Raw genomic sequence first — 112,512 nt, 5'->3', positions numbered from 1 at the left:
GTGGTCTCGGTCGGCACGACCCTCGGTGTCCCGGGAATCCGTGCCGCGCTGCGGAAGACGCGCGCCAAGGTCGTCGGTGTCTCGCCGATCATCGGCGGGAAGGCGTTGCGCGGCATGGCCGACGCCTGCCTGAGCGCGATCGGCGTGGAGACCTCGGCCGAGGCCGTCGGACGGCATTACGGTTCCCGCAAGGAATCCCCGGACGGCGTGCTCGACGGCTGGCTGGTCTCGGAGGGCGAGACCGTCGACGTTCCGGGTGTCGCCGTCCGCGACGTCCCCCTGCTGATGTCCGATGTGGACGCGACCGCGGCGATGGTGCGCGCGGCCTTCGATCTGGCCGGAGTATCCGTTGACTGACCACGCTTCCTCGAAGATCGAGATCCTGCCCGTCGAGGGTCTGCCGGAGTTCCGGCCCGGTGACGACCTGACCGGGGCGATCGTCACGGCGGCCCCGTGGCTGCGCTCCGGCGACGTGCTGGTCGTGACCAGCAAGATCGTCTCCAAGGCCGAGGGCATGCTCATCCGGGTCCCGGCCGATCCCGAAGAGCGTGACGCCGCCCGGCGCAAGCTCGTCGAGGAGGAGTCCGTCCGCGTGATCGCGCGGATCAACCGGACGGTGATCACCGAGAACAGGCTCGGCATCGTGCAGGCCGCGTCCGGGGTGGACGCGTCGAACGTGGCCTCCGGCGAGGTCGCGCTGCTGCCGTCCGATCCCGACGCGTCCGCGCTCGCGCTGCGGAACGGGCTGCGGGAACGGCTGGGTGTCGAGGTCGCGGTCCTGGTCACCGACACCATGGGCCGCGCGTGGCGGGTCGGGCAGACCGACGCCGCGATCGGCGCGTCCGGGCTTCGGGTGCTGCATTCGTACGCGGGCGAGATCGACAGCCAGGGCAACGAACTCGCGGTCACCGAGGTGGCGGTCGCCGACGAACTCGCCGCCGCGGCGGACCTGGTCAAGGGCAAGCTCGGCGGGACGCCGGTCGCCGTCGTCCGGGGTCTCCAGCTGACCGACGACGGTTCGACTGCCCGCAAGCTGATCCGGCCGACCGAGGAGGACCTGTTCCGCCTCGGCACCAACGAAGCCCTCGCGCAGGGCCGCCGGGAGGCCGTGCTCGCGCGGCGTTCGATCCGGTCGTTCACCGACGAGCCGGTCGATCCCGAGGTGCTGCGCCGCGCGGTCGGGACGGCGCTGACCGCGCCCGCGCCGCATCACACGAAGCCGGTCCGGTTCGTGTGGCTGCGCGAGGAAGGCTTGCGCCGCAAGCTTCTCGACGCGATGAAGGCGTCGTGGCAGGCCGATCTCGAAGGCGACGACTTCACCGCCGAGCAGGTCGCGAAGCGCCTCAGCCGCGGCGACATCCTGTACGACGCGCCCGAGGTCGTCGTGCCGTTCCTCGTCGCCGAGGGCGCGCACACCTATCGCGACGACCGGCGAAACGCTTGCGAGCACACGATGTTCACCGTCGCCGGCGGTGCGGCGGTGCAGGGTCTGCTGGTCGCGCTCGCCGCCGAGGATCTCGGCTCGTGCTGGATCGGGTCGACCATCTTCGCCGCGGACGTCGTGCGCGAGGTCCTCGGCCTGGACGACCGCTGGGAGCCGCTCGGCGCGGTCGCGATCGGACATCCCGCCGCCCTGCCGCCCGCGCGCGGTCCCGCCGAACCCGGTGAAGGACTTCTCGAGCTGTGACCCTGCATGAAAGCGCCGTGTCCACTTTATCCGGTTGGCGGCCGGTGGGCGCCGCCCAGGAATCCTTGCGCCAGGCCTATCTCGGCTTCCTCGCCGCCCGCGACGACGTCTGCCGCCGTGAATGCGCGGCCGGGCACCTCACCGCGTCGGCCGTCCTCCTCGACGCCGACGCGGAAAACGTGTTGCTCACCCTGCATCCGCGAGTCGGCCGCTGGCTACAGCTCGGCGGGCATTGCGAACCGGGTGACGCGACGCTCGTGGACGCCGCCCTTCGCGAGGCGCGGGAGGAATCCGGCATCGAGGACCTGGTGATCGACCCGGTTCCGGTGCATCTCGACGTCCACCCGATCACCTGCTCGCTCGGCGTGCCGACCCGGCATTTCGACGTGCGTTTCGCGGTGCGCGCACCCCGCGGCGCACAACCGGTCCAAAGCGACGAATCGGACGATCTTCAGTGGTGGCCGGTGAATTCTCTGCCGAAAGGGTCGGAAGATCTCGCCGAACTGGTGGAAGCCGCACTGCCCGCGTCGTCGGCCCGTTAGGGTGTCGGCTGACGTTTAAGGGGGAATGATGCTGACGACGCTGACGCCATACCTGGACCGGGTCCGGGTCCACAGCAGCGGGGACGGTGAAGGCTTCGGCTGGTTCCTGCTGGTCTTGGCGATCATCATTATCATCATCGTGATCGTGGTGATCATCGTGAAGGTCAACCAGGCGAAGAAGCCGCCGATGACCTTCCCGCAGAATCCGAACTTCGGCGGTGGCGGCCCGGCCCCGGGTTTCCCGCCGCCTCCCCCGCCCACCGGTGGCCCCGCCCCGCAGGGCGCCTGGCAGCAGCAGCCCGGCTTCCCGCCGCCGCCTCCACAGGCCGGTTTCGGCCAGGCGCCCGGATTCCCGCCGCCCCCGGCTCCGGCCCCGGGTTTCGCGCCGCCGCCCGGTGCCCCGGCTCCCAACCCATTCGCGTCGCAGCCGCCGATGCCCGCACCCGGTTTCCCGCCGCCTCCTCCGCAGGCCGGGCCGCCGATCGACGCGGGCGCCGACCGCACGCAGGTCGTCTCCCCGCAGCAGCAGGCGGACGCCGGCGCCGACCGCACCCAGGTCGTCTCGCCCGCGGGTGCCGACCGGACGCAGGTGGTGTCCGGCGGCGCGGGTGACGCCACCCAGGTCGTCTCCGGCGCCGACCGCACCCAGGTCATGCCGCCCCGCCAGTAGGAGCCGATCGCATGGTCCGCGTCGACCCGAACTCCTCGGTCCCGCCCTTCGAGCAGGTCCGCACCGCCTACGCGGCGCGGATCAACGACGGCACGCTGCCCGTCGGGGCGAAGCTCCCGACCGTGCGGAAACTCGCCGAGGACCTCGGCATCGCGCCGAACACCGTCGCCAAGGCCTACCGCGAGCTCGAAGAAGGCGGCCTGATCGAGACTCGCGGCCGGGCTGGCACGTTCGTCAGCGCCGTCGGCGACGAAACCCGCGAACGGGCGAGGCAGGCCGCGGCCGATTACGCCGCGCTGACCAGGAAACTCGGTCTCGACCGCGACGAGGCCAAGGCGATCATCGACGCGGCGCTGGGCTGATCTACCCTCCGCTGAGACGAACGAAGGGGGTATGCCGCTATCGGAATCGGAATCATTCAGCTGGTGGTCATCCTGGCGGTGCTCGTGGGCTTGGGTTTCGGGATCTTCTTCCTGATCAAGACCCTCAACAAGCCGAAGCCGCCGCCCTACCCGCCGCAGCAGCCGTATCCGCCGCAGTATCCGCAGGGCGGTCCTCCGGGGCAGTACCCGCCGCAGCAGTACCCCGGCCAGCCTCCGCAGCAGCCGCCGCCGGGCTGGTGACGGGGCTGCCGGTTAGTCTCACGGCATGGTCTTCCTTTTGGTACTGCTGGTCGGCTTCCTGATCCTGGCCGGGATCGGGGTCGGGATCTTCTTCCTGGTGAAGGCGAACACCAAGAAGCCGCCTGCCCTCCCGCACCACCAGTACGGGCAGCAGCCGCCGCAGTACCCGAGCCAGCAGCAGCCCTACCCGCCGCAAGGCTGGGGCAACTGAGTCTTCAGTACATGAAGGCCCCCTTGCTTGCGCCTGGCTCCCTGAAGGACCCCTTCATGTACTTGAGGGAGCCGCCGCGAGAAGGCCCGCAGAGTCACATCGCGCGGTAGTCGCGCAGCTCGATCTTCGGCCCGAACCGCGGGCGGCGGAACCCGGCCTTCGACAGATACCGCACCACGCGCTGCCGCTGCGGCGAATACGGCGCCAGCACCTCGGACATCCCGGCGTCGTCGAGTTTCGTGCCGACCAGCGCGTGCCCCACCATCGACGGGATGTTGTAGTCGCCGAAGCTCACCGCGTCCGGGTCTCCCCAGGCGCGCTGCGCGATCTCCGCCGCTGTCCACACCCCGATACCGGGGACCTTCCGCAGCCAGGCCCGGCCTTCGACGCCCTTCAGCTCGACGGCCTTCTCCAGCCGTGGCGCGACGCGGGCCGCGGCGATCAGCGTCGTCCGCCGCTTCAGGTCCACCCCGGCGCGATGCCATTTCCAGTCCACAATGGAGCGGATGGCGACCGGCGTCGGCGGCACGCGCAGCCGTGACGGCCCCGGTCCCGGCGCCTGTTCCCCGAACCAGCGGCACAATTCGCTCCACGAGCGCAGCGCCTCCGCGCTGGTCACCTTCTGCTCCAGCACGGCGAGCACCAGCGCGTCCCACACCCGGCCGGTCGAGCCGAGCCGCAGTCCCGGGTTCAGGCGCCGCGCCGACGCGATGACGTCGTGGTGCGCCACGAATCCGGAGTCGTCGTCGTGCGCGCCCAGCATCGCCGGGACACCGTCGAGCAGCCTGTCCGCGCCGGGTCCCCAGGCCTCCGCCTCGACCTCGCCGTCCGCGCGCCGCAGCAGCGCGAGCGTGCCAGGACCGTCCGCGGTGTTGGTGGCCAGCCAGGTAACGCCTGCGTCGGTACGGACGACATTGGGCGAGTGCGAACCACGGCTCAGCGGACCCAGGACCGTGTCCAGGTCGAGCTCGAAGCCGGGGCGGAACAGCACACGGTGAAACTACCTGGCACTCGGCTAGGGTTAGCCGGGCCATCCGCAACCGTAAGCCTATGGAGGACTGGACGATGACCGAGCGACCGGCGAAGGCCTCGATCGTCAGTGGGTACTTCAACCCGCTCCACCAGGGCCATCTCGACCTGTTCGAGGCCGCGCAGGCCCGGTCCGGCTACCTGATCGTCATCGTCAACAACGATCCCCAGCAGGTCCTCAAGAAGGGCCGGGTGATCCAGACCGAGGACGTCCGCGCCCGGATCGTCCGCGCGCTGCGCATCGTCGACGACGTGTACGTCGCCGTCGAGCAGGGGCCGGGCATCAACGAGTCGTTCGACCTGATCCGCGCGGCGTACCCGGACACGGAACTCGAGTTCTGCAACGGCGGGGACCGGCGCAACGTCGACGAGCTGCCTGCCGACGAGGTCGAGGCCGGGGCCCGCAACGACATCTCGATGATCTACGGCATCGGCGGCACGGACAAAGCCGACTCCAGCACCCGGATCCTCTCGGACATGGAAGCCTGAGTCCCTCGGAGCCGGCCGTGCGCTCGGCAACTTTTGTCTGAAGACGTTTGCGGGTCTGCTGACGGCAGCCGCTCCTAGGGCCTACCCTAGACAACACACAGTCGGCCCTGAACCCAGAGGGCCCCAGGTCAGTCGGGAGGCCTAGGGGAATGGACCCCCGTGCTCGGGCGGACGCCTTGCTCGCACGCGCAAGCGCGCGTGGAGCCTTCGTCGTGACACCGGACAACGCGACGTCTCCGATGGACTCCGCGAACACACAGCAGATCCCCCGATCGGTGGTCGCCGAGATCGACCGGTCGTCGGACCCGGACACGACCACCCAGCTACCGGCTTCACTGATCGCGGAGAACGACCACCCGCTGGCGGGACCCGAGCCGACGACGCGGCTGGACCTGCCGCCGGTGCGGGGCGAGGGCTCGACACAGCCGCAGCCGTATCCCCGCCGTCCCGGTACCCAGCCGACCAGGCCCCTGCCGCAGGCGGCGACCCCGCTCACCAGGCGGCCGCCTGCCGCGCCGGTGCAGAGTCCCCTGATCGAGCAGCAGGAACAGGAGACCGTCGAGAACGAGATCGGCGGCGGCTTGGTGCCGACGGTGAAGCAGACCCCTTCGGGGCGTTCGAACCTTTCGCGCAGGCTGGACGGCATCTAGCCCGCGCGGGAAGCCTTGATCACCCGATCGATTTCCTTGATCGCCGCTCCACCGCCGTATGTGGCGTTGGACAGCATCGCGACGTCCAGACCTTCCGACGGATAGTGCCGCATGAGCGAGCAGACGCCGACGTTTCCGCCGTCCTTGTAGTAATTCCGCACGGAACCGTCCTGCTCCAGAACGAATTCGAGGCCGAACCCGTACCAGACGCCACTGCTGTGAAGTACCTGCGGCGTCAGGAACTCCTTCGTGCGCGCGGGGCTCAGAAGTCGTTCTTCGCGGATCGCCCGCAGCAGCCGGACGAGGTCGCCGACGGTGCAGTACGCACCCCCATCGGGTGAACCGATCGGCGGGTAGCTGAAGATGTTCTGCTTCCACCCGGTGACCCGCTCACCGTCGAGGACCGGGTCCCAGCCTTCGGCGACCCTCGGCTGCGGATCGCGCCGGTCGAAGAACCCCGAATCGGTCATCCCCGCGCGGTCGAGCACGGCTTCCCGGACGTGGTCGCGATACGGCATCCCGGTGATCCGCTCGATCACCAGCCCGGCGAGGACGTACCCCGAATTGCAGTACCGGCAGCCCTCGCCCGGTGCGAAATTCGGTGCCCGGTAAGCGAAATTGGGCAGATGGTCACGAGTGTCGACGACCGAGTACACCGGCTTGTCGACCCACAGCGCCTCGTAGCTCTCGCCCGCTTCCTCGTCGGCGTCGTCGGCGATCCCGGACGTGTGCGTGAGCAGCTGTCGCGTCGTCGCCTCGGCCGCGATCGTCGTGCCGCCGAGGTCGAGGAGCTCACCGATCGGGCGGTCGAGGTCCAGCCGTCCCTCGTCGGCCAGGCGCAACGCGGCGAGCGCGGTGAGGACCTTGGTGATCGACGCGGTGTCGTACCGGACGTCCGGCGCGTTCGGCACCGACCAGCGGCGGCTGGCCAGGCCGTATCCGCGTTCGAAGAGCGTCTCGTCGCCGCGCCGGATCAGCACGACCCCGGAGAAGCGGTCCTCCCCGGCGCGTTCGGTCAGCCAGGTGTCCAACTCGGCGAAGTCCATGCACCGACGGTAACGACGACGGGGAGCCGAGTCGCGCGAGTTCCGCTGGCCGGAACGGCTACTTCTGGCGCGTCTCCAGCTTGAGCCGCAGCGCGAGCCCCGCCTTCACCGCGAGCATGACCGGCTTCCACAGGAGACCGCGGTGACGGTCCGCGAGGTAGCGGTACGCGCTGTCGTGGTGCGCGCGCAGCATCTTCGCCGAAGCCTGCGACGTCGAGTGCCCGCCGATGTGCATGACACTGGACGAAGGCGCGTACACGTTCAGCCAGCCCGCGCGGGTCAGCCGATCGCCGAGGTCGACGTCCTCGAAGTACATGAAGTAGCGCGTGTCGAAACCGTCGACCGAGTCGAAGGCCTCGCGGCGGATCAGCTGGCAGGACCCGGAAAGCCAGCCCGCCGTGCGCTCGACCGGGGTGCCGGTCTCCTGCCGGTACTGCCGCGTCCACGGGTTGCCCGGCCAGATCTTGCCGAACGCCGCGTGCCCGATCCCGCGGCCGAACGACGGCAGCAGCCGGGCCGACGGGTAGACCGTGCCGTCGAGATCGTGGATGAGCGGCCCGAACGCGCCACCGCGCGGCCAGCGCTCGGCGACCTCCAGCAGCGCGTCGAGCGAACCGGGCTCCCATTCGAGGTCCGGGTTCACCACGACGACCCAGCCGTAACTGTCGTCGAGTTCCGCGACACCCCGGTTGGCGGCCGTGCCGTAACCGACGTTCTCGCCGATGCTGAGCAGCTTGACGTTTTCCCGGCGGGCGGCCTTCTCCGGCGCGCCGTCCGTCGAGTCGTTGTCGGCGACGACGACCTGGACGTCCCGATCCGTCGCCTTCTCGAGGGTGTCGAGGAACTTCTCGAGGGTTTCGCCGGGGAAGTACGTCACGGTCACGACGGCGATCCCGTCGCCGTAGCTGGGGTGCTCAGTCACGCGGCCATTGTCCACCCGTCACCGAACGCGCTTGCGGCCCCCACCCCGGGCAGCGGCGATAGCAAAGGTCCCTTGCTCCCCCGCCGCTTGCCGGAGAACGAAAAGCCCGCGAGACGACCGTCCGGACGCGTCGCGGGCTCTCATACTCGGCCCCACCGGGACCTCGCGCTCGAAGAGTACCGGTGGTTTCGCGTGGCTGGTCGGACGACACGTGTGATCAGACGGACGACACCTGTGCCTGGAGGGACGACACGTCCGCGCAGCCGGGTCCCGTCCCTCTGATCACGCGTGTCGTCCCTCTGATCACGAGGCCGAGGGTCAGCCCGCCCGCCGCTGAGCGTGCCGGTACCAAGCCTTCGCGTAAGCCTCCCGATGGCGCTCCGCCGTCGTCGCCCACGAGAACTCCTTCGCCCGCAGCTGTGCCGCTTCGGCCAGCTCGGCCCGCCGCGCGGGAGCGTCGAGCAGCTCCGAAATTGCCGCCGCGACATCTCCGGCGCCGACGCCGCAGTAAGCGACCGCGTCCCCGCCGACCTCGGGCAGCGAAAGCCGCCGTGTCGTGAGCACGGCCGCGCCGCACGCCATCGCCTCCAGCACCGGCAGCCCGAAACCCTCGCCGAGGCTCGGGTAGGCGACCAGTTCGGAGCCGCCGAGGAACCCAGCGAGCGTGTCGAAGGGCAGGTACCCGGCCCGGATCACCCGCAGCCGGTGCGGCACGGCGTCCAGCGCGCGTTCGACCTGCGAGTCCCAGCCCGGCTGCCCGGCCAGCACCAGCGCGGGCGGGTTCGGCCTGCCAGTCACGGCGCGCGCGAAGCCGCGGATCAGCGCGGGCACGTTCTTGCGCGGTTCCAGCGCGCCGAGGAAGGCGACGTACGGCGTCTTCCCGAGTCCGACGGCGTCGCGCGCGGCCTCGATCTCGGCGGCCGAGGGCGGATGGAACCGGTCCGGTTCGACGCCGTGGTGGATGATCTCCAGCTCCGCCGTCCGCACCTGGCCGACGCGCTCCAGCTCGGCCGCAGTCGCGATGCTCGGCACGACACAGAGCGTCGCGCGGCGAAGCGCCGTCGCGGTCCAGGCGCGGAAGAAGCGCGCCTTCACCGAAGAGTGCAGCACCGCGTCGGTGAAGAAGGTCGCGTCGTGCAGCGTCACCACCGAAGCGGCCGGGCTGGCCAGGGGCATCGTGTAGTGCGGCGAATGGACGACGTCGGCGGCGAGCCGGCGGACCAGCCGGGGCAGGGTCGCCTGCTCCCAGGTCAGCCTGGCCGTCCTGGTCGACGTCGACGGTGAGGTGGGCACGATCCGCGCGCCGGGCGCCAGCCGGTCGTACAGCACCGCGTCCCGCGGCTGGCAGACGACGGTGATCCGCGCGCCGTCCGCGTCCAGCGCCGCGACCAGCGAATCCACGTAACGACCGACGCCACCCCTGTCCGCGGGGACGGCTGTCGCGTCGATCAGCACGCGAGGGTCATCGGTCACCCTAGGAGAGTACGACTGCGCGTCACCTTCGCGGTGAGGAACCGACAAACTGATCGCGCAGGTGGAGGCCCCAAACAGCGGAAGCGGCACGCTGCCAGGTGAACTCACTCGAACGGCTGAGACCGCTGTCACGCAGCGCCGCCGCCTGCTCCGAATGGTCCAGTACGCCGCGAAGGGCGTCGGCAAGCGTTTGCGCGTCCCCCACCGGGACGGTGACACCCGCTCCCCCGGCCACCTCGACCAGAGCCGGGACGTCCGAATGCACCACCGGCACCCCGGCCGCCATCGCCTCGATCAGCGGCAGCCCGAACCCCTCCGCCCGGCTCGGCATCGCCAGCACCGACGCGCCCCGCAGCACGAACGCCAGTTCCGCGTCGCTCACCTTCCCCAGCATCCGCAGGTCAGCGCCGTGCTCGCGCGCCAGCGCCACCGGGTCGATCCCGCCCCAGCCCGGCTGCCCGGCCAGCACCAGCGGCACCCCGATCCGGCCGGCGGCCTCGATCAGCACGTCGATGCCCTTGCGCGGCTCGATCGTCCCGATCGCGAGCACGTACCGCTCCGGCACGGTGACCTCGGCGAACTCGGTTTGCGGCCGGACGCCGTGCGGGATCACCCGCACCGGCACGGACACCGGCACCAGCGCCGCGAGCTGGTCCGCAATCGCTTGCGTGGGCACCGTCAGCGCGGTCGCGCGGGACGCCGCCCGCGCGATCACCGCCTTGTGCCACGCCACGCCGCGCGGGGTCAGCGTCTCAGGGTGTGTCCACGGCACGGTGTCGTGCACCGCGACCGACAGCGTCCGCCCCTTCGGCACCCGGGCCGGCGCGAGCGGCGTCGGCGCGTGGACCGCGTCGCCGCCCGGCCACCACGGCAGCCCCAGCTGCCAGGCCGCGATCAGCGCGCGTGGCGGGATCGGCAGCACTCGCGGCCCCTCGACGCCTTCGACGACCGCGGCCTCGATGTCGGCGTGCCGCGCGACCACGCTCGACACCGTCCAGCCGGATGGCGCGGTTTCGGCGAGCGCCCGCAGCAGCTCGCCGGTGTAGCGGCCGGTCCCACCGGGGACCGGCGCCAGCAGCTGCTCGGCGAGCACGACCAGTTCGGGCATGGTCTCTATTCTCTCTGGCATGACCGACGCCGAACACAGCACCACCGTCGTCGTGGTCACCTGGCGCGGCGCCGCGCACATCACCGCCTGCCTCGACGCGCTCGCCGCGCAGTCCCGCCCGCATCGCACCCTGGTCGTCGACAACGCCTCCGACGACGGAACGGCCGCGCTCCTCGCCGCCCATCCGTCGAAACCCGAGGTCCTGCGGCTGCGACGCAACACCGGCTACGCGGGCGCCATGGCCGCCGCACTGGACAAAGTGGACACCCCGCTGATGGCGTGGCTGAACGACGACGCCGCGCCCACCCCGGAGTGGCTCGCGACCTGCGAGGACACCCTCGACAAGGCCCCGCTCGCCGCCGCCGTGAGCGCCCGGCTGACGCTGGCCGACGGGACCGTCCAGTCCACCGGCGTCCGCCTGACGGCCGACGGCCATGGCGCCGACCTGCCCGAACCCTCCGGCGAGGTTTTCGGCTTCTGCGGGGGCGCGGCCGTGCTGAACGTCGAGGCGCTCCGCTCCATCGGCGGCGTCCCGGCCTCCTACTTCTGCTACTACGAGGACACCGACACCGCGTGGCGGCTGCGGCTGGCGGGCTGGGACGTCGTCGGCGCCGACGCCGACGTCACCCACCAGCATGGCGCGAGCACCCAGCCGGGCTCGGTCCGGTTCCACCTGTGGAACGAACGCAATCGCCTGCTGACCCTCCTCCGGTGCGCTCCGCGCCAGGTGGCGATCCGGCAGCTGGTGAAGTTCGCCGCCCTCACGGCAGTACTCCCCCTGAGAGGGAAACCGCAGGCGCCGAACTTCCGTCCGATCCTCAGATGCCGGGTCCTGGGCGCCGTCGCCGCCCGCCTGCCGCGCACGCTGGTCCAGCGGCGGGCCATCGGGCGGCGGGCGACGCTCGACCGAGGCGCGGTCTGGGACGCATGGGCGGGCATTTAAGCTTGCTCCAATCGAGTGCAGGGAGTACGGCTTTGGCACAGGGGGAAACGCAACCGGTCGTCTCGGTGATCGTGGTGAACTACCGGGGAGCGGCCGACACCGTCACCTGCCTGCGCGCCCTCGCTGAACACGATTACCCGAACCTCGAGGTCATCTGCGTCGACAACGCGTCCGGCGGCGAAGACGTCGCCGAGATCAAGGCCGCCGTCCCTGGCGTCAAGCTCGTCGAGTCCCCGGTGAACTCCGGTTTCGCGGGCGGCTGCAACCTCGGCGCGAAGCACGCCACCGGCACCGTGCTCGCCTTCCTCAACAACGACGCCCGCCCGGCGCCCGGCTGGGTGGGCACGGCCGTCGCCGAGCTGCGCGCGCAGCCGACGGTCGCCGCCGTGGCCAGCAAGGTCCTCGACTGGGACGGCACCGGAACCGATTTCGTCGACGCGGGCCTGACCTGGTTCGGCATGGGCTACAAACGCCACGCGGGCAGCCCACTGGCCGACGTCCCCGCCGCCGAACACGAGATCGCCAAGGACGTCCTGTTCGCGACCGGTTCGGCGATGTTCGTCCGCGCCGGGGTGTTCGCCGAACTCGGCGGGTTCGACGAGCGGTTCTTCATGTTCTACGAGGACGTCGACCTCGGCTGGCGGCTGAACCTGCGCGGCTGGCGCGTGCGGTACGTGCCGGAGTCGCTGACCTACCACAAGCATCACGCCACCATGTCCACAGTGGATGCTCCGGATTCCGGGCGCGAGACGTTCCTGTTGGAACGCAACGCTTTGGCCTCGCTGTACAAGAACCTCTCCGACGAGACCCTCGCGCGCGCACTGCCCGCCGCGCTGGCGCTGGCCGTCCGCAGGGCGACGGCGCGCGGCGACCTCGACGCCACCCAGCTCGACCTCGCCCAGGGCGTCGGCCCGGCCGAGACCGGCCCGGTCGAGGTCCCGAGGACCACCCTGGCCGGAGTACTCGCGATCGACCAGTTCGTCGAGCTGCTGCCGTCGCTCGCCGAATCGCGCGCCGCCGAACAGGCCGCCCGCGTCCGCACCGACGCCGATCTGCTTCCCTTGCTGCGCAAGGCTTTGGAGCCCGCGTACCCGCTGCCGCGCTATCTCGCCGCGCACGACATCCTGGTCGAGACGTTCGGCATCGACGCGCTCTTCGGGCAGCGCCGCAAGGTCCTGGTGATCACCGGCGACGCGATCACCGAACGAATGGCCGGCCCGGCGATCCGCGCGTGGAACATGTCCGCCACCCTCTCCGCCGAGCACGACGTCCACCTGGTGACGGTCAATCCGCTCGCCGACCCGCCGCCCGCGCCGTTCCGGGTCAGCGCGGCGACCCGGCGCGATCTGGAGACCCCGATCGCCTGGGCCGACATCATCGTCCTGCAGGGTCACGTGCTGGAACTCGCGCCGTCGCTCAAGAAGCAGTACGCGCACAAGATCGTGGTCGCGGACCTGTACGACCCGATGCACCTGGAACTGCTCGAACAGGGCAAGGGCGTCCCCGACGACAAACGCGCGCTGGACCTCATCGGCGTCACCAAGGTCCTCGACGCGCAGCTGGAACGCGGTGACTTCTTCCTGTGCGCGTCGGAGCGGCAGCGGCACTTCTGGCTGGGTCACCTCGCCGCGATGGGCAGGCTCTCGCCGCGGCTGTACGACGCCGACCCGACCACCCAGTCGCTGCTCTCGATCGTCCCCTTCGGACTGTCCCCCAACGCACCGGTCCGCACCGGCCCCGGCCTGCGGTCCACTTTGGACGGAATCGGCGAGACCGATCACGTCGTGCTGTGGGCGGGCGGGGTCTACAGCTGGTTCGACCCGCTCACCCTGGTCCGGGCGATCGAACGGCTGCGGCAGCGCCGCGGCGACGTCCGCCTGGTGTTCCTCGGGATGAAGCATCCCAACCCCGAGGTCACCGAGATGGACATCGGGGCGCGCACGATGCTGCTCTCGGACACGCTCGGCCTCACCGGCAAGCACGTGTTCTTCAACCAGCACTGGGTGCCCTACGAGGAGCGCCAGAACTGGCTGCTGGACGCGAACTGCGGCGTCACCACGCATTACGAGCACGTCGAGACGACGTTCGCGTTCCGCACCCGGGTGCTGGACTACCTGTGGGCCGGGCTGCCGATCGTCACCACCGACGGCGACTCGTTCGCCGACCTCGTCCGCGAGGAACGCCTCGGCGTCGTCGTCCCGGCCGAGGACGTGGACGCGCTGGCCGACGCGCTGGAAAAGGCGTTGTACGACGAGGAGTTCGCCGCGGGCTGCGTCGAAAGAATGGCCGCTGTCGCCCAGCGCTACACCTGGCCGGAGGCGCTGAAACCGCTGGTGGAGTTCTGCCGGAACCCGCGGCCCGCCGCGGACAGGCTGCCCGGTTCGGACGACCTCGTGGTCACCGCACCGGCGCGGGGCAAGGAAATGCTGCGCCGCGACGTCGACCTGATCCGCGAGTACCTCGCCGACGGCGGCCCGAAGGAACTCGTGCGGCGCGTCGGCGGCCGCGTGGTCAAGGTCGCGAAGCAGAGGCTCGGCCGTGGCTGACCGCCCCTTGCGCGTCCTGCTCGACGGGACCCCGTTGCTCGGTGCCAGGACGGGTATCGGCCGGTACACCGTCGCACTGTCCGAAGAGCTCGCTTCGATGTCCGAAGTGGACACTCGCGCGGTGGCGTTCACGTTGCGCGGCTGGCGAAGGCTGCGGCACGTGCTCCCGCACGGCGTCCGGGCCCGCGGCATGCCGGTGGCGGCTCGATTGCTGCGCAAGGCTTGGCTGCGTTCGCAGCTGCCGCCGGTGGAACTGTTCGCCGGGCCGACGGACGTCGTGCACGGCACCAACTTCGTGCTGCCGGGCCGGTTCCGCGCGGCGGGTGTGGTGACGATCCACGACCTGGCCTTTTTGGACGCTCCCGAGGAGCTCGCGCCGAGCGATCACGAACTGCCGCGGCTGGTCCGGCGCGGGGCCCGGCTCGCCGACGCGATCTGCACCCCCACCAACGCCGTCGCCGACCAGGTCGCCGAACGGCTCGACGTGGACCGCGGCAAGATCATCGTCACCCCGCTCGGGGTGAACCCGGCCTGGTTCACCGCGCGCCCGCCGGACCCGGATCGCCGCAAGGAACTCGGGCTCCCGGACAAGTACCTGCTCTTCGCCGGCGCTCCCGGGCCCCGCAAGGGTTTGCACTGGCTCCAGCAGGCGCACGAGGCCGCGCCGGATCTGCCGGACCTGGTGTTCGTCGGCCCCGGTTCGTTCTCCGTGGGCCCGCGTTCGCGGCATGTGGGTTACCTGTCCGACGTGAACCTCCGGCGCGTCGTCGCCGGGGCCAGCGCGCTGGTGCTGCCGTCGCGCGACGAGGGCTTCGGGCTCCCTGTGCTGGAAGCGCTGGCCTCGGACGTACCCGTGGTGTGCACGGACATCCCGGCGCTGCGCGAAGTCGCGGGGAACTGCGCGAGCCTGGTGCCGTACGAGGACGTCGACGGGCTCGTGGAAGCGCTACGGATGGCCGTCAGCGATCCGCACGCCGTCGCCACTTCGGCCGCGCGCCGCGCCCACGTCGCGAACTTCACCTGGCGCGCGTGCGCCGAACTCACCGTCGCCGCGTACCGCCAGGCCAGCACCAAGCACTGACCCCGCAATTAGTCACCTACTTGTCCCGCCCGCGTTCGCGCGTCCGAAGACACACAGGCAAGTAGGTGACTAATTGCGCCGGGTTCAGGAAGTGAAGTAGGCCTTCAGCGCGTCGGACCAGTCCCGAAGCGGCGTGAGACCGGCCTCGCGCCACGAAGCGTTCGACAGCACGCCGTACGCCGGGCGCTTCGCCGGACGCGGGAACTCCGCCGTCGTACAGGGCTTCACCCGTGCCGGGTCCGCGCCGAGTTCGGCGAAGATCGCCTGCGCGAACCCGCACCACGTCGTCGACCCGCCACCCGTGCAGTGCAGCACCCGCTGCGACGGCCCGTCTCCGGCCGCGACGCGACCGGCCAGTTCCAGGAGCCCGGCGGCGAGATCACGGGACCAGGTCGGCGAACCGGTCTGATCGTCCACTACGGACAGTTCTTCCCGTTCCTTCTCCAGCCGCGCCATGGTCTTCACGAAGTTCGACCCGGTCTTGCCGTACACCCAGGACGTCCGCACGATCCAGGACCGCGCCCCCGACCCGAGGACCGCGTCCTCGCCGGCCGCCTTCGTCCGGCCGTACGCGTTGAGCGGCCCCAGCAGATCCGTGACCTCGTACGGCGAAGTCGCGTCTCCGGAGAAGACGTAGTCCGTGGACACGTGGATGAGAGGCACCCCGCGCGACGAGCACGCCGCGGCGAGCACCCGGGGACCGTCGGCGTTCACCGCGAACGCCCGCTCCTCGTCGGCTTCCGCGGCGTCGACCGCGGTGTAGGCCGCCGCGTTGATCACCACCGGCGACGTCCCCGCCGCCCGGGCGCGGTCCGCCAGTTCGGTCACCGCGGCGACGACCTTGCCGGTGTCGCGCAGGTCCAGCTCCGACGAAGACGGCGTCGCGGAATCCGGCGCCAGCACCGCGATGTCCTGCCCCAGCTGGCCGGATCCGCCCGGCACGAGAACACTCAGCACTTTCAGGCCCCCGCGCGGTTCTTCAGCGGCTCCCACCACGAACGGTTTTCGCGATACCAGGCGACCGTGTCGGCGAGACCGTCCTCAAAGGACATCCGCGGCGCGTAACCGAGTTCGGCCGAGATCTTGCCGATGTCCACCGAATACCGGCGGTCGTGACCCTTGCGGTCCTCGACCGGCTCGACGCTCTCCCAGTCGGCGTCGACGGCGTCCAGCAGCCGCCCGGTCAGCTCGCGGTTGGTCAGTTCCGTGCCACCGCCGATGTTGTAGACCTCGCCCGGCCTGCCCCCGTCGGCGACGAGCTGGATACCGTGGCAGTGGTCGTCCACGTGCAGCCAGTCACGCACGTTGAGCCCGTCGCCGTACAGCGGGACCTTCTCGCCGTCGAGCAGGTTGGTCACGAAGAGCGGGATGACCTTCTCCGGGAATTGGTACGGACCGTAGTTGTTCGAGCACCTCGTGACACAGACGGGGAGTCCGTGGGTGCGGAAGAAGGAACGGGCCAGCAGATCCGAGGAGGCCTTCGACGCCGAATACGGCGAATTCGGCTCCAAAGCGTGGTCTTCGGCCCAGGATCCTTCGTCGATCGAGCCGTAGACCTCGTCGGTCGACACGTGGACGAACTTCCCGACCTCGGCCTCGAGCGCGGCCTGCAACAGGGTCTGCGTGCCGAGCACGTTGGTCAGCACGAAGTCGGCGGATCCGGCGATCGAACGGTCCACATGGGACTCGGCGGCGAAGTGGACGACGAGGTCGATCCCCCGCATCAGCTCGCTGACCAGGGCCGCGTCGCAGATATCGCCCTTTTCGAACCGGTAGCGCGGGTTCTTGCGCACCGGCTCCAGATTCGCTTCGTTGCCCGCGTAGGTCAGCTTGTCGAGCACGATCAGCTCGGCGTCGGCCAGGCTCGGGTACGCCCCCGTCAGCACCTGCCGGACGTAATGCGAACCGATGAACCCGGCACCCCCGGTGACCAGCACCCGCATCCCGCGACCCTCCCTTTACGACTTCCCGGACCAGCCGAGTGTGTCACGACCGGGGCAACCTTTCACCAGCCTACGGACGTCTAACACAGGGATCAGTACAGTTGTCCGAGTGGCACGTGTGTGCCCTGGGGAGATTCGTGGAGGACCGCACGTGACCGAGTGGCCCGGGCCACCCATTCCGACGCGCCGTGGCGGCGTCGCCGTGTTCGCCCGCCGCGGGGTGAAGGTCGTGTTCAGCCTGGTCTCGGTCACGATCCTGACGCTGACCTGGTGGGGCTGGCAGTTCATCGGCGACCCGTCGCAGGGCTTCGCGACCACGAACATCTTCGAGGACAACGGCCATCCGCCGGCGAAACCGCTGGACGGCGCGATCGACATCCTGCTCGTCGGCCAGGACAGCCGCACCGACGCGCAGGGCAACCCGCTGCCGCGCGAGGTCCTCGACATGCTGCACGCCGGCGTCTCGGACGGCGAACGCCAGACCGACACGATGATCCTGGTGCACATCCCCCAGAACGGTAAGAAGGCGACCGCGATCTCCTTCCCCCGCGATTCCTGGGTCGAGATCACCGGCGGTTTCGGCAAGCACAAGCTCAACAGCGCGTACGTGTACGCCTACAACGACACGTCGAAGACGCTCCAGCAGCAGGGCAACTCCGACCTCAAGGACGTCGACGCCAAGGCCAAGGACGCCGGCCGCAAGAACCTGATCGCGACGCTGGAGAAGTTCATCGGCAAGCCGAAGATGATCGACCGGTACGCCGAGGTGAACCTGTCGAGCTTCTACGAGATCACCAAGGCGATCGGCGGCGTCGAGGTCTGCCTCAACAACGCGGTCAAGGAGAAGAAGTCCGGCGTCGACCTGCCCGCCGGGAAGTCGACCGTCGAGGGGGTCCAGGCGCTCGCGTTCGTCCGCCAGCGGTACGACCTGCAGAACGGCGACCTCGACCGGATCGCGCGGCAGCAGGCCTTCCTCTCCGGGCTGGCGAACAAGGTCCTCTCCTCGGACGTGCTGATCAACCCGGCGAAGATCTCGGACCTGATCGGCGCGGTGAAGAAGTCGGTCGTCCTGTCGGCCGGCTGGGACCTGCCGGAGTTCGCCGCCCAGATGCGCGGGCTGACCAGCGGGAACGTCGAGTTCCACACGATTCCGACCCAGGGTGACGCGACCATCGGCGGCGCCGCCGTGCTCCGGGTGGACCCGGCGCAGGTGCAGGCCGAGGTCACCCGCCTGACCTCCGACGGGCAGACGGCGCCGACCTCGACCCCGGCCACGCTGCCGGGCGCGGAAGCGGTGACCGTCGAACTCTTCGACGGATCCGGCTCCCCCACGATGGCCACCGAGCTCCGGAACCTCTTGCAGGACAAGGGTTTCAAACTCGCACCGGACACCAAGCTCAGCACCCGGAACTCGACGGTCGTCCGGCACGCGCCGGGCGACGAGGCCGCGCTGGCCCTGATCAAGCAGGTCTTCGGCACCGCGGTGCAGGCCGAGGCGGATCGCGATGTCGCTCCCGGCAAGGTGCGGGTCCTGCTCGGCAAGGACTTCAAGGGCGCCCCCGCGGCACCTGGCGACGTGGCCACCACGACCTCGGCGAAACCGCCCGCCTCGAAGCCGGCCCAGCCGCCCTCCAGCGCCCCGGCGGCTCCCAGCACCACGCCGATCGTCGCGGGCAATGTGCCCTGCGTCAATTAATTCCGGGTACTCAGCGTGGCCGACCTCACCGTGGCCTAGCCTTCTCCTACGATCGGACCGACGGGCAGCGCGAGGGAGGTGAGCAGGGATGGATGGCGAGGACAAAGCCGCCAACGAACAATCCGAACAGTTGGACGCCGCGGATCCGCAGCCGGAAGAGGCCACCACTTCGGACACCGAGAGTGACGAAGAGCCGCGGTTCGTCCCGACGCCGTACCCGCGGAACCCGCTCCCCCAGCCGTCGACGCCGCCCGAGGACGAAGACGAACCGGTTTCGGGTGTGCTCGACGTACCCGAGCGCCCGCTGCGCCGCGCCGGCCGGTACACCCGCCGGATCGCGCTAGGCCTCGTGTCGCTGCTCGCCCTCGGCACGACGGGCTACGCGTACGTAACCAAGGACCGGTTGCAGACCAACGTCCCCACGACGAACGCGCTGAGCAGGGCCGACGATCCCGCCGCGCCGCCCGCCGACGACGGCGCGAACGACATCCTCCTGGTCGGCAGCGACGCGCGGACCGACGCGCAGGGCAATCCGCTGCCGCTCAAGGTGCTCAAGGAGCTGCGCACCGAGGAGAAGGCGGGCGTCAACACCGACACCATCATCATCCTGCGCATCCCGAAGAACGGCGGGAAACCGTCGGGCGTCTCGATCCCGCGCGACACCTGGACCGACATCCCCGGCCGCGGCCCGAACAAGATCAATTCGGCGTACGGCGTCGCGAAGGCCAACTACGCGAACGCGCACCGAGGCGAGCGCGACCAGGCGAAGCTCGAGCGCGATTCGGATCAGGAAGGCCGCAAGGCACTGGTCCAGACCGTTCAGGACCTGACGAAGATCCGGATCGACCACTACGCCGAGGTCAACCTGCTCGGGTTCTACCTGCTGACCGAGGCGCTGGGCGGCGTGCGGGTCTGCCTGAACCACTCCACCGAGGACAAGGATTCCGGCGCGAACTTCCGGCGCGGCGAACAGACCGTCTCCGGCGGCGAGGCGCTTTCCTACGTACGGCAGCGGAAGAACCTGCCACGCGGCGACCTCGACCGCATCGTGCGCCAGCAGACGTTCCTGTCCTCGGCGCTGAACCAGGTGCTCTCGGCGGGGACGCTGACCAGCCCGTCGACGATGACGGGCCTGATGGACGTCGTGCGCCGGTCGATAGTCCTCGACGAAGGTCTGGACCTGCTGGAGTTCGCGCAGCAGGCGCGGGGGATCGCGTCGGGTGACCTGACGTTCACGACCATCCCGGTGGTGAACATCAACGGCCGCAGCGCCGACGGCCAGAGCATCGTCGAGATCGATCCCGCCGCCGTGCGGACCTTCGTCGCCGGGCTGGTCGGCCGGGGCGGTGGCGGCGGGACTTCCGGCGCGGCTCCCCTGCTCGCCGCGTCGAGCGTTCCCTGCGTGAACTAGCGTGGGAGGCGTGAGCCTCACCGAACTGCTGCTGCGGCCCGTGCTCGGGTCGCCCGCGAAACCGCTGATCACGCATTACGACGACAAGCAGGGCAGCCGGGTCGAACTGTCCGTGGCGACCACGGTGAACTGGGCCGCCAAGACGGCGAACTGGCTGGTCGACGAGTTCGACGTCGAACCGGGCGACGAGGTCGCCGTGGTGCTGCCGTCGCATTGGCAGACCGCCGGTGTCCTGCTGGGCGCGTGGTGGTGCGGCGCCAGGGTGGTGACGGAGACCGCGGGCGCGCGGGTGGCGTTCGTCGCGCCCGGTGGCGTTTCCGAGGCGGCCGCGACGGCCGTCGTCTCGCTGCACCCGATGGGTCTCGGGCTGCCCGCCGGTTCCGTGCCCGACGGGGCTCTGGACTACCTGACCGAGGCCAGGCTTTCGGGTGACCAGTTCAGCCCACTGTTCCCGATTCCCGGGGACACTCCGGCGCTCGGTGCGTCCACTGTGGACGAAGTGCTCGCCGAAGCCCGCACCCGCGCTTCCGGTTTGGGACTTTCCGCCGAAGACCGCGTGCTGTCCACAGTGGAATGGTCCGGCGAGGAAGGGATCCTGTCGGGCTTCCTGACGCCACTGGCGGCAGGTGCGCATCTGGTCCAGGTCACCGACGCGGATCCGGCCAAACTCGCTTCCCGGCGCGAAGCCGAGCGGACGACCGCGGACCTTCCCTCCTGATCATGAGAGGGCCGTTCCTGACGAAAATCGTCAGGAACGGCCCTTCGTACTGTCCGGGGTCAGGCGTCTTGAAGCTGCTTCGCCTCACGCTTGCGTCCGAAGAGCACGTGGTCGAGCGACAGTTTGCCGGCGTTGAAGCCGATGGCGAGCCCAGCCACCGCCAGGACGAGGACAAGTTCGTAACCGCCCTGACCGGTCAGTCCGTTTTCGAGGTGCACCGAGAGCAGAGCGCCGACGGAAACCACGACGAAGCCGAGGCCCACGAGCGGCGTCAGGAAACCGATGATGAACAAGATCGCTCCGACGATCTCCACCGCGATCGCGAAGATCGCCGCGAGCGTCGGCAGCGGGATTCCGGTCTGCTCGAAGAACTTCGCGGTGCCGTCGATCCCGTTTTCCCACTTCTGCAGGCCGTGTGCGAGGAAGACCACACCGACACCGATCCGGCCCAGCAGGAGGGCGACATCCTTGAAACGAGCGAACATCGGGTATCAGCTTTCTGGTCGGTGAATATTCAACTTACCGGGATCACGGTAAGGCACCGGGCGCCCCGAACGGCACCTCCGGAGCGTGATCGACAGGTACCCGACAGGAACCGTCCCGGACGGTGGACATGTCCTCTGTGGAAGGTCGCGGACGTCATTCCCCCGTACGGCGCCGTTTGCCCCGAGCGTTCGGCGGGCAGAATCTCCTGAGTGATGGATGAACGTCTGATCGGCCTCTGGTCGGACCGCATGCTGTACCCGAGCGATGTGGAATCAGCCGAACTGGCGTTCCGCGGTGACGGCTCGGGATGGCTCTACTGGTCGAGCTGGAGCACCGAATTCACGGTGTCGCGCTACACATGGGCGGCGTTCGCCCCGGGCGCGCTGGCCCTGAAATTCCATCGCACCGTCAACGGCACGTGGTCGGTCGAAGACGGCGTCACACGACACGACGTCGAATCGGACGAGCCGGAAGAGTCCGTGATCGAGGTCGGCTACGAGATCGCTCCCGGCGAAGATCCGTTCGGCGCTCCGGTGACCCTGCTCTCCTTGGACCGTCCGCTGGACGATCATCTGGCGGGCTCGCGGTTCGCGTGGGTCGACAAACCGGATTCGCTCAACGATCCGTCCGTCGACGCTCCCCGGCGAGGCCCGTCCAGCCCCCACTGACGGCGAGCAGTTCGAGCACCCGCTCGGCCTGCTCGGCGAACCCGGCCAGATCCGCGTGCAGCAACGCGATCCGCTCGGCGTCGAGCGGCACCTCGTCGTCGGCCCACAGCTCGATCACCGTGCTGACCGTCCACACGAGGAACTGGATGATCCGGATGAACTCGTCCGATGGTTCGTCGACGGCGTCGCGGTAGCCCGTCTCGATCTCGTCGCAAGCCGCGACCAGCTCACGCAGCGGCTTGACGACGTCGGCCGCCGTCCCGTCCCACGCGGCGGACGGCCACGTGCGATCCCCGAGCTCGAGCCACAACCGCCAGCCGGCGATCAGCTCGGCCTCGTCGTGCGGTGTCCACGACACCGGAGCGAACCAGAACATCCTTCGAGAGTGACACCGGCGGCCCATGATCGCCGTACTTCCGTGAAGCATCTCACCGACGCCCGACCTCACACGCGCGATTCATCACCTGGTTGCGCGACGGTCTGGCGCCAAGCGGCGAACTCGCGACAGCAGCCCGCAATTCGTCACCTACTTGCGCAGGCTCTATGTACATGAAGGCCCCCTTCCTTGCGCTAGACGCAAGGAAGGGGGCCTTCATGTACTTGGAGCGGACTCAGCCCTTGAGTAGGGCGCGGGCCATGACCATGCGCTGGATCTGGTTGGTGCCTTCGTAGATCTGCGTGATCTTCGCGTCGCGCATCATGCGCTCCACTGGGAAGTCGCGCGTGTAGCCCGCGCCGCCGAACAGCTGGACGGCGTCGGTGGTCACCGACATCGCGATGTCCGACGCGTACGCCTTCGCGGCCGCGGCCATGTAGCCGCCGCGCTTGTCGCCACGCTCGGTCGCCGCGGCGGAGGCGTAGACGAGGTTCCGGGCGGCTTCGATCTTGATACCCATGTCGGCCAGCATGAACTGGACGCCCTGGAACTCCGAGATCGACTTGCCGAACTGCTTGCGCTCCTTGACGTACGCGATGGACGCGTCGAGCGCGCCCTGCGCGATGCCCAGCGCCTGCGCGCCGATGGTCGGGCGGGTGTGGTCGAGGGTGCGCAGCGCGGTCTTCAGGCCGGTGCCGGGCTCACCGATGATGCGGTCGGCCGGGATGGTGCAGTTCTCGAAGTGGATCTCGCGGGTCGGCGAGCCCTTGATGCCGAGCTTCCGCTCCTTCGAGCCGACGGTGAAGCCGGGGTCGTCCTTGTGCACGACGAACGCGGAGATGCCGTTGGCCTTCTTCTCGGCCTCGGGGTCGGTCACCGCCATCACGGTGTACCAGGACGATTCACCCGCGTTGGTGATCCAGCACTTGGTGCCGTTCAGCACCCAGTGGTCGCCGTCGAGCTTCGCGCGGGTGCGCATCGAGGCGGTGTCCGAGCCGGCTTCGCGCTCCGAAAGCGCGTAGGACGCCGAGGTCTCACCGGAGGCGATCGAAGGCAGCACGAGCTTCTTGAGGTCTTCCGACGCCGAAAGGATGATCGGCACCGTACCCAGCTTGTTCACCGCCGGGATCAAGGACGCCGACGCGTCGACACGCGCGACCTCTTCGATGACGATGCAGGCGGCGATGGCGTCCGCGCCCTGGCCGTCGTAGGCCTCGTCGATGTGGACGGCGTTGAAACCCGACTTGACCAGCGCGTTGTACGCCTCGATCGGGTAGCGCTCGTCCTCGTCGACCTCGGCCGCGTAGGGCTCGATCTCCTTCTCCGCGAGGGCACGCACCGCGGCCCGCAGCTCCTCGTGCTCCTCGGCAAGCTGGTACAGACCCGGGCCGTCAGACACCTTCGTCACCTCTTCTAACCGCGTTTGGGAGTTTGTCCGATGTTAGCGCTCGTTCACATTCTGCGACATCGCGAGCGCTTGTGTCTTTGACCGCAAAGTCCGTACGTTCGGGTGATGCAGCTCACCCCGTTCCCCCGGTCGCTCGACTACCCCGAAGTCCCCGTCGGCTCGGTACTGGCCGGAGCCGCTGCACGCTGGGGCTCACGTACGGCCTTCGCCCACGGAGACCGGAGCCTTACCTTCTCCGAGACGTACAGCGCGGCCTGCCGGTTCGCGAACGCCCTGCGTGCCGAGGGCATCGGCCGGGGCGACGTCGTGGCGCTCCACCTGCCGAACTGCCTGGCGTACCCGATCGCGTACTACGGCACGCTGCTCGCCGGGGCCACCTTCAGCCCGGCGAATCCCCTGCTCCCGCCGGACGACCTCGCCTTCCAGCTGGCCGACGCCGGGGCGGTCGCCGCCGTCACCGTCGGGCCGGTCGCGCGCGTGCTGGCTTCAGTCCGTGATCGGACGTCGGTGCGGCTGAGCATCGTCGTTCACCCGCCGGACGGCCTCGCCGAGGGAGAGGTCGAGTTCACGGAGTTCTACTCCGGTCACTCCGATGAGCGGCCGGACGTGGAGATCGACATCTATCGCGACCTCGCCCATCTGGCGTACACCGGCGGCACCACCGGACGATCGAAGGGCGTCTGCCTGCCGCACCGGAACGTCGTGGTCAACAGCCTGCAAAGTTCCTGCTACCGGCTGGGCGCCGTCCCCGCCGTCGACGCCTCGGGCGAGGTGATCGTCGAGCAATTCGGCGGCCCGGAGGAATGGCCGTCCCGGATCGGCACCGGGATCGCCCTCAACCTGACGCCGTGGTTCCACGCGATGGGGACCATCGCCGCGCTCAACGTGCCGCTGCTCGACGGCGGCACCATCGTCCTGCACGACCGCTTCGACCCGGCCGCGTACGTCGCCGACGCCGAACTGCTGCGGGTCACCACCATCGGCGGCGCGCCCGCGCTGTTCGCGGCGCTGCTCGCCTGCCCCGAGTTTCACACAGCCGACCTGTCTTCGGTACTGACCATCGGTTCCGGGGCGGCGCCGATGAACCACGAGATGATCCGCGCCCTGCAGAACCGCTTCCCCGGCGTGCTCATCATCGAGGGTTACGGCCTCACCGAGGTCACCATGGGCGCCGTCATCGCGCCGTCCTATCGCTCCGCCGTCCGGAAGGTCGGTTCGGTCGGCCTGCCGCTGCCCGACACCGAGATCAAGATCGTCTCGGCCGAAGGCGGCGAAGATCCTTTACCCGCTGGAGAAAGCGGCGAGGTGTGCCTGCGCGGCCCGCAGGTGATGACCGGTTATCGCAACCGCCCTGAGGAAACCGCGTCCGCGCTCGTCGACGGCTGGCTGCACACCGGCGACATCGGCCTCCTTGACGAGGACGGCTATCTGTCTATTGTGGACCGCAAGAAGGATATGTTGCTGTACAAGGGATACAACGTCTTCCCGCGCGAACTCGAAGAGCTGCTGATCACCCTGCCCGGCGTCACCGCGGCGGCCGTCGTCGGCAAACCGGACACCGAGGTCGGCGAGCTGCCGGTCGCGTTCGTGGTCCGCAGCGACGAGAACGTCACCGCCGAACAGCTCCTGGAGGCCGTCGGCGCCCGTGTCCTGCCGTACAAACGGCTGCGGGCGATCCACTTCGTCGACCAGATCCCGGTGTCGGCCGCCGGGAAGGTGCTGAAACGGGAACTGCGGAAGCAACTCGCCGAGTGATCTCCCGCGTTTCGTCCTCTGGATGCGGTGGTTCGCTGGCGAACTACCGCATTCAGAGGACGAAACGCGTCAGCATTCGACGCGTTTGCGCAGGGCGGCGTCCTTGTCGAGCACGAGTTGCTCCAGATCCGCCTGGAACTGGGCCATCTTCGTCTGGAGGCCTTCGTCGGACGCGGCGAGGATGCGGACCGCGAGCAGTCCGGCGTTCCGTGCCCCGCCGACGGAAACCGTCGCGACCGGGACACCGGCGGGCATCTGCACGATCGAGAGCAGCGAGTCCATGCCGTCGAGGTACTTGAGCGGCACCGGCACCCCGATCACCGGCAGCACCGTCGCCGACGCGACCATGCCCGGCAGGTGCGCGGCGCCGCCGGCACCCGCGATGATCGCGCGCACGCCACGCGAAGCGGCCGAAGTCGCGTAGTCGAGCATCCGCTGCGGAGTGCGGTGTGCCGAGTAGACGCCGACCTCGTATTCGACGCCGAACTCGGCCAGGGCCTGCCCGGCCGCTTCCATCGTCGGCCAGTCCGAATCGCTGCCCATGATCAGGCCAACCTGCGGCGACATTCTCACACTCCTATATCTGCTGGTGAACCCGCGACCGCGATCGACGTCGGCAGGACGCTACTGGTCGTCCAAGTCGCGATCGGCGACAGGGCGCCCTGCCACCGCGATAGCGGGGCCTTCGGCCGGGCGGGTTCACACTTGCGGTCACTTCTCCTGGAAAACTCAGCTCCGCCCACAGGCGGCTAGTGGATCTCGTAGCCGTCGAGCCAGACGGCGTGGGAAAGCCAGTGCGCGGCGAGCAGCGCGCGGTCGCGCAGCTCCTCCATGCGTTCGCCCACGAGGTTGACGTGGCCGAGTTTGCGACCGGGACGTTCTCCCTTGCCGTACAGGTGGACGCGGATGTCCGGGTACCGCGCGAAAAGGTGGTGCAGCCGCTCGTCCGGACCCATCTCCGGGGTCTCGGGGGCGCCGAGGACGTTCGCCATCACGCAGGCGGGGGCGATCAGATCGGTCAGCCCGAGCGGGTAGTCGAGCACCGCGCGCAGGTGCTGCTCGAACTGCGACGTCCGCGAGCCGTCCTGCGTCCAGTGTCCCGAGTTGTGCGGGCGCATCGCGAGTTCGTTGACCAGCAGGCCTTCGTCGGTCTCGAACAGCTCGACGGCGAGCAGCCCGGTCACGTTCAACGTCGCGGCGATCCGCAGCGCGAGGTCCTGCGCCTCCTGCGTGCGCTGGACGCTCAGCCCCGGCGCCGGAGCGAGCACCTCGGTGTTGATCCCGCCGGACTGCACGGTCTCCACGACCGGCCACGCCGCGCCCTGCCCGAACGGGGACCGGGCCACCAGCGCGGACAGTTCGCGCCGCATGACGACCTTTTCCTCGACCAGCAAGGGGGTTCCGGCGTCGAGGAGTTCGGGGACGGTCTCGCGCGCGTGCCGCGCGGTGTCGAGCATCCAGACGCCGCGGCCGTCGTAGCCGCCCTGCGCCGCCTTGAGCACCACCGGCCAGGAGTGCTTGTCACCGAAGGCGATCACATCGTCCACAGAGGACACTTCGGCGAAGTCGGGGCCGGGGATCTCGAGTCCGGCCATCATCTCGCGCATGACGAGCTTGTTCTGCGCCATCGACAACGCGGCCGGATCGGGCCGGATGGTGACGCCTTCCATCGCGAGCGTCAGCAGGTGCTCGCCCGGGACGTGCTCGTGGTCGAAGGTCAGCACGTCGACCCCGGCGGCGAACGAGCGCAGCGCTTCGAGGTCGGTGTGGTGCCCGTGCACGACCTCGCCCGCGACGAGGCCGGCGGATTCGTTCTCCCCGGCGGCGAGCACGCGCAGGGACTGGCCGAGGGAGATCGCCGCCTGGTGGGTCATCCTGGCCAGCTGTCCGCCGCCCACCATGCCCACGATCGGAAGACCGGTTCGTTTGTCCACTGGCCGAAGTTCTCTTTTCCGCTGAGGCCACATTCAACACTGCGAGGAGCAGATTACTTGGCCGCCACCGCCGCGACCTGGGCGGACCCGCGTCGCAGCTCCCGCACGGCCAGGCCTGTGATGGCGATCGCAGCGGTGAGGACGTAGACGTTGCCGAGCAGCGACCAGCCCGGCCCCCAGCCGAACTCGGTCACCCCGCCGTTGGGCACGAACATGATCACGCAGCTCACGAACAGCACCGCGACGCCCGCGGCAGGAACCCACGACCGGCGGACGACGAGCAGGACGAGCAGCGGCACCGTCCACACCCAGTGGTGCGACCACGACACCGGCGAGACCAGCAGCCCGTAGAACGCGGTCACCAGCAGCGCGCCGACAGCGTCGCCGCGGCGGTGCAGGCGCACGACCAGCCACACCGCGGGTACGGCGAGGACGGCGGCGATCGCGATGGCGACCGCCAGAGACCACGACGCGAGTTCCGAAGCGCGGTTCACCAGGCCGTTGAGCGACTGGTTGAAGATCCAGTGCACGGAGCCGACCCGGCTGGGGTCGGTCGCCGATTCGGTCCAGAACCGGACGGCGTCACCGGGGATCACCGCGAACATCACGGCTTCGAGTCCGGCGAACGTGCCGAGCGCCCGCAGCGCGTCCTTCCAGCGACCGGTGAACAGCAGATGCGGCACGAAGATCAACGGCGTCAGCTTGATCGCGGCCGAGATCCCGATCAGCACCCCGGCCCAGCGCGAACCGCGGGCCGAAAGCACCAGGACGTCGAGGACGATCAACGCCATCAGGATGAGGTTGATCTGCCCGAGGAAGATCGTCTTCCAGACCGGCTCCAGCGCCAGCGCGCCCGCCGTGGCCAGCGGCAGCACCCACCATCGGGTGATCGGAGCGCCGCAGGCGCGGGCGACCACGGAGATCACGACGCTCAGGCAGACCAGGGAGAGCGCGCCGACAACGCCCCAGGTCAGCCCCACCGGGACGATGGCGAGCGGCAGGAACAGCGGCGCCGCGGCCGGGGTGTAGGTGAACGGCAGCAGCACCCACGGCGGCAGCGTCGTGAGCGCTTCGCGCGTGTAGAGCGGTTCACCCTTCAGCAGGGTGAGGGCACCGGCGCGGTAGACGGCGCTGTCCGCGCCCAGATGCCATTCCCCGAGCCAGGCGACGACGCCCAGCGCGAGCATCGCCAGCGCGAGCGCGCCCGCCAGCGTGGCCCCGACGACCCGGGGCTCAGCCGCCGGACGCGACTTCAGCATGTTTTTCGTCGTCCCCGACAGCGGCGTCCCCCGTGCCCGCGCCCTGCTTCCGGCGCAGGTACCACCAGCGTCCGGCCAGCGCGACCGCCAGTACCAGCGGCATGAAGATGTACGCGCTGCCGAGGATGTTCTGCCACACCTTCCAGTGCAGTTCGACGTTGCGGCCATTCGGCAAGATCAGCAGTACGCAACTGATGAAGACGAAGAACACCGCGAAGGTGCCGAGCCAGCGTTTCCACGCGGTGGCGGGTGTGGTCTTCGGCAGGCGCGAGACCAGCAGTACGACCAGCGGCGCCACCCACACCCAGTGATGCGTCCAGGAGATCGGCGAGATCAGCAGGATCCAGAACGCCGTCACCAGCATCGCCGCGAGCGCCTGGCCCTTGCGGTGGAAGCGCAGCACCAGCCAGATCGCCGGGATCGCGAGCAGCGCGCCGATCCCCATCGCCGCCTTCGACGCCCAGGGCGCGAGCTCGGTGAAGCGGTTCATCAGCGCGTTCAGCGACTGGTTGCCCGCCCAGTGCACCGGGCCGATCCGGCCGGTGTCGGGCAGCGTGTAGGTCCAGTACCGGGCCGCGTCGTGCGGGATGATCAGGAACATCAGGCCCTGCAGCACGATGAACGTGATGAGCCCGCGGATGGCGTCCATCCGGCGGCCGGTGATGAACAGATGCCCCAGGAAGACGATGGGAGTGAGCTTGACCGCGGCCGCGACGCCGACGAGCACGCCGCCCCAGCGGCTGCCCCTGGCCCCGATGACCAGGATGTCGAGCATCACCAGCGCCATCAGGATGATGTTGATCTGACCGAGGAAGGTCGTGCGCCACACCGGCTCGAGGCCGAGGAAGACCAGGAAGAACGCGATCGTGGACCGGGCGGGCGAGGCCCACCAGCGGGGACCGTCGGTCGAGGGCTTCGGCAGCGCGCCGATGGCGATCCGGACGCACAGCGCCAGCGCGAGCAGCGAGACCGCGGTCAGGAGCCCCCAGGCGACCTGCGTCGGGACCAGCGCGAGCGGGATGAAGAACAGCGCCGCCGTCGGCGGATAGGTGAACGGCAGCAGCGCCCACCACGGTTCCACCGGGAGGGTGTTCGCGTCGTACAGCGGATCACCGTTGAGCAGGGTCTCGGCACCGGCGCGGTACACCGCGCTGTCCACGCCGAGCACCCAGTCGTGCTGCCAGCCCCAGATACCGAAACCGATCGCGACCAGCGGAATCACCGAAAGGATCAGGATGGACCTCGGCCGGACGGACAAGCGGGCGAGCGACCTCCGCAGCGACAGGCGATGCTGCGGGCGGCTCGCCGAAACGTCGCCGTTGGTGTCGGCGGGAACAGTCCGGGTCACGGAAACAGGAAATCATGAACCGGGTCGTCCCTGGTCCGCAGGGTCGGCCGTGACCTGGAGAACGTCTTGCGCTACCCCGGCTCAGGACCGCGCGAGCGAGCTGAGGAGATCGCACGCCTGGTCGTAGGTCGCCGGGAGCCGGACGGCCGAAATCTGCGGGCGGCCGGTGTCCCTCAGCTGGGCGTCCACCGAAAGCCGCTCGTTGAGCGCCCTTCGCAGCGCGACGCCGGACGAAGCGAGCCTCGCGTCCTTCGACACCAGCGCGCCCGCGACGGACGGCCCGAGCGAGGCGACGCTCTCCCCGCCGTCGAACACCTGCTTCAGCGCGTCGGCCACCAGGATCATCCCCGTCAGCCGGGGCCAGCCCGCGACCGAGCTGAAGTCCATCGAGACCACGAGCAGGGTGTGCACGTCCGAGACCGGCCGTTCTTCACGGCGGGCCTGGCGGTACAGCTCACTCAACCGGGTCCTCAGGTACGCGGCCGTGGGCAGTCCGGTGAGCGGTTCGGTGACTTCGGTGTTCACGAGCTGATCGGTCGCGACGTCCGCCCACGCCAGCGCCGTCACCCGGAGTAATCGGGACGGCGTGGTGTCGACATCCGGTGCGACGAATCCGTCGACCGCGTCCGGGTCGGCGAGCACGGCGTGCAACGCCGCGAGGTCCGCGAGCGTTTCCGCCAGCCCGGCCCCCGCCGCGGCACGCGCCCGGCCCAGTCCCGCGAGCGCGGTTTCCGCCACCTCGGCGGAGGCGGTCCGGCCGTTCTTGATCACCGCGGCGCAGACGGCGTCGACCTCGGGGAGGCCCCAGTCACTGGGGAAACGCCAGCCGGCGGCCAGGCTGGCCGTCCGCCAGCGGGCCCGCAGGGCGCGAAGAGAGCGATCTCTTTCGAACCGGTTCCAGGCGGCTTGCCCGTCGGGCGCACCAGTCGCCGGTACGTCCACCACCCACCGCCCCTTCCGTTTCGGATCTTGTCGATCTTGCGATCGCTTCACGGTGGGGACGCCGGTCCACGTCGTGCGTGACGGCGTTTTCCAAGGATCTTTCCGAACTCTTCGGTAACCCGGCCCGGGTGAAGGTGTTGGGCTCTCCGGGTCATCGGCAGGGCCGCGAGGTGACGTGCGTCGCCCGTTCCGTCACACTGAGCGTGTTCGGGCGTTAGGAAGAGTAGAGCCGCCTAACCCGCATGATGAAGGAGTCCCGTGTCCACCGTTCCCGCCGATCTCTCCGGTAAGAGTGACGCCGAGCTGATCGCCGAGGTGCGTGACGGGAAGATCGCGTCCTACGGAACGCTCTACGAACGTCACGCCGGCGCGGCGCACAATCTCGCCCGTCAGCTCGCCCGTTCCAGTTCCGAAGCCGACGACCTCGTTTCGGAAGCCTTCGCGAAGGTGCTGGACACGCTGCGTGGCGGCAAGGGCCCCGACGCCGCGTTCCGCGCGTATCTGCTGACAGCGCTCCGGCACACCGCCTACGACAAGACGCGCAAGGACAAGCGCGTCGACCTGAACGAGGACATGTCCGACGTCGGCGGTGCCGTCGGCGAAGCGCTGACGGTCCAGTTCTCCGACACCGCCGTCGCCGGGCTGGAGCGCTCGCTCGCCGCGAAGGCGTTCGCCCGGCTGCCCGAGCGGTGGCAGGTGGTGCTGTGGCACACCGAGGTCGAGGGGCAGACCCCCGCCGAGGTCGCGCCGCTGCTGGGACTGAACGCGAACAGCGTCTCCGCGCTCGCCTACCGCGCCCGTGAGGGCCTGCGGCAGGCGTATTTGCAGGTCCACCTGGCCGAGAACTCCGCCGAACGCTGCCGCGCGAGCGCGGACAAGCTCGGGGCGTGGACCCGCGACGGGTTGTCCAAACGCGAGCGTGCCCAGGTGGAGAGCCATCTGGACGAATGCGAGAAATGCCGCGCGCTGGCCGCGGAGCTGGCCGAAGTCAACACCGGGCTGCGCGGGATCATCGCGCCGATCGTGCTCGGTGGCGCGGCTCTCGGTTACCTCGCGACGGCAGGCGCGGGCAAAGCGGCGGCGGCCACCGCCGCCGGGACGGCCGTCACCGCGGGCACGACTTCGGCGGCCGCGGCCGGTGCGGCGGGGTCCAACTCGGGCGGCGCCGCCGGTGCCGCCGCGGCCGGACCACGTCAGCTCATCACGGTGGGTGGAACGAGCGCGGCCATCGTCGCCGCCGTCGCCGTGGCGCTCGCCGCCGGTGGCGGCACTCAGGAGATCCCCGCCGCCGCTGCCGTCCCGCCACCCGCCGTGGCACCGGCTCCGACCTCGGTGAAGCCGCCGGCCGTTCCTCCGGTGGTCCCACCCGCGCAGCCGGTGCCGCCGCCAGCTCCTCCCGCTGAGCAGCCGCCGCCCGCCCAGCAGACCCCTCCGCCGCAGCAGACCCCGCCGCCGCAGCAGCCGCCGCCCGTCGAGCCGCCGCCCGCTTCTTCGCCGTCGATCCCGTCGCCGCCGGTGATGACGGCGTCGACCCCGACAGGCGGTGTCCAGCTCAAGCCCGGCGAGGCCGCCGATCTGCCGATCACCGTGCGCAACGACGGCGGCTCGAAGTCCGAGCCCGTCGCGGTGTCGCTGAACCTGCCGAAGGGGGTGACGGCCGTTCCCGCCGCCGGTGGCGGTGGCGCGATGGGCGTCAACGGTTTCCGGCAGCAGGCCCCCGCCCCGATCGCGGTGAGCTGCCCCGGTGGCAGCGGCACCGTGACCTGCAAGACCGGTACCGGCCTCGAACCGGGACAATCCGCGGTACTGACCTTCCGGCTGCTCGCCGACGACAAGGCCGTGGACGGCAGCACGGTGACCGGTTCGGTGACGGCCGGCGCGCAGATCAAGGTGTCCGTCGCGGTGAAGGTCAAGGTGCCGGCACCGCCGGACGACCTCAGCCTGACGGCCTGGACCGATGATCTGTCGGCGTTCCCCTGGAACCGCCATCCGCTGGTGCGGGTCAAGGTGACGAACACGGGCAAGTCGACGAAGCCGGTGACGATCACCCTGGATCAACGCCTGCTCTATTCGTCCAGCTTTTCCGGCATCGTGTGCCACCCGACCGGGGAAGGCGCGTCGTGCACCTCGCGCGGATCGCTGGCTCCTGGGCGCCAGGCGAGCCTGATCGCCCGGTTGAAGAACCGCCCGGCGGAGAACGTCCCGTTGACGGTGAACGCCACCCTCGGCAGTGCGAAGGCAGGTCCTGAGCGGATCTATTTCGACTGCTGGCGTCACTGGTGTGACGACAACGCACTGCTTCCGCCCACCACCGTGCCTTCGCTACCTTCGGTCACTTCGAAGCCTCCGTCCACTTCGCAGACCCCGAAGCCGGGACGGCCCGGGTGGCCTTCGCCGTCGAAGAAGCCTTCGCCGTCCGCCACCACTTCGGAGCCCGCGAAGCAGGAGACCACGCCTCCCGCCGCGACCACGAGCGCACCGCCGCGGCCGGGGAAGTCCAAGCCGACCACGCAGCCCAACGGGATTGTGGACCGCATCTTCGAGTAGCGTCCCCCGCATGCTGGGGAGGCACCGGGAGCTACTGCGTTTCGCCGTGGTCGGGGGCGCGAGCTTCGTCATCACGATGACGATCAACTACGGGCTCAAATTCACCGTGCTGATCGACAAACCGGTCACCGCGCTGATGATCGGTGTGCTGGTCGCGACCGTTTTCTCGTACGTCGCGAATCGTGAATGGTCGTTTCGCTCCCGTGGCGGCCGTGAGCGCGCCCACGAAGCCTCGCTTTTCTTCCTGCTCAGCGCGATCGCGCTCGGCCTCAACGCGCTTCCGCAGCTGGTTTCGCGGTACGTGCTCAAGCTGGAACAGCCGCACGTCGGACTGCTCACTCAGGAGATCGCCGACTTCGTCAGCGGCGTGATCGTCGGGACCCTGCTCGGCACGGTGTTCCGCTGGTGGTCGTTCAAGAAGTGGGTCTTCCCGGTGGCCGACGCGCGGCCGCGGCTGGTGCGGGGCGAAGGGCGATCCGAGCGGCGCGACGCCGCCTGATTCGAAACACCCAAAGCGTCATATAACGCGCTGTCCATCCCCTCCCGGCCCATTCCACGGTCCACGCGAATTAGACTGGTCGGGTGACCGTGGTCGAATCCGTCCTTTCCCGGACGCCCGAGCCGCTCCGATCGGTGCTGATCAAGCACCGGGAGCTGCTGAAGTTCGCGATCGTGGGCGGCACCACGTTCCTCGTCGACAACGGCGTCTGGTACCTGCTGAAACTCAGCGTGCTGGAATCGAAGCCGACCACGGCGAAGGCGATCGCGATCATCGTCGCGACGATCGTGTCCTACATCCTCAACCGCGAATGGTCGTTCCGGACCCGCGGCGGCCGCGAGCGGCATCACGAGGCGGCGCTCTTCTTCGTGATCAGCGGGATCGCCGTGGTGGTGAACCTGATCCCGCTCTACACGTCGCGGTACGTCTTCGATCTCGAAGTGCCGCACGTGACCAGATTCGTCCAGGAGTTCGCGGACTTCACGAGCGGCTCGATCATCGGCATGTTCCTGGCGATGTTCTTCCGGTTCTGGGGCTTCAAGAAGTGGGTCTTCCCCGACGAGTTGGGCGAACGCCGCCGGGACAGCGACGAGCCGGACGACGACGTCGTCCCTCTCCGGTAAGTACTTGCTAAAAGACATGTGATTGTCTAGGGTCATCCATGTCAACGTTCCTTCACTGATGACGCCGGCCGGGTTCGTACGGTCGAGCGGGACGAATTCGAGGTGATCGCCAAGCGCGAAGAGGACCGCATCCGGTTCGGATGACGGTTGAGCCTTTTCCCGTCTTGGCGGGGATCCAGAGCAGTGCTCTGCGTCCCTCGCGTTCCCTCGTTTCTTCCAGTGAACGGATCCTTTCTTGAGTACCGCTCTCGGCGCGCCTCCGCGCGCCCGAAACACCCTTGCCCTCGTCGGGCTCTTCGCCGCCGTGTTCCTGGCGATGCTCGACGCCCAGGTCGTCGCGACCGCCCTGCCGCGAATGGTCGGCGAACTCGGCGGCGCCACGTCGTTCGCCTGGGTCACCACCGCGTATCTGCTGGCCGGCAGCGTCAGCGCGCCCGTGTACGGAAAACTCGGTGACCTCTTCGGCCGCAAACGCGTCGTTCTCGTCGCGATCACGCTGTTCGTCCTCGGCTCCCTCGCCTGCGCGCTCGCGCCGACGATGCCGCTGCTGATCGCCGCCCGCGTCCTCCAGGGCGTCGGGTCCGGTGGCCTGTTCGTCGCGGTCGCCGCGATCATCGGCGAACTGTTCCCCGGTCGCGAAGGCGCCCGCTATTTCGCCTGGTTCTCGATCTGCTTCGCCGGGTCCTCGCTCGCGGGCCCTGTCGTCGGCGGCGTGCTGACCGATTTGGCGGGCTGGCGCTCGATCTTCGGGCTCAACGTGCCGATCGGGCTGGCCGCGCTCGTCGTCGTCGCACGATTCCTGCGGCTCGAACGACGCCGGACGACCGCGCCGTTCGATTTCGCCGGCATCGTCGTCCTGTCCGGCGCGATCGTCGGCCTCACCCTGGCGACGCCCCTGTCGGCATCGATCGGCGGTGTCCTGCTCGTCGCGTTCCTGCTCATCGAACGCCGGGCGGCCGAACCGGTCATCCCGCTTCGGCTGTTCAGCGCCAGGATGTTCAGCCTGAGCGTGCTGGCCAGTGCCGCGGCCGGGTTCGTGTTCCTGGGCTCGGTCAACTACCTGGCGCTCTTCTTGCAGACCGCGGGTGGCGCCGGACCTTCGGAAGCCGGACTCCTCCTACTGCCCATGACGCTCGCGGTCGCCGCGTCGTCGATGGTCGCGGGCCGGATCATCGCCAAGACCGGCGCCTACCGCTGGGCACCGATCCTCAGCATGACCCTCGGCCTCGCCGCCGCGCTCGCGATGTCCACAATGGACGAAGCGACGCCCCTGCCGCTCGTCGTCGCCTATCTCGTCGTGTTCGGCGCGGCGGCCGGGCTCAACATGCAGGTGCTTTCCATGGCGGCACAACAGAACGTCGCCCGCACCGACCTCGGCGCCGTATCGGCGACCGTCGGTTTCCTGCGGTCCCTCGGCACCACGGCCGGGCTGACCGTTTTCGGCGCGGTGTTCACGAATTCGTTCGGCACCGACAGTCCAGCCGGGTACGCCTCCGCGCTCAACGGCGTGTTCTGGGTGATGGTCCCCGCCCTGGCTGTCGGCCTCGTCGCCTCCCTCTTCCTGCCGCGCGTCTCCTTGCGGCGCAACCACTAAGGAGTTTTCGATGATCCTCGTTCTCGGTTCCACCGGCAAAATCGGCCGCGAACTCGTCCCGGCGTTGCTGGACAAAGGCGCCCGCGTACGCGCCCTGACGCGCGACCCCGCCCGCGCCCGGATCGATCCGCGCGCCGAAGTCGCCGCCGGCGATCTCGACGCTTTCGACCCCGCGCTGCTCGACGGCGTCGAGCGCGTCTTCGTCCTGACCTCCGGCCACGGCTCGGACCCGCTCTCCCAGGAACGAACCGTGCTCAAGGCCGCCTCCGGTGTCGCGCACGTCGTCAAGCTTTCGACGACCGGAGTCCACTTCGGACAGACCGATCCGATCTCGCTGGTGCACACCGCCGCCGAGCAGGCCGTGCGGGAGGCCGGGCCGGACTGGACGATCCTGCGTCCCGGTACGTTCATGGACAACCGGTTCGCCTGGCTGCACGCCGTGCGCGGTGACGGCGTCATCCGTGTCCCCGAAGGCGATCCGGCGTCCGCGCTGGTGCACGTCCGCGACATCGCCGCGGTCGCCGCGACCGTGCTGACCACCGACGGGCACGCGGGCAAGACGTATCCGATCACCGGCGGCGAAGCGCTCACGACGCGGCGGCAGGTCGAGATCCTCGGCGACGCCCTCGGCCGACAGCTGACCTACGTCGAAGAGCCCGAAGCCGACGCCCGCGCGCGGATGCTCGGCTTCGGGTGGCCCGCTTCGGCGGTCGACGGGATCTTCGAGCTCAAACGGCAGTCCGCCGGGAACGAGAAGATCGTGTTCGACACCGTTCGCGACCTTCTCGGCCGGGCGCCGCTGACGTTCGACGACTGGGCTCGGGAGCACGCCGCCGCCTTCGCCTGACCTGCGAAAAGAGAGCAAGGGACCTTTGCTGTCGCCTGTGCTTTGGGGCTCGGCTGCGCCTTGGGGCGCTGCTTCGGTACATGAAGGCCCCCTTGCTTGCGCCTAGCTCCGTGAAGGACCCCTTCATGTACTTGGGTGGCCGCTGCGAAGGGCGAGTTTCCTCGGCTGAGCCGCGTGAAGGGGGCCTTCACGCGCACCCGCTGCGACTTGGGGGGTCACTGGGGTTTTTGAGGTTCCTGAAGCTCTTGGGGTGGTGCCGTGGTCCGTGAAGGACTCCTTGAGGGACCCAGGGTCCCTCAAGGAGTCCTTCACGGACCTACAGGGTAGGCAAGGGGGCCTTCACGGACCTACACCTCTCTCAACATTGAGAGAAGCGATAGCAAGGGACCCTTGCTATCGTTCGTTAGTGCACTAACTAACGTGAGCAAAGGTCCCTTGCTCCCCCGCCCTGGGCCGAAGGGGTTAATGACTTGGGCGGATCCCCGCGATACGCGACACTCATCAGGCGTTTAATTCTTGCCGGTCCGCTGTCCGGACCACGCGTTGTCCGCGACCGGCCCTCTCACTAACGTGCCGCGTCGGGGAGACAGGGGGAGATCGTATGAACGAACGCCTGCGCGTGCTCGTGGTCGACGACCATCCGTTGTTCCGGTTCGGGGTCTGCACGCTGCTGGCCAACGAACCCCAGGTCGACGTCGTCGGCGAGGCCGCGAGCGGGGCGCACGCGATCAGTGCGGCGAGCGCCCTCTCGCCCGACGTCGTGGTCATGGACCTGCACCTGCCCGACATCAGCGGCGCCGAAGCGACCCGGCACATCGTCGCCGAACAGCCCGGCGTCGGCGTGCTGATGCTGACGATGGCGGACGAGAGCGAGTCGGTCTTCTCCGCGATGCGCGCCGGAGCGCGCGGATATCTGCTCAAGGACGCCGAACCCGACGAAATCATCCGCGCCGTTCACGCCGTCGCGAGGCGCGAAGCGATCTTCGGGCCCGACATCGCGACGCGAGTCCTCGGCTTCTTCAATCAGACGCAGCCGAACACGGACACGGTGTTCCCGGAACTGACCGTCCGCGAACGAGAGGTCCTCTCGCTCATCGCCGGCGGGCACAGCAACACCGTCATCGCCAGCACACTCTGTCTCAGCCCGAAGACCGTGCGGAACCACATTTCCAACGTGTTCAGCAAACTCCACGTCGCCGACCGCGCCGAGGCGATCGTGCGCGCCCGCGAAGCCGGGCTGGGTCGTTGAAGCCACCACGAAAGCCGCCGTTGAAAAAGCGACCCCGATAAGGGCGGCTTTTCGGGCAATTCCGGGACCGGAGTCCCATGCGCCCGGGACACCTCACCCGGCAGGGTGAGTAGCAGTGCGAGGGGTGGGGCCCTCGCGCAGTTCGAGGGGAATGGGAATCACATGTTCGAACCGAACAGGACACCGGTGGTCGTCCGCGCCACCGATCCGATTCTGCACAACGGCGTCTGCATGACGCTCCGCTCCCGTGACGACGTCTGGCTGGTGGACGGGGAGACCGCCGACCCGGGCATGGTGGCCCTCCTGGTCACCGATCGCCTCGACGAGGCCATGACACAACTCCTGTCCGCGCTGCACCACCAGGGGTACACCCGCATCGTGCTCGTCGCGGGTGAGGTCGACGACAACGAGATCCTCAGCGCCATCGAGCACGGCGTCTGCGCGGTCGCCCGCCGCTCGGAGGCGGGCGCCGACGTCCTGGTCCGGCTGATCAAGGCGGCCGCCGCCGGGGAGGGCGCGCTCCCGCCCGACCTGCTCGGCAGGCTCCTGCACCGGGTCTCGCGGCTGCAACGTCAGGTGTTGCAGCCGCGTGGCCTGCACATGGGCGGCATGAGCAACCGGGAGACCGAGGTGCTCAAGCTGGTCGCGTCGGGGTTCTCGACACAGGAGATCGCCGACCAGCTCTGCTATTCGCAGCGCACGGTGAAGAGCATCCTGCACGACGTGACCAACCGGTTCCAGCTCCGGAACCGGTCGCACGCGGTGGCTTACGCACTGCGTGAGGGATTGATCTGACGTCGTGATCACCCAGGTCGACGAGGCGTTGTGCCGGCTCATCGCGCCTCATCTGCCGGAGGGGACGGTGGTCCGCCTGGATCCGCCGAAACCCACCTGGCAGACCGAGACCCCGGTTTCGGTCGTCGACCTGTTCCTTTTCGCCCTGCACGGCGCCGGCCCGGGAACCGGCGCCGTGCGGGCGAAGCGGTGCGAACTGTCCTATTTGATCACCGCGCGGGCGGACAAGGTCAGGGACGAGCACACCTTGCTCGACCGATCGCTGCGCGCCTTGATCCGGACCGAAATCCTGATGGTCGACGACCAACCGCTGCGGCTGGCCATCGGGAAGACCGATCCGACCGGGCTGTGGGTCAGCCTCGGCCTGCCGGCCAGGGCGGCGTTCGTCGTCACGGTCACGGCGGAGTACCGAGACTGAGCACCGAGGCCCGCCGCAGGACCACCCCGCCGATGGACGCCAGCTGCGCGCCGAACAGCTCGCACCATTCGGCGGCGGTCTCGGGCGGACCGCAGTCACCGGCCCGCCGCGCCCACTTCGCGCGGACTTCGAGTCGATAGCCCAGCAGCCCGGTCAAGGTCAGCCCGTTCCGGCCGGCGCCGATCCAGCAGGTGCCCTGGTAGACCCAGCTGCCCGGAGGCTGGAACACGGCGCTCTCCTGGACGAACCGGTGTCCCGCCGCTCCGGTGACGGTCGCGACCGGGGTGTCGATCCCGCTGACGAACAGACCCTTCGAAAGCAGGTCCAGGGCTTCGGCCTCCATCCGCTCCACCACGCCAGGTGGACGACGGCACGCGTAGAGGTCGCCGTCGAAGGACAACCGCACGGAAATCGCCACCTTGCCGATCTCCACGGTCGCCGCCGCCACCGGGCTCACGGGTGGGCGGTACCGGAACGCCGTCGCTCGCACTCCCCGACGTTAGGTCGGCGCCCTTCCCACGCGTTGCCCGATGGGGTGGTCCTTCGGGAGGTCTTACCGCGGGACCCGCTCGGCGGGCCAGCGCACTTCGGCCACATCGCCCGGCCTCGGGACCTTCAGGAAGAGGCTGAACACCGCGGGCTGTTTGCTCGACAGTTCGAGCCGTCCGCCGTCGGCCTCGATGAGCGCACGGGCCAGGGCGAGCCCGACGCCGGTCGAGCCGCCGCCGGAGAATCCGCGTTCGAAGATGTGCGGCGCCAGCTCGTCGGGCACTCCCGATCCGGTGTCGGCGACCTCGATGACGACGGTGGCCTCGGTGTCGCCGCGCCGGGCGGCGATCGTGACCGTTCCCGCGCCGTGGCGCAACGCGTTGTCGAGGAGGACACCGACGACCTCGCGCAACCGGCCCGGCGTCGCCCTCGCCCTGAGCCCGTCCGTGACACGGATCCGGAGATGCCTGCCTTCGGCGCGAAGCAGCTGTCGCCATTCCTCCGAAATCTCGGGAAGCATCTCCGGCAGATTCACCGGTTCCGCGCCGACCTCGCGCGCCGCCCGTGCGGCGGCGAGCAGTTCGTCGAGCGCCTCGGCCAGCCGGTCCGCCTGTTCCTGCGCGGCCTTCGCCTCGTCGACGACGTCCTGATCGGGGTGGACGGTCAGCGGTTCGAGCCGTAGTTGCAACGCGGTCAACCGGCTTCGCAGCTGATGCGAGACGTCGCCGACCAGCTGACGTTCTCGCTGGACGAGCTGCGCGAGCGCCGTCCCGGACGCGTCGAGCGCTTCGGCGACCATGTCGAGTTCGCCGACGCCGTAGCGTTTCGGATCCGGCCGGAAATCGCCGCCGCCGAGTTTGACCGCGCGATCGGCGACGTGTCTCAACGGTTTCGCGAGCCGCCGCGCGGTCACGGTCGCGACCACCGTGCCGGTGCCCACCGACAGCACGACCAGCAGCACCACGAGCAGCGTCATCTGGGTCTGGCGGGTGCGCATCGGCCCGGCGGGCACCGCCAGCTCGACTTCGCCGTGCAACGCGATCGGCGCCTTCTCCGACACCACGTCGGAGCCGGGGTCGGAGCCGTACCGCTTCTCGATCTGCCCCTGCGCGCGGACGGTCAGCAACCCGCCCTGCGGGACCGCCACCCGGACCAGATCGAGGTTGATCGGCTGGCCGACGGCGATCTCGTTGTCCAGCGTCGCCGCGATCCCCCGGGCCGAGGACGCCAGGTTCTCGCGGTTGAGGTTCTCGACCAGCTGCCAGGCGGTGATGCCCAGCGGGATGCCCAGCACCGCCGCGGTCACCGCGACGGCGAGCAGGATCGCCAGGAGGATGCGACGGCGCATGCTATTCCGCGTTGAAGCGGAAGCCGACGCCGCGCACGGTGGCGATCCGCCGTTCGCCGTCGCCGTTCCCGCCGCCGGGTTTGCCCGTCCGCCCCGCCGCCTCGTCGGCCGCGATGGCGAGCTTCCGGCGCAGCCACGACATGTGCATGTCGAGTGTCTTCGAAGTCTTCGATTCGAGGTCGTTCCACACCTCGGCGAGGATCTCGTCGCGACTGACCACCTGGCCCGCACGGCTCATCAGCACCCGCAGGAGTTCGAACTCCTTGTTCGCCAGCTGCACCTCGTGCAGGTCCACGGTGACCATCCGGGCGCCGAGGTCCATCCGCACTCCCCCGGCTTCGAGCACTTCGGGCGCCCGCCGTCGGAGCAGCGCCCGGATCCGGGCCAGCAGCTCGGCGAGCCGGAACGGTTTCGCGACGTAGTCGTCGGCGCCGGCGTCGAGCCCGACCACGAAGTCGACCTCGTCCGTGCGCGCGGTCAGCATCAGCACCGGGACCTCGGTGCCGCTGGCGCGCAGGCGGCGGCAGACCTCGAGGCCGTCCATCCCGGGCAGGCCGAGATCGAGGACCAGGAGATCCACGCGGTCGCTCTCGGTCGCGTCGAGGGCGGCGGGCCCGTCGCCGACGACACGCACGTCGTAGCCCTCCCGCTGGAGCGCTCGGGAAAGCGGATCGGCGATGGCCGGGTCGTCCTCGGCGAGTAGCACCATGCTCACCTGGCCAACTCTACGACTGCCGGGCGTGAAAGCATCGTGACCGTGCCTGGCTACGAGAATGATCTGGAACTCGCCACCCGGCTGGCCGACGCCGCCGACGCCATCACCACCGCCCGGTTCCGCGCGCTCGACCTCGCCGTGGAACGCAAACCCGACCGCACCCCGGTCACCGACGCCGACACCGCCGTCGAAGACGCCATCCGTGCGATCCTCGCCACAGACCGGCCGGACGACGCCGTGCTCGGCGAGGAACGCGGCGGATCGGCCGCGACCGGCCGCGCCTGGGTGCTCGACCCGATCGACGGGACCAAGAACTTCCTGCGCGGCGTCCCGGTCTGGGCGACGTTGATCGCGCTCGTCGAAGACGGCGACCCCGTGGTGGGCATGATCAGCGCGCCGATGCTCGGCCGCCGCTGGTGGGCCGCCGCCGGGGACGGCGCCTGGATGAGCGACTCCGCCGGGGAGCGCCGCATCTCGGTGTCGAAGGTCGCGTCGCTGGAAGACGCGTATCTGTCCACAACGGACCTGAACTCGTGGGTGGAGTACCACTCGCGGGAGAAGTACCTCGACCTCGTCGACGCGTGCTGGGAGAGCCGCGCTTTCGGCGACTTCTGGCACCACTGCCTGGTCGCCGAGGGCGCGCTCGACGTCACCGCGGAATGCATCGTGAACCCGTGGGACGTCGCGGCGGCGCAGGTGCTGATCACCGAGGCCGGTGGCCGGTTCAGCGACCTCGACGGCGAGGCCCGCTACGACAACGGCTCGGCGCTGTCGACCAACGGCCTGCTGCACGACGAGGCGCTGGCGATCCTGAAGCGCTGAGTCACGCGCTCGGGGTCACTGAGCGCCGGGAAGCAGGCCGACCGCGCCACGCGCGACCTGCGACCAGGCGAGACGTCCGAAGAGGTAGTGGCAGGCGACCTGTTCGCTGGTGAACCGTGCCCAGTCGTACCGGTTGCCCTGCTCACGCCAGAAGACCTCCCAAGCGGGCTCGGCTCCCTCTTCCTCCGTGCGCATGAGGCACCAGGCGTTGTCGGCTTCGGCGCCGACCGAGACCACCTCGGCCGGCACGCCCAGCGCCGCCAGCCACCGCAGGATCGTCCCCGTGTTCACCGAACCTCCCCCGTGACGTCCGCCAGGAAGCCCAGCGTGACAAGTTCATCCGCGCCCAGCACCGCGCGGAAACGCACCCCGCCGCCCGGCTGGCCGAACCACTCGGCGGCCACCGAACGCCAGACCGGCAACGGCCGGACGACGCGGTAGCGCCGGTACGCGGCGATCCGGTCCGGGGGCAGCGAGCGCATCGAAAACAAGGTCCCGTCCTCGGCGAACACCCGGCCGTGCTGGTCCCCGAAGCGGTCCAGATGGACGCCGACGTCGAGCATCACCGGCGTCGCCGGGTCGATACCGCCCTCACCGGGAGGCCACAGATATCCCGCCGCACCGGCGAAACGGTCTCGCCAGTCCTCTTGCGACTGTCCGCCCGACGGGTCGTGTCCCCGAATCAGCTCGGCCGGCGCGAAGGCGGCCGGAGTCGTCGGCGATCGCCGGAAACCGCTGCTGACGTGCGACAACGCGTCCAGGTCGTCCAGGACGCCCGCCTCGGGGTGATCCTGCGGGCCGGAACCGCCGTCCGGCAGCGGCAACTGGCGCGCGGGTTTCCCCATCGCGACCGGAAGATGCCCGATCGGGAACATGTGCACGAGGAACAGCGCGATCACGCTCTCCCGTTCGGTCCGCAAGGCCCCCATCGGCGGCGGAGCGACGGGCTGCGGAACGGGAGGAGGCGGTTGTGGGAAGGGCACTCGCAACGGTGCCATCGCGGGCGGCCACGGCGAAGGCGCGTACGGGGCGCGCACCCCGTGAGGCGGGGTCGGGGCGTCGTAATCGGCAGGCAGCCGGATCGGCCCCGTCCCGGCCTCGCTCGGATCGGTCACCGCACCTCCCCCAAGGAATCGGTTCCCACCGGTGACCGGGGGAGGCAGCGGACAGGACGCGTTACGACCTTAGCGCCGACCGTCGCTCTCGTCGGCGGATACCCGAAAGCACGTCCAGTCCGTGAGTGCGGTTCATCCGGCGAGCGCGTTGACCACTCTGGACGGGCTGGGCCTGCCGAGTTTCCCGGCCATCCACTTGCTCGTCGCCACCAGCGCGTCGAGGTCGACACCGGTTTCGACGCCGAGACCGTCGAGCATCCACACGAGATCTTCGGTGGCGAGGTTGCCGGTGGCCGATTCGGCGTACGGGCAGCCGCCGAGGCCACCGGCCGAGGAGTCCACAGTGGACACGCCGCAGCGGAGGGCGGCCAGTGTGTTCGCGAGTGCCTGGCCGTAGGTGTCGTGGAAATGGACGGCCAGCGCGTCGACGTCGGGGAACTGTCCGATCAGCGCCTCGACCTGACCCGCGGTGGCGACGCCGATGGTGTCCCCGAGCGAAAGCTGCGAGCAGCCGAGGTCCAGGAGCCGTTTGCCCACTCCGGCGACCTGCGTGGCCGGGACGGCGCCCTCCCACGGGTCGCCGAAGCACATCGACACGTACCCGCGGACGTCGAGACCTTCGGCCCGCGCCCGGGTGACGACCGGCTCGAACATCGCGAACTGGTCGTCCACCGTCGAGTTGAGGTTCTTCTCGGCGAAGGTCTCGGTGGCGCTGGCGAAGATCGCGATATGCGAGACCCCGGCCTCCAGCGCCCTGTCCAGCCCGCGCTCGTTCGGGACGAGCACCGGGTACCGGACGCCTTCACGCTTGTCGAGCCCGGCGAGCAGCTGCTCTGCGTCGGCCAGCTGCGGCACCCATTTCGGGCTCACGAAACTGGTCGCTTCGAGCGTGGTCAGCCCGGAATCGGCGAGCTTGTCCAGGAATTCGAGTTTGACCTCGACCGGGACGATGGCCTTCTCGTTCTGGAGGCCGTCACGCGGGCCGACCTCCCAGATCGTCACGCGTTCCGGCAGGGCCGCGGCGGACGGGACGCGGTCGGGCAGCCCGAGCTCTCGCGTGCCCATCAACGACGCCGGTTTCCGCGCGGCGGGTGGCCCTGCGGAGGCAGCGGTTCGGTCTGCTGCGGCGCCCCGGCGGGCGGCGCGTAGTCGTCGTACGGGTTGTCGTTGACTTCGCGGTAGATGACCGTGTGCACGCGCTCGACCTTGGGGATGTCGTCGAACTTCAGCGGTTCGTCCGAGGCGGACTCGATCACCAGCGTGCCGCAGCCGAAGACGCGGTCCAGCAGCCCGTGCTCGAACTGGACGCTGTTGATCCGCGACATCGGGATGTCGATCCCGGTCCGCTTCAGCACCCCCTCACGGGCGATCAGCCGGTCCGTGGTCACGATGAAATGCGTCGTGCGCCAGCGGACGAACGGGGCCAGGAAGAGCCACACGACGAGGCCGAGCCCGACGACGGCGATCGCGATCTCGGAGATGAGGTCCCACGGGGCCGTCGCGTCCTTCGCGACGACGGCCAGCCAGATCCCCAAGCCGAGCGTGACGATCAGCGCGAGGAAGGGGAAGATCAGCATCTTGAAATGCGGGTGACTGTGCACCACGACGTGCTCGTTTTCGCTGAGCAAATCGTCCGGATAGGCCACGACGGACGCTCCCAAAGTGTGTTCGACGCTGGTGAGCTCACCGTACCGGCGAACGGTCCCGGTGGAAGACCGGACGCCGCAAAACACACCGCACGGATCAGGACCCGGCGGGCCGCACGTGGACGACGTCCCCGGCGAACACCGTGTACCGCTCACCACCGGGAACGTCGACCTGGAGCTGACCGGCGGGATCGATGTCGGCGGCGCGGCCGGTCAGCGCCGAACCGTCGGGCAGCTGGACCTCGACGTCCTGGCCCAGCGTGGCGCAGTGCCGCCGGTAGTCCCCGAGCAGGCCCGCTTCGGCCAGCGATCCGCCGGCGACCCGCCATCGGCGTTCGAGTTCGTCGAAACCGGTGAGCAGCCGGGTGGCGATCTCGGCGCGGTCGGTCTCCGTCGCCCCCTGCTCGGCCAGCGAGGTCGCGGGCAGGCCGCCGGGCCCGGCCGGGACGTTCTCGCCGAGCGGCAGCACGTTCAGGCCGATGCCGAGGATCACGGTGGTGTCGTCACCGGCGACGGCCTCCGCCAGGATGCCCGCGCATTTGGCGCGCCCGGGCCCGGCCAGGAGGTCGTTCGGCCACTTGAGGACGGCGTCGACGCCCAGGCCCGCGGCGACCTCCCGGACCGCGAGTCCCGCGACCACGGAAAGTGAACCCAAATTGGCGAACGGGACCCCGCCCGGACGCAGCAGGACACTGACGTAGAGGCCCGTTCCCTTCGGCGAGGACCACTGCCGCGCGCGGCGGCCGACCCCGGCCGTCTGCTCTTCGGCGATCAGCACGGTGCGGTCTTCGGCCCCCTTCGCGGCGGATTCCCGCAGGTCGGCGTTGGTGGACCCGGTGCTCGCCACGACCTGGATCGCGGCGTACCGGCCGGACAGCGCGGCACTCAGACGCTCGGCGTCGAGCGCTCCCGTCTCACTCATCTGCCCAGAATATGAGAGTCCCCCTAACGTGCAAGGCGTTCGCTCGTTACGCAGAGGTGGTCTCCAATAACCTGGACGGCGTGACCGAGCCCGACCCCGCCCCGAGCGCGCCCGAAACCAGCCCGAAGAAGTCGTGGGCGCACGGCGTGGCGATGCGCGGCCTGGTCGCCCTCCCGCTGGTCGCCGGGCTCGCGACGGCGGGCTGGCTGCTCGCGGGCGGCAACGATCCGGCGCCCGCCGACGGGAACCAGCCGGTGCCTGTCCCCGCCGCCAAACAGGATCCGGCCACCGTCGGTGGCGGTGCGGGTCCGTCGGTCCTCGAAGTCAGCGCGCCGGTCAAGGCGCAGGAGACCCCGAAGGGCGTCCGGCCGCTCGAAGAGTGGGCCACGAAACTCGCCGGACCGCTCGACATCCCGGCGAAGTCGCTCATCGGCTACGCGAACGGCGAACTGGCGCTGCGCGGCGAGCAGCCGAACTGCCACCTCTCCTGGGTCACGCTGGCCGGGGTCGGCGCGGCGAGCTCGAACCACGGACGCGGCGGCGACAACCCGCTCGGCCTTTCGGCGCAGCAGTGGAAGAAGCACGGCGCGTCGATCCCCGGGATCGCGAAGCCCGCGCTCGCCGACCCCGACTCCGCTTCGGTCGCCGCCGGTCGCGCGCTGTGCGCTTCCGGGGCCGACCTCGGTGGCGGCAACGGCTGGTGGAAGGCGATCGCCGGCTACCAGGGCGGCAAGGGCAACGAGGCCGAACTGTTCCGCCAGCGCGTCCTGGGCAACGCTCAGCTGTACGCGACCCTCTCCCTCGACCCCGCGCGAGGCGCGACCCCCGCGGTGAAGGCGACCCGGTTCGCCCTCGGCCAGCTGGGCCTCCCGTACGTGTGGGGCGGCAACGGCCCCGAAGCGGGCGCGGCGGGCTTCGACTGCTCCGGGCTCACGAAGGCGTCCTACGACGAGGCCGGAGTCGCGCTCCCGCGGACCGCGGACAGCCAGTTCCGCGCGCTGCCGCAAGTGGGCGGCGAGCCGAAGCTCGGCGATCTCGTGTTCTACGGGAACCCGGCGACGCGGATCCACCACGTCGGGCTGTACCTGGGGAACGGCCTGATGATCAACGCGCCCACCGAGGGCCAGGCGATCCAGATCCACACCTATCACTCGAAGGGCGACGACTACACCGGCGCCGGCCGCCCCAGCTGAGTCGCGAGCGCCACGCTTGAGACGTTGAGCGTCCCGTGCGTGGCGCTCGGGGCGTCGGCGCGGATCAGGACTGGGTAGCCAGCCAGTCGAGCGCGGCTTCCCCCTGGCGGAGCACCGAGATGTGCCCGTCCTCCGGAAACACGCGCACCTCCGCCGTGGGGCACTGCCGCGCGAGCCACTCCCCGTGCCCGACGGGCGCGATCCGGTCCGCGCCGCCGTGCAGGAGCAACACCGGCGCCTTGACGTCGGACGGCTGGAAGCCCCAAGGAGCGACGTACGCGAGATCGTCGTCGATCAGTGCGCCGGGACCGCCTTCGAGAGCGGGACCGACGACGTCGAGGAGCCATTTCCAGTCATCCGCCAAGGCGGCGTGATCCGACGGGGTGAACATTTCGGCGTCGTATTCGGCTGTCGCCTCGTGGCGTTCCTTCTCTTCCCGTCCCGCCAGGGCCGCCGTCAGCGAGCCGACGCCCGCCGCGCTCATGCCCGCGAACCAGTCCCAGCTGTCGGAGTACGGAGCGATGCTCGCGACGCCGACCATCGCCGAGACCCGCTCCGGCAGCAGGGCCGCGCATGCCAACGCGTGTGGCCCGCCGCCGGAATGCCCGTAGACCGCGAACCGCTCGATGCCCAGGGCGTCGGCGACCTTCTCGACGTCCGACGCCGCCGACGCGACATCCCGGCCGGGGCGCGGCGACGAGCCGCCGTAGCCGGGCCGGTCGTAGGAGACCCACCTCAGCCCGAGCCGTTCGGCGGCCGGGAACAGCGGCGACGGCGGGGCGCCGATGTTCGGGGTTCCGTGATGCCAGACGACCACGGGACCGGTACCGCCGGTGTCGTAGACGTGCAGTGTGGTCCCGTCCCCCAGGTCCACGTCGGACTCGTTCACCATGGGGCCGAAGATACTGACACCCTGGACCCATGTCGCGCTATCACGAGATCAAGCACCGGGTGGCCACGACCTTCCAGCGGCACGTGGGCAACCCGCTCCTCGGCCGGTTGCCGAACCAGCCGCTCCTCGAGACCACCGGCCGCAAGTCCGGGGAACCCCGGCGGACGCCGATCGGCGGTCGCAAGGTGGGCCGCGAGTTCTGGATCGTCTCGGAATTCGGCGAGAAGTCGCAGTACGTCCGCAACATCCAGGCCGATCCGCGCGTCCGGGTCCGGCTCAAGGGCCAGTGGCACAGCGGCACGGCGCACCTGCTCCCGGACGACGACCCCCGCGCCCGGCTGAAGGCCCTGCCCAGGCTCAACAGCGCCGCCGTGCAGGCGATCGGCACGGATCTGCTCACCATCCGGGTCGACCTCGACGGCTGAGTTTTGCCTTGACGTCAAGGGCAAGGTTTACGCTCGGACCATGCGGATCGGCGAACTCGCCGCGCGGACCGGGACCACCACGCGCGCGCTGCGTTTCTATGAGTCACAAGGGCTTCTCGACGCACGGCGCGCGTCGAACGGGTACCGGGAGTACGACGAGGACGACTACCGCCTGGTGAACGAGATCCTGACCCTGCAAGCGGTCGGGCTCAGTCTGGAGGACACCAGGCCGTTCGTCGAATGCCTGCGCGCCGGTCACGAGACCGGCGACTCGTGCGCCGATTCGATCGAGGTCTACCAACGCAAACTCGCCGAGGTGGACGCCTGTCTTTCCAGGCTCAACGACGTGCGGGACGGCCTGCTGACCAAGTTGGCGGGCGCGTTGAAGACACCGCCGGGGCCGTGCGTCGTCGTGCCGCGAACCGAGGAGGCCTGAATGTCCCTTTCCGTCGTCAACGACGAAACCTTCCGAGAGCTGGTCCTGGAGCAGGAGAAGCCCGTCCTGGTGGACTTCTGGGCGCAGTGGTGCCCGCCCTGCCACATGATCGTCCCGGTGCTCACCGAGATCGCCGAAGAACGCGCCGGCTCGCTGATCATCCGCAAGCTCAACTCCGACGAGAATCCACTCACGGCAAGGGACTACCAGGTCATGTCCCTGCCGACGCTGATCCTCTTCCGTAACGGCAGTCCTGTTTGGACGACCGTCGGAGCCCGGCCGAAGGCACGGCTGCTGGCCGACCTGGACGCCGCCCTGGCGACGGCCACCGTCTGAGCGACTCATGTCGTTTCCTGAGGGGCAAGGAAACGTGGCCTGGTCTGGCGCGAAGTCCGTGAAGGCCTCCTTGAGGGACTCTGGGTCCCTCAAGGAGGCCTTCACGGACCGGTGTTCGTGGCGATCGGCGAGGCGCAGTCCTCGCGGGCAGTGGGGGTCGAGGGTGTTGCGAAAGCCACTTTCGCAACGCTGAAGGTTGCGAAAGTGGCTTTCGCAACACTAGCCCGCGCACACGCACCTGTGAGCCACCTCGCCGCCACGCGATAATCGTGTTGCGCCCGGGGCCGTTCGTTCGCATCCTTCAGCACATGACATCGACCCTCGCCTTCCTGCCGTCGCCCACCGTCGTCCGACGGGTGCGGAAGCAGCAGCAGACGGGGTCCTGGCGGAGGCCGACACCAGTCCGACCGTGAGCGCCGCGCTCGTCGCGGGCCTGCTCGCCGGCTATGGCATCGCCATTCCGGTGGGCGCGGTCGGCACCTATCTCGTGGTGCTGACGGCTCGCGAAGGACTCAAGATCGGCGCGTACGCGGCGTTGGGCGTCGCCACGGCCGACGGCCTCTACGCCCTCGTCGCGGTCCTCGGCGGCAGCGGCCTCGTCCGGATCATCCAGCCGATCGCCGAACCGCTGCGCTGGGTTTCGGTGGTGGTGCTGCTCGTGCTGGCGGTCCACATCGGAATCACCGGTGTCCGCGATTTCCGCGACTCCGCGAAAGCCGAGCTGACCGAACCGGCCGTGATCGGACCGCTGAAGGCCTACGTGAGCCTGCTCGGGATCACGCTGCTGAACCCGACGACGGTGATCTACTTCGCCGCGCTCGTGCTCGGCAGTGAGGACATGGCCGCCGCGACCACACCGGAGCACGTGGTCTTCGTGCTCGCGGCGTTCGCGGCTTCGGCCAGCTGGCAACTGCTCCTCGCGGGCGGCGGCGCGGTGCTGGGCAAGGCGTTGACCGGACGTCGTGGACGGCTGGCGACGGCGCTCGCGTCCAGCGCGCTCATCGCCGCGCTCGGCGTCCGCCTGATCTGGTGACACCGGAAAGGAATCGAGGACCGTGGCTGTCCGCATCGGTTGCCAGGCTGTGCCCATGACCGAAACCCAGGAACGCCCCGCTTCACTCCACTCCTACCTCGCCTACCGCGACGCCCCGAAGGCGCTCCGCTGGCTCGAAAGCGCCTTCGGCTTCGAAACCGTCATGGAATTCCCTGACGACAAGGGCCTGATCCTGCATTCGGAACTGCGGCTCGGCGGAGCCTCCATCATCGTGTTCAGCGCGGAGGAGGACTACGACCACGCGACCCGCAAGGGGGAAACGGTCGGCCACGGCCTCTACGTCGGTCTTCCGACGCAAGAGGCCGTGGACGCCGTATTCGCCTCCGCCGTCGAAGCCGGCGCGACGACGGTCTGGAAGCCCGAGAACACCGAATGGGGCAACTACCGCTTCCGCGTCGACGATCTCGAAGGCTACGAATGGACGTTCGGCACGCACATCCCCGGAGAACCGCAGACCGACTGGAGCTAAAGCAGGCGCGCGAACCACTCGTGCATGCGGCGAAGCAGATCCAGCTGGTTTTCCCGCTTGCGTAACGAATGCCCTTCGCCGGGATAGACGACGAAGTCGTGTTCGACGCCGAAGTGCCGTAGCGCGCGATGGAAGTATTCCGCCTGGGACAACGGGACGTTCGTGTCGTCCGCGCCGTGCGCGATCAGCACTGGGGTCTCGATCTTCGACGCGTAGGAGATCGGGCTCAGCCGGTCGTGCCGGTGCGGGCCTTCCCCTTCCCAGCCGGTACTTCCGCCGAGCACGGCATCGTAAGGACCGAATTCGCCGGTCCCGGCGAGCATTCCCCAGTCGCAGATCCCGGCCAGCATCAGGGCCGCTTTGAACCGGCTGGTCTGCCCGACCGCCCAGGCCGTCATGAAACCGCCGTGACTCCCGCCCACGATCCCCAGCCGGTCCGGATCGGCGACCCCTTCGACGACGAGGAGGTCGATCCCGGTTTCGAGGTCCTTCCATTCTTCGAGGCCGACCCGTCCGGCGACCGAAGCGGCGAACTCGTGGCCATGGCCTTGTCCCCCACGGGGATTCGGCAGGAAAACGGCGTGTCCCGCCGATGCCAGCCATTGCGCGGACGGGAACCAGGCGAGCTGGAACCCGTCCGCGTACCGGTCGTACGGTCCGCCGTGCGGGATCGTGATCAGGGAGAAGGGTCCATCCTCCCGCGTCCTACCGGGCGGAAGGACGAGCAAGCCGTCCAGGGCGAGGCCATCGAAACCCTTGTAGGACAAGCGTTCCTGCGATCCCCAGGTGATCCCGGCGAACTCCGGCACCAGGTCACCGACGCGCGTCAAAGCTCCACCCACAGGTCCGCTGTGGATATTCTTCGGCTGATGGGCGGTGCTCAGCACGATGGCCACGATCTCGCCGTTCGAAGCGATCGCGTCCGATTGACCGCGCCAGAACGACACTTCGCCGGAACCGAGCCGATGAAGGGCGGTGTCGAGCCCGTCGGCGACGAGCATCAGCGGAGCGCCGGAATCGACCTGCGCGAGCTTGATCGGGCAGGCCGATTCCGGTGTCAGGTTTTGATGCTCCCCGGTTTCCACGGGAACGTCGAAGACCGCCCGGCCACCCACCCGCTCCAGCGTCGCGAGATACGCGACGTGCCAGCTGTCGCCATCACGCCACCAGACCGGGCTCTCGGCCTCGAACGAGGTCTTCCCGAGCTCCCGCCGTTCCCCGGTTTCCAGGTCCAGCACGGAAAGCCGGGGTTCGAGCCCGCCGGGATCGATCTCGGGCGTCGACCAGGTGATGACGGCGACCGCCTTGTCGTCCTGACGACCGGCGACCCCGACCACGTGGTCCTCGATCAGTGTGGTGATCTCACCGGTCTTCGGGTCGAAGCTCCGCAGCCGCGCCGGGCGGAGGCCTTCGCTCCAGACCCAGATGTCCGCGGCCGGCGTCTCGTCCTCGGCGATGAACACGATCCGGTCGCGCATCGGGACGAACCCGGTGATCTCGCTCCCCCAGGCGAACAGCGGCCCGTCCACCGTGTGGACCTGGCCGTCCCGCAGGAAGTAGAGGGAGTCCGACGACCACTTCGGCGAGGTGCCGTCGGCCACCTTCCGGGGCTCTCCGCCGCTGTCCGCGAGCCAGATCTCGGGGGCGCCTTTGACGACGGTCTCGACCCGGTACGCGATCCGGAGTCCGTCCGGGGACAGCGCGGGTTCCGACGGGACATGGTGGTCGACGATCAGCTCAGCGGTCAGCATGTGTTCATAGTGCCGAAAAAACCTTCCCCAGGTTGTCGAGCCAGGTCCCGGTGCCCTGCTCGCGCCAGCTCGGTTCTTCTTGCCCGTCAAGGAAAGTGCCCTGTTCGATCAGGGTCAGCCGGGTGCCGTCACCTTCGGCTTCGAGCAGCACCGTCGTGACCGACACGGTGGCGAGGACGTCTTTCGCGGAGAGCGTCCCCGAGTAGACGATCCGTTCGTTTTCGGCGATGTCCTCGTAGCGCGCGTCGAAGACCATGTCCTTCCCGTCGTCGGGAGGACCCGTGGTGACCTCGCGGCCGCCGACGCGGAAATCCAGGGAGTGCCGGCCACCGGGAACGGTGAACCAGCCGGCTTTCGCGGCGGGGTCGGACCAGGCCGCGAAAACGCGTTCCGGCGACACGGGGTAGACGCGCTCGAGGGTGAAAGTGGCGTGTTTGACGGTCATGACCGTTTCCCTTCGTCGGTATTCAGAAAGCCGCCAAGGCGGTCGAGCCGGTGTTCCCAGCCGGTGCGCTGCCCGCCGAGCCAGTCCTCGGCCATCCGCAGGCCGTCCGGTTCGAGGTGACAGGTCCGCACGCGGCCCGCCTTCTCCGACCGGACGAGCCCGCTGGCCTCGAGCACCTGGAGGTGCTGCATCACCGCGGGCAGCGACATCGACAACGGCTGCGCGAGCTCCCCCACCGAAGCGGGTCCCCGGGTGAGGCGCTCGATCATTTCGCGGCGCGTCCCGTCGGAAAGCGCCTTGAACACCTGGTCCATCCGTTGGTTAGGCACATGCTTAACTATCCGCCCACGCCGAGCGATAGTCAAGTAGATGCTTAACTTTCTAGTCCTCCGCGGTCATGCCTTCGACGAGCAACCACTGCGAAGCGAGGTACGAAGTCAGCACGAAGGTCTCCAGGTTCGCCCGCACCCGCTCGCTGGTGACGAAGTTGCGGCGGATCAGGATCGCCAGGTCCGACGCGGAGAACAGCAGCGCGCCGGCGGCGATCCAGGTCCGGCGGTCACCCGACGGGATCACCATGCCGCCCGAGACCTTGGCCTTCGGCGCCAGGACCGGGTCAGCGGCGAGGGTCGACGTCGTGCTCAGCAGGCCGCCGTAGACCGAAAGCACCGAAGACACCGGAGACGGCTTCGGCAGCGTCATCGCGACGGCGGCCGCCGCCCAGGCCCCGAGGCGGGGCGGCGCGGTCGCGGCGCGCGGACGAGCGCCGCGACGCCACAGCAGCACGGAGTACAGCACCTGCATGACGCCGAACGACGTCGCGCCCTTGATCAGCTCGCCGTCCTCGTCGGACCTGCCCATGAAGTGGTCGCCCGCCCCGGCCGCGACCAGCGCGGCGACGAGCAGGCCCTTCTCCCCCGGCGCGAGCTTCCGCGCCCGCGCGACCCGGGCGGCGAGCACCGGGACCGCGGCCGGCTTGGTCGCCAGCTGCAGCTTTCGCTTGCCCGTCCTGGCGGAATACACCGTGCCGATCGCGGCGGCGCCGAACAGCAGCCGCTCGGCGAATTTGAGGGCCTTCACCTACCACCTCCGGAACTTATTTCTGGGTAAGTTACCAGGAGGTCAGCTCACTGGGCGTCTCTCAGACAGCCTCGCGGAAGGTGTTCCGGTACGCGCTCGGTGAGACCCCCAGCGCCGCCTGGAGGTGCTGGCGCAGCGACGCGGCGGTGCCGAAGCCCGCCTCCGCGGCGACCCGGTCCACCGGCAGATCGGTCTCTTCGAGCAGCTGCCGGGCCCGTTCGATCCGCTGCCGGGTCAGCCACTGCAACGCCGAGATCCCGACCTCGTCGCGGAAGCGCCGGGTGAACGTCCTCGTGCTCATCGCCTCTTTCGCCGCGAGTTCGCGCAAGGTCAGCGGCCGGTCGAGGTTCTCCAGCGCCCAGGCCCGTGCCGCGACCGTCGACGAGGACTGCGGTTCGGGCACCGGGCGCCGGATGAACTGCGCCTGCCCGCCCTCGCGATGCGGCGAGACAACGGTTCCGCGCGCGACCTCGTTCGCGACGGCGGCGCCGTGATCGCGCCGGATCATGTGCAGGCAGAGATCGATCCCGGACGCGACGCCGGCCGAGGTCAGCACGTTCCCGTCGTCGGTGTAGAGCACGTTGGGATCGAGGGCGACCTTCGGGAACTTCGCCTGGAAATCCAGCGCCGAGCGCCAGTGCGTGGTCGCCTTCCGGCCGTCGAGCAGGCCCGCGGCGGCGAGCACGAACGCGCCCGAGCAGATCGACGCGATCCGGGCGTCCGGCCGGATCAGCTCCAGCGCCCGCGCGAGCGGTTCGGTGAGGTCCTGCCCCGAGGGTTCGTACTCGATGGACGACGCCGGGATGACGACAGTGTCCGCCTCGGCCAGGACTTCCGGGCCGAGGCCGACCGAGACGGTGACGTCGGCGTCGGTCCGGATCTGTCCCGGCTCCGGCGTGCAGGTGACGACCTCGTAGAGCGGCTCGCCATCGGCCGATTTGGCCGTGCCGAACAGGCGGGTGACGATGCCCAGCTCCATCACCAGCATCCCGTGCCGGACCAGCACGGCGACCCGATGACGACCAGGACGCGTGAAAAAGCCCATGGCCTGATTCTTGCACATGTTGGCCATCGAGCCACTCGTGCCGGGTCACCCGGCCGCGCGACGGTGGGGACATGAACGTGCTGTGGATCTTCGCCCACCCTGAATCCCGTTCCTTCGGCGGCTCGCTGCGCGACGAGGGCGTACGCGCCCTTCGCGAACAGGGCGCCGAAGTCCGGGAATCCGACCTGTACGCGATGAAGTGGAATCCCGTCGTCGATGCCGACGACTTCGGCTCGGCCGCGGGAAGCGACCGGCTGTTCGTCGGCCCGACGTCGAAGACCGCCTTGCTGACCGGCGAGCTCAGCGCCGACATCCGTGCCGAACACGAAAAACTGGCGTGGGCGGATACCGTGATCGTCCAGTTCCCCCTGTGGTGGTACGGAATGCCCGCCATCCTCAAAGGCTGGTTCGACCGCGTCTTCGTCAAGGGATTCGCGTACGGCGTCCAGCGTCCGGACGGCCGGACAGCCCGCTACGGTGAAGGTGCGCTGGCTGGGAAGCGCGCCATGGTCGTCCTGACCACGGGCACGTCGCAGGCCGCGATCGGACCGCGCGGCATCAACGGCGAAGTCAGCGAGATCCTCTTCCCACTGCAGCACGGAGCCCTTTGGTACACAGGAATGTCCGTCCTTCCCCCACTGACGATCTGCGGCGCCGACCGCGCCTCGGCCGAGCAGTACGACGTCGCCGCGGAAGCGCTGCGGGAGCGCCTGCGAACACTGTCCACTCAGGACCCGATCCCGTTCCGCCACCAGAACGGCGGCGACTACGACGACAACCTCGTCCTGCGCGACGACCTCGCGCCCGGCCGGAGGGGCATGGGGGTCCACCTCGACGTTTGACCTAATATCACGTCACGGTTATATTCCTCTGGAGGCACATTAGGAGGTAACCGTGACCCCTCGCGCCCGGTTGGAAACCGTCGGAGAGCGTCCCGCGCTGCGGATCGAACGCCGTCTCGCGCACCGCCCGGAGCGCGTCTGGCGGGCCGTCACCGAACCGTCGGAGCTCGCGAAGTGGTTCCCCGCGGCGGTCGTCGTCGACCTGCGACCGGGCGGAACCATCGAGTTCACCTTCGAAGGCGAAGAGACCCCGACGACGGGCAAGGTCCTCGAAGCCGACGAGCCTCGCGTGTTCGCGTTCAGCTGGAACGAAGACGTGCTGCGCTGGGAGATCATCCCGGACGGCGACGGCAGCCGTCTGCTGTTCACGCACACGTTCGGCCGGGGCGAACCCGCCATCGCCAGGATCGCGGCGGGGCGCACCGCCGCCGGCTGGGACAGCTGCCTCGTCGCGCTCACCGCGTCGCTCGACGGCGAAGAGTACGAGCAGCCGAAGGACTGGGTCGGCCCGATCGAGGCCTACGTCGAGGAGTTCGGGCTCGCGGACGGCGAGGTCCTGGAAACCGGCGACGGCAAGGTGATCCGCTTCCGCCGCGACCTGGTTTGGAAACCCCTCGACGAGGTCTGGCCCCTTCTCACCGCCGAAAAGGCCGAAGGCACGATCATCCGCGAAGAACCCCCGCGCCTGCTGGAGATCTCGCTGCCGCAGGGCGGCGTCGTCCGCTGGGAGTTCACCCACTCCGATCTCGACGGCACCATGGTCGAGGTGACCCGGACCGTCCCGGCCGGACACGACGACGTCGTGCCCGAGGCGCTGCGAGGCTGGCGCGAAAAGCTCAAGGAGTTCTTCGCGGCGGCGCACGGAAGCTGATCTCCCCCCAGGGGATGACCTCCACCGGACGGACGCGGAAGCGGCGCCCGTCCGGTTAGGTTTTCGCGTATGAAACAACCGTCGGCGCTCCCCCGCCGGATCGCGTACACGATCGACGCGGCGCTCGCGCTGGTAGTCGTCGTGGCCGTCGGCGGGAACCTCGCCGCGGGGGTCTGGACGTTCGTCGTCGCCATCCCGTTGTGGCTCGCGTGGGCGACGATCGCCGCCAGCGGCCTCGCGATCGCGCTGCGCCGCCACCTGCCCCTGGTCGCCTACGGCCTCGGCCTGGTCAGCTTGCTCCCTGGCTTCCTCTCCGGCAATGCGCTCGGTCCGACCGCTCTCCTGGCCATCGGATGCGCCCTGTACACCGTGGCGCTGGAATACCCGCGGTCCCGCTCGCTGATCACGATGGGCCTCGGTCTGGCCGTCGTCGTGGGCTTCGAACTTTTCCGGCTCGGGCCGAACACACTCGCTTCGACAGCCTTGGCGGGCGGCGGGGTGGCGGGCTCGTGGGCGCTGGGCTGGATGACGCGGCAACGGCGCGCGAACCTGGTCCAGCTCGCCGAAACCCAGGCCGATCAGGCCGTTTCCGACGAACGCCTGCGGATCGCGCGCGAGATGCACGACGTCGTCGCGCACAGCATGAGCCTGATCGCGGTCAAGGCGGCCGTCGGCAACCACGTCGCCCGGGAACAACCCGAGGAAGCGCAGGAAGCGCTGCGGGTCATCGAACTCACGAGCCGCGAAACCCTCGTCGAACTCCGGCGGATGCTCGGCGTCCTGCGCTCCGGCGACGGCACCCCCGAGGCCGCGCTCGGCCCCGCGCCGAAGCTCTCCGACCTGCGCACGCTGGCCGAACGCGCCGGACAGGCCGGGGTGCGCGTCGAGCTGACCGGCGAGCTGATCGACGACCTTCCCGAAGGCGTCGCGCTCTCCGTCTACCGCATCACGCAGGAGGCGGTGACCAACGTCGTGAAGCACGCGGGGCCGTCGGCCTGCCGGATCACGATCACCGAAGAACCGGGCGAGGTCAGCGTCGAGATCGTCGACGACGGCCGCGGCGAAGGCTCGCCCGCGACCGTCGGCGGCCACGGTTTGATCGGCATGCGCGAACGCGTCGCGGTCTACGGTGGTGACTTCGAGGCGGGCCCGCTGCCCGCCGGGGGATTCCGGGTGTACGCGCGGCTGCCGTACGCCGCCAAGGAAATGGGGGCACGATGATCCGCGTACTGATCGCCGACGACCAGGCGCTGCTGCGCGGCAGCTTCCGCGTGCTCGTCGACAGCGCGCCGGACCTCGAAGTCGTCGGGGAGGCGGGCGACGGCGCGGAAGCGGCGGAACTGGCCGAGCAGGAACGCCCCGACGTCGTGCTGATGGACGTCCGCATGCCGGAGATGGACGGCATCGAGGCGACCCGGCGGATCTGCTCGTCGTCCGCCACCGAAGGCGTCCACGTGCTGATGCTGACGACGTTCGACCTCGACGCCTACGTCTATTCTGCGCTGCGCGCGGGCGCGAGCGGATTCCTGCTGAAGGACACTCCGCCCGCCGAGCTGCTGACCGCGATCCGGGTCGTCGCGGCGGGCGAAGGACTGCTCGCCCCGTCGATCATGCGCAGGCTCATCGCCGAGTTCGCCCGGCTGCCCGAACCCGGCCAGCGCGTCGCGGCCTCGCTCGACAACATCACCGCGCGCGAGCGGGAGGTCCTGAGCCTGATCGCGCGGGGCCTGTCGAACGACGAGATCGCCGGGTCGCTGCACCTCGGGCTGGCGACGGTGAAGACGCACATCAGCCACCTCCTGCACAAACTCGCGGCCCGGGACCGGGCGCAGCTGGTGATCGCCGCCTACGAATCCGGGCTGGTCCGGGCCTCGGTCTAGAAGGGTGGGGCATGGCGGATGGGCGTCGGTCGGGGTGGTCGTGAGTGGTAAGTGTCGTTAGAACGACACTTACCACTCACGACCACCTGTACCGAGCTGGGTCCGCGCCGCTCACCTCCCCCTACCCGCCTCCCTCCGGCGAAGGACGTTGCCTACGCCACACGCGAAGTGACCGTCGAGTAGCTAGGCTGCGGTTTCATGAGCAGTGCGACGGAGCCGCTCGGGACGCCGCCCGAGAACGAACCGGACATCCACACCACGGCCGGCAAGCTGGCCGACCTGTACCGCCGGTACGACGAGGCGGTGCACGCGGGTTCCGCGAGGGCGGTGGAGAAACAGCACGCCAAGGGCAAGAAGACCGCCCGCGAACGGATCGACCTGCTGCTGGACGAAGGCTCGTTCGTCGAACTGGACGAGCTGGCGAAGCACCGCTCGGTCAACTTCGGTCAGGAGAAGAACCGGCCCTACGGCGACGGCGTCGTCACCGGCTACGGCACCGTCGACGGCCGCCCGGTGTGCGTGTTCAGCCAGGACGTCACCGTCTTCGGCGGCTCGCTCGGCGAGGTGTACGGCGAAAAGATCGTCAAGGTGATGGACTTGGCGATCAAGACCGGCCGCCCGATCATCGGCATCAACGAGGGCGGCGGCGCGCGCATCCAGGAAGGCGTCGTCTCGCTCGGGCTGTACGGCGAGATCTTCAACCGCAACGTCAAGGCGTCCGGCGTCATCCCGCAGATCTCGCTGATCATGGGCGCGAACGCGGGCGGGCACGTCTACTCCCCCGCGCTGACCGACTTCGTGGTGATGGTCGACAAGACCTCGCACATGTTCATCACCGGCCCCGACGTCGTGAAGACCGTGACCGGCGAGGAGGTCTCCTTCGAGGAACTCGGCGGCGGGCGCACGCACAACACCCGTTCGGGTGTCGCGCACTACCTCGGTTCGGACGACGACGACGCGATCGCCTACGTCAAGGAACTGCTTTCGTTCCTCCCGGCCAATAACCTGTCCGAGGCTCCGCTGTTCGAGACCGACGCACCCAAGCCCGGATTCTTCGACGACGTCACCGAATCCGACCGCGAGCTCGACACGCTGATCCCGGACTCGCCGAACCAGCCGTACGACATGCACGAGGTCATCAACCGCATCGTCGACGACGGCGACTTCCTCGAGGTGCACGAGCTGTTCGCGCCCAACATCCTGGTCGGCTTCGGCCGGGTGGACGGACGCAGCGTCGGCATCGTGGCGAACCAGCCCACCCAGTTCGCCGGCTGCCTCGACATCGACGCTTCCGAGAAGGCCGCGCGGTTCGTGCGCACCTGCGACGCGTTCAACATCCCGGTGCTGACCTTCGTCGACGTCCCGGGCTTCCTGCCCGGCACCGACCAGGAGTGGAACGGCATCATCCGGCGCGGCGCGAAGCTGATCTACGCCTACGCCGAAGCGACCGTCCCGCTCGTCACCGTAATCACCCGCAAGGCCTACGGCGGCGCGTACGACGTCATGGGGTCGAAGCACCTCGGAGCGGACGTCAACCTGGCCTGGCCGACGGCGCAGGTCGCGGTCATGGGCGCGCAGGGCGCGGCGAACATCGTGCACCGCAAGACGCTCGCCGCGGCCGCCGCCGACGGCAAGGACGTCGACGCGTTGCGCGCCGAGCTGATCCAGGAGTACGAAGACACGCTCTTGAACCCGTACGCGGCGGCCGAGCGCGGTTACGTCGACTCGGTGATCGTGCCCGCGCACACCCGCGGCCACATCGCGAAGGCGCTCTCGCTGCTCCAGGGCAAACGGGAGACGCTGCCGCCCAAGAAGCACGGGAACATCCCGCTGTGAGCGCGCCGGAAACCCCGCTGCTGCGGGTCGTGAAGGGCGATCCGAGCGACGTCGAACTCGCCGCGCTCACCGCCGTCGTCGCGGCGGCGGCGAGTGCTCGGGCACCGGAACCGGCGCCGAAGCGGAACTCCTGGTGGGCGGACAAGGCCTCGCTGGTGCGGGCCCCGCTCGCCCCCGGCGAAGGAGCTTGGCGGGCTTCGGCCCTTCCTCGCTGAAACTGGCCGAAAGGGCGCTCTCTCGGACCGCGCGGAACGGGCTTTCGCGGGCTATCGTTGCTGATCTGGCGAGTCCGGCTCGTCCGGTTCGCCAGGTCTTCGGTAACCGCGATCGCCCCAGAAAGCCGTGCGTGACGAACCAAGACCAGCTTTCCGCCGAATTGCGCCGTCTGCGCAAGGCCGCCGGGTTGTCCGGAACCGAGGCGGCCAGGCTCACGAGCCTCAGCCAGTCCAAGGTCTCCCGCGTCGAGACCGGCGCGTTCATGCCGACCGAGGAGCAGGTCGTCGCGCTGTGCCGCGCCTACCGCGCGCCCGCGAAGATCCGGCGGGAACTGGTCGCGATCACCCGGGACCTCCGCGAGGAGGCGTCGTCCGCCCGCGTCGTCTTCCAGCGCGGCGCCTGGCGGATGCAGCAACGCATCGGCAAGATCGAGACGGCGTCCGCCCGCATCCGGAGTTTCCAGCCGACCATCGTGTTCGGCCTGCTCCAGACCCGCGCCTACATCACCGCGCTGTTCGGCGACTCCCTGCCGGACGCCGAACGCGACCAGACGATCGACGCCCGGCTGGAGCGCCAGCGGATCCTCGACTCCGACCGCGAGTTCCACTTCGTGGTGACCGAAGGCGCGCTGCGCTGGAACATGGGCGGGGCGGAGACCATGCTGGCTCAGCTCGGTCACCTCATCGAGCTGTCGTGCCGGGGCCGGGTGCGGCTGGGCGTGATCCCGTGGACCACGGCGGTGTCGGTCCCCGTCCTCCACGGTTTCGACATCTACGACTCGCGCGCGGTGCTCCTCGGGACCCAGACGGCCACGGCGCTCGTCACGGACGAACGCGAAGTCGCCGACTACGAAAAGAACTTCGCCGAAGTCGAGCGCTACGCCACTTACGACGACATCGCCTGCTCGCATCTGACGCGGATCGCGGCCGACTACCGAAAGCTCGCGGTCGAACCACTTCAGTGACCAAAGACCCTTTGCGCTATGCACCCTGACGGTGCATCGTGAGTAAAGCGGCTGTCGGTGAAGGTCCCTTTTCGTGCGCCGAACGCGATCGGCCGAGCCGTTCACCGACCATTCGGGACAGATCACCCGATCTCGCCAACCTTGCTGCGCCGCAACCCGTCTACTTGCCGAAACAGTCACTGGGGAAAGGCCCTCCTATGACCACCACATGGCACGAGAACATGACCGGTTGGCACAAGTCGACCTACACGCACTGGGAAGAGAACGCCTGTGTCGAGGTGGGCGGCGCGCCCGGCCTCGTCGGCATCCGGGACACCAAGCAGTGGGCGCTGCCGGACGAGACCCGGCCGATCCTGGTGCTCCCGGCCGCGTCGTTCGCCGCACTCCTCGATCACCTCGGACGATGAACGACGTCGCCGAGCCGTACATGGTCCACCATCCGCGGGAGATGGCGGGCCAGCTGATCAACGGCAACTGGATCGTCGCCCGGTGGGAGCACCTCGGCGAGCACGAGGACCTGGACCATTGGACCGCCGTCCTGCGCGAGTACTGCGAAGAACTCGGCGTCGATCCGTACGTCATCAACATCCCTAGGAAGAGCCTGACGATCGTCTTCAACGGCGCGCTCCCCGCGCCGACGTTCGAACAGCTCGAGAATTCCGTGGCGGCCATCGAGTACCACCGCTTCCTCGAACGCGAAATCGGTCCGAGACCGCTGAACTAGGCGTCCTTCGGCGCGGCACGCATCCCGATGTAGACACACTCGGTGCCGGTCGAAAGCGTCGAGAACACCACAGGCATCCAGTCTTCGCTGAACGACGGCCCGGCCCCTGCCGCCGCGAAGACAGTGCCCGTGACGGGCACCAGGTCCATGTCCAGCGGCGGCGAGTAATCCGCCATCCCGCCGACGAATTCGTACCTCAGCTTCAGGTCTTCGGTCACTGTGATGACCACGCCTTCCCTGCGGTAGACACCCGCGAACCGCGTCATGTCCACAGCCGGCGGTTCGGCGGGCGGTGCGAAGGCCTCGGGGATCCGGACGTCGGCGATCTCGCCGAGCAGTTCCCGGAACAGGGCCGCGTAGAGCTGCCGTGCGCCGCCGCCGTTGGTCACCAGCGCGACGGCCACGCCCGCCGACGGAATCACCCGCAGGTACGCGTACTGCCCGATGGCCGCGCCGTCGTGGCCGAAGCCGGGTGTGCCGTCCCAGTCGTAGAGCGTCCAGCCGAGCCCCCAGCCGTCGGCGCTGACCGTCCACTTGTCGGGGACGTCGGTTTCCCTGCGCTGCATGGCCTCGACCGTTTCCGGTGCCAGGACTCGGGTCCCGTCCGGCGCGAGACCCCCGTCGAGATGCATCCGCGCGAGCCGGACGACGTCGCCGGCGGAGGCGATGACCCGCGCGCCCGGTCCCGCCGAACGCGGCATCAGATCCCAGGCGGACGCGGGCTCCGGATCCTGCCCCGGTTCGCCGAGATGACTCATCGCCGCGCGGAAACTCAGCGCCTCCTCGGGCAGGGTCATCGACTGCTTCAGCCCGAGCGGCGCGAAGACCAGGTCCTTCAGCGCCTGATCCCAGGTCAGACCGGTCAGCACCTCGGCGATCCGGCCGAGCACCTGGTAGCCGACGCTGCTGTAGGAGACCGCGGTCCCCGGCGGGCAGTCCATCGCGATGCCCTTGCTCGCCTCGACGAAGCGGGCGATGCAGTCGTCACCCCGCCCGGTGTCGAGGGTGAAATCGCAGGTGAGACCGCTCAGGTGGCTCAGCAGCCGCCGGGTGGTGATCGTCCCGGTCGCGTCGGGATCGATCGTCTCGAACTCCGGCAGCACCTCGACGACCGGCGCGTCGAGGTCCAGCTTGCCCGTTTCCGCCAGCCGCATGATCAGGGTGGCGGTGTAGACCTTGGCGATCGAACCGAGCTGGAACACGGAATCGGTCGTCGTCTCGACCCCGGTCCCGCGGTGCAGGACGCCGCTCGCGAGCTCGTGGATCTCGTCACCCACCAGCACGGCGAGCACCGCGCCCGGCACGTGGTGGGCGGCGCGAAGCTCGTCCAGCCTGGCCTGCCAGCGAGCAGCGTCCCAGGTCACGGTGTTCGTCATGCGTCTTCCCTCGTTTCGGTGAGTACGTCGTTCTCGTCTTGCGAACACTGTACGCATCTGCGACCAGCGTGCGCAAGACCGGGAATCACTTGAAGACGGCTCGAGCCGTGCCATATAGTCCACGCGGAATAATCGATACGGAATCTCCCGAGAGGACCATGCATGGCCGCGAAGCTCACCCCGCTCGCCATGGCGGTGCTGGAACTCCTTCACGAGCGGGCCATGCATCCCTATGAGATGGCGCAGCTGATGAAGGAGCGCTACGTCAGCACCCGCGTCAAAGTGAAGGCCGGGTCGCTCTACCACACGGTGGATCGCTTGGTACAGAACGGTTTCGTCGAAGCCGTCGAGACACAACGGGACGGGAAACGCCCCGAGCGCACCGTGTACGCGATGACCGAGGCCGGTCGCGACGAGTTCGTCGACCGCGCGCAGGACATGCTGGGCACCCCCGCCGAGGAGTACCCCGAGTACCTCAGCGCGCTCGCCGTCATCGACGAACTGGGCCCGGAGATGTCGATCACCCAGCTCAAGCACCGCGTGCTGCGGCTCCAGGCCGCCGTCGCCTCCGACCAGGTCGTTCTCGAAAACCTGGTCAACGAGCACAAGCTCCCCGAGGTCTATTGGCTCGACTGGTCCTACGCCACCGCGCGACGGGCCTTCGAGCTCGAGTGGACCCGAAAACTGGTCGAAGACCTGGAATCCGGCCGTATCGGGTTCCAGGGCCACTGCAAGCCACACCTGAACCTGGTCACCGAGGAAGACAGCGATGAACGCAAGACAAGCTAACCCCTGGGCCGCGCTTTCCGCGCTGTGCCTGGGTTTCTTCATGATCCTGCTGGACACCACGATCGTCTCGACCGCGATTCCCGCGATGCTGCGCGAGCTCGGCGCCGGGCTGAACGCCATCGTCTGGGTGATCAGCGTCTACCTGCTCACCTACGCGGTGCCGATGCTGTTCGCCAGCCGTCTCGGTGACCGCTTCGGGCCGAAGCGCGTCTATCTGGCCGGGCTCGTGGTGTTCACGCTGGCCTCGTTGTGGTGCGGCCTGTCCGGCTCGGTCGAGATGCTCATCGCGGCCCGCGCGGTGCAGGGTCTCGGCGCCGCGCTGATGACGCCGCAGACGCTGGCGTTCATCAGTCACCTGTTCCCGCCGTCGAAGCGCGGCCCCGCGATGGGCCTCTGGAGCGGGGTCGCCGGGATCGCGGCCATCGTCGGGCCGCTGCTCGGCGGGGTGCTCGTCGACCACCTCGGCTGGGAGTGGATCTTCTTCGTCAACCTGCCGGTCGGCGTGGTCGCGCTGGCGCTGGCGCTGCTCAAGGTGCCGGACTGGCAGCCGAAGCACTCGCATTCCTTCGACGTACCGGGAATCCTGCTGTCCGGCGCGGGGCTGTTCTTCATCGTCTACGGCGTCCAAAATGGACAGCATTACGACTGGGGCCGGGTGTTCGGGCCGATCACCGTGTTCGAGATCATCGGCTTCGGGGTCGCCCTGCTGGTCGCCTTCGTGGTGTGGCAACGGTACAACCGCAAGGAACCGCTTCTCCCGCTGAGTGTTTTCGGGAACCGCAACTTCTCGGCCGGGACGCTGACCTCGGTCACCGTCGGTTTCGCGATGACCGGCATGTTCCTGCCGCTGGTGATCTACATCCAGGCCGTACTGGGCGAGACGCCGACGATGTCCGGTCTGCTGTTCGCGCCGATGTCGTTGCTGGCGGGCATGATCGGGCCGTTCGTCGGCCGCGCGTCGGACAAGCTCAACGGCAAGATCCTGCTGATCATCGGGCTCACCGCGCTGGCCGCGGGGATGGCACTGGTGGCGCTGATCGCCCGTGCGGACGCGAACGCGTGGGCGCTGACGCCGGCCCTGCTGGTGGCGGGTGTCGGGATCGGGTTCATTTTCGCGCCGATGAGCAACCTGACGATCAGTTCGGTCGAACCGCGGTTCATCGGGACCGCGTCGGGGATCTTCAACACCGCCCGCCAGGTCGGCGGCGTGCTCGGCAGCGCGGCGGTCGGTGTGCTGCTGCAAGCGCGGATCGGCGTTTCGATCGCCGACGAGGCGGCGACCGCCGCGAACGCGTTGCCGGAGCAGTACCGGGCGCCGTTCGCCGAAGGTATCGCGAAAGCCGCGGGATCGACCGGGGAGTTCGGGTCTTCCGGCCCCGCGACGATGCCCGGCCTGCCTTCCGGTGTCGCCGAGCAGGCACAGCGGCTCGCGCTCGAAGCCGTCCACAATGGACTCACCAACGCGGCCAGGGTGACCTTGCTGCTTCCGGCGGCGGTACTGCTGCTGGGCGTGCTGGCCGCGCTCACGATGCGTCGTCCGGTTCCGCGGGCCCCTCAGGCTCCGGCTCCCGAGCCCGCTGTCAGCGCCGCCTGATCTCAGGGCCTCGTGAGTGGTAAGGACGGTTAGAACCGTCCTTACCACTCACGAGCTCCTAGCGGCGGTACCGCAGGCCGTAGCCGTACGGGTACAGCGCCTTCTTGCCGTCACCGACGTTCACCGGCTCCTGCGCCGCACTGGCCGGCCAGCTGAACGTCAGCTTCCCGGTCGGGTTGTAGTCGCCGTAAAGGACATCGGCGACACCGGCGCCTTCGCTACCGGGGAGCCACGCGGCGACGAGCCCGTCGAAGCCCGGCAGTTGCGCGGCGATGTCGAGCGGGCGGCCGGAAACGGTCACCACGACGACCGGGACCCCGGAAGCCTTCAGCTTGGCGATCGTGGCGAGGTCCTCGGCGTCGAGCCCGAAGCCGTTCGGACGGTCTCCCTGCCCCTCGGCGTATGGCGTTTCGCCCACCACGGCGACCGCGACCTGATAGCTCTTGTCGATTCCGTTACCCGCACGGTCATAGGTCACCGTGGTTCCCTTCCCGGCGCCCGATTTCAGGCCGTCGAGGATGGTGGTGCCCGGGATGACCGGGCCGCTCTGGCCCTGCCAGGTGAGCGTCCAGCCGCCCGCCTGGTTGCCGATGTCGTTCGCGTTCTTGCCCGCGACGAAGATCTTGTTGTCCTTCTTCGCCAGTGGCAGCACACCGTCGTTCTTCAGCAGTACCTGGGATTCACGGACGGCCTGCCGGGCCAGTTCGCGATGTTGCTTGCCGCCGAACGTCTTCTGGAGCGAGCGGTCGGTGTACGGATGCTCGAACAGGCCGAGCTCGAACTTCTCCGCCAGGATGCGGCGGTTCGCGTCGTCGATCCGGTCGCGCGAGACACGGCCCGCCTCGACCTCGGCCTTGAGGTAGGAGAGGAACTGCGGCGCGTCCCACGGGACCATGAACATGTCGATGCCCGCGTTGACCGAAAGCCGCACCTCCTCGGGGGTGAAGCCTTCCTTGCCGTCGATCTGGTTGATCGCGTTGTAGTCGGAGATCACCAGTCCCCGGAACCGCAGTTCCTTCTTGAGGACGTCGGTGATCAGGTACTTCTGGGCGTGCATGCGCACTCCCTGGAAGCTGGAGAACGAGATCATCACCGAGCCGACGCCGCGGTCGATCGCCTCGCGGAACGGCGGCAGATGGATCTGGCGCAGTTCGCGTTCGCTGATCTCGGTGTCGCCCTGGTCGACGCCGTTCGTCGTGCCGCCGTCGCCGATGTAGTGCTTCGCCGTCGCGAGCACCGAACCCGGCTTCTCGCCCAGCCTGCGCCCTTGGAGGCCGGTGATGGCCGACGCGTTGACGATGGCGTCACGCGGTGATTCGCCGAAGGATTCGTAAGTCCGGCCCCAGCGATCGTCGCGGGCGACGCATACGCACGGCGAGAAGTCCCACTGCGGACCGGTTCCGGCGACTTCCAGCGCCGTCGCGCGACCGATCTTCTCGACCAGGCGCGGATTGTTGGCGGCACCGAGACCGATGTTGTGCGGGAAGATCGTCGCGCCGTAGACGTTGTTGTGGCCGTGCACGGCGTCGACGCCGTAGAGCGTGGGAATGCCGAGCGGTGTGGAAACCGCGGCCTTCTGGTACGAGTCGACCATGTCGGCCCAACCGTTCGGCGTGTTGCTGGCGGGCACCGATCCACCGCCGGACAACAGGGACCCCAGTTTGAGCGCGGCGGCCTGGTCGGGGGTGACCGCGCCGCGTTCGGCCTGCGTCATCTGGCCGATCTTGTCGTCGAGGCTCATCCGCTTGAGCAGGTCGTTCACCCGCGCGGACGTCGAAGCGTGCGGGTTCTTGTACAGCGGCGCCGGACTGGCCGACGCCATCGGCGCGAGGGCCGAACCGGCCACGAGCAGGCCTGCGAGCACTGTGGTTTGCGTCGTGCGAAGTGATCTTCTGACGCGGAGGCGGGGCGACATTGGTTCCTCCGTAGCTCGAACAATCCATATGTTGCGCGCCACAACAAACTAACCGCACGTTCGGGTGTTCCAGGTCACAATCGGGCAACGGAGGACCGTCGAGTACCTTCCGATGGTGCGTTTCGTCCTCGCTTCCCAGTCCCCCGCCCGCCTCGGCGTCCTGCGTTCCGCCGGCTTCGATCCGAGCGTCGTCGTCTCCGGCGTCGACGAGGACGCGGTGGCCGCGTCCCTGACCGATCCGGCCCCGGTCGAGCTGGTCCGCGCGCTCGCCGTCGCGAAGGCCGAAGCCGTGTACGAGACGCTCGCCGGAACGCACGCCGACATGGTCATCGCGGGCTGCGATTCGATGCTGTCGATCGACGGCGAGATGGTCGGCAAGCCGCTCACGCCGGAAGCCGCGCGCGAACGCTGGGCGTCGATGGCGGGCAAGACCGGTGAACTTCTCACCGGCCACTCGATCATCCGCGTCGAGAACGGCGAGAGGACGAAGGAAGCCTCCGGAACCGAAGGCACCACTGTTCGTTTCGGCACACCTTCACAGGAAGAGATCGAGGCGTACATCGCGTCCGGCGAGCCGCTTCAGGTGGCCGGCGGCTTCACGCTGGACGGCCGCGGCGGCTGGTTCATCGAGGGAATCGACGGCGATTTCTCCAGCGTCATCGGGATCAGCCTGCCGCTGACCCGGCGTTTGCTGACCGAGGTCGGCGTGAGCGTCATCGATCTTTGGACACGTCCCGCATCCTGAGACAGCTCCCACACGATCGGGTGATCCGGAAGAGTCCTGGTTCGCCGAACGTTCTTCACGTTCGGCCAATCAGGAAACTTTCACGCACCGGAGTCGCCCCGTGTCTTTCATTCGGACCTACACCAGGCCAAGGGTCTTCGCGGCGGCTGTCCTCGGCTCGCTCGTCGTGGGCGCCCTGCTCGGCGTCCTCGCCAGGACGACCGAGGCGAGCTGGCTGACCGACCTCCTCGACCAGATCGGCACGATCTTCACGACGTTGCTGCAGATCGCGGTGATCCCGCTGGTCTTCACGGCGATCGTGGTCGGCATCAACAGCCTCCGCAACCTCGGCGGCGGCAAGAAGGCCGCCCGACTGGGCGGCAAGACCGTCCTGTGGTTCGCGATCACCTCGTTCATCGCGTCGCTGATCGGCATCGCCGTCGCGAAGCTGTTCAACCCGGGCAGCGGCGGTCTCGGCGAAGGTGTCGCGGCGACCGCGAAGAACGCCGACAAGGCCACCAAGAGTGTCGACAACTGGGGCTCCTGGAGCGCCTTCATCGAGGGCTTCCTGCCGAAGAACTTCTTCACCGCCTTCACCGAGGGCTCGACGCTGCAGGTGCTGTTCCTCGCCGTGCTCATCGGTGCGGCGGCCTACAGCCTCGGCGACAAGGCCAAGCCGTTCGTCGACTTCACCACCAGCGTCTTCGAGATCATCCAGCGCTACCTCGGCTGGATCGTCCGGCTCGCCCCGATCGGCATCATCGGCCTGATCGGCGCCGCGGTCGCGAACTACGGTGACGCCCTGTTCAAGCCGCTGCTCACCACCACTCTCGCGGTGTACGTCGGCTGCTTCGTGGTGCTTCTGGTGGTCTACCCGATCCTGCTCCAGTTCGTGGCGAAGGTCAGCCCGCTGAAGTTCTTCTCGAAGGCGGGCACGGCGATCCAGTTCGCGTTCGCTTCGCAGTCCTCGGCCGCGACGCTGCCTCTGACCCGGCAGTCCGCTGTGAACCTGGGCGTCCAGCCCGCGTACGCCGCCTTCGCGACCCCTCTGGGCAGCGCCACGAAGATGGACGGCTGCGCCGCGGTGTTCCCCGCGATCGGCGCCATCTTCATCGCGAACCTGTCCGGTGTCTCGCTGAACTTCTGGCAGTACCTCGGGATCGTCGTGGTCGCCGTGCTCGGCGCGCTGGCCACCGCGGGCACCACCGGCTGGCTGACCGCGCTGACCCTGACCACCGCGTTCATCGGGCTCGACGCGCAGCAGGTGGCGCTCGGGATCGCGCTGATCTACTCGGTGAACCCGATCATGGACATGATCCGGACCGCGACCAACGTCGCAGGCCAGATCGTCGTGCCGGTCGTCGTCGCCCGCGGCGAAGGCCTGCTGGACGACGACGTGCTCAACTCGCCTACGGACCCTTCGCCCACCGACAACGGCGAAGCGGCCGTCTCCTCCGAGAAGGAACCGGCCACTGCTGGGGCCTGAGTCCTTGTTGGTACATGAAGGCCCCCTTCCTTGCGCCTATCGCAAGGAAGGGGGCCTTCATGTACTTGGGCCGCTGTGACGCGTGGGCACTGAGGTTCCTGGTGCGCCTGAGGTCCTTGGGGCGATCCGGCTGTCCGTGAAGGACTCCTTGAGGGACCCAGGGTCCGTGAAGGCCTCCTTCACTACCTTGAGGGTAGGCAAGGAGGCCTTCACGGACTTGCACCCGAGCCGGAGCGCCCCAGGCGATAGCAAGGGTCCTTTGCTATCGCTTCTCTCAACATTAAGAGAGGCGATAGCAAGGGTCCCTTGCTATCGTTGTTTAGCACGCTAACTAACGTGAGCAAGGGTCCTTTGCTATCGCTCCGAGCGCCTCAGGAGGGGCAGGGCCGCAGGTCGGCCTTCGTCAGCCGCACGTCCGGCCACCCCCTCAGCTCCGAGGGCGAGGTGTACCGCCGCGTGCAGCCCACCGAGCCGCGGCCGACGTCGTAGACCTCCGCGAGTACCGGCGCCGCCGCGCACCGCGCCGATCCGGACTGCGCGCCGGGGCATTCGTGCCGTACGACGATGACGTCCGCGACCCCGTCGGCGGTCACGTCGCTCAGCGCGACCGTTCCGGCGTCGGAGAAGTACGGCTTCCCGGTGTCCCGCCAGATCTCGCCGCGCGCGACGAACAGTTCGCCCGCCGCACCGCCGCCCACTTCACCGCGCACCAGGCAGACCGGCGTCGCGCCGTCGACGCAGCGCAAAGAATCGCCCTTGAGGGTGACCCCCATGTCGTTGATGATCAACGGGATCACCGTGTCGGCGCCGATCTTGACCACGCCCTGCTTCCCCGCTTCGTCGGCCAGCAGCACGACGGGCACCCCGCCGACGGTCATCGCGCCGATCTCCCGGCAGGCCGAGTGACCGCAGTTGACTCCGGGGGTGGCGGGGCCGGGTTCGGGCACTGGGTAGGCACCAGGCGCTCCACCGGGCGTCGAGGCCTGCGGGCGGAGCAGGATGACGGCCACGATCACGCCCGCTGTCACCACCACCGCCAGCAGCGCGGTGAACAGCACGGATCGCGACGCCCGCGCTTCCTGAGTCCGCATATCCGAGAGCGTAAGTGATCTAGCGGAGAGTGCACGTCTATGTTGTCCCTGTGACGAACCCCGGACTGCCCAACGCCCTGTTCCTCCCCACGGCGAAAAAGCCGAAGGACTTCACGAGTGCCGAGATCGAACTCCGCGCGACCAAGGACGGCCGTATGGCGTTGGTCGCCTTCAGTTCGGTGCAGCGCCTGGTCGAATGCTGCGGTCCGCACCAGCCGTGGGCCCTGGTCAAGGCGGAGCACCTCGGCCGGATCTACCAGACCCAGCCGTACGACCTGATCGTGCTGGATTCCGACCTTCCGGAAGAACTGCGGCACCGCGACGCACTCGTGTAAAGCCTGATAGAAGAACTGCGGCACCTCGCGACGCTGATATAAACGGATGTCACCGGGTGGCCTTGCTCTCATTAATCGGGGCGGGAACTTCCGTAAACTGCTGCGGAGCCGCATCGGGGCGGCCCGACGTGCGAATGCAGGAGGTACGGCGTGACCGAGCAGGCCGGCACAGGTGGTCCGGTGACCAAGATCCTGATCGCGAACCGCGGGGAGATCGCGGTACGGGTGATCAGGGCGGCGAAGGACGCCGGGCTGACCAGCGTGGCCGTCTACGCCGATCCGGATCGTGACGCACCCCATGTCCGCCTCGCCGACGAGGCCTTCGCTCTCGGCGGCACCACCGCGGCCGAGAGCTACCTCGTCTTCGACAAGCTGCTCGACGCCGCCAAGCGGTCGGGCGCGGACTCGGTCCACCCCGGCTACGGGTTCCTGTCCGAGAACGCGGACTTCGCGCAGGCGGTGATCGACGCCGGGCTGACCTGGATCGGGCCGAGCCCGCAGGCCATCCGCGACCTCGGCGACAAGGTCACCGCGCGCCACATCGCGCTGCGCGCCGGGGCCCCGCTCGTGCCCGGCACGAAGGACCCCGCCAAGAACGCCGACGAGATCGTCGCGTTCGCCGACGAGCACGGCCTGCCGGTCGCGATCAAGGCGGCGTTCGGCGGTGGCGGCCGAGGCCTGAAGGTCGCCCGCACCCGCGAGGAGATCCCGGAGCTCTTCGAATCCGCGACGCGTGAGGCGATCTCCGCCTTCGGCCGCGGCGAATGCTTCGTCGAGCGCTACCTGGACAAGCCGCGTCACGTCGAGGCCCAGGTCCTCGCCGACCAGCACGGCAACGCCATCGTCGTCGGCACCCGCGACTGCTCGCTGCAGCGCCGCCACCAGAAGCTGGTCGAGGAGGCGCCCGCGCCGTACCTGACCGACGAGCAGCGCAAGCGCATCCACGAGTCCGCGAAGGCGATCTGCAAGGAAGCCGGTTACTACGGCGCCGGCACCGTCGAGTACCTCGTCGCCGTCGACGGCACGATCTCGTTCCTCGAGGTCAACACGCGGCTGCAGGTCGAGCACCCGGTGTCCGAGGAGACCACTGGCCTCGACCTCGTGCGCGAGATGTTCCGCATCGCGCGCGGCGAGAAGCTGCGCATCACCGAGGACCCGGAACCCCGGGGCCACTCGATCGAATTCCGCATCAACGGCGAGGACGCGGGCCGCGGCTTCCTGCCCGCGCCCGGCACCGTGACGAAGTTCGTCGCGCCGAGCGGTCCGGGCGTCCGGGTCGACTCGGGGGTCGAGTCCGGCAGCGTCATCGGCGGCCAGTTCGACTCGATGCTCGCGAAGCTGATCGTCACCGGTTCGGACCGGCAGAACGCGCTCGAGCGCAGCCGACGGGCACTGGCCGAGATGGTCGCCGACGGGATGGCGACGGTCCTGCCGTTCCACCGCGTGATCGTGGACGACCCGGCCTTCATCGGTGACGAGAACGGTTTCAGCGTGCACACCCGCTGGATCGAGACCGAGTTCGAGAACAAGATCGAGCCGTTCGTCGCGCCCGAAGCCGCGGAGGCCGAAGAAGAGCAGCCCCGCCAGAACGTCGTCGTCGAGGTCGGCGGACGTCGTCTCGAAGTGTCGCTGCCCGGCGGCTTCTCGCTCGACGCCGGTGGCGGCGGGACGGCGGTCAAGGCCAAGCCGCGCAAGCGCGCGGGCGGCACCAAGGCCGCGGTGAGCGGCGACGCGGTCACCGCGCCGATGCAGGGCACCATCGTCAAGGTCGCCGTCGAAGAGGGCCAGCAGGTCGAGGCGGGCGAACTGGTCGTCGTGCTCGAAGCGATGAAGATGGAGAACCCGGTCACCGCGCACAAGGCGGGCACCGTCACCGGCCTTTCGGTCGAGGTCGGCGCCGCCGTGACGCAGGGAACGCAGCTGTTCGAGCTGAAAGACTGACGAATGTCGTGGGTGACGGGGCCTCGCTCGGCCTATCCTCGAAAGGGTGAATGAGGTCCCGTCTCCGGAGCTGCGGATCAGTGATCAGGATCGTGAGTCCGCACTGACCGCGCTCGGCGAGCACATGAGCGTGGGCAGGATAGACATCGACGAGTTCGGTGAGCGGTCCGCCCGGATCACCGCGGCCAAGACGCGCGGTGAACTGTCCGAGGTCTTCGTCGACCTGCCCGAACCGCATCCGGTGTTCGACGTGCCCAAGAAGGCCGTGAGCGAACCGGAGAAACCGGTGTCGCCGTTCGCGGGCATCTCGCCGATGCAGCGGGTGATGGGCGCGCTGCTGCCGATCCTCTTCATCGCCACCATCGTGTTCATCATCGGCACCGGTGCCAGCTGGTGGTTGATCGCCATCCCGATCGGGATCAGCGTCGCAGGCGAAGGTCTCTGGGGCAAAGGCTGGGAGAACGCCCACAAGAAGCTCGAGAAGCGGCGTCGACGGGAACTGGACGGCTGATCCGCCCGTAGACTCGGGACGTGAGTGCCGAGAGACCGGACATGCGGCTGAGCGACGCCGAGCGCCAAGACGCGCTCGAAGCGCTGGAAGAGCACGTCCGCACCGGCAGACTCGACCTCGACGAGTTCGGTTCGCGATCGGCCAAGGTCAGCGCCGCGCGGATGGCGAGTGAACTGGAACCGCTGTTCACGGACCTGCCCTCGCCCCGCCCCAGCGCCCTGCTCCCCTTGCCGCCGATGCCCGGCGTCGCGCAGGCGTCCGCGAAGAACGACGACCGGCCGCCGTCGAAATGGCTGGCCGCCAGCGCCGTGCCGATCGCCGCGGCGGTCGCGATCGCGGTGTTCTTCTTCACCCGCGGGACGTTCCTGGTCTTCCTGCTCCCGCTGGCGGTCGCGCTGATCATGAGCCGCCGTCGCTGAACCGGCCGGTTACCCTCGAAGGGTGGAACCGGTGGAGATCAACGCGGGCGAGTACTACCTGCGGCAACTGCGGGCGGACAAGGCACTCGACGACCGTCCGGCGCTGGTCGCGGCCTTCGCCGACCCGACGCATCGCAAGTACGTCCTGAACTACCGCCTGCGGGACCTCGCCGAGGCGACCGAGTACGTCGCGTTGCGCGCGGCGCAGTGGGCAGGCGACGAACGCTGCTCCTGGGCGGTCGCCGAGCCGACGACCGGGGATCTGCTGGGCGAGGTCGGCCTGCGGGATCTCGATCTCGACACCGGGTACGCGGAGGCGTCGGTCTGGGTGCGCGCGGCGTCGCGGGGCAAGGGGGTCGCGAGCACCGCGCTCAACGCCGCCCTGCGCTTCGGTTTCGGCGGGCTCGGCCTGCGCGAGGTCAGCTACCGCTACGAGGAGACGAACGAGGTCTCGGCCTCGGTCGCCCGCAAATGCGGGTTCACCCTGGTCGGGCCCGAGCTGGACCCGGCCCCGACCGGGGAACGCCTCATCCGCTGGCGCCGCACCGCCTGACCTGCGTTTAGCGGGCTAATCGCGACGCATTTCGTCCTCTGAATGCGGTAGTACGCGTCACGAACCACCGCATTCAGAGGACGAAATGCGTGGGTCGTCAGAAGGGGTAGGTCGGGGGTGGGTTCCGGACGGTGACCCAGCGGGTCTCGGTGAAGGCCTCGATGTTCGCCGCCGCGCCACCGAAGCGGCTTCCGGTGCCCGAAGCGGCGACGCCGCCGAAGGGGCTGTTCGCCTCGTCGCTGACGGTCTGGTCGTTGATGTGCACGATCCCGGTCGGGACGCGGTCGGCCAGCTCCAGTCCTTTGAGGACATCGCGTGTGACGATCCCCAGCGAGAGCCCGTATTCGCTCGCCGTCGCCAGGCGGACGGCCTCCTCCGCGTCGGAGAACCGCACGACCGGCGCGACCGGGCCGAAGATCTCCTCGGCGACCGCGGGCGCCGTCGGCGGCACGTCGGCGAGCACCGTCGCGGAGTAGAACAGCCGGTCGTATTCGGCGCCGGCGGCGACCCGCGCCCCCGCCGAGACGCTGGCCGTGACCAGCTCGTGGATCTTGTCCCGCTGCCCGGCGTCGATGATCGGCCCGAGCGCGACCTCGTCCCGCGCCGGGTCGCCGACCCGCAACGCGGCCGCCTTCGCCGCCAGCCGCTCGACGAAGTCGTCGTAGAGCCGCTCGTGCACCAGGTGCCGCCCGGTGGTCATGCAGATCTGGCCCTGGTGGAAGAAGGACCCGAACGCGGCGACCCCGGCGGCTTCGTCGACGTCCGCGTCGTCGAGCACGATGAGCGCGGAGTTCCCGCCCAGCTCCAGATGCGCCCGCTTCAGATGCTTTCCGGCGAGTTCGCCGACCTTGCGCCCGGCACCGGTCGACCCGGTGAACGAGATGACCCGGACCGCCGGATGCGTCACCAGCGTCTCGCCGACGTCCGCGCCGCCCGGCAGCATCTGCAGCACACCCGGCGGCAGGCCCGCTTCCTCGAAGATCCGCGCGAGCACCACGCCGCCGGTGACGGCGGTGCGCGGGTCCGGCTTCAGGATGACCGCGTTGCCCAGCGCGAGCGCCGGGGCCACCGAACGGATGCCGAGGATGATCGGCATGTTGAACGGCGAGATCACCGCCACGACACCGGCCGGGACGCGACGCGCCATCGAAAGGCGCGGTTCCTCACTCGGCAGCAGTTCGCCGTACGGACGGCCGGGCAACGCCGCCGCCTCGTAGCACTCCTGCTCCGCGACGTGCAGCGAAAAGCCCGCCACGCCCGGCACGGCGCCGACCTCGCGGACGTTCCACCAGCGGATCTCGTCGGCGTACTCGGACCACAGCCGCGCCGCCTTGCGCAGCACGGCGGCACGCTGGACGTGCGGGGTCGCCGCCCAGGCTCGCTGCGCCTCGGCCGCGGTTTCGGCCGCTTTCGCGGCGTCCTCGGCCGAGGCGATCCCGATGCTTCCCAAGACCGCGCCCGTCGCGGGCTCGGCGACCTCGCGGGTGCCGCCGGTACCGGGAACCCACGAGCCTCCGGCGAAGATCCGGTCCGTCCACGTCGACGAGTCGAGAAAAACCACTGCGCCACCTTCCAGGTCGGGGAGGGCCGACGCTATGCCAGATTCACTCGATCAGGCAACGATCCTTGCGCGCGTGGCACACCACCCGGCAGGAACGATCAACTCACCGGTTCGATGATCCCCGTCCGGGCTTCCGGCGCGGCCGAGCGCAACGCGTCGGCGGCCTCGTCGCTCGGCTGCGACTGCGACTCCCGCTCCGCGTCGACCCGCGCCGTGTACACCTCGACCTCGCGCTTCTCCTGATCCTTCGACCAGCCGAGCACTTCACCGACCAGCGTCGCGACCTGAGCCGCGCAGTCGACGCCGCGGTGCGCGTACTCGATCGAGATCCGCGTCCGGCGCGCCAAGACATCTTCCAGGTGCAGCGCGCCCTCGTGGCTGGCCGCGTAAACGACCTCGACACCGAGGTAGTCCGGAGCGTGCTCCAGCGGCTTCAACAGTTCCGGCCGTCCTTCGCCGAGCGCGAGGACCTCGTGCACCATCGAGCCGTAGCGGTCGAGCAGGTGACGGACGCGGTACGGGTGCAGTCCGTGCTCGGAAGCCAGGTGGTCGGCCTGGTTCACCAGCGCGTGGTAACCGTCGGCGCCCAGCAGCGGCACCTTGTCCGTGATGGACGACTGCGGCCTGCCGGGCAGGTCGACGGCCGCGGCGTCGACGGCGTCGGCCGCCATCACCCGGTACGTCGTGTACTTGCCGCCCGCGATCGCGACCAGTCCCGGCGCGACCCGCGCGACGGCGTGCTCACGCGAAAGCTTCGACGTCTCTTCGCTTTCCCCTGCGAGCAAAGGCCGGAGCCCCGCGTAGACCCCTTCGATGTCGTCGTGCGTCAGCGGTGTCGCGAGCACGGTGTTGACGTGTTCGAGGAGGTAGTCGATGTCGTGCTTCGTCGCGGCGGGATGCGCGAGGTCGAGGTTCCAGTCGGTGTCGGTGGTCCCGACGATCCAGTGGTTGCGCCACGGGATGACGAACAGCACGGACTTCTCGGTGCGCAGGATCATGCCCGATTCCGAGACGATCCGGTCGCGCGGGACGACGATGTGCACGCCCTTGCTCGCGCGGACGCGGAACCGGCCTCGGCCACCGGAAAGCCGTTGCAGCTCATCGGTCCACACTCCGGTGCAGTTGACCACCGCGGACGCGTGGATCTCGGTCTCGCGGCCGTCCTCGACGTCGCGCACGCGGACGCCGGAAATGCGGTCCGCCTCGCGGAGGAAACCGACCACCTGGGTGGAGGTGCGCACCACGGCGCCGTAGTGGGCGGCGGTGCGGGCGACGGTCATCGTGTGCCGCGCGTCGTCGGATTGCGCGTCGTAGTAACGGATCCCGCCGATCAACGCGGACCGCTTCAGCGCCGGGACCATCCGCAGCGCGCCCGCGCGGCTCAGGTGTTTCTGGCCGGGGACCGACCGCGCGCCGCCCATCGTGTCGTACATCAGCAGGCCGGCCGCGGTGTACGGACGCTCCCAGATCCGGTGTGTCAGCGGGTACAGGAAGCTGACCGGCTTCACCAGATGCGGCGCGATCGTCGTCAGCATCAGCTCGCGTTCACGCAGAGCTTCCCGCACCAGACCGAATTCCAGCTGTTCGAGGTAACGGAGCCCGCCGTGGAAGAGCTTGCTGGACCGGCTCGACGTGCCCGAGGCGAGGTCACGCGCTTCGACGAGGGCGACCCGAAGACCGCGCGTGGCGGCGTCGAGCGCGGTGCCCGCGCCGACCACTCCGCCACCGATGACGACGAGGTCGAACTTGTCCGCACCCAGCCGCTGCCACGACTCTTCCCGCTTGAGCGGTCCCAGCCTGGCGGGGCTGTTTTCGGCTTCGCGCTGAGAGCTTGCCACGTGACATTCCTCCTTGGTGCCGCTGTGGCTCCAGCATCGCACGATCGGCCACGACGGGTCCGTTATGCGGGTGACACGTGTGGCGTAACCCTCGTCGATCTTGAAAGGATTGCTCCCCGCGACGCCTGGAAGGAACAAATACGCGACGGTAACGTGCCACGAACGTGGGTCGGCAAGGGCGCCGTAGCACACCGTGTTCGACCCTGCGCGGAAAGTCCAAAGTGGAGGTCAGCGGTGAGTGTGGGAGCCATATTCGTCTGGGAGTTGCTGGGAACGGCGGTCCTGATCCTGTTGGGTAACGGCGTGGTCGCCAACCACGTGTTGCGGAAGAACAACGGCCACAACGGTGGCGTCGTGATGATCACCCTCGGGTGGGCGTTCGCGGTGTTCACCGGTGCCAGCATCGCCGCGCCGAGCGGCGCGCACCTCAACCCGGCGGTCACGCTGGGCCTCGCCATCGCCGACAAGATCGAATGGGGCGACGTCCCGATCTACATCGCCGGGCAGATGATCGGCGCGATCCTCGGTGCCGTCCTCTGCTGGGCCACCTACAAACTGCAGTTCGACGACCACCCCAACCGGGACGAGACGCTCGGCATCTTCTCGACCGCGCCGCAGATCCCGAACAAGACGTGGAACCTGGTCACCGAGATCATCGGCACCTTCGTGCTGGTCGCGTGGATCCTGCTCAGCCCGGTCTACGCCAACGCCTCGGGTGAGGGCGGCACGCCGAACTTCGGGAACTCCGCGCTGGGTTACGCGGGTGTAGCGTTCGTCGTGCTGGTCATCGGCCAGTCCCTCGGTGGCCCGACCGGTTACGCCATCAACCCGGCCCGAGACCTCGGCCCCCGCATCGCGTACGCGTTCCTGCTGCCCATCAAGAACAAGGCCAACCCGAACTGGGGCTACTCCTGGGTCCCGGTCGTCGGCCCGCTGGTCGGCGGTGCCCTGGCCGCCTTGCTGTTCCTCGCCGTCCACAACCTCACCTGAGACTGGAGTTTTCGATGACTTCGTACGTAGCCGCGATCGACCAGGGCACCACGTCGACCCGCTGCATGATCTTCGACCACTCCGGCCGCGTGGTCGCCGTCGACCAGCGGGAGCACGAGCAGATCTTCCCGAAGGCGGGCTGGGTCGAGCACGACGCCGAGGAGATCTGGGAGAACACGCGGGCCGTCGCGGCGGGCGCGCTCGCCAAGGGCGACCTGGTCGCCGGCGACATCGTCGCGGTCGGCATCACCAACCAGCGCGAGACCACGCTGGTGTGGGACCGCACCACCGGCAAGCCGGTGTACAACGCGATCGTCTGGCAGGACACCCGCACCGACAAGATCGTCAGCGACCTGGGCGCGCTGGGTCCTGTCTCAGGCGCCGACTGGCTTGGCTCCGGGCAGGAGCGCTACCGGGCGAAGGTGGGCCTGCCGCTGGCGACCTACTTCTCCGGACCGAAGATCAAGTGGATCCTCGACAACGTTGACGGCGCCCGCGCGCGGGCCGAAGCGGGCGACCTGATCTTCGGCAACATGGACACCTGGGTGCTGTGGAACATGACCGGCGGGGTCGACGGCGGCGTGCACGTCACCGACCCGACCAACGCGTCGCGGACCATGCTGATGGACCTCGACACGCTGGCCTGGGACGCCGAGATCGCCGAAGAGATGACGATCCCGCTGTCGATGCTGCCGGAGATCCGGTCGTCCTCGGAGACCTACGGCAAGGTCCGCGAGAAGGGCGCGCTGGCCGGGGTCCCGATCTCGGGCATCCTGGGCGACCAGCAGGCGGCGACCTTCGGGCAGGCGTGCCTTTCGCCGGGTGAAGCGAAGAACACCTACGGCACCGGCAACTTCATGCTGCTCAACACGGGCACCGAGAAGGTCATGTCGGACAACGGCCTGCTCACCACGGTCTGCTACAAGATCGGCTCGAACGACACGGTGTACGCGCTCGAAGGGTCGATCGCGGTCACCGGTTCGCTCGTGCAGTGGCTGCGGGACAACCTCGGCCTGATCGGCTCCGCGGCCGAGGTCGAGCAGCACGCCCGCACCGTCGAGGACAACGGTGGCGCGTACTTCGTGCCGGCGTTCTCGGGCCTCTTCGCGCCGTACTGGCGCTCCGACGCCCGCGGCGCGATCGTCGGCCTCACCCGGTTCGTCAACAAGGGACACATCTCGCGGGCGGTCCTGGAGGCGACGGCGTTCCAGTCGCGCGAGGTGATCGACGCGATGAACGCCGACTCCGGTGTCCCGCTGAAGTCGTTGAAGGTCGACGGCGGCATGGTCGTCAACGAGCTGCTCATGCAGTTCCAGGCCGACATCCTCGGCGTGCCCGTGATCCGCCCGGTGGTCAACGAGACCACCGCGCTGGGCGCGGCCTACGCGGCCGGTCTCGCGGTGGGTTTCTGGAAGAGCGAGGACGACATCCGCAACAACTGGGCGCAGGACAAGCAGTGGGACCCGTCGATGGACGAGGCCCGCCGCGAATCCGAGTACCGCAACTGGAAGAAGGCCGTCACGAAGACCTTCGACTGGGTCGAGGGCGAAGACTGACAGAAGTACATGAAGGTCCCCTTGCTTGCGCTGGACGCAAGCAAGGGGGCCTTCATGTACTTAGGAGCGGCTAGCCGAAAGCGCCGCCGCCGGTCTGCGGCGCACCGGCGGGCTTGACCTTCACCTGCGGTGTCTTGCCCGGCGACGTGCCACCCGGCGACGGCGGCGTCCCGCACGGCTTCGTCATCGCCGCCGGGGCGGCGTTGCCCGCTTTCGACGACGGCGCACCGCTGCTGGGCGGTGGGCTGCTGGACGGGGGTTGGCTGCTCGACGGCGGCTTACTCGAAGACGACGGCGGTTTGCTCGAAGACGGCGGCGTGCTCGACGGCGGTGTCGTCGGCGGCAGGCAGACGATTTCGAACTCGACGGTCGCCGTCCCGCTTGCGGCGGGCAGGTTCGGTCCGCCGTCGCAGTGGAAACTCGCCTTGTACTTGCCGACGCTGCTCGCGGCCTTCCCGTGCCCGATGTACGGCGCCTGGTTTCCCGACCCCGACTGGACTTCGAGCGTGACCGGACCGGTCAGGCCCGTCGACGTCACCGCGGTCCGTGTTCCGTAGCAGCTGGCGGTGAACTCCAGCGTCTGCCCGGGCGCGACCTGCGCCGGACTGACCCAGAGCTTCGGCGGCGGCGCGGTCGCCGATGCCTGTGGGGCGAGGAACACCCCAGCCGTCATCGCGAGCAGACCCGCGCCCGCGACGATTCCCTTGATTCCCATGATCTTTCTCCCTCAGTGCGAGCCCTCGCATCAGGAACACCCTCGGGACGGGTAATCGGTTGCCTTGAAGAACAAAAAACTCGTGAGTGGCAAGGACGGTTCTATCAAGCCGTCATGGCGAAGGTGTCCGGTCAGGTGCCAAGTCCGTGGGGGGGTGGGTGGGGGGTGGAGTCCCCGAAGTGTTGCGAAAGTGGCTTTCGCAACACCCGAGGTCGGCGTGCGGACGAGCGAATGAACACGCCACCTTTGCCTTACCCCTCAATAACCGTCATTGCCACTCACGAGAAAGCGCCCCCGCCGGTCTGCGGCGCCCCCACCGGAATCTTCGAAACCTGACGCCCCACGCCAGGCCTGACCGGAACCGCCGAAGATCCCGGCGGCACGGGTTTACTCGACGAGACAGAAGGGTTCGGCGGTTTGCTCGATGAAGACGAAGGCGGGACGGCCGCCACTTCGAGATTGATCGTCACCGTCTTCGTCTTGCAGACCGCCGTGACCGCGTAGAAGCCGGGGCGCGCCTTGTCGTCGATATGCGCGACGGCGCCTTGGATCACCGGATTCTCCGAAGTGACTTCGAACTTCCCGACGCGGTCCAGCACCATCGACTTCACCTCGCCGAGATCGGCGACGGGACAGCCGACGGAGACCAGGACGTCCTCGCCAGCCTTCGACTTCGCCGGTGAAACCGCGACGAACGGGTACTGCATCGGCGGCGGGGCGGGAGAAGAGGTGGGCGAGGTCGAGACGTCCTGCGCGTACGCGACCGTCGGCGCGGCCAGTACCGCTCCACACGCCACCACCAGGACGGACCGGTGCCTGATCATGGACCTCACCTCGCGATCAGCCGAGCGAAAACGATGATGTTGTCGAGATAGTTGTGCGACGCCTTGTCGAAGACCCCGCCGCAGGTGATGAGCCGCAGTTCCGGCTCGGTGGTGTCGCCGTAGACGGCATCGGTGGGGAACTTGTCCTTCGCCACCCGCTCGACCTTCGTGACAGCGAACTCGGCTGTCGTGCCGTCCTTGCGAGCGATCGAGACCTTGTCGCCGGGCGCCAGCTCCTTCAGCCGGAAGAAGATGCCCTTCTGCTTGTTCCCGTCCACGTGCCCGAGGATCACCGAAGGCCCGACTTCCCCCGGGGTCGGCCCGTTCTTGTACCAGCCCGCCTGCATCGGCTGGGTCACCGGCGGCACCTCGACGGTGTTGTCCGCGTTGAGCCCGAGCGGGACCAGGCTGGACTTCGCCTCGATCTTCGGCACGTCGATCGAGACGGGATCGGCCTTCGGCATGCCCTCGCCGACGGCCCCTCCGTCGGCGGGCGCGCCCTGCTCCGCCGACGGCGTCTCCGGCCGGCTCGTCACCCCCTGCGGCGCGGCCTGGCCGGTTTCCCCCGGACCGGACAGCACGAACGCCAGCGTCGCCAGAACGGCCAGCAGGACGACGGCGAGCGCCAGCAGCGCCTGTCGTCCTCGTATCCATGTCGACTTCATGTCCACCCCTCTGCGGAAGCGGGACGAGCCGGTCCCGGCCCCCAGACCGGGACCGGCTCGTCGTAACCCCCACGCCTGCCTTACGCCACGCGTGATCTGACGGTTGCCCGCCCAGATCACGAAATGATCGCGATCCTCAAGCCGTCACCGAGCGACGACGGTACGCCGCGAACCCGACACCGCCCGCGACCAGCGCGAGACCGCCCCGACCGCGGCGAGGACGGTGAGAGCCGCCGAAGTGACCCACCCGACGAAAAACCGCCCCCGGACCGAAGTCCGAGGGCGGTTCCGAAACGCGAAATTCAGGACGCCATACTGCCGTCGCCCGCGTGGGCGGAACCGGACGGCACCGCGCTCACCTGCCGGGCGGGCACAGTAAACGTTGCCGTATAAGGCTTTCCGTTGCAGTTGACGGTCAGCGGGTAGTTCCCCGGCGCGGTGTCCTTCTTGAGCTCGACCTCGGCGCTGACGTTCGCCGGGACACCGATGAGCGGGCCGTAGTCGTACTTCCCGATGCTCAGCACCGGCGAAGAGAACGTCGTCGACATCGGCGCTTTCAGACCCTCGCCGCCCGGACATTGCGCCAGCGCCACATTCGAGTCGCCGTGCACGTACTTGTTGACGAGACCGAGATCATAGGCCGTGTCGTCGTTGAGCTGGACCGTGACACCGCCCGGATCGGGTTGCTGGGGTTGCTGAGCGAGACCGGTCGCCGGACCCGCCAGCAACGCCGCACCGATCGTCACCACTCCGACGACACTCCTGCGAACCCTGCGAACCACGAAAACCCCTAGCTGTCACCGAAACACCGACACGCGCTAGACGCGGGCACCCCCGCGAGGGTTGCTTCCCGGCGGAGATCAGTCCAAGTCGTCGTGGCGCATCAGCTGACGGCCCGCTTCGGTGATCGAACCCGAAAGCGACGGGTACACCGAAAATGTCAGTGCCAGATGTTCCACTGTGAGCTGGTTCTGGACGGCGAGCGCGATGGGAAGGATGAGTTCGCTCGCCGTCGGCGCCACGACCACACCGCCGACGACCACGCCGGTGGCGGGGCGGCAGAACAGCTTCACGAAACCGCGTCGCAGACCTTCCATCTTCGCGCGGGCGTTCGTCGCTAGCGGGAGCATGATGGTGCGGGCGGGCACCTCACCCGAGTCGATCGCCTGCTGGCTGATGCCGACGGTCGCGATCTCGGGGTGGGTGAACACGTTGGCGGCGACGGTCTTGAGCTTGATCGGCGCGACACCCTCGCCGAGCGCGTGCCACATCGCGATGCGGCCCTGCATGCTGGCCACGGAGGCGAGCATGAGCACCCCGGTGCAGTCACCGGCGGCGTAGATCCCGGGCGCGCTGGTGCGGGAAACGCGGTCGACGCCGATGAAGCCGCCGGGGCCGGGCTCGATGCCGACCTTCTCCAAGCCGATGTCGGTGGTGTTGGGCACCGACCCGACGGTCATCAGCGCGTGGCTGGCTTCGATCACGCGGCCGTCGGCGAGGTGGATCTCGACGCCCTTTTCGGTCCGTACGACCTTGTCGGCGCGGGCCTGCTTGGCGACCGTGGTGCCGCGCTGCGAGAAGACCTCTTCGAGCACCGCGGCGGCGTCGGCGTCCTCGTGCGGGAGCACGCGATCACGGCTGGAGACGACGGTGACCTTGACGCCCATCTCGGTGTAGGCCGAGGCGAATTCGGCGCCGGTGACACCCGAACCGATGACGGCCAGGTGCTCGGGCAGCTCGCGCAGGTCGTAGAGCTGACGCCAGTCGAGGATGCGCTCGCCGTCCGGCACCGCGCCGGGCAGCACGCGCGGGGTGGCGCCGGTGGAGATGAGGACGACGTCGGCGTCGAGCACCTCGGTCGAGCCGTCGTGCAGGGTGACGGCGACCTTGTGCGTGGCGAGCCCGGCCTCTTCGTCGTCGAACCGTGCCTGGCCGATGACGACGCGGACGCCCTCGCGCTGGACGCGCGCGCGGATGTCGGCGGACTGCGCGAGCGCGAGGCCCTTCACGCGGCCGTGGACGGTCGGCAGGTCGACACTGGTGTCGGCCATGTCGGTGTTGATGCCGAGCTCGCGCAGGTCGTGCATGTTCGCGAGCGCGCCGGAGGAGGCGATGAACGTCTTCGAGGGGACGCAGTCGTAGAGCACGCACGCGCCGCCGAGACCGTCGCGTTCGACGATGGTGACGTCGGCTCCGTGCTGGGCCGCGACCAGTGCCGCTTCGTAACCGGCGGGGCCTCCGCCCATGATCACGATCTTGGTCACTGGTCTCCTCCTCGCAGCGGTGTCTGTGACTGCGTTTACCGTACGCGGGCGACCGCTGGGCGGATTGAGTGGCCGGACACGGCATGTACGTCCAGCCGGGTGACCGACGGGTCGCTACGCTGTCACCGTGCCGTTGTATGCCGCTTATGGATCCAATATGGAGCCCGCCCAGATGCTGGAGCGCGCTCCGCACTCCCCCATGGCCGGCACCGGCTGGCTGGAGGGCTGGAGGCTGACCTTCGGCGGCGAAGACCTCGGCTGGGAAGGCGCGCTGGCGACCATCGTCGAAGACCCGGGCTCCCGGGTCTTCGTCGTGCTGTACGACGTCACCTCGCTGGACGAACCCAACCTCGACCGCTGGGAAGGCGGCGAGATGGGCATCCACTCCAAGATCCGGCTCCGCGTGCAGACCATGGACGGCTCCGTCCTGGCGTGGCTGTACGTCCTGGACGCCTACGAGGGCGGTCTCCCTTCGGCGCGCTATCTCGGCGTTCTGGCCGACGCGGCCGAGACCGCCGGGGCGCCCGCGGACTACGTCGACGCGCTCCGCACCCGCCCCTGCCAGGGCATCTCCGGCTGATCACGCGTGTCGTCGGTCTGATCACACGTGTCGTCCGTCTGATCACACGTGTCGTCCATCTGATCACGCGACCGCGCGCATTCCGAACGCTTTGGCCAGCTCGGCCAGCACACGCCGGGGATCACGGAGGTCCGCCGCCGAGGCCCGGATCGTGACCCATCCTCGTCCGGCCATCCGCGCGTCCCGCTCGGCGTCGTAGCCGTGACGCTCCTCGTGGGAAGCGAAGCCGTCGTACTCCAGAGCGATCCGCCGCGACGGCCACGCCAGGTCGAGGACGTACAGCTTGCGTCCCTCGATCGTGGTGATCTCGTACTGGACCTCCGGCACCGGGAATCCCGCCTCGACCACGATCAACCGGAGGATGCTTTCCGGCGGGGATTCCGCCTTGCCGGTCGCCAGGTCGAGCAACAGGAGTGCCCTGTGGATACCTCGCTGGTCGCGACGGTCGGCGAGGCGGTCCCGGACGTTCTCCCGCAGGACCCGGACATGATCCGGCGCGAGTCCGTGCATGGCCTCGTCCAGTGCGGCGAACGCGGTCCGCTTGTCCCCGTCGCAGAGAAAGTCGGCCAGCGCCAGATCCAACGAGAACGTGGCGAGGCCGTCGAGCTCGACGACATCCGAAGGCCGGAAATCGGCCTGGTGGACAGTCAGCCCCGGCTTCGACTTGATCCGGCGCGAGTAAGGGACCGTCACATGGACTCTTGACTCGTCCACGGCCGAGATCCCATGCAGCGCAAGGGATGTAGCTCCTGACACAGCGACAGGCCTGCCCACCACGAGCAGGGCGGCCTGAGCCCGCGTGGTCAGTTTGAGCGCGTCGGCGGCGTGGATGACCACGCCTCGCCAAGGCTGGGCGAGGACACCGGTGGCCAGTCCTTCAAGGACCATCCGGCGCCCCAGAACCCTGTCGGCCTCACTACGCGAGACCGCCCCATGTCGTCCTCCCCAGTCGATCATGCCTTCGAGGATCCCTGATCCAGGACGCCGAGAAGACCTCTCGTCCACAACCTGTGGACAACTCCTGGGGTTGTGGATAACCCTGTGGACAGGTGTTCGACACCGATGGTGGCGAACACCTGTCCACAGGTGGACGACACGCGTGATCAGATGGACGACACGCGTGATTGGGTGGACGTCAGGCCAGGGTGGCCAGGGCGGTGTGGACCAGGGTGCGGACCCCGCACAGGAGCGAACGCTCGTCGAGGGTGAAGGTCGGGCGGTGGATGTCGGCCATCGGGCCTTCACCCGGCCACACGCCGAGACGCGCGAAGGCGCCCTGGACGTGCTCCAGGTACCACCCGAAGTCTTCACCACCGGACGACTGTTCGGTCCCGGCGACGGCGTCCTCGCCCAGCGCGGCTTCGACACCGGCCCGCATCAACGCGTGCGACTCCGGGTCGGAGACGACCGGCGGCACGCCGCGGCGGTAGTCGAGGGAGAACCCGACGCCGGTCGGCGCCAGCAGCGACTCCACCGAAGACGCGACGAGCGGCTCCAGCATCGTCCAGACCTCGTGGTCCGCGGTCCGGAGCGTGCCCCGCAGCACGCCGTCCTGCGGGACGGCGTTCGCGGCCTGCCCGGCGTGCACCGCGCCCCAGACCAGCACGGTCCCGGATCGCGGGTCGACGCGCCGCGAAAGGACCGCGGGCAGCGACGTGATCACCGTGCCGAGCGCGTGCACCAGGTCCGCGGTCAGATGCGGCCGCGAGGTGTGCCCGCCCGGCGAGGTGAGCCGCAGCTCGATGAGGTCGGCGGCCGAGGTGAGCGCGCCTTCGCGCAGGCCCACCTTGCCGACCTCGAGCCGCGGGTCGCAGTGCAGCCCGTAGATCCGCTCGACGCCTTCCATCGCGCCGGCGGCGATCATGTCCAGCGCGCCGCCGGGCATGACCTCCTCGGCGGGCTGGAAGATCAGCCGCACGCGTCCGGGCAGCTCCGGCGCACCGGCCAGCGCCCGGGCGGCGCCCAGGAGGATCGCGGTGTGCGCGTCGTGCCCGCACATGTGCGCGGCGCCGTCGGTCTTGGAGGCGTACGGGAGTCCGGTGGCCTCGGTCAGGGGCAGGGCGTCCATGTCCGCGCGGAGCGCGACACAGCGGTCACCGCTGCCGATGTCGCAGACCACGCCGGTGCCCGAAGGGAGCACCCATGGTTTGAGCCCCACCGAGCGGAGCAGGGACATGACCATTTCGGTCGTGGCGAACTCGTGACGGGAGAGCTCCGGGTGCGCGTGGATGTGCCGACGCCACGCGAGGACGTCGGTGGCGTTCGCGCGGAGCCAGTCGTCGAGCCAGAAAGGGCCGCGCCCGGCGCCCAGGTCTTGCACAGGTGCCATGCTGACGCCGGCCTCGGAAATCAGCGCGGTGGACGCCTCCATAGGGGCAACGACGCGACCCTCGGGGTCGCCTGGAATGTCCGGTCGTGAGTCGAGCACGGTCACGCCGCACCTCCTCCCGCAACACTGTTGCCTTCGTCTACCACCGTACGGGTGGTCGCTGAAGGCACGCTGGGTGCCGTTCGATCTGTGATACGCATTTGCGATAGATCGTGCACCATGCAGATGACAAGCCGCTCGTCGAGTGATCGAGCCGGAGATGGCCGGTAGTGGATCTGCGATGAACGGCTGCGAGGAGTTCGGCCCGGGCTAAGCGGAGAGTCCTTCTACTTACCGGTAGCGGTTCAGGACTTCTTTTTCTTGGAGCGGGTGCGACGGCCGAGGATCACCAAGCCGAGCAGGATCGCCGCGGCGATGCCCGCGATGACCTTGTTCTTGGTCTCCTGGCTGTTGGCCTTGTCGGTCTCGGCGGGGTCCAGCACCGGCCCCGGCGGAGGCTGCCGCAGCGCGTCGTGCACCGCTCCTGCCTGCATGATCACCGGCGCGGGCGCCTGGATCTCAACGGCCTGCGCGGCGGGCGCGCAGACGACCAGCCCGGCGGCGACCAGCCCGGCCAGCTGCGCGAGGCGAGACCTTTTCGGCATGACTCCCTTTCGTCGGCAGTCCGTTCGTCGACAGAATGCGCCTTAGATTCTGCACTCTGCCGGGTTCCCGCGTCAGCCGCCACGCGGAGGACCGGAAAACGCCTCCAGAATCCGTTGGGCGGCGAGCGTCGGGGTCAGTTCACCGTCCCGGACCGCCCGTTCGACGTCCGGTACGACCGCTCGCACGTCCGGATGCGCCGCGAGGCGCCCGAGCAGCTGTTCGCGGACCATCGACCAGGTCCACTCGACCTGTTGCCGCCGTCGCCGTCCGTCGAGTTCGCCGGACGCGGTCAGCACGTCGCGGTGACGGCCGATTTCGGCCCACACCTCGTCGAGCCCGACGTCGGTGAGCGCGCTGCAGGTCAGTACCGGCGGGGTCCACTCGGCGTCGCGTCCGTAGATCATCCGCAGCGCGCCGGACAGTTCGCGGGCCGCGCGCTTGGCGTCGCGTTCGTGGTCACCGTCGGCCTTGTTGACCGCGATGACGTCGGCGAGTTCGAGGACGCCCTTCTTGATGCCCTGCAGCTGGTCGCCGGTGCGGGCCAGGGTCAGGAACAGGAAGCAGTCGACCATGTTCGCCACGGTCACCTCGGACTGCCCGACGCCGACCGTCTCGACCAGCACGATGTCGTACCCGGCCGCTTCCATCAGCACGATCGTTTCGCGGGTCGCGCGCGCGACGCCGCCGAGCGTGCCCGAAGTCGGCGAAGGGCGGATGAACGCCTTCGGGTCCACCGCGAGCCGCGCCATCCGGGTCTTGTCGCCCAGGATCGAGCCGCCGGTCTTCGTCGACGACGGGTCGACGGCCAGCACGGCGACCTTGTGCCCGGCTTCGGTCAGATCCGTGCCGAGCTGGTCGATGAAGGTCGACTTGCCGACACCGGGGACGCCGGTGATGCCGACCCGCCGCGCGCCGCCCGCGTGCGGGAGCAGCTCGACCAGCAGTTCCTGCGCCTGCGCCCGGTGGTCCTCGCGGTTGGACTCGACGAGCGTGATCGCCCGCGACAGCAGGCCGCGGTCACCCGCGAGGACGCCCTTGGCCAGCGCCCCGACGTCGATCTTGCGCGGCAAGGTCAGGACTCCTGTGCGGTCAGCTGCCCGATCAGGTCGATCGCGGCGTCGGCGATGACCGTGCCGGGGCCGAAGATCGCCGCCGCGCCCGCCGCGCGCAGTTCCTCGTAGTCCTGCGGCGGGATGACGCCGCCGACCACGACGATGATGTCCTCGCGGCCCTGGTCGGCCAGCTCGGAACGCAGCGCGGGGACCAGCGAGAGGTGCCCGGCGGCCAGCGACGAGACACCGATGACGTGCACGTCCGCCTCGATCGCCTGCCGCGCGACCTCGCCGGGGGTGGAGAACAGCGGGCCGACGTCGACGTCGAACCCGATGTCGGCGAAGCCGGTCGCGATCACCTTCTGGCCGCGGTCGTGGCCGTCCTGGCCCATCTTCGCGACCAGGATCCGGGGACGGCGGCCTTCCTCCTCGGCGAACTTCTCGACCAGCTCGCGCGCCTGCTCGACGTTCTCGGCCTTGCCGACCTCCTCGCGGTACACACCGGAGATCGTACGAATCTGACCGGAGTGGCGCCCCCAGATCTTCTCCAGCGAGTCGGAGATCTCGCCGACCGTGGCCTTCGCCCTGGCGGCGTCGATGGCCAGCGCGAGCAGGTTGCCGTCCGCCTGGGCGCCCGCCGTGAGCCTGCGCAGCGCGTCCTGCGTCGCGTCCTCGTCGCGCTCTTCGCGCAGCCGTCGCAGCTTCTCCAGCTGCTGGGCGCGCACGCCCGCGTTGTCGACCTTGAGCACGTCGATCTGCTCGTCGTCGGTGACCTGGTACTTGTTGACGCCGATCACCGGCTGACGGCCGGAGTCGATCCGCGCCTGGGTCCGCGCGGCGGCCTCCTCGATGCGCAGCTTCGGGATGCCGGCGTCGATCGCCTTCGCCATCCCGCCCGCCTGCTCGACCTCGCTGATGTGGCCCCACGCCTTGCGCGCGAGGTCGTAGGTCAGCTTCTCGACGAACGCGCTGCCGCCCCACGGGTCGATGACGCGCGTGGTGCCGGATTCCTGCTGGAGCAGCAGCTGGGTGTTCCGCGCGATGCGGGCGGAGAAGTCCGTCGGCAGCGCGAGCGCCTCGTCGAGGGCGTTGGTGTGCAGCGACTGCGTGTGGCCCTGGGTCGCCGCCATCGCCTCGACACAGGTGCGGACGACGTTGTTGTAGACGTCCTGCGCGGTCAGCGACCAGCCCGAGGTCTGCGAGTGCGTCCGCAGCGACAGGGACTTCGACGACTTGGGCTCGAAGCCCTTCACCAGTTTCGCCCACAGGAGCCTGGCCGCGCGGAGTTTCGCGACCTCCATGAAGAAGTTCATCCCGATCGCCCAGAAGAAGGACAGGCGCGGCGCGAACTTGTCGACGTCCAGCCCGGCCTCGACCCCGGCGCGGATGTACTCGACGCCGTCCGCGAGCGTGTACGCCAGCTCCAGGTCGGCGGTCGCCCCGGCTTCCTGCATGTGGTAGCCGGAGATGGAGATCGAGTTGTACTTCGGCATGTTCCGCGAGGTGAACGAGAAGATGTCCGAAATGATCCGCATCGACGGCTGCGGCGGGTAGATGTAGGTGTTGCGGACCATGAACTCCTTGAGGATGTCGTTCTGGATGGTCCCGGCCAGTTTGTCCGGCGACACACCCTGTTCCTCGGCCGCGACGACGTACAGCGCGAGCACCGGCAGGACGGCGCCGTTCATGGTCATCGACACGCTCATCTTGTCGAGCGGGATGCCGTCGAAGAGCTGGCGCATGTCGTAGATCGAGTCGATCGCGACGCCCGCCATGCCGACGTCGCCGGCGACGCGCGGGTGGTCGGAGTCGTAGCCGCGGTGCGTCGCGAGGTCGAAGGCGACCGAGAGGCCCTTCTGCCCGGCGGCGAGGTTGCGGCGGTAGAAGGCGTTCGACTCCTCGGCGGTGGAGAAACCCGCGTACTGGCGGATGGTCCACGGCTGGTTGACGTACATCGTCGGGTACGGGCCGCGCAGATAGGGCGCGACGCCGGGATAGGTCCCGAGGAAGTCCACTCCGGACAGATCGTCGGCGGTGTAGACCGGTTTGACGCCGATGCCCTCCGGCGTCTCCCACGCGAGCGCATCGGGGCCCTTGCCTGTGGCGGCGTGCAACGCTTCGGTCCACTGAGGACGGTCGGCGGGCTCGGGGCCGCCGAGTTCGACACCGGCGAAGTTCGGGATGGTCATCACTGCACTCCGAGCTCGTTCAACGTGCCGGTCAGGACTTCGAGGGCGTCGCAGCCCGTGAAGAGGTAGCCCGTGACGTCCGGGTGGTCGCCGGGCTTTCCGGCGAGAAGGACGGACGTCGCACCAGCTTCCTTCAACGCCTTCGCGACGCTGTCCGCTTCCTCCGCGTAGGAGGTGTTGCTTCCGCAGAGGCAGGCGATCTTCGTCCCGCTGGCCCGGAACTCCGCGACGACGGCTGGGATGTCCTTGAGGGCGCCGGGGTTCACGGCCTCGATCCCGCCCGCCTGGAACAGGTTCGCCGCGAAGCTCGCCCGCCCGGTGTGCGCCGCGACGGGGCCGAGCGTGGCGAGGAAGACGCGGGGACGGCTGGGGTGCGCGTCCGCCCGGTCCCGCAGGGCCTCGAACGCCTCCGCGTACCGGTACCGCGGCAGCCCGCCGCCTGGCGGGTCCTCGACGGGATCGCGGACGACCGCTTTTTCGGTCAGGTTGGGGAATTCGCTGACGCCGGTGATCGGATCGCGTCGCGTCCCGATCCGCTTCGACCGCTTCTCCCAGGTTTCGGCGAGGCGTCCGGCGAGCGCGCCCGAAGCCAGTTCGGCCTCGATCCCGCCCGCCGCCTCGATCGCGGTGAACTCCCGCCACGCGGCCTGGGCCAGGTCCTCGGTGAGGTTCTCGACGTACCAGGAGCCGCCCGCCGGGTCGATGACACCGGCCAGTTTGGACTCCTCCAGCAGGACGGCGTGCGTGTTGCGCGCGATCCGGGCGGAGAACGCGTCCGGCTGGCCGATCGCGGCGTCGAACGGGAGCACGGTGATCGCGTCCGCGCCGCCGACCCCGGCGCCGAAACAGGCGAGCGTGGTCCGCAGCATGTTCACCCACGGGTCGCGCTGGGTCAGCATCGCGGGCGAGGTGACCGCGTGCTGCCGCATCCCCGCGCCCTTCCCGCCCGAAACTTCGGTGACCCGGGCCCACAGCCGCCGCGCGGCGCGGAACTTGGCGATCGTGAGGAACTGGTCGGCCGTGGCGGCGAGCCGGAACTCGAGCTGCGCGGCCGCGGTGTCGACGTCCAGCCCCGCTTCGGTGAGCGCCCGCAGATACGCGACGCCCGCCGCGATGGTGGCGCCGAGCTCCTGCGCGTCCGAGCCGCCCGCCTCGTGGAACGGCAGGCCGTCGGCGACGATCGTCCGCACCTTCGGGTGACTCTTCGCGACCCGGGCCGCCAGCCGCGCGGCGGGTTCGACGGGATGCGCCGTGCCGGTGCGCGCGGTCAGTCCGATCGGGTCGGCGCCGAGGGTCGCGGTGACCGCGCTCGCCGGGATCTCGCGTTCGGCGAAGAGCGTGAACAACTCGTTCGCGGCGGCTTCGTACTCTTCGCCCGCGTCGAGGGTGACGGGCGCCAGGTCGACGTAGACCTCGTTCAGCGCGTCGCCCAGTTGAGCGACGGGGACCCCGTTCGCGCCGGCGCGCAGCCAGATCGAGCTGACGCCGCCTTCGAGGTCGGCGAGGATCGCGGTGTTGGTGACTTTGGCGTCGCGGCGCGCGTACCGGGCACGGATGTCCCAGCCCGTCGTCACCGAGCCCTCGGGCCGGGCGCTTCGCACGAACGGGGGAAGTCCGGGGAAACCCGTTCCCTCGACCGTGTCTTCGGCGGTGTAGAGCGGCTGGATCTCCAGGCCGTCATAGGTCCGGGTGACCAGCTTGCTTTCGGGCAGGCCGTCGAAGTCCTCCCCGATCGCGCCGCTCTTGCGCAGCACGCCGGCGACGAGCTCCCGCCACTGTTCCCGGCTCGCTTCGGGGAACTCGGCCGCGAGCTTCAGCTCCTCGGGCGCGTCGGGCTCGCCAGGGGTCCGCACTGACTCCGTCTCGGCCACTTCCGTCATAACCACCGATGCTAACGGCCCGCAACTGCCCCCACCTGTGACGCTAGTCGCGCCTGAAGAGTGACGGCGCATAGGGCCGTCACGGGGGCATACGCCACAATTGGGCCGTGCCGTCCGACACCACCGAGTCCCCCGAGAGCCCCGGCGAAGAGAAGCGTGTCGTCGCCGGGCGATATCGGTTGCGCTCGGTGATCGGCTCCGGATCGATGGGCACGGTCTGGTCGGCCTACGACGAGTTCCTGCACCGCCCGGTCGCGGTCAAAGAGGTGCGGATGCCGCCCGGCGTCCCGACCTCGCAGGCCGACGAACTGCGCGAACGGACCCTGCGCGAAGCCCGCGCGATCGCCGTTCTGAGTCACCCGAACGTGATCATCCTGCACGACGTCGCCCGCGAGAACGACGAACCCTTCGTCGTCATGGAACTGCTGCCGTCGCGCAGCCTCGCGCACATCCTGCGCGACCACGGGCCGCTGACGGTCGAGCAGGCGGCGGCCGTCGGCATCGCGGTGGCGTCCGCGCTCGAAGCCGCGCACGCCGCCGGAATCACCCACCGTGACGTCAAACCGGGGAACGTCCTGGTCGCCGGGGACGGCCGGATCAAGCTCACCGACTTCGGCATCGCGCGCAACGTCTCCGAAGCCACCATGACCCGCACCGGGATGATGCTGGGCTCCCCCGCCTACATCGCGCCCGAAGTCGCCTCGGGCGGCGCGGTCGTGCCCGCCGCCGACCTGTGGGGGCTCGGCGCGACGCTGTTCGCCGCCATCGAGGGCTCGCCGCCCTACGACGCCGACGGCGACCCGCTCGAAACGGTCGGCAAGGTCGTCAACGGGAAGGTGCCGAAGCCCGGCCCCGGTCCGCTGGCCGACGTCATCGGCGCGCTCATGAAGAAGGAGCCGTCGAAGCGGATCACCCTGCGCGAGGTGCGGCGCCGCCTGTACCCGTTGCAGGCCAAGACGCTGATCGACCTCTTCCCCGCCGAGCTGTTCCACACGCCCGACGGCAAGAAGACCACCGCGCACCTGGACGCGACCGACACCCAGGTGATCAAGCCGGTCGCGCCGGAGAAGCCGGGCGAGGGCACGAGTTCCGAACTCGCTGCCGACCCCGGTCCGCTGCCGTTCCTGAACCAGGCCGCCGCGGCACCCGCGCCGCCCGCCGAACTCCCGCCGATGCCGACCGTCGTCCCGCTGCCGCCCCGTCCGCCGGGCCGGTCCGTGGCGGCGACCGTGCTGCTGGCGCTCGCGTCGGTGATCGTCTTCCTGCTGGCGGCGGGCGGCGGATTCGTGCTGGCCAGGACGGTCGGCGGCCAGGATCTGCGGCCACCGGAAAAGCTGCAGCAGGGCGACACGATCGTCACGCAGCCGCCGCCCAAGCTGGTCACACAGCAGGGTGACGCCAGCACGGTGAACGGCATCAAGGGCGGCCGGTTCACCATCGGCGTGCCGGAAGGCTGGCAGAAGTTCGTCGCGCCGCACGTCACCAGGGGTGTGCCGAGCACCGTGGTCCAGTACGTCTCACCCGACGGCCGCCAGGTCATCCGGATCGAGCGGCTGAGTGGCTTCCTGTCCGACAGCCCGCCGCCCGCCTACTTCAGCTGGCTGAAGTCGCAGCATCCGGACATCGACCTCATCAACGATCCGTCCGTCGTACCCGGCCGGGGCGACACCAGCATGCGGTACACCTACCGGACGTCCGAGCGCGGCGCCGCGACCAGGGAAACCACGAACGACACCGCGCGGCGCACGACGTTCATGGACCTGTTCAGCGGGGGCACGGATCTGTGGATCTTCTCGGTGACCTCGCCGATCGAGCAGGAGAGTTCGGCGAGGACCGCGGTCTTCGAGCCCGTCGCGCTCTCACTGATCGTCGACGGCTAGCCGCGCGAGTCGACCGCCTGGTAGTCGTGTCACGACCGGCACGACCTTGATCAACGGAGGATCGGGGACCGTGAGTGTCCCTGATCCTCCGTTGATCAAGGTCCGAGGCCGGGCATCCCTCGCACAGGCCATGCCCAGGTTCTGGTGACGCGGTTTCTGTGACTGCAGTGACCGACGGGATACGCGAGACGTCGGTGCGGGTGTCGTGAGTGAAAAGTGTCGTTAGAACGACCCAAAACACTCACGACCCCTTCAGCCCTCCTCGACGGCTAGCCGCGCGAAGTACGCCTTCGACGCGCGCTGCTGCGCCAGCCTGCGAAGCACCGAAAGCAGCCTGTCGCCGAGAACGGTCTCGACGACGGCGATCTCGATGATCCGCTCCAGCGAGTCGACCCCGGCGATGCCTTCGAGGTCCAGGTCGGCGGTCCGGTCGGCGATCTCGGCGTAGGCGTCGAGTTTGTCGAGGTACCAGCCGTGCCCGACCTCCCGGATCGCGCACAGGACGCCGACGAGGGCCTGGATGACCAGGTCGTCCTCGTCCTTGCAGGGCCAGTCGCGTCGCTCGGCCAGCTCCCGGACCGTGGCGAGTGCCCATTCCCGGCTCTCGTCGTCGACGACCTGACGGGAGCTCGTGATCCCCTCTTGCGCGAGGCCCAGGATCCGGTGCGGACTGGTCTTCCCCTCGTCGACCGCGGCGAGCACCTCGCCGACCGTCGCGAGCGAGAGGCCGCCGACGTCCATCAGCGCCCTGATCAGCTTGATCCGCTGGACGTGCCCGTCGCCGTATTTCGCCTGGTTGGGGCTGGTCCGCTCACCTGGCGGGAGCAGCCCTTCCCGCAGGTAGTACTTGATCGTGGCGACCGGGACCCCGGCCTTCTCGCTCAGCTCCGCCATCCGCACGCGTGGCAACTCCGATCTCGGGGACGGTTCCAGGGTCATCCCTGAAGACTTCTCAGGATGGATAGTTTAGCTTCCCATAACGGAGAGCTTGACTATCCATTCAGGGAGGGACCCATGACCATCTTGACCGATCTCCGTGACAGAACCCGCACCTGGCACCGCGGTTCACTTCGCTGCGCCCAGGCCTTCGCCGTGATCACCGTGCTGTGTGTCCTGGCCATGCTGATCGATCAGCGGACGCTGGGCGGCGCGCCGATCTGGGCGAAACCGTTCAAATTCGCCGTCTCCGGCGCGCTGTACTTCTTCACCTGGAGCTGGCTCGTCTCACTGCTGCCGAAGTTCCGGCGGACCGCGGGCTGGCTCGCGAACGGGCTCGTCGTGCTCTTCGCCGCCGAGTACGTGCTGATGGTCTTCCAGGCCGTCCGTGTCCGAGCGAGCCACTTCAACTACGAAACCCCGCTGGACTACGTGATCTTCCAGGTCATGGGCGGGATGGTCGCGACGCTGTGGCTGATCAACCTCGCCCTCACCGTCGGCGTGATGTTCACCAGGCTCCCCGACCGCGCGACGACGTGGGCGGCCAGGATCGGCGCGATCCTGGGCGTGATCGGGCTTTCGGTGGCGACGCTGATGAGCGGACCGACCCCGGATCAGCAGGCCGCGCTCGCCGCGACCGGCCAGTCCGCGATGATCGGCGCGCATACGGTCGGCCTCCCCGACGGCGGCCCCGGCCTGCCGATCCTCGGCTGGAGCACGGTCGGTGGCGACCTGCGGATCCCGCATTTCATCGGGCTGCACGGCCTTCAGGCGCTTCCGCTGATCGCGCTGGCCCTCGGCCTGCTGGCCACGCGCTATCCGCGGCTTCGCGACGGCGTCCTGCGGCTGCGCCTGGTCGTGATCGCCGGCATCGGCTACGCGGGCCTTCTCGCGCTGCTCACCTGGCAGGCTCTGCGCGGCCAGTCGATCGTCGCCCCCGACGGCTCCACCCTGACGGCCTTCGCCCTGCTCGTCGCGGGCGTCGCCTTTAGCGGGCTAATCGCGATCGGGCGGCCGTCGAAGGACCGGGAGCTGGAGGTCTCCGTCCGATGAGCGTCGAGACCCTCTTCACCTGGACCTTCCCGCTGGCGACGCCGTTCTGGCTGCTGATGATCTTCCTGCCGGGCTGGTCGTGGACCCGCCGGATCATGTCCTCGCCGTGGGTGCCGCTGCTGCCGCTGATCCCGTACTTCGTGCTCGCCATCGCGCACCTCGGCGAGCTCTGGACGGCGGTCAGCAGGCCGGACCTCGGCGTGCTCAGCGCGTTCACCGGCACGCCGTACGGGGCGGCCACGATCTGGGCCCACCTGATCGCCTTCGATCTGTTCATCGCCAGGTGGATGTACCTCGAGTCCCGCGAACACCGGATCCATCCGCTGGTGACGGGCCCGATCCTGGCGCTCACGATCTTCCTGTCCCCGATCGGACTGGTGGCGTTCCTGCTCGTGCGAACTGTCCGGATACGCTCGTCGCATGAGTGAGAACGAGGTCGCGGCGGCCGCCGCCATCGCCGAACGCACCGGCGTCGAGAAGCACGACATCGCCGTCGTGCTCGGTTCGGGCTGGCGCCCGGCGGCAGACGTCATCGGGGAGCCCGAGGCGGAGATCCCGCTGGGCGAACTGCCCGGATTCGTCGCGCCGGGCGCGGTCGGGCACGGGGGAACCGCCCGTTCGGTCCGCGTCGGCGAGAAGCGCGCGCTGATCATGCTGGGCCGCACGCATTTCTACGAGGGCAAGGGCATCGACCCGGTCGTGCACAACGTGCGCACCGCCGCTGCGGCGGGCGCGAGCACCGTGCTGCTGACCAACGCGGCCGGTGGCCTGCGCGAGGGCTTCCGGGTCGGGCAGCCGGTGCTGATCTCCGACCACCTGAACCTGACCGCGCGCTCGCCGATCGTCGGCGCGAACTTCGTCGACCTGACGGACCTCTACTCGAAGCGGCTGCGCGACCTCGCGCGCGAGATCGACCCGTCGCTGGAAGAGGGCGTCTACGCGGGACTCACCGGGCCGCATTTCGAGACCCCGGCGGAGATCCACATGCTGCGGACGCTCGGCGCCGACCTCGTCGGCATGTCGACGGTGCTGGAGGCCATCGCCGCCCGCGCCGCCGGGGTCGAGGTGTTCGGGCTTTCGCTGGTGACCAACCTGGCGGCCGGGATGACCGGGGAACCGCTGAACCACGAAGAGGTCCTCGAAGCGGGCCGCCAGTCCGCCACCCGCATGGGCACCCTCCTGAAGGAACTCGTCACCCGCGCCTGAGCTTGAAGTACATGAAAGCCCCCTTGCTTGCGCCTGGCGCAAGGAAGGGGGCCTTCATGTACTTCTCAGCCCGCGAATTCGGGAAGCCGCCGGGCGACCTCCGCGGGCGACGGCATCGCGGCGACCTCCTCGGCGAGTTTCCGCGCCGCGCCGCGGACGGCGTCGCCGGTGAGCAGTTCGCGCGCCCGCTCGTGAATGGCGTCCGCGGTGGCGTCGCCCCCGATCAACTGCGCGCCCACCCCCGCAGTGACGACGGCCTCGGCGTTCGTGAACTGGTCCGCCCCCTGCGGAAGCACCAGCTGCGGCAGCCCGGCGCCGAACGCGCCCAGCGTCGTCCCGCTCCCACCGTGGTGGACCACGAGGTCGACATGCGGCAGGAGATCGGCCTGCGGCACCCACGCCTCGACACGGACATTGCCGGGGACGTCGCCCAGCCCCGCCGGATCCACCGTCGGACCGGCCGCGACGACGACGTCCGCGTCGATCCGCGCCAGGCCGCCGATGGCCCGCTTGAGCACGTCTTCGTCACCGAACGCGGTGCCGAGGGTGAGGTAGATCAGCGGACGGCTCTTGTCTCGTCCGGCCACGCCCGCCGGGAGATCTCCGGGCTCGGACCAGCCGACGGGTCGCAACGGGATCCTGTTCGCGCCCGCCAGGAAGTCCGGCGACTGCACCGATTCCGGGCAGATGTCGACGACCGGATCGCCGAACGACTGAAGGTCCACGCCCGCGAAACCGACCTCCGCCGCGTAGTCCGCGAGGCGGCCGTTGATGACGTCGATGATCTCGCCCGGCGAGAACCGGCCGAAACCGTGCCCGATCGCGGGGATGCCGGCCAGCCGGGCGGCGATGGCGCCGCCGGCGTTGCCGCTCTCGTACACGACGAGATCCGGCCGGTGCCGCTCGAACAACGGCGTGAGATCGGCGACGAACCGCCTCGGCAGCACATTTCCGAACACTTCCCCGATAACGGGATAGAACGATTCGGGCGGAGCGTCGGCGGCGCTGGGCCGGGCGTCGGGGCCGAGGATCGTGGCGAACGCCTCGCGCTGCCCGAATCCGGCGGTTTCCACGGCCAGACCGGCTTTTTCGACGACCGGCAGCATCTCGTCACCGGTGGCGAACAGGACTTCGTGCCCGGCGTCGCGAGCGGCGACGGCGAGCGGTAGTAGGGGATAGAGATGACCATGACTCACCAGAGAAGTGAAGATCAATCGCACCCTTTCCAACGTACCCGTAGGCTGACTCGGTGACGACTTCCTTGACCCCGGAGCTGCGGGATCGGGCGTTCCGCTGGATCGCCGACGACCCGGACGACGATTCCCGCGTCGAGCTGCAGAACATCCTCGCCCGAGCGATGGGCGGCGAAGACGGCGCGGCGGCCGAACTCGCGGACCGGATGGCTGGCCCGCTCGAATTCGGCACCGCCGGGCTGCGCGGTCCGGTGCGCGCGGGCCCCAACGGGATGAACGTCGCGGTCGTCACCCGCACGACGGCCGGTGTCGCGGACTGGCTGGCCACGCAAGGACATTCGGGCGGAATCGTGGTGGTCGGCCGCGACGCGCGGCACGGTTCGGAGGCGTTCGCCAAGGCCGCCGCCGAGGTGCTGACGGCCGCCGGCTTCGCGGTGAAGGTGCTGCCGGGACCACTGCCGACGCCGGTGCTCGCGTTCGCCGTGCTGGAACTCGGCGCGGTCGCGGGCATCCAGATCACCGCGTCGCACAATCCCCCTGCCGACAACGGCTACAAGCTTTACGACTCGACGGGCGGTCAGATCGTCCCGCCGTCGGACGGCCTGATCGAGCAGGCCATCGAGGCCGCTCCCCCGGCGATCAGCGTGCCGCGCGCGCCGGGCGCCGAGGTCTTGGGCGACGAACTCCGGGACGCGTATCTCGCCAAGGTCGCGCTTCTGCCGCGCGGCCCGGAACGCGGGGTCAAGGTCGCCGCGACGGCGTTGCACGGTGTCGGCGCCGAGACCCTGCGCGCCGCGTTCGAACGCGCCGGTTTCACCGAGCTGAGCCTGGTCGCCGAGCAGTCGGCACCGGATCCCGACTTCCCGACGGTCTCCTTCCCGAACCCGGAGGAACCGGGCGCGACGGACCTTTTGCTGGCGCTGGCGTCCGAAGTGGACGCCGGGCTGGCGATCGCGCTCGATCCCGACGCCGACCGGTGCGCCCTGGGCGTCCGCGAACGGGACGGTTCGTGGCGGATGCTGCGGGGCGACGAAACCGGCGTCCTGCTCGGCTGGCACGTACTGTCCACTGTGGACGCGACCGATCCGCTGGTGGCCACCACGATCGTGTCGTCGTCGATGCTCGGCGAGGTCGCGAAGGCGTTCGGCGCGCGCTACGCGGAGACGTTGACCGGATTCAAGTGGCTGGTCCGCGCGGGCGAGGGTCTCGTGTTCGCCTACGAAGAGGCGCTCGGCCTCTGCGTGAACCCCGGTTTCGTGCGCGACAAGGACGGCATCTCCGCCGCCGTGTTCGCCGCCGGGCTGGCCGCTTCCCTGCGCGCGGCGGGCCGCGGCCCGCTGGACGTCCTCGACGAACTGGCCGTGAAGCACGGCGTGCACGTGACGGACCAGGTCTCGCTGCGGGTCACCGATCTGTCGGTGCGGGAGAAGCTGATGGCCGGCCTGCGCGCCGAGCCCCCGGCGTCCCTGGGCGGCATCGACGTCACCATGGAGGACCTCCTGCCCGACGCCGACGTCCTCCGCTTGACCGGCGAAGGCCTGCGCGTCGTCATCAGGCCTTCCGGGACCGAGCCGAAGCTGAAGGCGTACCTCCAGGTGAAGGAGCCGGTCTCCGGAGACCTCGCCGAGGCTCGCACCGCCGCGAACGCCCGGCTGGCCGCACTGCGGGCCGACATCGAGTCCCGGCTGGCCTGACGATGCCCCGGCTGCTGATCGTCCACCACACGCCGTCGCCCTCGACGCAAGCGATGTTCGAAGCCGTGCTCTCCGGCGCGAACCATCCCGACATCGAGGGCGTCGACGTCGTGCGGCGCGCGGCGCTGGGCGCGACCGTTCCCGACGTCCTCGAAGCGGACGGCTACCTGCTCGGCACCCCGGCGAATCTCGGCTACATGTCCGGCGCGCTGAAGCATTTCTTCGACACCGTCTATTACCCGTGCCTGGATTCCACGCGGGGCAGGCCGTTCGGGTTCTTCGTGCACGGCAACAACGACACCGCGGGCACCGTGCGCGGAATCGAGGGCATCACCACCGGTCTCGGCTGGGAACGCGCGACCTCTCCGGTGCTCGTCACCGGAGAACCGGGCAAAGCGGATTTGGAAGCCTGTTTCGAACTGGGCGGCACCCTGGCCGCCACCCTCATGCCCTGACCCTCCACGCATTTCGTCCTCTGAATGCGGTAGTCGGCGACGCGAACTACCGCATTCAGAGGACGAAATGCGCTGAAAAAGTAAGGGGCCTGTCACCGGAAGCCCTGGGGGTCGACCTCCGGCAACAGGCCTAGGCCAAGGGTTCGCCGTGACGGCGATCAACCTTGGCTGCCCAAGCGTACTACATCCGGCACGATCTTGTGCACCCGCCCGGAAAAACGCCCCTCACTCCGTTGTCCGTGCACCCCCAGGGCACGGATTCCGGAGCGAGAGGCCGGAACACGGTACGAAACCGCTTGACAACTGTAAACCACTGCATACATGGGCTGTCAACAGCTGCGGACAGGCTGGATCGCGTTACACTCCGACTACGGAACGGGGCTGTGGAACCGATGGGGGGATCATGTCACCGGAACAGACCTTCGCCCAAAAACTGAGCGCGCTGATCGACTCGGCACGCGCGGACGAAGGCGCGCCGCACAGCTACCGCGAGTTGTCCGCGGCGATCGATCGCGCCGGCGGGCCCGCCATGTCACCCGCGTACCTCCAGCAACTCGCCACGGGCAAGCGGATCAACCCGAAGATCCACTACGTCGAGGCCCTCGCCAGACTTTTCGGCGTCCCGATCACCTACTTCTTCGAAGACCAGGAAGCGCAACCCGCCGGGGAGGCGAAGCTCATGGCCATGCGCGCGCAGGAGCTCTCACCGCAAGGCCGTCGCCAGGTGATGGACCTGCTGGAACTCGTCGAGCGGTACGAACGCGCCGAGCGCGACCAGCCGGGCGAGCGCCGATGAAGGAACGGGAGCTCCGCAAGCGCTGCCGCAAGATGCTGAACAAGCTCGACATCGAGCCGCCGCTCGAGGTCGAGGTGCTCTGCGAGCGGCTCGGCGAGCAGCGCGGCAGGCCGATCCGGCTGATGCCGTATCCGCTGGAGGTCCCCGGTCCGTTCGGCTGCTGGATCGCCACCGGTTCGGCGGACTACATCTTCTTCCAGCAGGAGACCACGAAGTCCCATCAGGACCACATCATCCTGCACGAACTCGGGCACATGCTCGCCGATCACCATCCCGGCGGCGACGCCGAACCCGCCGATTTCCTGCGCGGTCCCGCCCCCGGCCTCGACGGCGACGCCGTCCACCGCGCTTTACGCCGCACCTCCTACGATGAGGCGCACGAATGGGAAGCCGAGACCGTGGCGACCATCATCCTCGAATGGGCGTCGGTCTTGAACTACACGATTCCCCGTCGCGCCGACGACGATGACGTCCGCCGCGTCCAAGGCGCGCTGGGCGACCATCAAGGGTGGCTGTGAACTCACTGTTCTCCCCTCTCAACGTCGTGGCGATGGCGCTGTTCGCGACCGCGCTCGCCTGGCGGATCTACCAGACCTACCGCGCGCCCCGGGTCCTGCCGAACTGGGCGATCACCATCACGATCGTCTGCGTCGCCGGTTCCTTCCTCGCCCAGCAGAAGGTCATCTCCGGCTGGCTCGACGGGCTCACCGGCAAGGGCACCGGACGCCTGGTCAACAACGTCCTGCTCGCCATCGGTGTCTGCGCGCTGCTGATCGTCTTCCTCGGCTCCGCGCTGGGCCCGCGCAGGCCGGGCCGGGTCCTGTTCGAACTGCTCCCGCTGTCCGGCGCGATCGCGCTGATGCTGGTCGCGATGGCCGTCACCCCACCGGAAGCACGCGGACTCGCACTGAGCCCGAAACTCGTGCACGAGCCCGGCGTGGCGCTGTTCTACCTGGGCGCCGGGCTGTACCTGATCTACGGCCTGTCAGCCTGCGCCTGGTGGATCTTCCGGTACATCCGCACCGCGGACCGCCATCTGCGGACCGGGCTGAAACTCAGTGCCGCCGGGCTGATCAGCCTTTCGGTGGGCAGTGTCTTCCGCGCGCTCTACATCGTGATCGCCTGGGCGTTCGGGCCGTCGATCCCGCTCCTGCTCACCATCGCCGTCCCGTTGGTACTCCTCGGGATCGTGCTCTTCCTCGCCGGCATCACCTACCCCGGTGCCCGCGCGCGATTCGCCGCGCTGCGCCGCCGTCGCCAGCATCGGCTGCACCACGAACAGCTCACGCCCCTGTGGACCGCGCTGGCGGGGATCTACCCGAACATCGTGCTCCGGACCACCCCGCAGGGAGCGTGGGAGCGGTGGCGTCCGCGCACGGTCCACCGCCGGTACTACCGCCGCGTGATCGAGATCCGGGACGGGCTCGTGCAACTGAGTCCTTATCTGGAAACGGATCTCACCGCCCTGGCCGCCGACGATCCGCGCGCGGCGGCGGAGGCGCTGAAGTCGGCGATCGCCAGGCAGGCCGCGGGCGAGGAGACCGACGGGCGGGCGAAACTCGTGCTCCCGGGCGGCGCCGCGGACATCGAATCCGACGTCCGGCCGTTGCTCGCGCTTTCGGCCGCCGTATCCCGGAACGAGGCATGACCTTGCAGCTTCTTCTGACGGCGGACCGGATCCTGCCGCGGCCCGGCACGCCCGTATCGGACGGCGCCGTGCTCGTCGAGGGCGACCGGATCCTCGCGGCGGGCCTGCGCGCCGACGTCGTCGCGCAGGCGTCACCGGACGCCGAACGGCTCGACTTCCCCGGCGCGACACTTCTGCCCGGCCTGTTCAACGCCCACGTGCACCTGGCTTTCGACGCCACCCGCGAGATGCTGCCGAACTTCCTGGCGAGTGAGGACGACGCTCTCCGCGCGGGCGCCAAGGACCGCTTGGGACAGTTGCTGCGCAGCGGCGTCACGACCGTGCGGGACCTCGGCGACCGCGACGCCCTGGGCGCACGCGTCCGGGCCGAACTCGAAGCCGAAGGCGCCGCCGCCCCGCGCCTGCTGACCGCCGGGGCGCCTTTGACCGTCCTCAATGGACACTGCCACTTCTTCGGCGGCGTGGTCGGTGACGACGACTCCGTGCGGGCGATGATCGACGCCAACGCGGCCGCGGGCGCCGACGTGATCAAGGTGATGGCCAGCGGCGGCCAGATCACCGAGGGCGGCGCGGACATGTGGGAGTCCCAGTTCGACATCCGGGCCCTGCGCCTGATCGTCGAACACGCGGCGGCCCACGGGCTTCCGGTCGCGGCGCACGCCCACGGCGCCGACGCGATCGAGACGGCGGTCGAGGCGGGCGTGGCCACGATCGAGCACTGCACCTGGATGACCGGTCCGCAGCGGCAGGACCGGCGCGAACACGTCGCCAAGCGCATGGCGGCCGAGGGCATCGCGGCGTGTTCGACCAGCAGCCGCAACTGGCGGACGCTCGCCGAGCGCATGGGCGAGGAACTCGCGAAGACCGTCTACGGCAGGCTGTCCTGGCTGGAGGAGCTGGGCGTCCCGCTGCTGGCGGGCACGGACGCCGGACTGCCCGGTTCGGTCTTCGACGATCCGGTCGGCGCACTCGAACTCTACGAATGGCTCGGTTTCGGCAGGCGGCGGATCCTCGAGATCGCGACCGAGGACAGCGCCGCCGGACTCGGCCTCGGCGACGTCACCGGCCGGCTCGCACCCGGCCTGAGCGCCGACGTCCTGGTGGTCGACGGCGACCCGCTCGCCGATCTTTCCGCGCTCCGGAACCTCCGCCTGATTCTTGCGCGCGGGGTGGTCGTGAGTGGTAAGTCGCGTTAGAACGTCATTTACCACTCACGACCCACCTGACCGATCCGTCCGGAAGCCCGGGCATTCAGCGGACTCACTGCGCCGTGTCGCGAAAGCCACTTTCAGGACGTCTGGTGTCCCGAAAGTGGCTTTCGCGACACTCGATGCCGCCGGAACCGCTAGGCCGGGACCGCTGGGGCGGGGCGCAGGTAGGCAAATACGAGTCCGCTAGAACCCGAAACGCCACTCACGACCACCCCGACCGACCTCCCGAAAGTGGGACGCCAAGTTTGGTGACATCGTTTTAAAACAGTGTTATCTTTGTCTTCGCTCCTCCACCGCGAAGGGAAAGACCATGGAAGGCCCGATCAGACTGTTCACCGTCATCGCGCTCGTTTCGCTGCCGACGGTGATGTACGGCGGCTACGTGCTGATGGGTGTGCTGCGCGACAGGAAACTGACCGAACACCAGCGCGGGATGTTCCGCGCCGGCCACGCCCACGCCGGTGTCCTGCTGGTCCTGGCGCTGGTCGCGCTCCAGATCCTCGGGCAGACCGGACTCCCGGACACCGTGTTGTGGATCGTCTGCTTCCTGCTGCTGTTCGGCGTGCTCGCCCAGTCCGGCGGGTTCTTCCTGCACCTGGCGCCCGGCAAGGGCAAGCTCGGCGGACGCGTCACCAGCGCCGGGGCCGTCCTGCTCGGAGCCGCGATCCTGACCACCGCGTACGGGGTGGCCTTCCCCTGACAAAAGCGCCGGCGACCGCTCGTTAAGCTTGCTGACGTGCCTGAATACCTGCCGACAGCCCCCGCCAAGGGGACCCGCGACTTCCTGCCCGCCGAGATGTCCGTCCGGACGCAGGTGTTCGGCCATCTCTACGACGTGCTCGAACTGCGGGGTTTCCTCCGCTACGACGGGCCGATCCTCGAACCCGCCGAGATCTACGAGCGGAAGTCCGGGCAGGAGATCGCGGACCAGCAGCTGTACACGCTGACCACCAAGGGCGGCGAGCGGCTGGCGCTGCGCCCGGAGATGACCCCGTCGGTCGCCAGGATGATCGCGGGCAACGCCAAAGCGCTGCAGTTCCCGGTGCGCTGGTACAGCCACCCGAACTGCCACCGCTACGAGCGGCCGCAGCGTGGACGGGTCCGCGAGCACTGGCAGATCAACGCGGACATCTTCGGTTCGGACAGCGCGAACTGCGAGATCGAGATCTTCGAGCTGATCCACGACATGATGACCGCGCTCGGGGCGACCCCGGACATGTTCCAGGTGCGCGCCAACGACCGGAACCTGCTCTCCTCGGCGCTCACCGACATCGTCGGCGTGACCGCGGAGCAGTTGCCGCAGGTGTTCACCCTGGTGGACCGCTGGGAGAAGTCGGACCGCACGAAGCTGAGCGACACCGCGACCGAGATCGGCCTGACCGAGAAGCAGTTCGAGAAGCTGGCCGAGATCCTGTCGTCCGGCACCGCGCTGCTCGACGAACTGCCCGAGCAGGTCAAGGAGAACTCGAACCTGGTGAAGGTGCTGAACAGCGGCGCCGCGAACCTGATCAAGTTCGACCCGATGATCGTGCGCGGGCTCGCGTATTACACGTCGACCGTGTTCGAGGTCTTCGACACCTCTCCGGAGAACCGCCGGGCCCTCTTCGGCGGCGGCCGGTACAGCGACCTGGCGTCGTTGTTCACGTCGCAGCAGATCCCCGGGATCGGCTTCGGCATGGGCGACGTCACGCTGATCGACTTCCTCGACACCCACGGCCTGACACCGAAGCCGCGCAGCGAGGCCGACGTCGTGGTGATCCCGGTGGTCGAGGAGCTCACCGACGCCGCGCGCGAGGTCGCGGGGCGGCTTCGGAAGGCCGGTCTGCGCACGTCCACGCCCGTCGAGCTGCGCAAGCTGGGCAAGGAACTCACCCGGGCCGACAAGGCCGGGGCCCGGGCCGTGGTGATCGTCGGCCAGGAGGACTGGGACGCCGGGAACGTGACGGTCCGCGGTCTCGCGACCCGCGAGCAGCAGACGGTCGCCGTCGACGGTGTCGTCACGGCGGTCAATTCCCTTCTCTGACAACGAAAAAAGCCGGCGCCCTGGACCAGGGCGCCGGCTTTGTCGTTCTCAGCGTGACAGCATCTTCATGGACTCTTCGGTGTAACGCTCCCCCGCGACAGCGTCGGCCGGGACCGCCGCCTCGACCGCGGCCACGTCCTCGGTGGTCAGCTTCAGACCGACGGCCGCGACGTTCTCTTCGAGGTACTTGCGCCGCTTCGTGCCCGGGATCGGCACGACGTCCTCACCCTGTGCCTGCACCCACGCCAGCGCGAGCTGTCCGGCGGTGACGCCCTTCTGCTCTGCCAGCGCACGCAGCGCCTCGACGATCGCCAGATTCCGCTCCAGGTTTCCGTCGGCGAACCGCGGCTGGACCGCCTGCCGGAAGTCGCCCTCCGCGAAGTCCTCTTTGGACTTGAAGCGGCCGGTGAGGAAACCGCGCCCCAGTGGGGAATACGGCACCAGCCCGATGCCGAGCTCACGGCAGACCGGGACGACCTCGTTCTCGATGTCGCGCGACCACAACGACCATTCCGTCTGCACCGCCGTCACCGGATGCACGGCGTGCGCCCGCCGGATCGTCTCCGGACCGGCCTCGGACAACCCGATGTGCCGGATCTTCCCCTGCTCGACGAGCGACGACAGCGCGGTCACGGTCTCCTCGATCGGCACGTTCGGGTCGACGCGGTGCTGGTAGTAGAGGTCGATGTGATCGACGTTCAGCCGACGCAGCGACGCCTCGACCTGTTGCCGTACATAGAATTCGTCGCCGCGGATGCCGCGCTTCGAGGGGTCGGCCTCGTCGCGCACGATGCCGAACTTGGTCGCCAGCACGACCTTGTCCCGCTTGCCGGCCAGCGCGCGGCCGACCAGTTCTTCGTTGCGGCCGAAGCCGTACATGTCGGCGGTGTCGAACAGGGTCACGCCGAGGTCGATCGCGCGGTGGACGGTCGCGATGGATTCGGTGTCGTCACCTTGGCCGTAGAACTCGCTCATGCCCATGCAGCCGAGCCCCTGCGCGCCGACTTCCAGCGTGCCGAGCCTGCGTGCGGGCAGGGTGGAACCCGTCATGATTTTCTCCAGTGATTCTTCGGGTTTTACTTGCCGGCCGCGCGGGCGAGCCGCTCCGGGTAGCGTTCGCCGGCGATCGCCTCGACGGGCGCGGCCTTCTCGATGGCCTCGATGTCCACTTCGGACAGTTCCAGCTCCGCGGCGGCGGCGTTCTCTTCGAGGTACTTGCGCCGCTTCGTGCCCGGGATCGGCACGACGTCCTCACCCTGTGCCTGCACCCACGCCAGCGCCAGCTGTCCGGCGGTGACGCCCTTCTGCTCGGCCAGCGCACGCAGCGCCTCGACGATCGCCATGTTGCGCTCGAAGTTGCCCTCGGCGAACCGGGGCAGCCCGCGGCGCATGTCGTCCTCCGGAAGGTCCTTCACCGACGTCACGCTGCCGGTGAGGAAACCGCGGCCGAGCGGCGAGAACGGCACGACGCCGATCCCCAGTTCGCGGGTGGTGGAACGGATTTCGCCTTCGATTCCGCGCGTCCACAGCGACCATTCGCTCTGCAGCGCCGTCACGGGATGGACGGCGTGCGCACGGCGGATCGTCTCGGCACTGGCCTCGGAGATCCCGGCGAAGCGGATCTTGCCCTCCTCGACCAGCTCCGCGAGCGCTCCCCAGGTCTCCTCGATCGGCGTGTCCGGGTCGACGCGGTGCTGGTAGTAGAGGTCGATGTGGTCGACGTTCAGCCGTCGAAGGGACTGTTCGCAGCTCTGCTTGACGTACGCCGCGTCGCCGCGGGCCGACATCCCGCCGTCCTTGTCCCAGACGATGCCGAACTTGGTCGCCAGCACGACCTGGTCCCGCTTGCCCGCGATGGCCCGGCCGACCAGCTCCTCGTTCGCGCCGGCGCCGTAGACGTTCGCGGTGTCGAGCAGGGTCACGCCCAGTTCGAGGGCGCGGTGGACGGTGGCGATCGACTCCGTGTCGTCGTTCCGGACGCCGTACGCCTGGCTCATCCCCATGCAGCCGAGCCCCTGCGCCCCGACTTCCAGACCCCCGAGCCTCCTGGTGCTGATCACGCTGAAATTCCCTCCACGGTGGCTCCGGTGCCGAGCACCTTGCGTTCCACCTGGTCGTAGTGGTCGATCTTGTAGTCGAGGATGTCGAGGCAGGCCTGCAGCTCGGCGATCCTCTCGGCGACGGAGGTGCGCTGGTCGACGAGGATCGACTTGCGCCGCCCAGCGCTCGCCGCTCCGTGGTGGCGCAGCGACGCGTACTCCCGCATGCGCTTGATGGGCATGCCGGTCAGGCGCAGCTTGGTCAGGAACCCCAGCCACCCGAGGTCGTCGTCGGTGTAGGCGCGGCGCCCCGCGGCGTCCCGCGCCGGAGGCTCGACGAGTTTGATGCGCTCGTAGTACCGGAGAGTGTCGATGGACAGTCCGCTACGTCGCGCGGCTTCCGCTATCGAGTAGCTCATGTGAACGACAGTACGACCTGGAGTGCGCTCCAGGTCAACTCCGAATCCGCGCGATTGATAACAGCGTTGCGATACTCTGTGATCATGCCCCGCCCCAGGACGCACGACGAGAACCTCCGGCTGAAACTGCTGGACCGTGCCGGTGAGCTCATCTCGGCCGACGGACCGAAGGCCCTCAGCCTCCGCAAACTCGCCGCCGACGTCGGTACGTCCACCACCGCGGTCTACTCGCTCTTCGGCGGGAAGACGGATCTGGTCGGCGCCCTCTTCGTCGAGGGCTTCCGCCGCTTCGGGCTCCGGATGTCGGGCGTCTCGCGGACGGGCGACCCGGTCGAGGACCTCGTCCGGCTCGGCGTCGCGTACCGCGAAAGCGCGCTGGCCGATCCGCACCTCTACGCCATCATGTTCACGAAGTCGGTGCCGGGTTTCGAACCGGCGGAGGAGACGTCCGGCCAGGCTCGCGCGACGATGGCGCCGCTGGAGGACACGATCCGCGCCGCCGTCGCCGACGGCGTCTTCCTCGACGTGCCGCCCGAGGTCGTCACCGTGGCCTGCTGGGGCTTCGTGCACGGGCTCGTGTCACTGGAGCTGAACGGGAACCTGCCGGAGGAGTTCACCGTGAGCGCGGCCTACGAAACCGCGCTGCGGGCGAACGCCTCCGGCTGGCTGCGCCGCTGACCTGCGTTTAGCGGGCTAATCGCGATCCGGCGGCGGAGCGCAGTTAGCGGGCTAAACGCGATCCGGCGGTCACCAGAGCGGCAGGGTGCCCTGGTGCAGGACGTTCCCCGCCGCGTCCAGGACGGTGATCCCCACCTTCGCGTGCTCGTAGTCCTGACTGACGCCGTCCGGGAACCACGCCGCGAAAGTCCCGCCCGCGACCGTCGCGTCGATCGTCTTGCCGGTCCCGAAGTCGAGCTTCACGGCCACCGCGGCATCGGGCACGACCCCCAGGTAGGCGTTCTGCGGTTTGGTGGCGACCCCGTTCCGATCCACCCTGCCGACGGTCTCGGTCCGCAAGGTGTGCACCGGTTCCGCGGTCTTCGGCTGGTCGTACATGACGGCGTAGTGAGCCGTCTTCCCATCCC

Annotated in this window: 117 protein-coding genes (2 of these 117 cut by a window edge); 66 read left to right on the top strand and 51 right to left on the bottom strand. The window is 69.1% G+C overall.

Translation table 11 applies throughout. The features are described 5' to 3' along the window. The 7 genes from cofD to B0293_RS12960 form a co-directional block, all read left to right on the top strand. On the top strand, positions 1-357 hold the final stretch of the coding sequence (cofD, locus tag B0293_RS12990) for a 2-phospho-L-lactate transferase (protein ID WP_005155440.1). 642 nt of this gene lie to the left of the window's left edge; the window shows 357 of its 999 coding nt (coding positions 643-999); its start codon lies off the left edge, out of view; its stop codon occupies positions 355-357. Next, entirely contained in the window at positions 350-1,687 is a 1,338-nt protein-coding gene (locus tag B0293_RS12985) for a coenzyme F420-0:L-glutamate ligase (RefSeq protein ID WP_005155442.1), read from the top strand. Before cofD ends, B0293_RS12985 begins: the two co-directional genes overlap by 8 nt. Next, positions 1,684-2,229 carry an NUDIX hydrolase gene (locus B0293_RS12980; RefSeq protein WP_039917142.1) on the top strand — a complete coding sequence of 182 codons (546 nt, stop codon included), beginning with the start codon at positions 1,684-1,686 and terminating at the stop codon, positions 2,227-2,229. The genes B0293_RS12985 and B0293_RS12980 overlap by 4 nt, the downstream gene beginning before the upstream one ends. A gap of 28 nt (positions 2,230-2,257) precedes the next feature. Then, positions 2,258-2,899, top strand: a complete 642-nt coding sequence (locus B0293_RS12975) for a hypothetical protein (protein ID WP_245191921.1) — start codon at positions 2,258-2,260, stop codon at positions 2,897-2,899. An 11-nt stretch (positions 2,900-2,910) separates the two neighbouring features. Continuing rightward, on the top strand, positions 2,911-3,261 hold the full coding sequence (locus B0293_RS12970) for a GntR family transcriptional regulator (RefSeq protein WP_005155445.1): 351 nt from the start codon (positions 2,911-2,913) through the stop codon (positions 3,259-3,261). Positions 3,262-3,324: 63 nt separating this feature from the next. Beyond that, positions 3,325-3,522 carry a hypothetical protein gene (locus B0293_RS12965; protein ID WP_005155446.1) on the top strand — a complete coding sequence of 66 codons (198 nt, stop codon included), beginning with the start codon at positions 3,325-3,327 and terminating at the stop codon, positions 3,520-3,522. Between the two features lie 25 nt (positions 3,523-3,547). Further along, positions 3,548-3,733 (top strand): hypothetical protein, encoded by a 186-nt coding sequence (locus tag B0293_RS12960; protein WP_005155447.1) that lies wholly within the window; start codon positions 3,548-3,550, stop codon positions 3,731-3,733. Positions 3,734-3,827: 94 nt separating this feature from the next. On the opposite strand, the gene B0293_RS12955 is transcribed toward B0293_RS12960, so the two are convergent. Further along, positions 3,828-4,724 (bottom strand): DNA-3-methyladenine glycosylase family protein, encoded by an 897-nt coding sequence (locus B0293_RS12955; protein ID WP_005155448.1) that lies wholly within the window; start codon positions 4,722-4,724, stop codon positions 3,828-3,830. A 74-nt stretch (positions 4,725-4,798) separates the two neighbouring features. Here B0293_RS12955 and B0293_RS12950 point away from each other — a divergent pair, with 74 nt between their 5' ends. Next, entirely contained in the window at positions 4,799-5,251 is a 453-nt protein-coding gene (locus tag B0293_RS12950; protein WP_039917185.1) for an adenylyltransferase/cytidyltransferase family protein, read from the top strand. A gap of 212 nt (positions 5,252-5,463) precedes the next feature. Next, positions 5,464-5,901 (top strand): hypothetical protein, encoded by a 438-nt coding sequence (locus tag B0293_RS12945; RefSeq protein WP_005155450.1) that lies wholly within the window; start codon positions 5,464-5,466, stop codon positions 5,899-5,901. Here B0293_RS12945 and B0293_RS12940 read toward each other — a convergent pair. From B0293_RS12940 to B0293_RS12925, 4 genes are all read right to left on the bottom strand, one after another. Further along, positions 5,898-6,947 carry a serine hydrolase domain-containing protein gene (locus tag B0293_RS12940; protein WP_005155451.1) on the bottom strand — a complete coding sequence of 350 codons (1,050 nt, stop codon included), beginning with the start codon at positions 6,945-6,947 and terminating at the stop codon, positions 5,898-5,900. The two genes, B0293_RS12945 and B0293_RS12940, sit on opposite strands and share 4 nt — an antisense overlap. A gap of 58 nt (positions 6,948-7,005) precedes the next feature. Continuing rightward, positions 7,006-7,869 carry a glycosyltransferase family 2 protein gene (locus B0293_RS12935; RefSeq protein WP_005155452.1) on the bottom strand — a complete coding sequence of 288 codons (864 nt, stop codon included), beginning with the start codon at positions 7,867-7,869 and terminating at the stop codon, positions 7,006-7,008. Positions 7,870-8,187: 318 nt separating this feature from the next. Then, positions 8,188-9,324 (bottom strand): glycosyltransferase family 4 protein, encoded by a 1,137-nt coding sequence (locus B0293_RS12930; protein WP_005155453.1) that lies wholly within the window; start codon positions 9,322-9,324, stop codon positions 8,188-8,190. Positions 9,325-9,364: 40 nt separating this feature from the next. After that, a complete protein-coding gene (locus B0293_RS12925) occupies positions 9,365-10,450 on the bottom strand; it encodes a glycosyltransferase family 4 protein (protein WP_005155454.1) in 1,086 nt (361 codons plus the stop codon). A gap of 19 nt (positions 10,451-10,469) precedes the next feature. On the opposite strand from B0293_RS12925, the gene B0293_RS12920 reads away from it, so the two are divergent. Genes B0293_RS12920 through B0293_RS12910 form a run of 3 tightly spaced genes read left to right on the top strand, consistent with a single transcriptional unit; the run spans position 10,470 to position 15,020 of the window. Continuing rightward, complete coding sequence (locus B0293_RS12920) at positions 10,470-11,393, top strand: glycosyltransferase family 2 protein (RefSeq protein ID WP_005155455.1); 924 nt, start codon at positions 10,470-10,472, stop codon at positions 11,391-11,393. 32 nt (positions 11,394-11,425) lie between these two features. Continuing rightward, a complete protein-coding gene (locus B0293_RS12915) occupies positions 11,426-13,939 on the top strand; it encodes a glycosyltransferase (RefSeq protein WP_005155456.1) in 2,514 nt (837 codons plus the stop codon). Then, positions 13,932-15,020, top strand: coding sequence for a glycosyltransferase family 4 protein (locus B0293_RS12910; RefSeq protein ID WP_039917151.1), 1,089 nt, complete (start codon positions 13,932-13,934; stop codon positions 15,018-15,020). The genes B0293_RS12915 and B0293_RS12910 overlap by 8 nt, the downstream gene beginning before the upstream one ends. 84 nt (positions 15,021-15,104) lie before the next feature. Here the strand turns inward: B0293_RS12910 and rfbD are convergent, their stop codons facing one another. Beyond that, on the bottom strand, positions 15,105-15,977 hold the full coding sequence (gene rfbD, locus B0293_RS12905) for a dTDP-4-dehydrorhamnose reductase (RefSeq protein ID WP_052014404.1): 873 nt from the start codon (positions 15,975-15,977) through the stop codon (positions 15,105-15,107). Positions 15,978-15,979: 2 nt separating this feature from the next. Next, positions 15,980-16,963, bottom strand: a complete 984-nt coding sequence (gene rfbB / locus B0293_RS12900) for a dTDP-glucose 4,6-dehydratase (protein ID WP_005155459.1) — start codon at positions 16,961-16,963, stop codon at positions 15,980-15,982. A 151-nt stretch (positions 16,964-17,114) separates the two neighbouring features. Here rfbB and B0293_RS12895 point away from each other — a divergent pair, with 151 nt between their 5' ends. The 3 genes from B0293_RS12895 (at position 17,115) to B0293_RS12885 (ending at position 20,788) form a co-directional block, all read left to right on the top strand. Beyond that, a complete protein-coding gene (locus B0293_RS12895; RefSeq protein WP_005155460.1) occupies positions 17,115-18,659 on the top strand; it encodes an LCP family protein in 1,545 nt (514 codons plus the stop codon). Between the two features lie 88 nt (positions 18,660-18,747). Beyond that, positions 18,748-20,070, top strand: a complete 1,323-nt coding sequence (locus B0293_RS12890) for an LCP family protein (RefSeq protein ID WP_005155461.1) — start codon at positions 18,748-18,750, stop codon at positions 20,068-20,070. 10 nt (positions 20,071-20,080) lie between these two features. Further along, positions 20,081-20,788 carry a TIGR03089 family protein gene (locus B0293_RS12885; protein WP_005155462.1) on the top strand — a complete coding sequence of 236 codons (708 nt, stop codon included), beginning with the start codon at positions 20,081-20,083 and terminating at the stop codon, positions 20,786-20,788. Positions 20,789-20,847: 59 nt separating this feature from the next. Here the strand turns inward: B0293_RS12885 and B0293_RS12880 are convergent, their stop codons facing one another. Further along, positions 20,848-21,273: a DoxX family protein gene (locus B0293_RS12880; protein WP_005155463.1), complete on the bottom strand. Its 426-nt coding sequence runs from the start codon at positions 21,271-21,273 to the stop codon at positions 20,848-20,850. A 213-nt stretch (positions 21,274-21,486) separates the two neighbouring features. On the opposite strand from B0293_RS12880, the gene B0293_RS12875 reads away from it, so the two are divergent. After that, entirely contained in the window at positions 21,487-21,942 is a 456-nt protein-coding gene (locus B0293_RS12875) for a hypothetical protein (RefSeq protein ID WP_039917157.1), read from the top strand. Here the strand turns inward: B0293_RS12875 and B0293_RS12870 are convergent. Together B0293_RS12870 and B0293_RS12865 are read right to left on the bottom strand one after the other, a co-directional pair. After that, entirely contained in the window at positions 21,890-22,318 is a 429-nt protein-coding gene (locus B0293_RS12870; RefSeq protein WP_005155464.1) for a hypothetical protein, read from the bottom strand. The two genes, B0293_RS12875 and B0293_RS12870, sit on opposite strands and share 53 nt — an antisense overlap. A 235-nt stretch (positions 22,319-22,553) precedes the next feature. Beyond that, complete coding sequence (locus B0293_RS12865) at positions 22,554-23,726, bottom strand: acyl-CoA dehydrogenase family protein (protein WP_005155465.1); 1,173 nt, start codon at positions 23,724-23,726, stop codon at positions 22,554-22,556. Positions 23,727-23,831: 105 nt separating this feature from the next. On the opposite strand from B0293_RS12865, the gene B0293_RS12860 reads away from it, so the two are divergent. Next, the gene (locus B0293_RS12860; protein WP_039917161.1) at positions 23,832-25,481 is read left to right on the top strand and encodes a class I adenylate-forming enzyme family protein; all 1,650 of its coding nucleotides are present in this window, start codon (positions 23,832-23,834) and stop codon (positions 25,479-25,481) included. A 69-nt stretch (positions 25,482-25,550) separates the two neighbouring features. Here the strand turns inward: B0293_RS12860 and purE are convergent, their stop codons facing one another. The 5 genes from purE to B0293_RS12835 all read right to left on the bottom strand — a co-directional run bounded on the left by purE (position 25,551) and on the right by B0293_RS12835 (position 30,964). Next, positions 25,551-26,048 carry a 5-(carboxyamino)imidazole ribonucleotide mutase gene (purE, locus tag B0293_RS12855; protein ID WP_005155467.1) on the bottom strand — a complete coding sequence of 166 codons (498 nt, stop codon included), beginning with the start codon at positions 26,046-26,048 and terminating at the stop codon, positions 25,551-25,553. Positions 26,049-26,230: 182 nt separating this feature from the next. Further along, positions 26,231-27,415 carry a 5-(carboxyamino)imidazole ribonucleotide synthase gene (locus tag B0293_RS12850; RefSeq protein WP_039917164.1) on the bottom strand — a complete coding sequence of 395 codons (1,185 nt, stop codon included), beginning with the start codon at positions 27,413-27,415 and terminating at the stop codon, positions 26,231-26,233. 53 nt (positions 27,416-27,468) lie between these two features. After that, the gene (locus B0293_RS12845; protein WP_005155469.1) at positions 27,469-28,674 is read right to left on the bottom strand and encodes a glycosyltransferase 87 family protein; all 1,206 of its coding nucleotides are present in this window, start codon (positions 28,672-28,674) and stop codon (positions 27,469-27,471) included. After that, positions 28,649-30,022, bottom strand: coding sequence for a glycosyltransferase 87 family protein (locus B0293_RS12840; RefSeq protein WP_005155472.1), 1,374 nt, complete (start codon positions 30,020-30,022; stop codon positions 28,649-28,651). Before B0293_RS12840 ends, B0293_RS12845 begins: the two co-directional genes overlap by 26 nt. Before the next feature lie 81 nt (positions 30,023-30,103). Next, complete coding sequence (locus tag B0293_RS12835) at positions 30,104-30,964, bottom strand: hypothetical protein (RefSeq protein ID WP_039917197.1); 861 nt, start codon at positions 30,962-30,964, stop codon at positions 30,104-30,106. A gap of 258 nt (positions 30,965-31,222) precedes the next feature. Here B0293_RS12835 and B0293_RS12830 point away from each other — a divergent pair, with 258 nt between their 5' ends. From B0293_RS12830 to B0293_RS12795, 8 genes are all read left to right on the top strand, one after another. Then, the gene (locus tag B0293_RS12830) at positions 31,223-33,511 is read left to right on the top strand and encodes a sigma-70 family RNA polymerase sigma factor (RefSeq protein WP_005155474.1); all 2,289 of its coding nucleotides are present in this window, start codon (positions 31,223-31,225) and stop codon (positions 33,509-33,511) included. A 10-nt stretch (positions 33,512-33,521) separates the two neighbouring features. Then, on the top strand, positions 33,522-34,010 hold the full coding sequence (locus B0293_RS12825) for a GtrA family protein (RefSeq protein ID WP_039917166.1): 489 nt from the start codon (positions 33,522-33,524) through the stop codon (positions 34,008-34,010). 83 nt (positions 34,011-34,093) lie between these two features. Next, positions 34,094-34,633, top strand: coding sequence for a GtrA family protein (locus tag B0293_RS12820; protein WP_005155476.1), 540 nt, complete (start codon positions 34,094-34,096; stop codon positions 34,631-34,633). A 235-nt stretch (positions 34,634-34,868) separates the two neighbouring features. Further along, positions 34,869-36,227, top strand: a complete 1,359-nt coding sequence (locus B0293_RS12815; protein ID WP_005155477.1) for an MDR family MFS transporter — start codon at positions 34,869-34,871, stop codon at positions 36,225-36,227. Between the two features lie 10 nt (positions 36,228-36,237). Beyond that, positions 36,238-37,074 carry an NAD(P)H-binding protein gene (locus B0293_RS12810; RefSeq protein WP_005155478.1) on the top strand — a complete coding sequence of 279 codons (837 nt, stop codon included), beginning with the start codon at positions 36,238-36,240 and terminating at the stop codon, positions 37,072-37,074. A gap of 601 nt (positions 37,075-37,675) precedes the next feature. Then, complete coding sequence (locus B0293_RS12805; protein WP_005155479.1) at positions 37,676-38,323, top strand: response regulator; 648 nt, start codon at positions 37,676-37,678, stop codon at positions 38,321-38,323. 162 nt (positions 38,324-38,485) lie between these two features. After that, the gene (locus B0293_RS12800) at positions 38,486-39,118 is read left to right on the top strand and encodes a helix-turn-helix transcriptional regulator (protein ID WP_005155480.1); all 633 of its coding nucleotides are present in this window, start codon (positions 38,486-38,488) and stop codon (positions 39,116-39,118) included. 4 nt (positions 39,119-39,122) lie between these two features. Beyond that, complete coding sequence (locus tag B0293_RS12795) at positions 39,123-39,536, top strand: hypothetical protein (RefSeq protein ID WP_005155481.1); 414 nt, start codon at positions 39,123-39,125, stop codon at positions 39,534-39,536. Here B0293_RS12795 and B0293_RS12790 read toward each other — a convergent pair. The 3 genes from B0293_RS12790 to B0293_RS12780 form a co-directional block, all read right to left on the bottom strand. Beyond that, complete coding sequence (locus tag B0293_RS12790) at positions 39,514-40,026, bottom strand: hypothetical protein (RefSeq protein ID WP_245191922.1); 513 nt, start codon at positions 40,024-40,026, stop codon at positions 39,514-39,516. The genes B0293_RS12795 and B0293_RS12790 overlap by 23 nt on opposite strands. A 63-nt stretch (positions 40,027-40,089) precedes the next feature. Continuing rightward, the gene (locus B0293_RS12785) at positions 40,090-41,373 is read right to left on the bottom strand and encodes an ATP-binding protein (RefSeq protein WP_005155483.1); all 1,284 of its coding nucleotides are present in this window, start codon (positions 41,371-41,373) and stop codon (positions 40,090-40,092) included. Position 41,374: 1 nt separating this feature from the next. Continuing rightward, the gene (locus B0293_RS12780) at positions 41,375-42,082 is read right to left on the bottom strand and encodes a response regulator transcription factor (RefSeq protein ID WP_039917201.1); all 708 of its coding nucleotides are present in this window, start codon (positions 42,080-42,082) and stop codon (positions 41,375-41,377) included. 42 nt (positions 42,083-42,124) lie between these two features. Between B0293_RS12780 and hisN the strand changes: the two genes are divergently transcribed. After that, positions 42,125-42,910 (top strand): histidinol-phosphatase, encoded by a 786-nt coding sequence (gene hisN / locus B0293_RS12775; RefSeq protein ID WP_005155485.1) that lies wholly within the window; start codon positions 42,125-42,127, stop codon positions 42,908-42,910. A gap of 15 nt (positions 42,911-42,925) precedes the next feature. Here the strand turns inward: hisN and B0293_RS12770 are convergent, their stop codons facing one another. The 5 genes from B0293_RS12770 to B0293_RS12750 all read right to left on the bottom strand — a co-directional run bounded on the left by B0293_RS12770 (position 42,926) and on the right by B0293_RS12750 (position 46,593). Next, positions 42,926-43,201 (bottom strand): hypothetical protein, encoded by a 276-nt coding sequence (locus B0293_RS12770; RefSeq protein WP_005155486.1) that lies wholly within the window; start codon positions 43,199-43,201, stop codon positions 42,926-42,928. Continuing rightward, positions 43,198-44,025, bottom strand: coding sequence for a TNT domain-containing protein (locus tag B0293_RS12765; RefSeq protein ID WP_005155487.1), 828 nt, complete (start codon positions 44,023-44,025; stop codon positions 43,198-43,200). The genes B0293_RS12770 and B0293_RS12765 overlap by 4 nt, the downstream gene beginning before the upstream one ends. 132 nt (positions 44,026-44,157) lie before the next feature. Further along, the gene (locus B0293_RS12760) at positions 44,158-45,090 is read right to left on the bottom strand and encodes a hydroxymethylglutaryl-CoA lyase (protein ID WP_005155490.1); all 933 of its coding nucleotides are present in this window, start codon (positions 45,088-45,090) and stop codon (positions 44,158-44,160) included. After that, a complete protein-coding gene (locus tag B0293_RS12755) occupies positions 45,090-45,671 on the bottom strand; it encodes a PH domain-containing protein (RefSeq protein ID WP_005155491.1) in 582 nt (193 codons plus the stop codon). The genes B0293_RS12760 and B0293_RS12755 overlap by 1 nt, the downstream gene beginning before the upstream one ends. 97 nt (positions 45,672-45,768) lie before the next feature. Beyond that, positions 45,769-46,593, bottom strand: coding sequence for a biotin--[acetyl-CoA-carboxylase] ligase (locus B0293_RS12750; RefSeq protein WP_005155492.1), 825 nt, complete (start codon positions 46,591-46,593; stop codon positions 45,769-45,771). Between the two features lie 80 nt (positions 46,594-46,673). Between B0293_RS12750 and B0293_RS12745 the strand changes: the two genes are divergently transcribed. Then, positions 46,674-47,786, top strand: a complete 1,113-nt coding sequence (locus B0293_RS12745; RefSeq protein WP_005155494.1) for a C40 family peptidase — start codon at positions 46,674-46,676, stop codon at positions 47,784-47,786. 64 nt (positions 47,787-47,850) lie between these two features. Here B0293_RS12745 and B0293_RS12740 read toward each other — a convergent pair whose 3' ends face one another. Continuing rightward, a complete protein-coding gene (locus tag B0293_RS12740) occupies positions 47,851-48,678 on the bottom strand; it encodes an alpha/beta fold hydrolase (RefSeq protein ID WP_039917167.1) in 828 nt (275 codons plus the stop codon). A 29-nt stretch (positions 48,679-48,707) separates the two neighbouring features. Here B0293_RS12740 and B0293_RS12735 point away from each other — a divergent pair, with 29 nt between their 5' ends. The 5 genes from B0293_RS12735 (at position 48,708) to B0293_RS12715 (ending at position 51,398) form a co-directional block, all read left to right on the top strand. Further along, complete coding sequence (locus tag B0293_RS12735) at positions 48,708-49,103, top strand: nitroreductase family deazaflavin-dependent oxidoreductase (protein WP_005155497.1); 396 nt, start codon at positions 48,708-48,710, stop codon at positions 49,101-49,103. A 40-nt stretch (positions 49,104-49,143) separates the two neighbouring features. After that, the gene (locus B0293_RS12730; protein ID WP_005155498.1) at positions 49,144-49,539 is read left to right on the top strand and encodes a MerR family transcriptional regulator; all 396 of its coding nucleotides are present in this window, start codon (positions 49,144-49,146) and stop codon (positions 49,537-49,539) included. Next, positions 49,540-49,875, top strand: a complete 336-nt coding sequence (gene trxA / locus B0293_RS12725) for a thioredoxin (protein WP_005155499.1) — start codon at positions 49,540-49,542, stop codon at positions 49,873-49,875. It abuts the gene before it with no gap. 409 nt (positions 49,876-50,284) lie between these two features. Then, positions 50,285-50,908: a LysE family transporter gene (locus B0293_RS12720; RefSeq protein ID WP_005155500.1), complete on the top strand. Its 624-nt coding sequence runs from the start codon at positions 50,285-50,287 to the stop codon at positions 50,906-50,908. Between the two features lie 55 nt (positions 50,909-50,963). Further along, on the top strand, positions 50,964-51,398 hold the full coding sequence (locus B0293_RS12715; RefSeq protein WP_039917168.1) for a VOC family protein: 435 nt from the start codon (positions 50,964-50,966) through the stop codon (positions 51,396-51,398). Here B0293_RS12715 and B0293_RS12710 read toward each other — a convergent pair. The 5 genes from B0293_RS12710 to B0293_RS12690 all read right to left on the bottom strand — a co-directional run bounded on the left by B0293_RS12710 (position 51,395) and on the right by B0293_RS12690 (position 55,746). Further along, positions 51,395-53,149 (bottom strand): S9 family peptidase, encoded by a 1,755-nt coding sequence (locus B0293_RS12710; protein WP_005155503.1) that lies wholly within the window; start codon positions 53,147-53,149, stop codon positions 51,395-51,397. The genes B0293_RS12715 and B0293_RS12710 overlap by 4 nt on opposite strands. 4 nt (positions 53,150-53,153) lie before the next feature. Beyond that, positions 53,154-53,594 (bottom strand): SRPBCC family protein, encoded by a 441-nt coding sequence (locus B0293_RS12705; RefSeq protein WP_005155505.1) that lies wholly within the window; start codon positions 53,592-53,594, stop codon positions 53,154-53,156. Continuing rightward, the gene (locus B0293_RS12700; RefSeq protein ID WP_005155507.1) at positions 53,591-53,908 is read right to left on the bottom strand and encodes an ArsR/SmtB family transcription factor; all 318 of its coding nucleotides are present in this window, start codon (positions 53,906-53,908) and stop codon (positions 53,591-53,593) included. The genes B0293_RS12705 and B0293_RS12700 overlap by 4 nt, the downstream gene beginning before the upstream one ends. Positions 53,909-53,975: 67 nt before the next feature. Next, entirely contained in the window at positions 53,976-54,674 is a 699-nt protein-coding gene (locus B0293_RS12695) for a lysoplasmalogenase family protein (RefSeq protein ID WP_005155508.1), read from the bottom strand. Between the two features lie 61 nt (positions 54,675-54,735). Next, positions 54,736-55,746 (bottom strand): GlxA family transcriptional regulator, encoded by a 1,011-nt coding sequence (locus B0293_RS12690; protein WP_005155509.1) that lies wholly within the window; start codon positions 55,744-55,746, stop codon positions 54,736-54,738. 44 nt (positions 55,747-55,790) lie between these two features. Here B0293_RS12690 and B0293_RS12685 point away from each other — a divergent pair, with 44 nt between their 5' ends. The 9 genes from B0293_RS12685 to B0293_RS12645 all read left to right on the top strand — a co-directional run bounded on the left by B0293_RS12685 (position 55,791) and on the right by B0293_RS12645 (position 63,052). Next, positions 55,791-56,561, top strand: coding sequence for an NAD(P)H-dependent oxidoreductase (locus B0293_RS12685; protein ID WP_005155510.1), 771 nt, complete (start codon positions 55,791-55,793; stop codon positions 56,559-56,561). Positions 56,562-56,613: 52 nt separating this feature from the next. Continuing rightward, on the top strand, positions 56,614-57,432 hold the full coding sequence (locus tag B0293_RS12680) for an SRPBCC family protein (RefSeq protein WP_005155513.1): 819 nt from the start codon (positions 56,614-56,616) through the stop codon (positions 57,430-57,432). 69 nt (positions 57,433-57,501) lie between these two features. Next, positions 57,502-58,653: a sensor histidine kinase gene (locus B0293_RS12675; RefSeq protein WP_005155515.1), complete on the top strand. Its 1,152-nt coding sequence runs from the start codon at positions 57,502-57,504 to the stop codon at positions 58,651-58,653. Then, a complete protein-coding gene (locus tag B0293_RS12670; RefSeq protein WP_077241300.1) occupies positions 58,650-59,312 on the top strand; it encodes a response regulator in 663 nt (220 codons plus the stop codon). The genes B0293_RS12675 and B0293_RS12670 overlap by 4 nt, the downstream gene beginning before the upstream one ends. Before the next feature lie 198 nt (positions 59,313-59,510). Continuing rightward, positions 59,511-61,148: an acyl-CoA carboxylase subunit beta gene (locus tag B0293_RS12665; RefSeq protein ID WP_005167690.1), complete on the top strand. Its 1,638-nt coding sequence runs from the start codon at positions 59,511-59,513 to the stop codon at positions 61,146-61,148. After that, a complete protein-coding gene (locus tag B0293_RS12660) occupies positions 61,145-61,363 on the top strand; it encodes an acyl-CoA carboxylase subunit epsilon (protein ID WP_005167691.1) in 219 nt (72 codons plus the stop codon). Before B0293_RS12665 ends, B0293_RS12660 begins: the two co-directional genes overlap by 4 nt. A gap of 131 nt (positions 61,364-61,494) precedes the next feature. Beyond that, on the top strand, positions 61,495-62,328 hold the full coding sequence (locus B0293_RS12655; RefSeq protein WP_039919902.1) for a helix-turn-helix domain-containing protein: 834 nt from the start codon (positions 61,495-61,497) through the stop codon (positions 62,326-62,328). Positions 62,329-62,525: 197 nt separating this feature from the next. After that, the gene (locus tag B0293_RS12650; protein WP_005167695.1) at positions 62,526-62,735 is read left to right on the top strand and encodes a DUF397 domain-containing protein; all 210 of its coding nucleotides are present in this window, start codon (positions 62,526-62,528) and stop codon (positions 62,733-62,735) included. Next, entirely contained in the window at positions 62,732-63,052 is a 321-nt protein-coding gene (locus B0293_RS12645) for a hypothetical protein (protein ID WP_005167696.1), read from the top strand. Before B0293_RS12650 ends, B0293_RS12645 begins: the two co-directional genes overlap by 4 nt. Here the strand turns inward: B0293_RS12645 and B0293_RS12640 are convergent. Continuing rightward, entirely contained in the window at positions 63,049-64,428 is a 1,380-nt protein-coding gene (locus tag B0293_RS12640) for a serine hydrolase domain-containing protein (protein WP_005167698.1), read from the bottom strand. The genes B0293_RS12645 and B0293_RS12640 overlap by 4 nt on opposite strands. Before the next feature lie 162 nt (positions 64,429-64,590). Between B0293_RS12640 and B0293_RS12635 the strand changes: the two genes are divergently transcribed. Then, the gene (locus B0293_RS12635; protein ID WP_005167700.1) at positions 64,591-65,217 is read left to right on the top strand and encodes a PadR family transcriptional regulator; all 627 of its coding nucleotides are present in this window, start codon (positions 64,591-64,593) and stop codon (positions 65,215-65,217) included. Further along, on the top strand, positions 65,198-66,811 hold the full coding sequence (locus B0293_RS12630; RefSeq protein WP_005167702.1) for a DHA2 family efflux MFS transporter permease subunit: 1,614 nt from the start codon (positions 65,198-65,200) through the stop codon (positions 66,809-66,811). Before B0293_RS12635 ends, B0293_RS12630 begins: the two co-directional genes overlap by 20 nt. A 58-nt stretch (positions 66,812-66,869) precedes the next feature. On the opposite strand, the gene B0293_RS12625 is transcribed toward B0293_RS12630, so the two are convergent. Then, entirely contained in the window at positions 66,870-68,675 is a 1,806-nt protein-coding gene (locus tag B0293_RS12625; RefSeq protein WP_005167703.1) for a glycoside hydrolase family 3 protein, read from the bottom strand. A gap of 166 nt (positions 68,676-68,841) precedes the next feature. Here B0293_RS12625 and B0293_RS12620 point away from each other — a divergent pair, with 166 nt between their 5' ends. Both B0293_RS12620 and B0293_RS12615 read left to right on the top strand, forming a co-directional pair. Then, positions 68,842-69,471 (top strand): Maf family protein, encoded by a 630-nt coding sequence (locus B0293_RS12620; RefSeq protein ID WP_039919906.1) that lies wholly within the window; start codon positions 68,842-68,844, stop codon positions 69,469-69,471. 100 nt (positions 69,472-69,571) lie between these two features. Then, complete coding sequence (locus B0293_RS12615; RefSeq protein ID WP_005167707.1) at positions 69,572-70,936, top strand: dicarboxylate/amino acid:cation symporter; 1,365 nt, start codon at positions 69,572-69,574, stop codon at positions 70,934-70,936. Positions 70,937-71,307: 371 nt separating this feature from the next. Here B0293_RS12615 and B0293_RS12610 read toward each other — a convergent pair whose 3' ends face one another. After that, a complete protein-coding gene (locus B0293_RS12610) occupies positions 71,308-71,994 on the bottom strand; it encodes a hypothetical protein (RefSeq protein WP_005167710.1) in 687 nt (228 codons plus the stop codon). An 83-nt stretch (positions 71,995-72,077) separates the two neighbouring features. Between B0293_RS12610 and B0293_RS12605 the strand changes: the two genes are divergently transcribed. The 5 genes from B0293_RS12605 (at position 72,078) to B0293_RS12585 (ending at position 75,786) form a co-directional block, all read left to right on the top strand. After that, positions 72,078-72,362, top strand: coding sequence for an SAV_915 family protein (locus tag B0293_RS12605; RefSeq protein WP_005167711.1), 285 nt, complete (start codon positions 72,078-72,080; stop codon positions 72,360-72,362). A gap of 150 nt (positions 72,363-72,512) precedes the next feature. Further along, positions 72,513-74,303: an acetyl/propionyl/methylcrotonyl-CoA carboxylase subunit alpha gene (locus tag B0293_RS12600; protein WP_005167712.1), complete on the top strand. Its 1,791-nt coding sequence runs from the start codon at positions 72,513-72,515 to the stop codon at positions 74,301-74,303. 46 nt (positions 74,304-74,349) lie between these two features. After that, the gene (locus B0293_RS12595) at positions 74,350-74,814 is read left to right on the top strand and encodes a DUF1707 SHOCT-like domain-containing protein (RefSeq protein WP_005167714.1); all 465 of its coding nucleotides are present in this window, start codon (positions 74,350-74,352) and stop codon (positions 74,812-74,814) included. Positions 74,815-74,855: 41 nt separating this feature from the next. Then, positions 74,856-75,233 (top strand): DUF1707 SHOCT-like domain-containing protein, encoded by a 378-nt coding sequence (locus tag B0293_RS12590; protein WP_005167716.1) that lies wholly within the window; start codon positions 74,856-74,858, stop codon positions 75,231-75,233. A gap of 22 nt (positions 75,234-75,255) precedes the next feature. Further along, a complete protein-coding gene (locus tag B0293_RS12585) occupies positions 75,256-75,786 on the top strand; it encodes a GNAT family N-acetyltransferase (RefSeq protein WP_085939780.1) in 531 nt (176 codons plus the stop codon). 97 nt (positions 75,787-75,883) lie between these two features. Here the strand turns inward: B0293_RS12585 and B0293_RS12580 are convergent, their stop codons facing one another. Together B0293_RS12580 and B0293_RS12575 are read right to left on the bottom strand one after the other, a co-directional pair. After that, the gene (locus tag B0293_RS12580; RefSeq protein ID WP_005167722.1) at positions 75,884-77,347 is read right to left on the bottom strand and encodes a benzaldehyde dehydrogenase; all 1,464 of its coding nucleotides are present in this window, start codon (positions 77,345-77,347) and stop codon (positions 75,884-75,886) included. A gap of 98 nt (positions 77,348-77,445) precedes the next feature. Further along, entirely contained in the window at positions 77,446-79,185 is a 1,740-nt protein-coding gene (locus tag B0293_RS12575) for a glycerol-3-phosphate dehydrogenase/oxidase (protein WP_005167724.1), read from the bottom strand. Positions 79,186-79,419: 234 nt separating this feature from the next. Here B0293_RS12575 and B0293_RS12570 point away from each other — a divergent pair, with 234 nt between their 5' ends. Both B0293_RS12570 and glpK read left to right on the top strand, forming a co-directional pair. Next, positions 79,420-80,175, top strand: coding sequence for an MIP/aquaporin family protein (locus B0293_RS12570; protein ID WP_005167725.1), 756 nt, complete (start codon positions 79,420-79,422; stop codon positions 80,173-80,175). A gap of 14 nt (positions 80,176-80,189) precedes the next feature. Continuing rightward, positions 80,190-81,731 (top strand): glycerol kinase GlpK, encoded by a 1,542-nt coding sequence (glpK, locus tag B0293_RS12565; protein WP_005167726.1) that lies wholly within the window; start codon positions 80,190-80,192, stop codon positions 81,729-81,731. A 70-nt stretch (positions 81,732-81,801) separates the two neighbouring features. Here glpK and B0293_RS43040 read toward each other — a convergent pair whose 3' ends face one another. From B0293_RS43040 to B0293_RS12540, 5 genes are all read right to left on the bottom strand, one after another. Then, positions 81,802-82,446: a hypothetical protein gene (locus tag B0293_RS43040; protein ID WP_005167729.1), complete on the bottom strand. Its 645-nt coding sequence runs from the start codon at positions 82,444-82,446 to the stop codon at positions 81,802-81,804. A gap of 278 nt (positions 82,447-82,724) precedes the next feature. Then, entirely contained in the window at positions 82,725-83,270 is a 546-nt protein-coding gene (locus B0293_RS12555) for a hypothetical protein (protein ID WP_005167731.1), read from the bottom strand. A 5-nt stretch (positions 83,271-83,275) separates the two neighbouring features. Beyond that, complete coding sequence (locus B0293_RS12550) at positions 83,276-83,935, bottom strand: class F sortase (protein WP_005167733.1); 660 nt, start codon at positions 83,933-83,935, stop codon at positions 83,276-83,278. A gap of 302 nt (positions 83,936-84,237) precedes the next feature. Beyond that, positions 84,238-84,684 (bottom strand): hypothetical protein, encoded by a 447-nt coding sequence (locus tag B0293_RS12545; RefSeq protein WP_005165466.1) that lies wholly within the window; start codon positions 84,682-84,684, stop codon positions 84,238-84,240. Between the two features lie 111 nt (positions 84,685-84,795). Then, the gene (locus tag B0293_RS12540) at positions 84,796-86,199 is read right to left on the bottom strand and encodes an NAD(P)H-quinone dehydrogenase (RefSeq protein WP_005165467.1); all 1,404 of its coding nucleotides are present in this window, start codon (positions 86,197-86,199) and stop codon (positions 84,796-84,798) included. Positions 86,200-86,326: 127 nt separating this feature from the next. Between B0293_RS12540 and B0293_RS12535 the strand changes: the two genes are divergently transcribed. Next, the gene (locus B0293_RS12535; protein WP_209437347.1) at positions 86,327-86,779 is read left to right on the top strand and encodes a gamma-glutamylcyclotransferase; all 453 of its coding nucleotides are present in this window, start codon (positions 86,327-86,329) and stop codon (positions 86,777-86,779) included. 63 nt (positions 86,780-86,842) lie between these two features. Here B0293_RS12535 and B0293_RS12530 read toward each other — a convergent pair whose 3' ends face one another. The 6 genes from B0293_RS12530 to B0293_RS12505 form a co-directional block, all read right to left on the bottom strand. Then, complete coding sequence (locus B0293_RS12530) at positions 86,843-87,667, bottom strand: endonuclease domain-containing protein (RefSeq protein ID WP_245192085.1); 825 nt, start codon at positions 87,665-87,667, stop codon at positions 86,843-86,845. A gap of 247 nt (positions 87,668-87,914) precedes the next feature. Further along, a complete protein-coding gene (locus B0293_RS12525; protein ID WP_005165470.1) occupies positions 87,915-89,213 on the bottom strand; it encodes an amidohydrolase in 1,299 nt (432 codons plus the stop codon). Between the two features lie 239 nt (positions 89,214-89,452). Continuing rightward, on the bottom strand, positions 89,453-89,752 hold the full coding sequence (locus tag B0293_RS12520) for a hypothetical protein (RefSeq protein WP_005165471.1): 300 nt from the start codon (positions 89,750-89,752) through the stop codon (positions 89,453-89,455). Between the two features lie 72 nt (positions 89,753-89,824). Then, complete coding sequence (gene meaB, locus B0293_RS12515) at positions 89,825-90,823, bottom strand: methylmalonyl Co-A mutase-associated GTPase MeaB (RefSeq protein WP_005165472.1); 999 nt, start codon at positions 90,821-90,823, stop codon at positions 89,825-89,827. 2 nt (positions 90,824-90,825) lie between these two features. Then, complete coding sequence (scpA, locus tag B0293_RS12510; protein WP_039919419.1) at positions 90,826-92,994, bottom strand: methylmalonyl-CoA mutase; 2,169 nt, start codon at positions 92,992-92,994, stop codon at positions 90,826-90,828. Beyond that, positions 92,994-94,874, bottom strand: a complete 1,881-nt coding sequence (locus B0293_RS12505) for a methylmalonyl-CoA mutase family protein (protein WP_052014581.1) — start codon at positions 94,872-94,874, stop codon at positions 92,994-92,996. Before B0293_RS12505 ends, scpA begins: the two co-directional genes overlap by 1 nt. Positions 94,875-94,981: 107 nt before the next feature. On the opposite strand from B0293_RS12505, the gene B0293_RS12500 reads away from it, so the two are divergent. Then, positions 94,982-96,754 carry a serine/threonine-protein kinase gene (locus tag B0293_RS12500; protein ID WP_005165477.1) on the top strand — a complete coding sequence of 591 codons (1,773 nt, stop codon included), beginning with the start codon at positions 94,982-94,984 and terminating at the stop codon, positions 96,752-96,754. 252 nt (positions 96,755-97,006) lie between these two features. Here B0293_RS12500 and B0293_RS12495 read toward each other — a convergent pair whose 3' ends face one another. After that, a complete protein-coding gene (locus B0293_RS12495; protein WP_077241299.1) occupies positions 97,007-97,693 on the bottom strand; it encodes a MerR family transcriptional regulator in 687 nt (228 codons plus the stop codon). 75 nt (positions 97,694-97,768) lie between these two features. Here B0293_RS12495 and B0293_RS12490 point away from each other — a divergent pair, with 75 nt between their 5' ends. Genes B0293_RS12490 through B0293_RS12480 form a run of 3 tightly spaced genes read left to right on the top strand, consistent with a single transcriptional unit; the run spans position 97,769 to position 99,949 of the window. After that, positions 97,769-98,743, top strand: coding sequence for a hypothetical protein (locus tag B0293_RS12490; RefSeq protein WP_005165482.1), 975 nt, complete (start codon positions 97,769-97,771; stop codon positions 98,741-98,743). Then, the gene (locus tag B0293_RS12485) at positions 98,740-99,171 is read left to right on the top strand and encodes an ABA4-like family protein (RefSeq protein WP_005165484.1); all 432 of its coding nucleotides are present in this window, start codon (positions 98,740-98,742) and stop codon (positions 99,169-99,171) included. Before B0293_RS12490 ends, B0293_RS12485 begins: the two co-directional genes overlap by 4 nt. After that, the gene (locus B0293_RS12480) at positions 99,164-99,949 is read left to right on the top strand and encodes a purine-nucleoside phosphorylase (protein ID WP_005165486.1); all 786 of its coding nucleotides are present in this window, start codon (positions 99,164-99,166) and stop codon (positions 99,947-99,949) included. The genes B0293_RS12485 and B0293_RS12480 overlap by 8 nt, the downstream gene beginning before the upstream one ends. Positions 99,950-100,014: 65 nt before the next feature. Here the strand turns inward: B0293_RS12480 and B0293_RS12475 are convergent, their stop codons facing one another. Then, positions 100,015-101,169: a glycosyltransferase gene (locus B0293_RS12475; RefSeq protein WP_005165489.1), complete on the bottom strand. Its 1,155-nt coding sequence runs from the start codon at positions 101,167-101,169 to the stop codon at positions 100,015-100,017. 29 nt (positions 101,170-101,198) lie between these two features. Between B0293_RS12475 and B0293_RS12470 the strand changes: the two genes are divergently transcribed. The 8 genes from B0293_RS12470 (at position 101,199) to hisS (ending at position 108,969) form a co-directional block, all read left to right on the top strand. Then, on the top strand, positions 101,199-102,836 hold the full coding sequence (locus tag B0293_RS12470) for a phospho-sugar mutase (RefSeq protein WP_005165490.1): 1,638 nt from the start codon (positions 101,199-101,201) through the stop codon (positions 102,834-102,836). Between the two features lie 2 nt (positions 102,837-102,838). Continuing rightward, positions 102,839-103,291: a flavodoxin family protein gene (locus B0293_RS12465; protein WP_005165492.1), complete on the top strand. Its 453-nt coding sequence runs from the start codon at positions 102,839-102,841 to the stop codon at positions 103,289-103,291. A 403-nt stretch (positions 103,292-103,694) separates the two neighbouring features. Further along, positions 103,695-104,087 carry a helix-turn-helix domain-containing protein gene (locus B0293_RS12460; RefSeq protein ID WP_005165494.1) on the top strand — a complete coding sequence of 131 codons (393 nt, stop codon included), beginning with the start codon at positions 103,695-103,697 and terminating at the stop codon, positions 104,085-104,087. Beyond that, on the top strand, positions 104,084-104,605 hold the full coding sequence (locus B0293_RS12455) for a hypothetical protein (protein WP_005165497.1): 522 nt from the start codon (positions 104,084-104,086) through the stop codon (positions 104,603-104,605). The genes B0293_RS12460 and B0293_RS12455 overlap by 4 nt, the downstream gene beginning before the upstream one ends. Then, positions 104,602-105,735 carry an MAB_1171c family putative transporter gene (locus B0293_RS12450; protein WP_005165499.1) on the top strand — a complete coding sequence of 378 codons (1,134 nt, stop codon included), beginning with the start codon at positions 104,602-104,604 and terminating at the stop codon, positions 105,733-105,735. Before B0293_RS12455 ends, B0293_RS12450 begins: the two co-directional genes overlap by 4 nt. Next, a complete protein-coding gene (locus B0293_RS12445; protein ID WP_005165501.1) occupies positions 105,732-106,931 on the top strand; it encodes an amidohydrolase family protein in 1,200 nt (399 codons plus the stop codon). Before B0293_RS12450 ends, B0293_RS12445 begins: the two co-directional genes overlap by 4 nt. Before the next feature lie 325 nt (positions 106,932-107,256). After that, positions 107,257-107,646, top strand: a complete 390-nt coding sequence (locus B0293_RS12440; protein ID WP_005165503.1) for a hypothetical protein — start codon at positions 107,257-107,259, stop codon at positions 107,644-107,646. Between the two features lie 36 nt (positions 107,647-107,682). Continuing rightward, positions 107,683-108,969, top strand: a complete 1,287-nt coding sequence (gene hisS / locus B0293_RS12435) for a histidine--tRNA ligase (protein WP_005165504.1) — start codon at positions 107,683-107,685, stop codon at positions 108,967-108,969. 48 nt (positions 108,970-109,017) lie between these two features. On the opposite strand, the gene B0293_RS12430 is transcribed toward hisS, so the two are convergent. From B0293_RS12430 to B0293_RS12420, 3 genes are read right to left on the bottom strand one after another with little or no spacing between them, the layout of a single operon-like run. Further along, positions 109,018-110,019, bottom strand: a complete 1,002-nt coding sequence (locus B0293_RS12430) for an aldo/keto reductase (protein ID WP_005165505.1) — start codon at positions 110,017-110,019, stop codon at positions 109,018-109,020. A 26-nt stretch (positions 110,020-110,045) separates the two neighbouring features. Next, the gene (locus B0293_RS12425; protein ID WP_005165507.1) at positions 110,046-111,029 is read right to left on the bottom strand and encodes an aldo/keto reductase; all 984 of its coding nucleotides are present in this window, start codon (positions 111,027-111,029) and stop codon (positions 110,046-110,048) included. Next, positions 111,026-111,427, bottom strand: a complete 402-nt coding sequence (locus tag B0293_RS12420) for a MerR family transcriptional regulator (RefSeq protein WP_005165508.1) — start codon at positions 111,425-111,427, stop codon at positions 111,026-111,028. The genes B0293_RS12425 and B0293_RS12420 overlap by 4 nt, the downstream gene beginning before the upstream one ends. A gap of 84 nt (positions 111,428-111,511) precedes the next feature. On the opposite strand from B0293_RS12420, the gene B0293_RS12415 reads away from it, so the two are divergent. Beyond that, positions 111,512-112,105, top strand: a complete 594-nt coding sequence (locus B0293_RS12415) for a TetR/AcrR family transcriptional regulator (RefSeq protein ID WP_039919432.1) — start codon at positions 111,512-111,514, stop codon at positions 112,103-112,105. A gap of 69 nt (positions 112,106-112,174) precedes the next feature. Here B0293_RS12415 and B0293_RS12410 read toward each other — a convergent pair whose 3' ends face one another. Next, positions 112,175-112,512: the end of a hypothetical protein gene (locus tag B0293_RS12410; RefSeq protein WP_005165510.1), read on the bottom strand. The gene runs 940 nt beyond the window's last position; the window shows 338 of its 1,278 coding nt (coding positions 941-1,278); its start codon lies beyond the right edge, outside the window; it ends in the stop codon at positions 112,175-112,177.

The organism is Amycolatopsis azurea DSM 43854 (assembly GCF_001995215.1).
Classification (GTDB): domain Bacteria; phylum Actinomycetota; class Actinomycetes; order Mycobacteriales; family Pseudonocardiaceae; genus Amycolatopsis; species Amycolatopsis azurea.
Note: the sequence above shows the minus strand (reverse complement) of the source record. Positions and strands in the feature narration are given on the sequence as shown.

What these genes read in the sequence shown, in the direction of transcription:
- B0293_RS12640 (WP_005167698.1), bottom strand. Translation starts at nt 64,428, where the DNA reads ATGACGAACACCGTGACCTGGGACGCTGCTCGCTGGCAGGCCAGGCTG.
- B0293_RS12445 (WP_005165501.1), top strand. Translation starts at nt 105,732, where the DNA reads ATGACCTTGCAGCTTCTTCTGACGGCGGACCGGATCCTGCCGCGGCCC.
- B0293_RS12735 (WP_005155497.1), top strand. Translation starts at nt 48,708, where the DNA reads ATGTCGCGCTATCACGAGATCAAGCACCGGGTGGCCACGACCTTCCAG.
- B0293_RS12750 (WP_005155492.1), bottom strand. Translation starts at nt 46,593, where the DNA reads ATGAGTGAGACGGGAGCGCTCGACGCCGAGCGTCTGAGTGCCGCGCTG.
- B0293_RS12760 (WP_005155490.1), bottom strand. Translation starts at nt 45,090, where the DNA reads ATGGGCACGCGAGAGCTCGGGCTGCCCGACCGCGTCCCGTCCGCCGCG.
- B0293_RS12670 (WP_077241300.1), top strand. Translation starts at nt 58,650, where the DNA reads ATGATCCGCGTACTGATCGCCGACGACCAGGCGCTGCTGCGCGGCAGC.
- B0293_RS12875 (WP_039917157.1), top strand. Translation starts at nt 21,487, where the DNA reads ATGGATGAACGTCTGATCGGCCTCTGGTCGGACCGCATGCTGTACCCG.
- B0293_RS12940 (WP_005155451.1), bottom strand. Translation starts at nt 6,947, where the DNA reads ATGGACTTCGCCGAGTTGGACACCTGGCTGACCGAACGCGCCGGGGAG.
- B0293_RS12460 (WP_005165494.1), top strand. Translation starts at nt 103,695, where the DNA reads ATGTCACCGGAACAGACCTTCGCCCAAAAACTGAGCGCGCTGATCGAC.
- B0293_RS12590 (WP_005167716.1), top strand. Translation starts at nt 74,856, where the DNA reads ATGCGGCTGAGCGACGCCGAGCGCCAAGACGCGCTCGAAGCGCTGGAA.
- B0293_RS12505 (WP_052014581.1), bottom strand. Translation starts at nt 94,874, where the DNA reads ATGACGGAAGTGGCCGAGACGGAGTCAGTGCGGACCCCTGGCGAGCCC.
- B0293_RS12685 (WP_005155510.1), top strand. Translation starts at nt 55,791, where the DNA reads ATGAACGTGCTGTGGATCTTCGCCCACCCTGAATCCCGTTCCTTCGGC.
- B0293_RS12715 (WP_039917168.1), top strand. Translation starts at nt 50,964, where the DNA reads ATGACCGAAACCCAGGAACGCCCCGCTTCACTCCACTCCTACCTCGCC.
- B0293_RS12630 (WP_005167702.1), top strand. Translation starts at nt 65,198, where the DNA reads ATGAACGCAAGACAAGCTAACCCCTGGGCCGCGCTTTCCGCGCTGTGC.
- B0293_RS12810 (WP_005155478.1), top strand. Translation starts at nt 36,238, where the DNA reads ATGATCCTCGTTCTCGGTTCCACCGGCAAAATCGGCCGCGAACTCGTC.
- scpA (WP_039919419.1), bottom strand. Translation starts at nt 92,994, where the DNA reads ATGACCATCCCGAACTTCGCCGGTGTCGAACTCGGCGGCCCCGAGCCC.
- B0293_RS12860 (WP_039917161.1), top strand. Translation starts at nt 23,832, where the DNA reads ATGCAGCTCACCCCGTTCCCCCGGTCGCTCGACTACCCCGAAGTCCCC.
- B0293_RS12730 (WP_005155498.1), top strand. Translation starts at nt 49,144, where the DNA reads ATGCGGATCGGCGAACTCGCCGCGCGGACCGGGACCACCACGCGCGCG.
- B0293_RS12495 (WP_077241299.1), bottom strand. Translation starts at nt 97,693, where the DNA reads ATGACCCTGGAACCGTCCCCGAGATCGGAGTTGCCACGCGTGCGGATG.
- B0293_RS12550 (WP_005167733.1), bottom strand. Translation starts at nt 83,935, where the DNA reads ATGAAGTCGACATGGATACGAGGACGACAGGCGCTGCTGGCGCTCGCC.
- B0293_RS12805 (WP_005155479.1), top strand. Translation starts at nt 37,676, where the DNA reads ATGAACGAACGCCTGCGCGTGCTCGTGGTCGACGACCATCCGTTGTTC.
- B0293_RS12920 (WP_005155455.1), top strand. Translation starts at nt 10,470, where the DNA reads ATGACCGACGCCGAACACAGCACCACCGTCGTCGTGGTCACCTGGCGC.
- B0293_RS43040 (WP_005167729.1), bottom strand. Translation starts at nt 82,446, where the DNA reads ATGGGAATCAAGGGAATCGTCGCGGGCGCGGGTCTGCTCGCGATGACG.
- B0293_RS12785 (WP_005155483.1), bottom strand. Translation starts at nt 41,373, where the DNA reads ATGCGCCGTCGCATCCTCCTGGCGATCCTGCTCGCCGTCGCGGTGACC.
- B0293_RS12485 (WP_005165484.1), top strand. Translation starts at nt 98,740, where the DNA reads ATGAGCGTCGAGACCCTCTTCACCTGGACCTTCCCGCTGGCGACGCCG.
- B0293_RS12700 (WP_005155507.1), bottom strand. Translation starts at nt 53,908, where the DNA reads ATGGACCAGGTGTTCAAGGCGCTTTCCGACGGGACGCGCCGCGAAATG.
- trxA (WP_005155499.1), top strand. Translation starts at nt 49,540, where the DNA reads ATGTCCCTTTCCGTCGTCAACGACGAAACCTTCCGAGAGCTGGTCCTG.
- B0293_RS12890 (WP_005155461.1), top strand. Translation starts at nt 18,748, where the DNA reads ATGGATGGCGAGGACAAAGCCGCCAACGAACAATCCGAACAGTTGGAC.
- B0293_RS12845 (WP_005155469.1), bottom strand. Translation starts at nt 28,674, where the DNA reads ATGCTGAAGTCGCGTCCGGCGGCTGAGCCCCGGGTCGTCGGGGCCACG.
- B0293_RS12800 (WP_005155480.1), top strand. Translation starts at nt 38,486, where the DNA reads ATGTTCGAACCGAACAGGACACCGGTGGTCGTCCGCGCCACCGATCCG.
- B0293_RS12420 (WP_005165508.1), bottom strand. Translation starts at nt 111,427, where the DNA reads ATGAGCTACTCGATAGCGGAAGCCGCGCGACGTAGCGGACTGTCCATC.
- B0293_RS12705 (WP_005155505.1), bottom strand. Translation starts at nt 53,594, where the DNA reads ATGACCGTCAAACACGCCACTTTCACCCTCGAGCGCGTCTACCCCGTG.
- B0293_RS12530 (WP_245192085.1), bottom strand. Translation starts at nt 87,667, where the DNA reads ATGGTCCTTGAAGGACTGGCCACCGGTGTCCTCGCCCAGCCTTGGCGA.
- glpK (WP_005167726.1), top strand. Translation starts at nt 80,190, where the DNA reads ATGACTTCGTACGTAGCCGCGATCGACCAGGGCACCACGTCGACCCGC.
- B0293_RS12480 (WP_005165486.1), top strand. Translation starts at nt 99,164, where the DNA reads ATGAGTGAGAACGAGGTCGCGGCGGCCGCCGCCATCGCCGAACGCACC.
- B0293_RS12455 (WP_005165497.1), top strand. Translation starts at nt 104,084, where the DNA reads ATGAAGGAACGGGAGCTCCGCAAGCGCTGCCGCAAGATGCTGAACAAG.
- B0293_RS12430 (WP_005165505.1), bottom strand. Translation starts at nt 110,019, where the DNA reads ATGACGGGTTCCACCCTGCCCGCACGCAGGCTCGGCACGCTGGAAGTC.
- B0293_RS12650 (WP_005167695.1), top strand. Translation starts at nt 62,526, where the DNA reads ATGACCACCACATGGCACGAGAACATGACCGGTTGGCACAAGTCGACC.
- purE (WP_005155467.1), bottom strand. Translation starts at nt 26,048, where the DNA reads ATGTCGCCGCAGGTTGGCCTGATCATGGGCAGCGATTCGGACTGGCCG.
- B0293_RS12675 (WP_005155515.1), top strand. Translation starts at nt 57,502, where the DNA reads ATGAAACAACCGTCGGCGCTCCCCCGCCGGATCGCGTACACGATCGAC.
- B0293_RS12710 (WP_005155503.1), bottom strand. Translation starts at nt 53,149, where the DNA reads ATGCTGACCGCTGAGCTGATCGTCGACCACCATGTCCCGTCGGAACCC.
- B0293_RS12665 (WP_005167690.1), top strand. Translation starts at nt 59,511, where the DNA reads ATGAGCAGTGCGACGGAGCCGCTCGGGACGCCGCCCGAGAACGAACCG.
- B0293_RS12520 (WP_005165471.1), bottom strand. Translation starts at nt 89,752, where the DNA reads ATGCCGAAAAGGTCTCGCCTCGCGCAGCTGGCCGGGCTGGTCGCCGCC.
- B0293_RS12555 (WP_005167731.1), bottom strand. Translation starts at nt 83,270, where the DNA reads ATGATCAGGCACCGGTCCGTCCTGGTGGTGGCGTGTGGAGCGGTACTG.
- B0293_RS12690 (WP_005155509.1), bottom strand. Translation starts at nt 55,746, where the DNA reads ATGGCCAACATGTGCAAGAATCAGGCCATGGGCTTTTTCACGCGTCCT.
- B0293_RS12465 (WP_005165492.1), top strand. Translation starts at nt 102,839, where the DNA reads ATGCCCCGGCTGCTGATCGTCCACCACACGCCGTCGCCCTCGACGCAA.
- B0293_RS12415 (WP_039919432.1), top strand. Translation starts at nt 111,512, where the DNA reads ATGCCCCGCCCCAGGACGCACGACGAGAACCTCCGGCTGAAACTGCTG.
- B0293_RS12645 (WP_005167696.1), top strand. Translation starts at nt 62,732, where the DNA reads ATGAACGACGTCGCCGAGCCGTACATGGTCCACCATCCGCGGGAGATG.
- B0293_RS12825 (WP_039917166.1), top strand. Translation starts at nt 33,522, where the DNA reads ATGCTGGGGAGGCACCGGGAGCTACTGCGTTTCGCCGTGGTCGGGGGC.
- rfbB (WP_005155459.1), bottom strand. Translation starts at nt 16,963, where the DNA reads ATGCGGGTGCTGGTCACCGGGGGTGCCGGGTTCATCGGTTCGCATTAC.
- B0293_RS12635 (WP_005167700.1), top strand. Translation starts at nt 64,591, where the DNA reads ATGGCCGCGAAGCTCACCCCGCTCGCCATGGCGGTGCTGGAACTCCTT.
- B0293_RS12870 (WP_005155464.1), bottom strand. Translation starts at nt 22,318, where the DNA reads ATGTTCTGGTTCGCTCCGGTGTCGTGGACACCGCACGACGAGGCCGAG.
- B0293_RS12950 (WP_039917185.1), top strand. Translation starts at nt 4,799, where the DNA reads ATGACCGAGCGACCGGCGAAGGCCTCGATCGTCAGTGGGTACTTCAAC.
- B0293_RS12440 (WP_005165503.1), top strand. Translation starts at nt 107,257, where the DNA reads ATGGAAGGCCCGATCAGACTGTTCACCGTCATCGCGCTCGTTTCGCTG.
- B0293_RS12780 (WP_039917201.1), bottom strand. Translation starts at nt 42,082, where the DNA reads ATGGTGCTACTCGCCGAGGACGACCCGGCCATCGCCGATCCGCTTTCC.
- B0293_RS12740 (WP_039917167.1), bottom strand. Translation starts at nt 48,678, where the DNA reads ATGGTGAACGAGTCCGACGTGGACCTGGGGGACGGGACCACACTGCAC.
- B0293_RS12925 (WP_005155454.1), bottom strand. Translation starts at nt 10,450, where the DNA reads ATGCCCGAACTGGTCGTGCTCGCCGAGCAGCTGCTGGCGCCGGTCCCC.
- B0293_RS12975 (WP_245191921.1), top strand. Translation starts at nt 2,258, where the DNA reads ATGCTGACGACGCTGACGCCATACCTGGACCGGGTCCGGGTCCACAGC.
- B0293_RS12970 (WP_005155445.1), top strand. Translation starts at nt 2,911, where the DNA reads ATGGTCCGCGTCGACCCGAACTCCTCGGTCCCGCCCTTCGAGCAGGTC.
- B0293_RS12490 (WP_005165482.1), top strand. Translation starts at nt 97,769, where the DNA reads ATGACCATCTTGACCGATCTCCGTGACAGAACCCGCACCTGGCACCGC.
- B0293_RS12880 (WP_005155463.1), bottom strand. Translation starts at nt 21,273, where the DNA reads ATGTTCGCTCGTTTCAAGGATGTCGCCCTCCTGCTGGGCCGGATCGGT.
- B0293_RS12960 (WP_005155447.1), top strand. Translation starts at nt 3,548, where the DNA reads ATGGTCTTCCTTTTGGTACTGCTGGTCGGCTTCCTGATCCTGGCCGGG.